The sequence below is a fragment of the Bacillus sp. OK048 genome (assembly GCF_900103525.1).
Taxonomy (GTDB): Bacteria; Bacillota; Bacilli; order Bacillales; family Cytobacillaceae; genus Neobacillus.
Genome location: NZ_FNHN01000013.1, coordinates 1 through 115343 on the forward strand (window position 1 = coordinate 1; position 115343 = coordinate 115343).

Below are 115343 nucleotides of genomic sequence, written 5' to 3' on the forward strand. Positions count from 1 at the left end.
GATCAGGTTGATAGGTCAGAGGTGGAAGCGCGGTAACGTGTGGAGCTGACTGATACTAATCGTTCGAGGACTTAACCAATTTTTAAAGCGAACTCGTTTTACAACTTCTTCTGAAATTATCTAGTTTTGAGGGAATGAATTTTTTTCAAAAACCTCTTGAAAAATATTTAAAAGACAGTATAATAAGATATGTCTTTGAAAAAAATAGTCTGGTAATTATGGCAAGAAGGTCACACCCGTTCCCATACCGAACACGGAAGTTAAGCTTCTTTGCGCCGATGGTAGTTGGAACTTTGTTCCTGTGAGAGTAGGACGTTGCCAGGCTGTTTTATTTTTAAAAAGTGTATACTATTTATAAGTTTTAACATATAATATATTAGTGTACAAAATAGTTTCTTTTTTATTGTCGCGGGGTGGAGCAGTCTGGTAGCTCGTCGGGCTCATAACCCGAAGGTCGCAGGTTCAAATCCTGTCCCCGCAATTTGGTCTGGTAGTTCAGTTGGTTAGAATGCCTGCCTGTCACGCAGGAGGTCGCGGGTTCGAGTCCCGTCCAGACCGCCATTATACTTTTAAGAACGCGAAACTTGGTTTCGTTTTTTTTATGTCTTTTTTCTCAAAAGGAAGACAAATTGGTAAAATACATACTAAATAAGGTATCCTTAGGAGTATTCCTAAGGATTTTTTTTGCGAAAATAAGGTAGAATGTAGATAGAGATAAGCTATGTTATAGTAAAAAGGTGATAATATGATTCAATATGAAATGAATACTCAAGATCCCAATGAAACCTTTCAGTATGCAGAAAGGCTCGCAGAGTTATTACAACCAGGAGATGTCATTTGCCTTGAAGGCGATTTAGGCGCTGGAAAAACTACCTTCACAAAAGGATTGGCAAAGGGTTTGGATATTAAGAAAACGGTGAACAGTCCGACCTTCACCATTATCAAAGAATATAGGGGCAGGCTGCCTTTATATCATATGGATGTTTACCGTGTTGCCGATTCCTACGAGGATCTCGGTTTTGATGAATATTTTGAAGGCGAAGGAGTAACGGTGGTAGAATGGGCACATTTAATTGAGGAACAGCTGCCAGTAGAACTGTTAACTATTTATTTGTACCATGAAGGTTCAGAAAAGAGAAAAATGGTGTTCGTTCCAAAAGGGAAAAGATATGAGCAATTATGTAAGGAGATTTTTATAAATGACCATATTAGCGATTGATACTTCTAATTATCCGTTAGGGGTAGCGCTTATTGAAGAGAATCAGGTACTTGGAGAATATATTACCAACCTAAAGAAAAATCATTCCGTCCGAATCATGCCAGCCATTCAGACCTTAATGAAGGATTGTGAAAGAGTTCCAGCACAGCTAACCAAAATAGTGGTCGCTAAAGGTCCAGGCTCATATACGGGGGTTCGGATCGGCGTTACCATCGCGAAATCAATGGCTTGGTCGTTAAAGATCCCTTTAGTAGGAGTTTCTAGTCTTGAAATAATGGCTGCAGGGACAGGGCGATATTTTGATGGCTATATTTCACCCCTAATTGATGCCAGAAGAGGACAAGTTTATACAGGGCTATATGAATACCAAAATGGGGAACTTTTTACCATTAAAGACGATCGTTTAGTTATGTCTTCTGATTGGGCTGTTGCATTAAAGGAAGTAAAGAAGCCTATTTTATTTGTCGGTAATGATTTACCCATTCATCAAGCAATGATAGCAGATACACTAAGCTCACAGGCAGTATTTGCCGCGATTACGGAACATAATCCCCGACCGTCGGAGCTAGCGCAGTTAGGTAAAGGAAAACCGGGGGAAGATATTCATTCCTTTGTCCCTAATTATATTCGTTTAGCTGAGGCAGAAGCGAAATGGTTAGAGGCGAATGGGAAAATCTAAGATGGATAGGATTAGAGAGTTATGGTAGATTCTTTTGTTTTTCGTTATATGAATGAAGAGGATATCGATCAAATTTTAGAAGTTGAACATGCCTCTTTTACAACACCATGGAGCAGAGAGGCTTTTTATAATGAAATTTATAATAACAAATTTGCAGTGTATATCGTCTTAGAAGAAGATCATAAAATTATTGGATATTGCGGTGCTTGGATTGTCATTGATGAGACACATGTAACAAATATCGCCATACTCCCTTCCTATAGGGGCAAAAAGCTTGGGGAAGCATTGCTTGGTAAAATGATGTCCGTGGCGAAGGATATGGGAGCAAGGAGTATGACGCTTGAAGTACGAGTAACGAACCAGGTAGCACAATCTCTTTACAGAAAGTTTGGATTTCAAAATGGCGGCATTCGGAAAAATTATTATTCAGATAATCAAGAAGATGCCTTAGTGATGTGGGTGAATATAGGATGAAAGATCAATGGATTATGGGAATTGAGACAAGCTGTGATGAAACAGCTGTTGCCATTATTAAAAATGGCAGAGAGATTGCGGCCAATGTGGTTGCCTCACAAATTGAAAGTCATAAGCGTTTTGGTGGTGTGGTCCCTGAAATTGCCTCCCGTCATCATGTTGAACAAATGACGATTGTCATCGAAGAGGCTTTGAAAGAAGCAAACCTTACACTTTCAGAGCTGGATGCCATTGCAGTAACGGAAGGACCAGGATTAGTTGGAGCCCTATTAATTGGTGTAAATGCAGCAAAAGCACTTGCGTTTGCACATAACATTCCACTTGTTCCAGTCCATCATATTGCTGGTCATATTTATGCAAACCGGTTAGTGACAGAATTAAGCTTTCCTCTACTTTCTTTGGTGGTGTCGGGGGGGCATACAGAATTAGTGTACATGAAGGAACAGGGACATTTTGAGGTCATTGGTGAAACAAGAGATGATGCAGCTGGTGAAGCATATGATAAAGTTGCACGAACATTAAAACTGCCTTATCCAGGCGGACCACATATTGACAGGCTGGCTCAAGAAGGCAGTGATACCCTTAATTTGCCTAGAGCCTGGCTGGAAGAAGGATCGTATGATTTTAGCTTTAGCGGATTAAAATCAGCGGTTATTAATACTGTCCACAATGCAGAGCAGCGTGGTGAAACGATCGCTCCGGAGGATCTTGCAGCAAGCTTTCAGGCAAGTGTTATTGAGGTGTTGGTAAAAAAGACGTTGAAAGCCACATCAGAATATAAGGTAAAGCAGGTATTGCTCGCTGGCGGGGTTGCTGCTAATAAAGGGCTTAGAAAGGCGCTTCAGGAATCTTTTTCACATAGGACTGGAATTGAATTAGTCATTCCGCCTTTAAACTTGTGTACGGATAATGCAGCGATGATTGCTGCTGCAGGGAGCATTATGTTTGAAAAAGGAATCAGAGCAGATTTATCCTTGAATGCAAATCCAGGATTGGATATAGAATTATACAATTAGAGGTCCTTCTGAATAAGAAGGGCTTTTTTGTGGATAAGTTTTTTAAGAAAAATTGCGTATTGCATGAATAATGTGGGTAAGTCACCTATATCTTGTGGACAATGTGGATAAGTCGAGGCTTTTCTGTGGATAATGTGGAAAAGTCCGTGCATAGCTGAATCAGTCGGATTTGTTATGTGAATAAAGTTGTGGAAAAAGAAGATTCAAAAGAATTTAAGTCGAAGTTTGTAGGATTTTGCCGAACTATAAAAAATATGGGGGAATTTTGAGATCACAATTGAAATGGAGCTATTAACAAACGAAGATGTTTATCATACTGTGCGTATTACCCCTGACTTCAGGCATGGGGATTCACTGCGTTTGAAAAATAAACGGAAGAATTCCGGTTAAAATAAAAAAAAACCATATTTTCATAAAAATAAGGGGAGTTTTTCCGTTTATATGATCCAAATCATTGGATTGTGTCTTATTTAAAGCAGTTAGTCGGAATATCTCCGCTTATATCTGCTTCTTAAGCCTCCTTTATATACATTAGCCGGAAATTCTCCGCCTATGAATTCTCATACCTACACGAAAATCCATAATGAATAATTACAGCTCAAACTAATAAAAGGGGGTTGGATATCGATATCCAAGCCCCAAGCTTAAAGATAAGTATAAGCCTTTGAACCTAGTTTACTGTCCAGCTCCAGCACCCTAGCGGCTAGTGTCCTTCGCTCTCCGCCCTACGATAAGTCAACATCGAATCGCCTACGGCTCTTCGTGTTTCCTTTATCTCGGTTGGAGCGATCCACAAGGAACGCTTCGGCAGCATAAGCTTCGCACGAAGGAAAAGCGTTAGCTTTTTCGAGGAGGCCATACGCCGCTGACCAGGGCGCTTGCGCTTTTCTTATTACTCCGCGAGTTCTGCCCATTCCTCCATTAACTGTTCAAGTTCAGTTTTCGCTTTTTCATTCTTTATATTTATTTCTAAGACCTTTTCATGGTCTTGAAATATTTCTGGCTCGCATAGCTTTTCCTCGTAATCTTGGATGAGTGTCTCAAGCTCTTCTATGCGTATTTCAATTTCTTCTATTTTTCTTTTACGCTGCCGCTCCAGCTTTTTACTTTCTTTATCCTGCTGATAGGAACTTCTTTCTTGCACATCCAATTGAGTCTGTTTGTTATTCAGGCTTGCGTTTTCTAAAGCCTTTAACTCCTCTTGCTCCAGCTTTTTTTCTAAATAATAGTCATAGTCTCCAAGATACTCAACACTGCCGTTTGTGCTAAGCTCCAACACCTTTGTGGCGATTCTATTAATAAAGTATCGATCATGGGATACAAATAGGATAGTTCCTGGATAATCAACTAAGGCATTTTCGAGAACTTCTTTACTGTCTAAGTCCAGATGGTTTGTAGGCTCGTCCAATATTAAAACATTTGCTTTCTCAAGCATTAATTTGGCAAGTGCCAGCCTTGCCTTTTCGCCGCCGCTTAATGTCGAAACAATTTTTAATACGTCATCACCTGAAAATAGGAAATTTCCTAAGACTGTTCGTATTTCCTTTTCATTTTTTAACGGCCATTCATCCCAAAGCTCATTCAAAACGCGCTTATTCGAGGTCAATTCTGCTTGTTCTTGGTCATAGTAACCGATAGCAAGATTCGCGCCATATTGAATCGTACCAGCAAGTGCCGGCAATTTTTTAATGATTGTTTTTAATAGAGTAGACTTACCAATTCCATTTGGTCCGACCAAAGCAACACTCTCACCACGATATGCCCTGAAGGAGATATTTTCTGATACTTTCTGATCCTCATAGCCAACAGCTAGATAATCGACTGCGAGCACGTCGTTTCCGGTTTGTTTCTCAATTTCGAAGGAAAAAGTGGCAGATTTCTCATCGCCTAATGGACGGTCCAACAGGTCCATTTTTTCAAGTTTTTTCCGCCTGCTTTGTGCTCGTTTCGTCGTAGAGGCACGGGCTAAATTGCGATGGATAAAATCTTGAAGATTAGCAACTTCTTGTTGCTGCTTCTCGTATACCCTCAAATCACGCTCATAATTGGCCGCCTTTTGATCGAGATACGAGCTATAGTTTCCAAGGAACTTTTGAATTTGCTTACGTGATACTTCATAAACCTGTGTGACCACTTTATCTAAAAAATAACGGTCATGGGACACGATTAAAATCGCGCCATCATAGCCTTGTAGGTACTGCTCAAGCCAGGAAAGAGTATCGATATCAAGATGATTTGTAGGCTCGTCCAGGATTAAAATATCTGGCTTCGTTAATAGGAGTTTCCCCAAGGCAAGCCTTGTTTTCTGCCCGCCGCTTAATGAAGAGATTATAACGGTACTATCGTGAAAATTTAATCCATGGAGAATGGAGCGAATATCTGCTTCATATTGATACCCACCTTGTTCCTTAAATTCTACTTGAAGCTGGTCATATTCTTTAAGGATTCGCTCATAGCGACTAGAATCCCCTATAGCCGCAGGATCTGACATCTGAACCTCGAGTTGACGTAGTGTTGCTTCCATATTTCTTAATGATTCAAAAACAGTCAACATTTCGTCCCAAATCGACAAATTCGATTCTAATCCAGTATTCTGTGCTAAATAACCAATGCTTACTCCTTTTGGTTTAATGATCTCTCCGCCATCATGTGACAAATGCCCGGCAATGATTTTCAATAATGTCGATTTCCCGGCACCATTACGCCCCACAAGAGCCACACGATCGCGGGTTTGTAATTCAAGTTTTATATTCGATAAAATAAGGTCTGCACCATAGTATTTTGCTAGTTGATTTACTTGTAATAAAATCATTGTTTTCACCTCATTACTAAAATAAGTGTACCTTATTCCAGCAATGTCGGCAATAAAGTGTGATACCATGAGAGAGGATGAAAGTATGAATTGAAAGAAAAAAGTGTAGATTTCCTATCATTCGTTCAAAGTTTCACAGACAAATTGTGAAAAATATAGTATGATTTTCTGGGAGGATTATGAAAATGTCTGATTTTACTCACTTTAACGAAGAAGGAAGAGCTAAGATGGTCGATGTAAGCGATAAGCCAGAAACGACTCGTACGGCTATTGCTCATTCCAGCATTACTGTTAGCAAGGAAATATATGAAAAAATAACAAATAATGAAATGAAAAAAGGCGATGTTCTAGCAGTGGCCCAAGTAGCTGCGGTCATGGGCGCCAAAAAAACCTGGGATTTAATCCCGATGTGTCACCCAATCCCTTTAACAGGGGTAAACATTTCCTTCTCGTGGGAAGAGGTTGAAGATTCTTTCTATCGATTAAATATTGCAGCTGCTGTCAAAACAAAAGGAAATACAGGTGTGGAAATGGAAGCGTTAACAGCTGCTTCTACTTGTGCATTAACGGTTTATGATATGTGTAAAGCAGTGGATAAAGGTATGATTATTGGAAAAACCTATTTAGTTGAAAAAACTGGTGGGAAAAACGGAGATTTCCACAGAACAGAACAAATTAGATAAGGATCAACAAACTATAGGGGGTGGGAAAATATGAGTAATGAGACAATGAAAATACCACAAGCGACAGCAAAACGGCTTCCCTTATATTATCGATTTTTAAAGAATCTACATTCTTCCGGTAAACAAAGGGTTTCGTCAGCAGAATTAAGTGAAGCGGTGAAAGTGGATTCGGCCACCATTCGTAGAGATTTTTCCTATTTTGGTGCATTAGGGAAAAAAGGATATGGCTATAATGTCAATTACCTATTAACTTTCTTTCGAAAAACACTAGACCAGGATGAATTGACAAAAGTAGCATTAATTGGTGTAGGTAATCTCGGTACAGCCTTTTTAAATTATAACTTTTTAAAAAATAATAATACAAAAATAGAATGTGCCTTCGATGTGGACCCAAATAAGATGGGTACATCGATTAAAGATGTTCCAGTGTATCCAATGGATGACCTAGAGAAGTATTTAGGTAACGATGATATTCATGTTGCCATCCTAACTGTACCTGCTCCTGTTGCCCAAATGATCACCGATAGGCTTGTAAAATCCAATATTAAAGCCATTTTGAATTTTACTCCTGCTCGATTAAATGTACCGCCATCCATCCGAGTTCATCATATAGACTTGGCTGTTGAACTACAATCACTTATTTACTTCCTAAAGCATTACCCAACAGAGGAAACAACAGAAGAATAAGAAGAAAGGCCCTTTTCACGAAGTAATGTGAAAGGGGCTTTTTTGTCGAAAAAAAACAATGAGTTCCACTTTACCAGCGTAACAGTGTTATGTTACATTGTATGTGAGAAAGGGGTTTTATATAAATGAATGAGGAGTTAATTTCTAAGAAGGACTTATTGGACTTGGCCGGAATCTCTTATGGGCAGTTGTATAGATGGAAACGAAAAGATTTGATACCCGAGGATTGGTTTATTCGAAAATCAACGTTTACTGGGCAGGAGACGTTTTTTCCAAAGCAAAAGATAGTCGAAAGAATCAATAAAATTCAAACGATGAAAGAAAATCTGTCTTTAGATGAGTTGGCTGAGATGTTTTCTCCGAATATTAGTGACTTACAGCTTGATGCAGATGAATTGGTTCGTCGTAACATTGTTTCAAGGTCTATTATGGATTTCTATCTTGAGCAGGAAAAAGGGGATCTTCATTTTAGTTTACCTAGAATACTCGAAGTATTTGTTTTAGAAAAACTACTTCAATCTGGGGAAATAAACTTGGAGGAAGGAAAAATGCCTTTACAGGTGATGCTCGAAAATAAGAATCAGATCAAGCAAAAAAGTGTGAATTTGCTTATTACAAGAAAATTAGGGATAACACAGTGCCTATTGCTCATTAATACAGAAGGATACCAGTTTGATTCGGGAACGAAGCTGGTTACAGAGATATCGTTACATGCATGTATGGAAGAAATTAAATCGAAATTCGTATAAAGGGGAATGAACAATGGAAACGAAAAGGCGGGGTGACCTGGTTATCAATGGTCTTGGATCATCCAATGGCGGACAATTTAACGAAGTAACCTTAAATGGAAAAGGAACAGTAAATACCGATGTTGAATGTACCCATTTTGACTGTAACGGATCAGGAACGGTTAATGGAAATGTGACTGCGACCACAGCAAAGATTAGCGGTAATGGAAAAATAAATGGAACGATTGCAGGCCAATCCCTTTCAATCGATGGTACAGCAAAGGTTCAAAATAATGTGCTTGTGAAGCATGTTAAGGTAGCTGGAAAAGCTTCTATTGGTGGAAAAATAAAAAGTGATGAAATCAAAATTAGAGGCAGAATCACGGTAGGTGGAGATTGTGAAGCAGAAACCTTTAAAGGAGAATCCCACTTTACGATTGGCGGATTGTTAAATGCCGACCTGATTGACATTACGATTTTTTCGGATTGTAAAGTAAAAGAAATAGGCGGGCAAACCATTCTTATTAGACAAAAGTCGCCACTAATGGGATTTTTAAAACCTTTTATTCAAACCCAATTAGAAACGGAATTAATTGAAGGCGATAAAATTGAAATCGAAAACACGAAGGCTTCCGTTGTCCGAGGAAACAATGTGACAATAGGGCCCAGCTGCATCATTGGTATTGTTGAATATTCGGGAGAATTGTCGATGGATGAAAAAGCAGTTGTAAAAGAAATTAGAAAAACTTAAGGGGGAAGGGCAATGACAAAGGGGCAAAATCTTACCATTAATGGGTCTGGGAGTTATCCTGGCGGACAATATGACAAAATTAGCATTAGGGGAGAGGGTACGATTTCCAATGATGTCGAATGTGCTATCATTCATGTGTATGGAACAAGTGAAGCTTTGGAAAATGTTAAGGCAGGTTCGATAAAAGTTTTCGGCGAGGCTGAAGTAAAAGGGAATTTGCAGTCAGAGGAAATACTGGTTATGGGCACGATGGAGGTTGACGGCCGTGCTGCTTTAAAAAATATGAAAATCCTCGGAATGCTGGAAGTGGGAGCGGGTTTAACGGGTGATGAGGCAAATATAAAAGGCAGTATCTCTGTAAATGGGGACGTCGAATATGAAACCTTCGAATCCACGGGAGGTTTTGAAATCAAGGGTCTGCTTAATGCAGATAAGATTATGATCTCATTACGCTTTGGAGAAAGTTCGGCTGAAGAAATAGGTGGAGGGGTCATTAAGGTTAAGAAGAAAAGCACGTTCCTTCCGTTTGGAAGAGAAACGGGAACACTAACGGCAAAGGTGATTGAAGGGGATGACATCTACCTTGAAAATACAAAAGCTGACATCGTTCGAGGTAAACGAGTCAAAATCGGCACTGGCTGCCAAATTGGGTCAGTGGAGTATACCACAGAATTAACGCATGACCCGGGTTCAACGATTAAAACAAAGACAAAGTGCTAATGTTTGTTTCCCTTCCTTCCGTATCCCTTTATAGTGTTAAGGAAAATTATTCGTATAGAAGGAAAAGAAGCCTTTTCACAATCCAAAGTGAAAAGGCTTCGTGCTTATTTTTTGTTTATGCGTTTGGATTTACTGTAAAGGAAGAAGATCCTTATCCCTGCTCCAAAGTCAAAGGTAGCTAATAAAACGAGCAGATAACTAAAAAAGCCCCAGCCGTTTTGCGTAACATCTTCAATGGCAAAGTAAGTAAATAAAGCGCCTAGCACAAGATAAATAATTCCGGAAACAAAAGGTGAACGTCTCATAGAAAGCCTCCGATAAAGTTTTGAATTCTTTCCGCATCGCGCATGAGTTTTTCGATCTCATCTTTATAAACGGATTGAATGACGACAACGAATGTATTCATGGCGACATGGGCAAAAATCGGCACAAGAATATGTTTTGTTTTTACATAGAGAAAAGCAAATGTAAAGCCCATTGCTGAATAAAGTAGGATATGCTGCGGTTCCATATGGGCTAAGGCAAAGATGACCGAACTGATTAGTGCAGAGAAAAAAAAGTTAAGACGCTTATGAAGAGAACCGAAAATAATTTTCCGAAAAACGATTTCCTCCAAGACGGGTCCAATGACCGAACTGACAAGTATAGCTAGTGGAAAGGATTCAATAATCTTCATAATTTGCTGTGTGTTTTCTGAACCCATATCAACACCAATAAGCCGTTCGATATTCGCAGCAAGTCCTTGAGCGAACAAAGCAAGAAAAACACCCAAAATAGCCCAAGTAGCAGCATAACTAAATGAACTGCCTCTAGTATTCAAGCCCGGTTTCTTCATCTCGCTGCGCAATAGGAAAAGTATAATAATCAAAGCAATTGTAAAACTGAAAATTAACCAGTAGGGGACAACCAATCCTTGATTAATCTCTAGGTATCCAAACAGAAACATCATCCCGGGGATGCCTAGTAGGCTTGATAGCTGCATGGCAATATAAACAATTAAAATAATCCAATATTCTCTTTTCAAATTGATATTTCTCCTTTAGAGGCCTTCATATTATCTTAACCTATTCTTCATTGTACTAATAATAGCAGGGGCGTTTCAATTTAAAAGATTTAACTTTAAAAAGTATGTATATTCATGTACATAAATCACATACTGCTAAGGTTGAAAAAAAATAAAAAAATCATTGCTTCATACTTGCAAATTTTTTTGGTATTTATTATGATAATAAATGTGTTAGCACTCAAGTAAGGAGAGTGCTAATAAGTCAGAATTACATATCTATTTGAGGAGGTTGTTTGATTTGTTAAGACCATTAGGTGATCGTATTGTCATTGAGCTTGTTGAATCAGAAGAAAAAACTGCAAGCGGTATCGTTTTACCGGACTCTGCTAAGGAAAAGCCTCAAGAAGGAAGAGTTGTTGCTGTAGGTACCGGTCGTGTGCTTGAAAGTGGCGAACGTGTTGCTCTTGAAGTTTCTGTAGGCGATCGTATTATCTTCTCAAAATACTCTGGTACAGAAGTGAAGTTTGAAGGAAATGAATATTTAATCTTACGTGAAAACGATATCCTTGCTGTTGTAGGCGAGTAAGGAACATTATACACAATAATAAGTTTAGAAAATTCGAGGAGGTTCTTTGAACATGGCTAAAGAAATTAAATTTAGTGAAGATGCACGCCGCGCGATGCTTCGTGGTGTTGACGCTCTAGCAGATACAGTAAAAGTTACATTAGGACCTAAAGGACGTAACGTCGTTCTTGAGAAGAAATTTGGTTCACCGCTTATCACAAACGATGGTGTAACCATTGCAAAAGAAATCGAATTAGAAGATGCTTTTGAAAACATGGGTGCGAAGCTTGTTGCAGAAGTAGCTAGCAAAACAAATGATGTTGCTGGTGACGGTACAACAACTGCAACGGTTCTTGCTCAAGCGATGATCCGCGAAGGCTTAAAAAACGTAACAGCTGGTGCGAACCCAATGGGTATCCGTAAAGGGATTGAAAAGGCAGTTTCAGTAGCGGTTCAAGAGTTAAAGACTATTTCTAAGCCAATTGAAGGCAAAGAGTCCATTGCACAAGTTGCTGCAATTTCTTCTGATGATAAAGAAGTAGGTCAATTGATCGCTGAAGCAATGGAGCGCGTTGGTAACGACGGCGTTATCACAATCGAAGAATCTAAGGGCTTCACAACTGAATTAGATGTTGTTGAAGGTATGCAATTTGACCGCGGATATACTTCTGCTTACATGGTAACAAACACAGACAAAATGGAAGCTGTTTTAGAAAATCCATATGTCTTAATCACAGACAAAAAAATCTCAAGCATCCAGGAAATCCTTCCTGTTCTTGAGCAAGTGGTTCAACAAGGCAAGCCATTATTGTTAATTGCTGAAGATATCGAAGGTGAAGCACTTTCTACTTTAGTATTGAACAAACTTCGCGGAACATTCAATGCAGTTGCTGTTAAAGCTCCTGGCTTTGGTGACCGTCGTAAGGCAATGCTTGAAGATATCGCTGCATTAACTGGCGCTGAAGTAATCACTGAAGAGCTTGGCCGTGAACTTAAAACTACAACCATCACATCTTTAGGACGCGCTTCTAAGATTGTTGTTACAAAAGAAAACACTACAATCGTTGAAGGTGCAGGAGATACTGCTGCAATTGCTTCACGTGTAAACCAAATCCGCGTTCAATTAGAAGAAACAACTTCTGAATTCGATCGTGAAAAATTACAAGAGCGCTTAGCTAAATTAGCTGGCGGTGTTGCGGTAATCAAAGTTGGTGCTGCAACTGAAACAGAATTAAAAGAGCGCAAGCTTCGCATTGAGGATGCTCTAAACGCAACTCGTGCTGCAGTTGAAGAAGGTATCGTATCCGGTGGTGGTGTTGCCCTTCTAAACGTATACAGCAAAGTTGCAGAAATTCAAGCAGAAGGTGATGTAGCTACAGGTATTAACATCGTATTACGTGCGATGGAAGAGCCTGTACGTACAATCGCTCACAATGCTGGTCTTGAAGGATCTGTTATCGTTGACCGCTTAAAGCGCGAAGAAGTTGGCACAGGCTTCAACGCTGCAACTGGCGAATGGGTAAACATGATCGACGCTGGTATCGTTGACCCAACTAAGGTTACTCGTTCAGCACTTCAAAACGCTGCATCAGTAGCGGCTATGTTCTTAACAACTGAAGCAGTTGTTGCTGACAAACCAGAACCTGCTGGTGGCGGCATGGGCATGCCTGACATGGGCGGTATGGGTGGAATGGGCGGCATGATGTAATAAGCCGCTTCACCCCTTGATATATAAGGGTTTTAAAGTGATTTGCTAACAAATTGCTAACAACAGGTATATAAAAGAGGCTTCTCATTAGTTGATTAAACTTTTGAGAAGCCTTTTTCTTTTGCTTACGAGAGAAGGTGCTGCATAATACATTATCAATTAGATCAGTCTTCTGCAAACAGGCTAGATTAACTGTTGTAGTTGTAGCCTTACATAGCTATAAGTTGGTTAGTTTAAGTGAAATTCTCCACAAAGTGTCATAAAAACATATGCTAAATACTTGAGACGAGAATGTAAGGATTATTTTCCTTTTAATATCCAAAAACCTACTAATATAATTGTTATACCAATTGCAGTGCGCCAACTAGGAACTTCCTTTAGAAATATAAAACCAATTGCAACACTTACTAGAATCTCCAATCCTTTAGGTACAATAATATAGTTACACAAAAGAAAACGGCTTACTTTTACCAACATGTTTGCTCCTAATGTTGAATTTAGATATGAACAAAAGTTTTTATTTAAAAAAGTTTTTTGCATGCAGGAAAGTTTTATGGTGGTGGTGAATATATATAGAGAGAGAAAGGAGGGAGGGGTAGTATGAGAAATAATTCAAGGGTCCAAAAAAAGATTGTCGCATTCTCTTATTTCTGTAAATGTTTAGGGATTATTAATAAAGAAGAATATAAGCAAATAACAGGTAAATCCTTTTTAAATAATCCAACTAAAGACTAGGTTGTCTGTATCCTTTTCTCGAAAAACGAATTTCAATTGTAATGTGATTAAATTAATTTGCTCTATCTATAGTTATTCCTTTTTTTTGACCAAAAAGTTGCATACGTGCAAAATAGATGTCCGTTACCAAGAAATCATAAAGGAAATGAGGTATGTTTTATGTTCCACTATTTGAAAAAATCCTTAATTGTTCTAGCAGTTCTAATTTTGTCACTTGTAGGTTGTTCAAGTACGGAAAAAACAAACAATAGCAGCGATAAATTAATCGTAACAACGACGATAGGAATGATTGCCGATGTAGTCAAAAATGTTGGAGGTGAACATGTAGAGGTGACGGGCCTAATGAAATCTGGTGTTGACCCTCATCTTTATAAAGCATCTCAAGGGGATATAAAAAAGTTGGAGGATGCAGATCTTATTTTCTATAATGGTTTACATTTAGAGGGGAAAATGGTTGACATTTTTGAAAAGATGTCAAAGCAAAAGCCGACTATCGCTGTCACAAAGGATATTCCAGAATCAGAATTACACGCACCAGATGATGGAGCAAACAACCATGACCCTCACGTATGGTTTAATGTTCAGCTTTGGAATACAGCTACTAAAACAATCGCAGACGAACTATCAAAGATTGACCCTGATAACGCAGCGGATTACTCGAAAAATGCTGAAGAATACATTCAACAATTGGAAGAATTAGATCAGTATGCGAAAGAGCAGATTGCTACAATTCCGGACCAAACCCGCGTATTAGTGACAGCGCATGATGCTTTCGGTTATTTTGGTGAGGCATATGACATTAAAGTAATGGGGCTACAAGGGATTAGCACAGCTTCTGAATACGGGTCCAAAGATGTTAGTAGCTTAAGAGATTATTTAGTTGAAAACAAGATTAAGGCTGTTTTTGTAGAATCAAGTGTTCCGAAAAAAGCAATTGAGGCTGTTATTGAAGGAGCCAAAGAACAGGGTCATGAAGTGGTTATCGGAGGAGAGTTGTTTTCTGATGCTATGGGGGAAGCAGGCACAGAGGAAGGCACATACTTAGGAATGGTCCGACACAATGTTGATACAATCGTGAATGCATTAAAGTAAAGGAGTCGATGAGAAAGTGACATCACCAGTAACAGTAAATAATTTGACAGTTGCCTATCAAAAAAAGCCTGTTTTAGAAGATATCTCATTTAGTGTACCTGAAGGAAAGCTAATCGGTATTATTGGACCGAATGGGGCAGGGAAATCCACGTTAATTAAAGCCATCCTAGAATTAATCCCAACCATTAGTGGAAAGGTACAAATCTTTGGGAGCAGCTATAAACAAAGTCGAAAAAAAGTGGGGTATGTACCACAGAGGGAATCGGTGGACTGGGATTTTCCAACCGATTCCCTTGATGTTGTCACAATGGGTAGATACGGTCATTTAGGCTGGTTTAAACGTCCAGGTAAGATAGACACAGGCATTGCCATGGAGTGCTTGGAAAAAGTAGGTATGAGCCAATTTGCAAACAGGCAAATAAGTCAGTTATCTGGTGGACAGCAACAGCGGGTATTTTTAGCTCGTGCACTAGCACAAGATGCAGACCTATATTTTATGGATGAACCATTTGTCGGAGTCGATGCAGCAACAGAAAAAGCGATTATTACACTCTTAAATGACCTGAAAAAACAGGGGAAAACCGTTTTAGTTGTTCACCATGACCTTAATACTGTGAAAGAATATTTTGATTGGATTATGCTTTTAAATAAAAAATTGATTGGAATCGGGCCAACAGAGGTGTTGTTTACGAAGGATTATTTACAAACGACGTATGGTGGTAAATTAACGATGCTAGAAAAAGATACTTCCCCGATCATCATAAGCTGAGGTGAGGAATAAACATGAACTGGCTCGAAATATTTCAAGACCCTAATACGCAATGGATATTGCTAGGAACAATGTTGTTAGGATTAAGCAGCGGGGTCATTGGTAGCTTTGCCTATTTACGTAAGCAGTCATTAATGGGGGATGCTTTAGCTCATGCAGCTCTCCCAGGTGTTTGTATTGCTTATATGCTGACAGGAACTAAATCGATTTTCTTCTTTCTAATTGGTGCGATTGTTGCTGGGATTGTCGCGACCTTCATGATTGGTTATATTACGAGAAATTCTCGTATTAAGCAGGATTCTGCCTTAGGGCTTATTTTAACGGTATTTTTTGGGTTTGGGATTGTGCTTTTAACTCAAATTCAGCATAGTGACAGCGGTAATCAGAGCGGGTTGGATAAATTTCTGTTCGGTCAGGCTGCCTCGATGGTGCAATCTGATGTGTACACGATGACAATGATTAGTATCATTCTTGTCACATTGTCGATTTTGTTTTTCAAAGAATTTAAGCTCCTTTCCTTTGACCCAGGTTTTGCAAAGGGGATTGGAATGCCAACGTTAATTTTGGATCAATTTATTATGCTATTAATTGTTACAGCAGTGGTGGTAGGAATTCAGGCGGTTGGGGTGGTACTTATGGCAGCTTTACTTATTACACCAGCAGTCGCCGCTAGGTATTGGACAGAAAAGCTACACATTATGGTGATTATGTCAGGTATTTTTGGGGCGTTGAGTGGGTTCACTGGTACGATCATCAGTACGACGACTAATAATCTTCCGACAGGCCCACTTGCAGTATTATCAGCAACCGTTATATTTTTGTTTTCGGTCGTATTTGCACCAAGAAGAGGTGTTATTGCTAAAATCTTGCTGCAGCTTTCTGCAAGGAGAAACTATAACAAACAATTTACGAGTCAAAAAGTAAAGGAGAAGTCCTTATGAATGATATGTGGATTATCCTCATTGGTGCACTGGTCGCCTGCTCCTGCAGTATCGTAGGTTGTTTTCTTGTTTTGCGAAAGATGTCCATGATCGGTGATGCGATTAGTCACTCGGTTTTACCTGGAATTGTTCTCGCCTTTTTTTTCAGCGGCGGTTCAAGAGACTCCCTTTTCATGATGCTTGGTGCTGCAGCTTTAGGTTTGATAACCGTATTTTTAATTCAAATGTTTCAAAATTCAGGTGTACAATCAGATGCATCAATCGGGGTTGTTTTTACTGCTTTATTTGCAGTAGGAGTTGTGTTGGTGAGTCTTTTTACCCGAGAAGTGGATTTGGATTTAGATTGTGTGCTTTATGGAGAAATCGCCTATGCCCCTTGGGACACTTTTGAGATTGGCGGTAAAAGTCTTGGTCCAAGAGCGGTGTGGGGGGTAGGCGCAAGCTTGCTGTTGAACATAATTGTGATCGGGTTATTTTATAAGCAGTTTAAGCTTTGTTCCTTTGATCCTGCATTAGCAGCTGCTCTTGGTATCCCAGTCGCATTATTTCACTATTTATTGATGGGGTTAGTTTCTGTATCAACGGTAGCATCCTTTGAAAGTGTAGGTGCCATTTTAGTTGTTGGAATGATTATTGTACCTGCTGCCACAGCTTATCTTCTGACGGAAAAATTAAGTATTATGATTGCCATTAGCATGGTTATTGGCATCATCAGTTCGGTAGTTGGTTATTATGTTGCCTATATATTTGATGCTTCTATAGCAGGTTCCATGATTACCGTCGCAGGTGCTATCTTTTTACTTGTATTCTTGTTATCACCAACACATGGTGTTGTGATGAAGAAATGGAGAAGAATGAAAATGGTCTGATTGGAGGGGAATGAAACTTCTATATGACTTCAGCAAATGAAGGGAAATACCTAGAAGAGATTTATTACTCAGTCTGTAAAAACGGTTATGCCCGCGTTTCACATTTGGCCAAATCATTAAATGTTTCCGCCTCTTCTGTCTCTAAGATGCTTGGAAAGCTAACACAGGAGGAATTTGTTGATTACCAGCCTTATGGGATTATTACTTTGACAGAAAAAGGGTTAACAAGCGGAATAAAACTGGCTAAAAATCATCAGATCCTCGTTAATTTGTTCCGTTATATTGGCATGGAAGAAGAGGAAATTGATCAAGAAGTAAGAAATATAGAATACTATATTAGCAATAAGGCTTTAGAATGTATTAAAAATTTTTTGGCGGAAAGAGATTTTACAGTTCGGCAACAGTTAAAATAAATAAGCAGTGGCAAATGGCATAGATCTATGCTCCTGACATGAAGAAGTAGAAAAAGCTTTAATATATAGTTGGTTGAAGAAGTAGTCAACTGCTACCCCTAGGATTAGGTGCCAGACCCCCGATACGTTATTACATAACCGTATCGAGAGTCTGGCACCTTTTATCAGTATAAATAGCGTTATTAACGACCCATCTAACATTAACAAAAGGGCATGAATAATCATAAATGTTAGTCTTCAATTTGCTTATTTCTATAATTTTTGCCTAAATACAAAATATTTATGTGGAGGCACATATACAAATTACCTGAAAGATTCCGTTAAGCAGATCATTGTAATAAACCCAAAGATAAACGTAATGGTAGATGCTCGTTCATGTCCATCCCCATGACTTTCTGGAATTACCTCTTTATACACAACAAATAGCACGGAACCAGCAGCAAAAGCTAAACCATATGGAATTACATATTGAAAGAGTTCTCCTAAAAAATGACCAAAAATCCCAGCACATAATTCTATTAATCCCGTGATAGTAGAGAGAAAAATGGCCTTTAAACGACTTATTCCCTGAGCAACCAAGAATAAAGCAACTAAAAAACCTTCAGGAATGTTTTGTAATCCAATTGCAAAGGCAACAAGAGGCCCCAAATCAAGGTCACTACTTACATTTGAAATTCCTACAGATAATCCTTCAGGAAAATTATGAATCGACATGGCTATCATAAACAAAATGACATTGGCATGTCCAACCGGCTGTTTTGAATGGTCTAAATCAGTATGAGGAATCAGAATCTCAATTAATGTAAGTACAAATGTACCTATTAATATACCTACAACTAAAGTGGTTATATCTGAAAGTTTTAATGCAGATGGAATTAATCCATATGCGGAAGCAGCAACCATTATGCCAGCTGTAAAAGCTAATGTAATATCCTTTCCTTTATGTGATAAGTTTTTAATTAACAATACAGGAATTGCTCCAAGGCTTGTACAAAATGAAGATATTATAATAGGTAAAAGGGACATATATTATCCTCCACAAAGGTAATTGATATATCCTATGACGGCATGTAGAGAATAATGTTAATTCTTACATGATTGATAGAACACTCACAGTAAGATATAAATCCTCTTACATAAAAGTTAATTGAAACCAAGCATATTTTTCTATCTGTAATTTTAGGTAAAGTATGGTATCATGTAAGGAATGGTGTAAAAATAGAGAATATTCCAAATTGATTGAGTAATATTGTTTTAGTTATGTAAATATAAATAACGGAGAATTTACAAAAATACAAAAGTTGGTGTTGAAGAAGAATGCTTGGAAAAGTAACAGTGTTATTGTTTCTAAAACATGTCCGAAATAAGCTATCTAAGTACAACATTAACCTTGTTCATTTTATACAAGGCAGAATTCGGCTTCAATCCGATACCTGGATCGTGAACAAGGACCTAATTCATATGATTGTTAAACTTATGAATCGTGAACTTTTTATTTATCAAGTAAAGTTTACTAGGGAAACAGGGAGCTTGCTAATTACCTATGACACAGCATACTTAACAACACTGGATGAGATGGACAGTTGGTTTTCCATACTAGATGAAGTATATAAAAAGCAATATGGATCTAGGAAAGAAGGATGAGAATGATATCAACCTTTGTCGGCTTGGGAGCTTCCTTACTTGCTCCTAAATTACTTTCACAACTACGTGATCAAAAAATAAAAATTCTCCATGCAATGCCTGGAAGACTAAGGATACAGTGTGACAAGTGGAAAAGTGAGCTTGTTGCCTCTCATTTACAGAAGAAAATTAGTAGCCTACCACTAGTTGCTACCTGCAAAGCTTCAGGAGTAACAGGGAGTATTCTTATTGAGTTTATTGTACCAACTATCACTGAACAAGAATTTGATGAGTTGATGCAATTCATCGTACAAGAAGCATCTGATGCGATACTGGATACAGATGCAAAAATGATGAGAACGATGCAACAATCAATAACGATGATTGATAGGGGGATTAAAAGACAAACGAATGGATTTGCTGATTTTGATAGTTTGTTTGTCCTATTTTTGTTAGGTAAAGGTATTCATAGTTTTAGTACAGCTCCTGCCTTTGCAAGCAATTTACTCTATTGGGCGTATACTATTATTAAAGGGAAGGATCAGAGCGGACCATATGATAAATAGTGTGAAAGTTGCTCATTCGTTGCCTGGTAGAAGTCGTTTAACGATTAAAAGTTCATTGCGGCCAGTCTTAGTTGAGTGTCTATTTCGGGAAATTTCTGGTATATACTCTGCAACCTACAACGAAGTAACAGGCAGTTTAATTTTATATCATAACTGTAAACTTACGCTAAAGAAGATTTTAAAGTACATTAAACTTTACTTATTAAATAGAAAAAGGGAAGAAAAACAGGAATGGTTACATTATCTTAGCATAGTAGTTTGTGCTGGAGTGTTTTTTGCAAGCTGGTATGTAAATCGGAATCCTTTGTTAATGATATGGAGCCCAATCGTTCATAAGGTTGTCATTGCAACTGCTCTTCTTACTTCCCTTGATGTTATGAAGGATGGTGTGTTAAATGTACTTAAGGAACATAAACCTAATGCTAATACATTAACAGCTACTTCCATTTTAGCTGCGATATACATCGGAAATCCTGCCTCTGCTCTTGTTATTACGATGATGTCTACAGTAAGTGAACTTCTTACACAATATACAACAGAGAAAACAAAAAACTATATACGCTCTGTACTTCAATTAAATACAAACTATGCTTGGCGAATAAATAAAAACGGTGAAGAAGAAAAAGTAGAAACCTCAAAAATAATAGCTTCAGATCGTATAAAGGTCTACGTAGGAGAGAGAGTTCCAGTTGATGGAACGGTCCTATCAGGTACGGCTGCTGTAGATGAATCCTCTATAACAGGTGAGTACATGCCAAAAGAGGTAACAACTTCAATGAAGGTGTATGCCGGAAGCATATTACAAAGTGGTGAGTTAACAGTAGTGGCAGAGAAAGTTGGAAATGATACGGCTATATCCAGAATCCTTCAGTTATTAGAAGAAGCACAGGAAAAAAGGGCACCTATACAAAATATGACTGACACACTAGCTGAAAAAATGGTACCAGTTTCCTTTGGGTTGGCACTATTAACGTTCTTGTTAACAAGAAACGTAAATCGAGCGATGAATATGCTTGTCATCGACTTTGTGTGTGGTATTAAATTATCGACTGCAACAGCTCTTTACGCTTCAATTGGGAAAGCCGCAAAGAATGGTGCCATTGTAAAAGGAAGTAACCACATTGAGAGTATGTCAAAGTTGGGGACCGTTATTTTAGACAAGACAGGCACGATTACAGAAGGCTCACCAATTGTAAAGGATGTACTAACATATAATGGCTACTCAAAGGAGCAAGTGGTACAATTTGCGGCTGTAGCTGAGAAGAATTCTTCCCACCCAATTGCCGATGCGATTTTAAAAAAGGCAAAAGAATGGGGAATTAAAATACCGAATCGAGATCAACATTCACAGATGGAAACGATAGTTGGAAAAGGAATAAGTGCAAGCTTAGATGGTAAACAAATTGTTGTGGGTAGTCTTCGATTTATGAGAGAAATGAAGGTCAATATTGAGGAATACCTTCATAAGATTAATCAAGAGGATAATGTAATTTATGTTGCCTATAATCATTCACTTGTTGGTGTAATTAGTATATTTGATAAGATACGAAATGGTATGTACCAAACCGTTCAGCATTTAAGGCATCAGGGAATTAATGAGATTGTAATGATAACAGGAGATAAAAGGGCTGTTGCTAAAGAGACTGCACTACGTCTGGGCTTAGATTGGTATCATGCTGAGACCCTTCCATCAGAGAAAGCAGAATTTGTAAAAAACTATGGTCAGCGTCATACGGTAATGATGGTTGGTGATGGTATTAATGATGCTCCAGCACTAGCGCATGCTCAAATTGGTGTGACGATGGGCTCGAAACGCACAGACATAGCTTCAGAGGCAAGTGATATCATTATCACAGGAGATAACCCAACCATTTTGCCAGAGTTAGTTGGCTTATCCAAATTAACAATGAATAAGATTAAACAAAACTTTATAGCGACCTTCGTCATAAATGGGGCAGCCATCCTTCTTGGAGCTTTAGGTGTTATTACTCCAGTATTAGGGGCAGCTATACATAATGCTGCTACAATTGGTGTAGTGTTGAATAGCGCTACTATTTTATGGAAGGGAGATAAACGAATTGGGACCGAAATTTTACATTTTGCATGATATTCCTGGTAGAATTCGATTGCAAATCCTGGCTCTTCGTGATAAGACCTCTCATGCCGAAATTGAAGGAATGTTTTCATCGCTAAATGGCATCCGACTGGTGAGAATAGAACCGGTAATTAACACTATGTTGGTAGAGTATGACGATGGACATCTTTCTAGAAATAGTCTATTGCGGTATATTTCCTTATTTTTTCAACAAACAAGGTTTGATCCATTTGACTCACTAATGGTTAATCTTAAACCGAGGTTAAGAAGTGAATTATTTCGATCATTAGTAAGTGGACTCTTGTTATTTGCTGCGTATATGAGGAAAGCAACTGTTAAAAGACCAGATGCCTTTGAATATATAGCAGTTATTGCTACTGGTTATACAGTTTTGTCACATGGAACGAACAAATTAAATCACCCAGACGTGCTAACTGGAATTATCAGCCTTGTATCATTGGGAACAGGAAATATGCTTCATATCTCCACGATTACATGGGCCATTAATATTATAGAGATTCTTTATGACATCTATAAGAGTAACAGATTGAATTATGCAATGTATTAAGATAATAGATTCATATTCCAATATGAACTGATTATAAAAAAACTATTAGGAGGAAATTTCTATGGCATTAAACCAAGATTTTTTAATGGGGTTTGTATCTGGAGCAGTAGTAGGAGCAGTTGGTTATCGCTTGTATGAACAAAACAGCGGTCAACTAAATCGTTTAATTCAGCCTGAGGGAGGTGGAGCTAATCCTTTTAGGCAAAATTCAAACTCTTATCGTCCTTCAATGGAAGAATTAATGGCTCAGAAAGAACGATTAGAAGATCTTATTGCAGAAATGCAAGTAAAATAAGAAGAAGAGTACCATCTTTGGTACTCTTTTATCTTAAAGGTGGACAAGTATGAGCAAACCTATCTACATTGGCTACTATAGAAATAATCTTAATTTATTATTTATTTAGCTAAATTTCTTGGGATAATTCCTCTGGGTTAACTATAATGAATTAGAATGATTGTACCTGGGTTTAAACATAATGAATTAACTAGCTTCTGGGACATTACTGAAGAACATGGTGTTGATCATTAATGCGTATCGTAGACATGGCTATGTAGGAAAAGAATATACATTAAAAGAGCGCAACTTGAAATAACTCAAATTGCGCTCTTTGGTTTATAAGCAGTCTTTTTCTTACTGCTAATAGAAATGACGACAGTAATGAATGATAAGATGATGAATATTCCACCTGCAAATGGATTTACTTCGACTGAAAGTGTATCTACAATTCCAGCTCCAATCACTGAACCAACAGCAACACCTAAATGAAGAGCTGAATTATTCAAGCTTTGCTGAATTTCCGATGATTCAGGCGCTATTTCAATCAAATAAGATTGCATGGCCGGTGAAATCGCCCAACTGAGGATCCCCCAAATGATAATGATGGTGAGAAATAATGGAAAGAAATCTGTTGAGAATGGAAATATAAAGAATATAGCACTAAAAAAGACTAGGGCAATAACCATTGTTTTTCTTGATCCCCATAAATCTGCCATTACCCCGCCAAGACCTCCACCGACTACAGCAGAAAAACCAAAAATGAAATAGATGATACTAATCCAAGTAGCATTAAAACCAGTGGTTGCTTCTAAATAAGGCTTAAAATAGGCATACATAATCGTATGGCCTGTCATATAGAGGAATGTCGTTGTCAGCCCTAATGTGATTTTGTGATTTTTAAATGCTGCAAGCTGCTGCCTCAATGGAATTTGAGGTTTCGGTTGTATAGTCCCCATTAATACATGAACACCAATAATAGATAATGCGGTTAAAATAGTTATAAGTACGAATGGTGCTCTCCAGCCATAACTATCTCCGATGATAAGCCCGAGCGGTACCCCTAAAACTAACGAAGCACTTACTCCCACAGAGACAATCCCAATGGCCCTGCCTTTATACTGTTCTCCTACTAAGCTAGGAGCCATAACTAAACACAATATGATTAATAGCGCTCCACTTAACGCTAAAATAATTCTTCCTATAAACAAAATAGAAAAAGTGGGTGCAACTACTGTTACGATACAACCAATTAAAAAGATGTACAAGCAAACTAATGTTAGCCGTTTTCTTTCTATATTAGCTGTCATGACAAGTAAAATTGGCGCTGCAACTGCAAAAATGACAGCAAAAACAGTGATCAGCAAACCGGCTTGGCCGATGCTTACATGTAAATCCTCTGCAATCAAATCTAAAATCCCGCTAATGATCAGTTCAACCAGACCTATAATAAAGGATATGATCATTAAAAAATATATACGCTTATCCATGTTGTCTCCTTCCTAATTATATCCCAAACTATATACTATCTTTTGATGATAGTTTACTCAAGAATAAGATATTAATGTCACAATTACATAATGGTGAAACAGTCTATAAAGAGGTAACTCAACTGTTCCAAAATAAAAGAGATACCACCTACAAGGTTTCCATTGGTAATAAAGTCAATAGAAACAACTGATAATCATCCATTCTGGGTTGAAGGAAAAGGTTTGGTACTAGGCGAAGAGTAAAAAGCAGGTGATAAATTACAACAGGATAATGGAACTACACGAACATCAACAAAAAGACACTCCTTTTAAGAGAATACGTTAGACTTTCATTAGCATCTCTTTATGAGGTGCTTTTTGTATTAGAAAAAGATTGCCGCTCACCATAAAAATCATTAATTCTTCTTTTAAATATTCTCATTCAATATAGCAAATAACTAATGGGTATAGAGTAAATTCAAAATAAGGGGCATAACACCGTGAAACGTTTGTTTAAGATGAGTTCTACTTGGTTTCCTATTTGGTGTATTTTAATACTCATGTTGATTATGGTAGGTGTTTACATACCTGCCTTTGGAGGTGCGAATAAAAATTTAACAGATGTTCCTTTAATTATTGTGAACGAAGATAAGGGCAAGGCGGGAGATAGAATTTTATTAAATCTAATTAAAACGCAAAATGGAAATTCCTTTAAATGGGATGTAGTGAAAACGAAGGAAAAGGCATTGAACGATTTGAAAAATAATCAAGCATATGGTGCATTAGTAATTCCTGCTGATTATTCAAAACAGCTTACCAAAGTACACGATTTGCTTATATCCGGAAATGGGGTTGGCAAACCTGCTAAATTAGACATTTTATTGAATGAGGGGGTTGGCCAATCAGCTTCAATGATTGCAAGCAATACCTTACAAACAGTTGCTTCAGCCACTTCGAATGGGATTAGCGGTCACTTTAAAAGTGAATTAAACGAAAAAGGAATTACTTTATCCCCAATGAATGCCTCTTTATTAGATCGACCTGTACAGTTTACCATGAAAAATGTTCTGGGACTTCCGGTCAATTTGAATAAGGGTATGACTCCGTTCGTGATGAGCATCATTGCTTCTATAACAGGGTTGGTGGGAACCAATATGATTCGTGGGTACCTTGAGAAGAGCAATGGAATTCTTAGAAAGAAAGGCTACCCTTTACCTGAGTCGCAAATTCTACAATCAGCACTGTTATTGGCGATCTTATTAGCGTTTTGTGGCTCCCTTATTTTGCAAATATCGGTATTTGGATTTTTTGGCAGTGTACATGCTTCTAGCATTTGGTATATTTTCCTGTTTTCTTTGTTCTGTTGCTTAACTATGCTCTTCTTATTTAAAGCTGTTGCATTATTACTTGGCGGCTGGGGAATTTTGGTGATGTTCCCTATCAATTTTATGGGAATTTTTTCAAGCGGTGGAGCCATTCCACTCTCGACCTTGCCAACAGTTCATCGCTTTTTTAGTCTCATTTTACCCACTAGATATATGGTAGATGGTATGAGAGCGCTGCTATATTATCAAGGTAGAATGGAAGCAGGGCTTAGGGAAGCATTAGGGGCATTATCAATTTACTTTGTTGTCTCATTGGCTATCATTTTTGCCTTCATAAGCTTTGCGCAAAAAAGAGAGAAACAACATATAGCTGCTAAAAAGGAAGAAAAAGTCGGAATACTAGTGAATAATGAATTTCATTATCTGCTGCCTGCGGAACAGGGCGAACCTGGTTCTTCCCAACAGGTAAAACAGGATCCTAAGAACACTTCGAAAAATGATGAATGATGGCGACTCAGCAACTTTTTCCTTTGTGTTCTAACAATGATTTTTGTTACGGATTTGTCAATCTAACAATGAAATTTAACCTTTATTAATTGGGATTAAACTTGCAAAACGAGTTTAATCCTATTTTTCATTGTTTTTTCATCCCAGTAATCTTTGTTTTTTACAAGTTCCTTTGTACTATATTTTTTTCTATTAAATTACATTTTAATTACATTTTCGACTAATTCATTGTCTTTCCTACTTTTAGAAATTAAACTAGGAATAGATTTAGAAACTTATAAAATGATAGTGTATAAGAGGAGAATTTGAAATGGTAAAAAAGATATTAAAATATACGGTAGCAGCTTTCATCCTCGCCACAACATATCAAGCAACACCTACTTTTGCAGATCCAATTACAAATGGGCAAATTGATGCTACGAAGGAACAAATTAGTGACTTTGAAACGAAGATTCAACAATTAGATAACCGAATTAGCTTAGCAATGGAGAAGAGCCAAAAACTAAACGAAGAAATTAATAATCAACAAGCAAAAATTGTAGAAACAGAGGCTGAAATAGTAGAGGCTGAAACCGCTTTAAAAAGGCATAAAAAGATTTACTCTGAACGCTTAAAAAGCCTTCAATTAAAGGGAAACCAGTCAATCGTTACATACGCTGAACTTTTGCTTTCATCTGGCAGTGTTTCAGAGTTTTTTAATCGTTTTACTGCCATTTCACAAATTATTGAAAATGATACACAATTACTTAATGGTTTAAACGAAAAAGAACTATCGTTAAAAAATGCAGAGGAACAATTAACGAATCAGGTCAACCAATTAAAGCAGAGCCAAGTTGAATTAGCTGCTGAACAACAGCAGATTGAAGAGAGTAAGAAACAAATTGAAGATGATTTAGCTGCTGCTGAGGGGTTTTTACAAAATCAACTTAATCAAATGGCTCAACAAGAGGCACAGTTAGCTGCTGAACAAGCACAACAAGCACAACAAGCACAACAAGTGCAACAAGTACAACAAGCACAACTACAGCCGGAGCCCCAATCTTCAGTAAACCATGCAACAACACCTTCTGCTGTAGAAACGAGTGTAACTAGCTCTGCAACTGCAAGTGTGGTTATTGCCAATGCTAAACAATATTTAGGTGTACCATATGTTTGGGGAGGATCAACGCCAAGCGGATTTGATTGTTCTGGATATGTATCATACGTATATCGTTCTGTTGGTATTAGCCTTCCAAGATCATCACGGGATCAGCAAAATGTTGGAACAAGAATACCATTGAATCAATTGCAGCCAGGAGATTTAGTATTTAGGGGTTCTCCAGCCTATCATGTTGGAATTTATATCGGAGGCGGACAATATATCCATGCACCGCAAACAGGAGATGTTGTGAAAATTGCAGCATTTAACCCATCACAGTTCTCTAGTGCTTCTCGAGTATTGCGTTAATAGTAGCATTAAATTAAATAACAATAAAAAGGCAACAAAGCTTAATGGTTGTTGCCTTCTTTAATAGTGCAGCAAGGGGATTCTTCTATCTTGAAAAATAAAACTTTTGGAAATATACATATTACAAAAATTGAAAAGGAGAAGGTATGGAAATTGAGGCATAAAGTCATGTGGCCAGATAGGGACTTGGACTACGTAAAATTAGAAGATGATCATTTAGGGATTCATTTTGGACTTTTTAAGGAAAACATGCTGATTTCTGTTATCTCACTTTTTATAAATAATGAAGTTTGCCAATTTAGAAAGTTCGCAACACTCCAAACTGAACAAGGTAAGGGGTATGGAAGTACTTTGTTAGACTATGTAATGAATGAAGCAATGGACTGTGGCGTGAAGAGAATTTGGTGTAATGCCAGAAAGAATAAGCTTGGTTTTTATAAAAAATTCGGTTTACAAGATACCAATTACAGTTTTAATAAAGGAGGCAAAGCCTACGTTATAATGGAAAAAAATTTGTAGTACAAGAATAAAGATACTACTTCATGGGAGTATACTTTATAAGGGTTTTTAAGGAGTTTGCTAACAAATTGCTAACATAATTATAAATTAAACGAGGCTTTTCATTAGTTTTCCAAACTTTTGAAAGGCCTCTTTTTTTATGTTCCTTGTTAAAGTATCCCTGTCTTTTTATTTTTTTGCAAAAAGTGCCATCCATGGATAATTAGATATCTGACCTTGTTTCCTAAAGTACAATTTTGGAAATTTTTTCGTGTTCAATCCATTAAGAAAGGTTACATTAATTTGACATCTAAAGTTGAAATCTTAAGGAAAAGTTAAGGAACGAATTTCATAATGGGCTTATCAACATAAAACAAGGAGGAACTTTTTGGGATTTCTTTACACACCTGTTGGTAATAATTTATAATTTAAATGGATAATTAAGATAATTTTGAAATTTTAATAGACATTTGTTCCACCAAAGTGCTTTTATGTCCTGAAGATGTCAAAGTGAAATGAGGAAAAGAAATGAAAATGACGTTACAGGCTTATCGAAAAATGGATCGAAATATTTGGATTCGTTTTATCGGTGAATCGATTAATGGTATTGCGATGATGATGTTAATGCCCTTTTTTGCCTTATATATGAGCGATAAGGTGGATCACTTTTGGCAGGTTGGTGTGGTCATGGCGATGGGGCCGCTTGCCGGAGTGCTTGGTTCATTAATAGGAGGAAGGCTTGCGGATTCATATGGCAGGAAGCCTATTATGATTGTTTCAATGGTTGGAAATGGACTGGTGATGCTTGGTTTTATTTTTTTCGATGGCTTCTATCCATTCTTAGTAATATCGAGTTTTTTTGGCTTGTTTAATTCACTTTTTCATCCTGCGGCGTCAGCCATGGTCGCGGATGTGACGGATGAAGAGGGAAGGACAGAAGCATTTGGTTTGCTGCGAATGGGACACAATATTGGAGCAGCAATTGGTCCGTTGCTTGGTGCATCGATTGTGTTTTTATCAAAATCAGTTATTTTTATCATTGCTGCTTCATCCGTTTTTGTTTATTCCTTTTTTTTAGCGCTCTTGCTTTCAGAAACATTACCGAAAAATAAACGAAAAAAGGATACGAAAGTTCTTGATGAAGAAGAGAAACTGCCATCTATTTTTACGGTGCTCATCAAAGATAAAATTTTATTTTTCTATATTATCACAGGAATTGTGATTTCGATGGGATTTTCACAAACAGAAGGGATGCTTCCATTGCACTTTGATCAACAATTGCCGGGACTTTCCGATGCCCAAAATCCATATCCTTATTTAATGGCTTTTAACGGAGCGCTGGTCGTTTTCTTTCAATTTGCGATATCGAGATGGGCAAGTAAGCGTAAACTTGGTAAGGTCATGTTATTTGGTTCGGTTTTATTTGGTTTTGGGCTGCTTGCGGTAGGATGGCTGCCAATATTTTTTACAAAGTTACAGTTTTCCTTTTGGAGTATCCTTTTAATCCTTCTCATTATCTATGGAATATACACATTAGGGGAAATGCTCTTATCCCCGGTACAAATGACATTTGTAGCGAATATTGCACCTGAACATTTACGTGGTACTTATATGGGGGCAGCCAGTCTTCAGTGGATCGTTGGTAGTGCAGTAGGTCCAATCTTTGCCGGTTTTTTGCTTGATGCTCATCTTGGTCAGGTTCTATTTACGGTTCTCGGAATTGGTTGTATCGTTGCCGGAATTATTTATTTATCACTTGATAGATGGGTATCCGAAGCGAAGGAAAAGAATCAGATTCTTCATGTTAAAAAGGAAGTTACAGCAGTAGAACGAATTTAACATAAATCAGATAATTTAATCACCATTATGATTAAATTAATAATCTGCCTTTGTTTCATAGGATTCCAATAAACCACTATCTTTTGTGGAATATGAATCAGCAGCACAGTTTATTCTTCGACAATATATTTTTCTGGAAATATGGAAAAGCTCGGTTTAAAAGAGTTTACTGCACTTCTAATCAAACGTTTAGTTAGTATAAAAATTAGTTGGTGTTTATAAAAATATGTATTTTACTAGTTTCTATTGTCAGTTTTGGAGTGGATGCCTACCAAACACAACTTTTATCCGACAATTAATTCTCTCTAAACAGCCAAAAGATTGTTGAATTTAAGGACTTAGCCGGTATTTAATCAAGTGATTGATTAGTTGAATTGGCACTAATCAATCGTTTGATTAGAATCGCTTTAAATGCAGACAAACCTGGGTTGAATCCTCCTGGAGTGAAAAGAATATTGTCGATATAGGGACTAGTAAAAAATGGTCCACCTGATGATTATTGGAAATGGTGAATTTTTGTGCGTTGCTCCCGCTATAATTGCAACTTAACCACTCGAGGGGTTACTAACTCAAGTTTCACAGCAGAAATCAGGCATTAATGGCTTGATATAAATAGGCTGCGAGCTAAACCAAAACATCACTTGCTTAAAAACGGATTAACCCGGTTTTTTCGGTACATACTTAAGTTATAAATATTAAAAAATTGATCTAAAAGGGGAATACATCATGAGCGGCTATAACGCAGTATCAGCAAAAAATACGGAAAATGCTCCAAACGGTAACGGTCTGTATTCACAAACTGTGGCTTTCTCACATTACAATAATCTTTCAGCTCAATTACCTATCGAACCCAAAACAGGTAAATTGGTAGCTGGTGGTATAAAAGAGCAGGCTGAACAGTGCTTTAAAAATATCAAGGCAATTGTAGACAGCATCGATCATGTTATGAGCGATATAGTTAGAATCACGGTATTCGTTAAGGATATCAAAGATGTTGACGCTGTAAACGAAGTTTATAAAACATTCTTCCCAACCTATGTTCCTTCACGTACAACAGTTGCAGTTGTAGCTTTGCCTATGGATGCTTTGGTGCAAATTGAAGCACTTGTTTCACACGGTGAAGGTACAATTCCAAACGCACCACAAGCAGGCGACCTCATTAAGCTTACAAATAACACGGCAAATGCACCAACATGTCCTCTATCTACACAAACTGTATCTTTCTCTCATTACAATAATCTTTCAGCTCAATTGCCGATCGATCCAAAAACTGGCCGATTGGTAGCTGGCGGTGTAAAAGAGCAGGCTGGACAGTGCTTGAAAAATATCAAGGCAATTTTAGAAAGTATCGACGTTCCTTTTGATGATATTGTTAAAATAACTATCTTCCTTAAAAACCTGTCGGATACTGAAGCTGTAAATGGAGTTTATAAAACATTCTTCCCAGACTCGGCTATCGCCAGGACCGCAGCCTATGTCCCTGCACGAACAACAGTTGCAGTTTCAGCTCTACCTATGGATGCTTTGGTACAAATCGAAGCAGTGGTGTCACACGGAGATGGTACACCTCCACAAGCTGTTGAAGATAGACATGGAATCGTTATATATGCTAACAACACTGACAATGCACCAAAGAGTTCCCTATCTACACAAACTGTAGCGTTTTCTCATTACAATCACCTATCAGCTCAATTACCTTTGGATCCAAAAACTGGTGAAATGGTAGCTGGTGGTGTAAAAGAGCAGGCTGAACAGTGCTTGAACAATATTAAGGAAATTGTAGAAAGTATCGACCACGTTATGGACGATGTGGTTAAAGTAAATATCTTCCTTAAAAATATCGCGGATATTGATGCTGTAGACGAAGCTTACAAAACATTCTTCCCAAGCGGTGTTCCTGCACGAAGAATAGTTGGCGTATCAGCTTTACCTAATGATGCTTTAATCCAAATCGATGCAGTTGTATCAAATGCTGAAGGAACACCTCCAAAAGCATAACAGGCATTTGTTTGTAAATACAGGAACGATCAAAGTTACTTGTTAATGCCGATGGTGAATGTGGAATCGTATATCCTAGTCATAAAAAAAGAGGCTGTCTCAAATGAAAATTGAGACAGCCTCCTTCTTTTTAGATGAAAAGGGATCGAGATTTTAGTGCAAGGTGCCGAACAGAAATGGTGCCCATTCTGATCTTAAAAAAGCGGAGGATAGGACAAGTTTCTTTATTAGGAATAAAGTAAAATAAGCGGAGAGTTTCCGGTTAAATGCAGAATAGAGCTCGTTTCGGGGTAAATAAGGGGAGGTTTTCCGCTTATGCAAAGCAAAATTTCCTATTTTCGAATTTTTCGAGTCAATAGGCGGAATCTCTCCGTCTATGTAATCCCTTTTTAGTGATAATTACAAATTAAGCGGATTTCCTAGGTCTATTTATCAGCTCGGGTTGATGGCTTTAGAGAGTATATTTTTAAGCCATGGGTGCTAAAATGTTACTTATTCGTGAATATGGATTACAAGGTCTTGGCGCCTGGCAATTAACACTAGGATTCACCAGGATCTTGGCTTTTAACAAAGATTTTTACAATACTAAAAGTGTTAAAATATTCAATCAGGAAAGCCTTGGATCATCTCAGTTCAAGGCTTTTAAACTTGCAAATAAGTGGAAATTTAATATAAAATCTACTGTTTTTGGAGTTAGCAGTTGATATTTTTCCTATCAGTTAGCTTCGCATAATTGCTTCATTGTGGATGAAGTTATTTATGATACTATAAGGGTATATGAATTTGTAATGTTATGAGGTTGAGGACAATGAGTACAATTTTAGATATTGCTAAGCTTGCGGGTGTGGCGAAAAGTACGGTTTCTCGGTATTTAAATGGCGGCTCGGTTGGGGAAGCAACGAAGAAGAAAATTGAACAGGCAATCAAGGAAACCGGGTATACTCCGAATCCATTTGCGCAGAGTTTGAAAGCGAAGAAAACGAATATTATTGGTACGATTGTCCCGCGGCTTGATTCCTTTGCTGCATCACAAACGTTAATTGGCATCGATGAGCAATTAAAGCAAATGAATTATCAAATGCTTATCTCCAATACAAGTCAAAATCTAGAGCGAGAGATCGAAAGCATTTATAGCTTTGCCAATCAAAAGATGGCGGGGATTATATTGCTTGCTACCGAAATCACAGATCAGCATATCCAAGCATTTGAAAGTGTTAAGGTTCCAGTACTGTTAATAGGACAAGAGCATGAGAACTATCATAGTCTGATTCATGATGATTTTAATGCCGGTTATGCGATGGGGCGGTATGTACTAGAAAAGGGATATCGGAAAATTGCTTATTTAGGCGTAACGGAACGGGATATTTCAGTAGGCGTGAAAAGAAAGCAGGGTTTTAAAAAGGCGATACAAGAAGTAAATGATTGTGATGTTCGCTTTTATGAGACATTATTCAAGATTCCAGCTGCACAAGCGAGTGCAAAAGAGATTATCCATGAATTTCAGCCTGCCATCTTTGTTTGTGCAACCGATAATATAGCTCTTGGGGTCTTGAAGGCATCGTATTCAGAAGGGATGGCGATACCGCAGGACTTAGCAGTTACAGGATTTGGCGGCTATGATGTGACAGGAATCATTCATCCGGGAATAACGACAGCGAAGTTTTTTTACAAAGAAGCGGGGGAAACGGCTGCAAAACATATTGTAGAATTAGTTAACGAATTCCCTGTGGAAAAAGTAACACTTTCTAAATTTGAAATTATTGAGCGAGAAAGCGTTGACAATCTCTTTAACTCTACCCTATAATAAAGTCAACGAAACCGGTTCCAATTAAGAGGACCTATTCACTTGGTAACAATTGAATATGGCTTCTCTTTTAACCAATTATTTTTTTAGTTAATTTAGGAACCGGTTCCGCTCATGAAAGAGTTTATTTTTTTGTTCTTGGATGGAACCGGTTCCTTATCCGAATGAAGAGAGGGATTAAGATGGATCATAAAAAAATAGCACGGGAAGTTTTGGAGGCAATTGGTGGTCAGGAGAACGTATCAGCTGCAGCGCATTGCGCCACACGCTTACGGCTTGTTTTACAGGATGAATCAGTAGTTAATCAATCAGCGCTGGATAACATGGATGTCGTGAAAGGGACCTTTTCAACAGGAGGCCAGTTCCAAATTATCTTAGGTTCTGGAACGGTGAACGAGGTCTATAAGCACTTGGCGGAGATGTCTGGGCAAACAGAAATGTCAACGAGTGACGTGAAAGATGTGGCGACGAAGAAACTAAATCCGATCCAGCAATTCGTCAAAATGCTGTCAGACATTTTCGTTCCGATTATTCCAGCGATTGTAGCTGGCGGTTTATTAATGGGGATAAACAATGTCTTAACAGCTCCAGACCTGTTTATTAAAGGACAATCCTTAGTGGATGCTAATCCAGAAATGGCAGATTTAGCGGCACTTATTAATACATTTGCCAATGCTGCCTTTGTCTTTTTACCTATATTAATTGGTTTTTCAGCAACGAAACGGTTTGGAGGGAATCCTTTCCTTGGGGCCACACTTGGAATGCTAATGGTTCATCCGGACTTATTAAATGGGTACGGTTACGGTGCGGCGTTACTGAATAATGAAGTCCCAGTTTGGAATCTTTTTGGCTTAGAAATTGAAAAAGTAGGCTATCAGGGAACAGTACTTCCTGTTCTTGCCGCGTCTTTTATTCTTGCAAAAATTGAAACATCCTTACGGAAGGTTATTCCATCTGCTTTAGACAATCTATTAACACCGTTATTTTCTATATTTATTACTGGGGTTTTAACGTTCATTTTAGTAGGGCCGCTGACACGCTCAGCTGGTAATTTATTAACAGATGGAATTGTGTGGTTATATGATACAACAGGTGTCATTGGCGGTATCATCTTTGGTTTAGCTTATGCGCCAATTGTTATTACAGGTATGCATCATAGCTTTATTGCAGTAGAAACACAATTACTTGCCGATGTTGTGAAAACGGGTGGATCGTTTATCTTCGTTATTGCGGCAATGTCTAACATTGCGCAAGGAGGAGCGACACTTGCGGTGCTAAAGGCAACGAAAAATGCCAAAATTAAAGGAACAGCTTCTGCAGCTGGGATTTCAGCCTTACTAGGTATTACGGAACCAGCAATGTTTGGGGTTAACTTGAAGTTACGTTATCCATTTATCGGTGCCATTATTGGTTCGGCCGTCGGATCTGGCTTTGTTACGCTGTTCAAGGTTAAAGCGACTGCTTTGGGAGCAGCTGGTATTCCAGGAATCATTTCGATTCGCCCAGATACGATTATTTCTTATATTATCGGTATGGCGATCGCATTTGCCGTAGCATTTATCGTCACGATTGTTTTAGCGAAAAGAGACGAAAAAAAAGCAGTTAAACAAACATCTGATCAAGCAGCATAATAAAAAAATGAAAAGGAGAATCCTGTGATTCTCCTTTTGGGCATTAGGAGTGAACAGCATGGAATGGACAAAAGAGCAACGATACAGAAGAATGGATGACGTGTCAGAAGAGGAAGTTCATGGGTTAGCCAGACTAGTGAATCAATGCCCATGGCGCCAGTCCTTTCATATTCAGCCAGTGACAGGATTGTTAAATGATCCGAATGGATTTAGTTATTATAATGGGGAATATCATTTATTCTACCAATGGTTTCCACTCGGGCCGGTTCATGGGTTGAAGCATTGGTATCATACGAAGTCGAAGGACCTGGTTCATTGGGAGAATGTTGGAATGGGCATTGAACCGTCAAATGAATTTGATCGTCATGGGGCATATTCCGGTAGTGGAATTGAGCATGATGGGAAATTATTTATCATGTATACGGGCAATACGCGCGATGAATATTGGAATCGACACCCCTATCAATGCTTGGCTGTGATGAGTCCTGATGGAAGTATTGTCAAAATGGATGCACCGGTGATTGCAGAAGTTCCAAATGGCTATACTGACCATTTTCGAGATCCAAAGGTTTGGAAAAATGGGGACCTCTTCTATGCGGTGATTGGTGCCCAAAGGGAAAATGAGACTGGAAGTGTAGTTTTATATCGCTCAAGGGATTTAAAAGATTGGCAGTTTGTGGGTGAAGTGAAGACAGGGTTAGGTGAAGAGTTCGGTTATATGTGGGAATGTCCGGATTACTTTGAGCTGGATGGGCAAGGCGTATTCCTTTTCTCCCCACAAGGGTTAAAAGCGGAAGGTGACAGCTATCAAAATATTTATCAATCGGGGTATGTAGTTGGAAGTCCAATAGATTTAGAGAATATCGAATTGAAGCATGGTGTATTTCATGAGTTGGATCGCGGTTTTGATTTTTACGCACCGCAAACGACTGTGGACCACCAGGGGCGCCGGATATTAGTCGGTTGGATGGGACTACCGGAAATTGACTATCCTACTGATAAAAATGGTTGGGCACACTGTTTAACACTTCCTCGTGAGTTAAAGATTAACGACGGAAAACTGATTCAACAGCCAGTTCCTGAGTTGATTTTCCTTCGTGGGAAAAGGGTGGAAAGCAATCAAACCGTTGTGAATGAAAATGTTGGTATGGAAAACTTTGAGGGAAACGTGTATGAGCTTCTTGTGGAATTCTCTGATAGTACTGCTGAGGAGTTTGGATTGGAGCTCCGTGTAGGAAAAGATGAGAAAACCGTGATTAAATATGATGCGGTTGCGAAAAAGGTTGTGTTTGACCGGACTAGGTCGGGTGAATCCTTTGCTGAGGAGTTTGGTGCTGTTCGGAAGTGTACATTGGAAGCTGACAAGATTTCGTTCCGTATCTTTGTTGATGTTTCCTCTATTGAAGTGTTTGTAAATGATGGAGAGGAAGTATTTACTGGAAGGATTTTTCCTGGTAAAAATAGTAATGGAATCCGAGTGTTTTCCCATGGGGGCCAAACGAATGTACAGGCTGTTAAATGGGATATCAAGTAATCTATTAAAGGTACGAGAGGTGACAAAATGGGAAAGCTTTATTCGATTGGTGAAGTGTTAATTGATTTTATTCCTCTTCAAAAAGGAGTAGCCTTAAAGGATGTTGTAGCCTTTGAGAGAGCTCCAGGAGGGGCACCTGCAAATGTCGCTGCTGCTGTTGCTAAATATGGGCAGAAAGCAGCAATGATTTCTAAGTTAGGCAACGATGCGTTTGGCGATTTTTTAGTCGAAAAGCTTATCGAGGCTGGTGTTGAGACGGACAAAGTATATCGGACTGGTGAGGCGAATACGGCCTTGGCTTTTGTCTCTTTAAAAGAAAACGGGGAACGTGATTTTTCGTTTTACCGTAATCCTTCCGCTGATTTGTTGTTAAGCGAAGAGGAAATTGACCCAGCATGGTTCCAAGCGGGGGATATACTACATTTTTGCTCAGTTGATTTAGTGGAAAGCCCGATGAAACAGGCGCATAAGAAAGCAATTGCAGCTGTTTCAGGTGCAGGTGGATTGGTCAGCTTTGATCCAAATGTGCGGCTTCCGCTTTGGGAAGATCCAGAGGACTGTCGTAAGGCAATTCTCGAATTTTTACCAACCGCATATATCGTAAAGGTTTCTGATGAAGAGCTAAATTTTATTACAGGAATAAAAGATGAGTCGGATGCGATAAAATCATTGTTCATTGGAAATGTGAAGGCCGTTGTCTACACAAAGGGAGCTGCTGGAGCGGATTTGTTTTTAAAGGATGAAAAGTTTGAATCGAGCGGATATTCTGTTGAACCTGTGGACACAACCGGAGCGGGTGATGCGTTCATTGGCGGATTTTTATATCAATTACTAGAATTGAATGCAAGTCCGGAAAACATTGAAGAAGTACTGCGAGACCAGCAGGCCGGTATCCTTCAATTTGCCAATGCAAGCGGTGCCCTTACCACAACAGGAAAAGGAGCTATTTCTGCTCTGCCGAATAAGAGGGCAGTTGAGGAGCTTATTGGATATTAATACGTATTTTTTTGTGTGTCACCAAGGGACGATTTAATGGCTTTACTTTGCTAAAAATATGCTAACCTAATGTAAATTAAAAGAGGCTTTCTCATTAGTTGACAAACTTTTGAGGAGCCCTTTTTTTATAAATATATACCATTATTATTAACATCTACTTTGCGGATGGTGTCAGCTACGCTGGTACTACCCCTATTAAAAAATTTTTGTTTAAATTCCGAGTATTCTGATGTACAATTACTTAAATGTAATTTTTTGAGTTTTGAGAATATAGAAGTTTTAGGAAGGGTTGGGCATCATGATTTCTTTATCCACAATTAACGTTACATTTGAAACTAGCTCTCAGTCGGTAACAGCCGTTCAGGATGTCAATTTGCAGGTTGATGCTGGCGATGTTTATGGCATTGTAGGCTACAGCGGGGCCGGAAAGAGTACCTTGGTTCGCGTTATTAACCTGCTGCAACGACCTACATCGGGAAGCGTAAAAGTGAACGGTCAAGATTTGCTCTCCTTGAATCCCAAAGAGCTGCGGGTGGCCAGGAAGAAGATCGGGATGATCTTCCAACATTTTAACCTGATGAGTTCTAGAACGATCTTTGACAATGTAGACTACCCTTTAAAAAGCTCCAAGCTTTCCAAGCGTGAAAGAGCCCAGAAGGTTATGGATTTGCTTGAGTTGGTAGGTTTATCGGATAAACGGGATGCTTATCCCTCTCAATTGTCAGGTGGGCAGAAGCAGAGGGTAGCCATTGCCAGAGCGCTGGCGAATGACCCGGAAATACTCTTATGCGATGAAGCAACCAGTGCGCTGGATCCCAAAACAACGCTATCCATCCTGAAATTGTTGAAGAAGCTGAAACAAGACCTCGGCCTAACGATCGTTATTATTACGCATGAAATGCAAGTGGTGAAAGAAATATGCAACAAAGTGGCAGTGATGGAAGCGGGTCGGATCATCGAGCAAGGCGATATCGTCTCCATCTTCAGCAGTCCGCAAAATGCATTAACCCGTGATTTCATCAATACGGCAACGCAAGTTGATCAAACGTTGGAAAAGCTCGCGCAGCATCCGTCATTGGTTCATCTGAAGGAAAACGATATCTTGTGCAAGATTTCTTTTATTGGCGATAGTACCAGCGAGCCGATCATTTCGGCGCTTTCCGCTAGGTATAGGGTGACAACCAATCTTTTATTCGCTAATGTGGAAATTTTACAGCAGACACCGATCGGCTTCCTGATTGTTGTTATGTCGGGTACCACCAGCGATCTAGAAGCTGCACTAAAGTATTTGCAGTCAGTTCAGGTGGAGGTTGAATTGATCGATTCCCGGCTTTTGCAGAACAGTAAAGTAGGTGATCCAGTATGAGCGATTTCTTTATGAAATATTTTTCAAATATATGGAGTTTTAGAGAGGAAATCCTCTTAAGCACTTATGAAACGATTTATATGGTGGCCGTAACCTCGTTATTTTCGGTAGTATTCGGCATATTGTTTGGCATTACTCTCGTTGTCGTAGATAAAGGAGGGATTCTGGAGAACAGGCTGATTTATAGTGTCGTGGAAAAAGTCATTAACCTGTTTAGATCCATTCCGTTTATTATTCTCATCGCCGTTATCGTTCCTGTTACCCGTATGATCGTAGGGACATCGATCGGTATGCATGCAGCTATCGTGCCTTTGGTCATCGGAATAGTACCTTTCTATGCCAGACAAATACAAAATGCGCTGGTAGAAGTAGATTCAGGGATTATTGAAGCGGCTCAATCCATGGGTTCGGGGCCAATTGAGATTATTTTTCGTGTTTATCTGAAAGAGGGCATGGCAGGCATTATCCGTGCTTCTTCGGTTACGATCATTAACCTAATCGGGCTGACGACGATGGCGGGTGCCATTGGCTCGGGAGGATTAGGCAGTCTGGCGATTAATCAGGGGTATAACCGATTCCAGACGGATATTACACTTGTAGCAACGATTTTGATCCTGATTCTGGTGTTTGCATGCCAATTCATCGGAGATTATTTCACCAAGAAGTCGACGCATTAACAACTAGCACATATCGATTTATACAGTATGCTACCTTCGGGTACGTACTGAAATAAATATACAATACTATAGAAAAAGGACTGAAGTACAATGGCAATAGTAGAAAGCTTCCAATTGGACCATACGATCGTAAAGGCTCCTTATGTCAGAGCAGCGGGGGTAGAGCGCGATGAGAAAGGCAGTACCGTGCAAAAATATGATCTGCGCTTCCTGCAACCGAATCAAGATGCGATTCCGACGGCTGCGCTTCATACACTTGAACATTTGTTGGCGACGTATATGAGAGATGAGATTCAAGGCATCATCGATATATCACCTATGGGATGCAGAACGGGATATTACCTAATTCTCTGGAACGAGCATGATCCGGAAGAAATCGCATCCGCATTGGAAAGAACGTTGAAGCGCGTGCTGGAAACGACGGAGGTTCCGGCCGTATCCGCATTGGAATGCGGCAATTACAAGGATCATTCGCTGTTCTCCGCACAAGAATACGCGAAGATTGTACTACATGCTGGAATTAGCAGAGATCCGTTCGAAAGGGTATTGTAATTGACATGATTACGCTTGATTTATCGCAACTTACGGCGGTTGTAACCGGCGGAAATTCAGGCATTGGACAAGGTATCGTGCAAATCTTGCTTGAGAGCGGGGCTAAGGTGATCTCTGCCGATCTCGCATACGAAGACGATTATAAAGTTATTGACGGGCAGTTGTCCGAGTCCAGGCTGGATTTGTCCCGTTCAGAGGATATCTATCGCTGGTCAGATATTGTATTAGAGCAGTCAGGGGTACCAGATATCGTTGTGAATTGCGCTGGCATTTCCACGATGGATTATGTCATTGACAGCAAGCTGGAAGATTGGGAAAAGGTATTCTCCATCAATTCCACTGGGCTGTACCTGGTATCCAAGATTTTTGCGAAGAAGATGGTCGAGGCCGGGAAGCCGGGTAGAATCATACAGATGGCTTCACAAGCCGGAAAGAACGGGTATCGTGCCATGGGCGGATATTGCGCGTCCAAACATGCCGTTCTTGGGTTAACGAAAGTCATGGCGATTGAACTTGCGCAGCATAAAATTCTGGTCAATGCGGTATGCCCAGGCATTGTCGAGACGCCGATGAAGCATCGAGAACGCATCGAAGGCGGGATAATCCGCAAGATGACCGCCGAGGAGATCTATGCCGAGGATTGCTCACAGGTACCGCTCGGAAGGACCGCCGAGGTTCTAGACGTTGCTAATGTTGTGCTGTTTCTGGCTAGTCCATTATCTTCATATATGACAGGACAGGCCATCAATGTAACCGGCGGTATGACGATGCATTAGGGCAATAATATTTCATTTAGTCTAGGGGGAGAAAGTATATGAATATAAAAAAATTATGGGGCGGATTGGCGATCGGATTGACCTTGACACTGTTGGTAGCTGGCTGCGGAAGCAAGACATCGAGCGACGGCCAGACAATCGTCATTGGTTCAATGGGTTCTGACGCCCAGATTTGGAAGCATATCGCGCAGTCTCAGGAGGCAAAGGATGCCAAACTTACTATCGAAGTCAAGGAGATCAATGGTGGTGTTGTAATGAATAACGCAACCAAAGAAGGAGAGGTTGACGTGAACGCCTTCCAATCTTGGGGTTACTTGGTTAGCTACAATAAAGACAGCAACGCCAACCTTGTTGCGGTATCGACGACTTACCTTGAACCAATGGGAATTTATTCGCAGAAGATCAAGAATATCAATGACGTCCCGGACGGTGCGCTCGTCGCCTTGGCTGATAACCCGGCCAATACATCTAGAGGATTAAAAGTATTGCAAGCGTCCGGACTGATCAAGTTAAAGGACGGCTTCAATGAGGGGACAGGTTCGGTGAACGATATCGCAGAGAATCCTAAAAACCTAAAATTCAAATTGATCGACGACACGACTGGTCCGCGAGTGATTCAAGATGTGGATCTCGTATTGATCGGTAATACGATCGCGATGGAAGGCGGACTTAACGTATTGAAGGACTCCTTGTTCCATGAGGAAGTTTCTGTAGATACAAAAAACAGCATCAACGTGCTTGTAACCACCGCTGATAAAAAGGACGATCCTGGCATCTTGAAATTAGGTGAATTGTATCATAATGACGATACCCAAAAATATATAGAAAAAGAATTCGGTGGCTCGAAGGTGCCTGTAATTAAGCCAATTTCATACCTGAAAGAATAGAGAGGCTTTGATTATGAGAATTGCAATTATCACGGCGATGGAGGAGGAAATGGCTCCTTTTCGCATTGAATCACGAATCACGGCAAGGTTACAGGTAGGCAAGGTTATCGTTGAAGAAGCAATCTATCATGGCCAGCATCTGATTCTAGTAGAAAGTGGTATCGGCAAGGTCAATGCAGCTGTCGCAGTTACGCTGCTTATCGAACGATATAAACCGGATTTGATCATCAATGTAGGTTCGTCGGGTGCATTTGCCGAGGGATTAAAGGTGGGTGACGTCGTTGTCGCTACGCAATATAGGTATGGAGATGTTGATGCTACTTGCTTTGGTTATGAATATGGCCAGGTTCCGCAAATGCCAGCGAAATATGATTTAGACGATAACTGGCTGGAGGTAGCAAGACAAGCTGCTGCCGAAGCAGATGATCTTCCGTATTCACTCGATTTCGGATTAATATTGACGCTAGATTCCTTCATGAGTGAATCCGATCGAGTCGAATGGGTTAAATCGACTTTTCCTTCCGTTAAGGTATCGGATATGGAAGGACTCGCCATCGTGCAAGCTGCTGCCCAATATGGTATTCCGGTGTTAGCTATCAAAGTGGTATCGGATATTGCCGGCCATGGCGGCGATACGGCGGATAGTTTCGATGAAAATCTGGATGACGTTGCCAAGCATGCTGCGCACTTTACTGATCTGCTGGTTCAGCGGATTCTGTCGAGCGCCGTGTAGATCAATTAAGGCGCCCACCAAATGATTGGCGAGTTTCTTTATTAAGAAAAAAGTGAAATAAGCGGAGAGCTTCCGGTTATATGCAGAATGGAGCTCGTTTTGAGGAAAATAAGGGGAGGTTTTCCGGTTATGCAAAGCAAAATCCCTCATTTTCACGTTTTTCAAATCAATAGGCGAAATCTCTCCGTCTATTTAAGCTCTTTTTACTAATAATTACAAATTAAGCGGAGTTTTTCCGTCTTAATCGAAGAGCATGAGAAGCGATGCTAAGAGCTATGAGGTCAGTCCCCCCGTTCGTTAAAGCTTTAGTTCACGGAGGGGATGACCCACTAGCCTAGTTGATGATTAATTCCCGTTCTGTTTATTAAGTCTGATTTTTTCGTGGTTTCGGCTTTATGTACAATCCAAGTTCTTTTCTCTCTTTTGTTAAAGAGCGATAAAGAGATATCATCATTAAGATAATGACAATTGAAAATGGGAATGCTGCTCCAATTAACGCATTTTGAAGGGCTTGTAGGCCACCGCTATATAAAAGGATTAATGCTACAGCAGACTGGGCAATACCCCAAGTTAGTTTTACTGGATTAGATGGGTTTAGTGACCCGTACGTTGTTTGCATACCAAGTACGAATGTTGCGGAGTCTGCTGAAGTGATAAAAAATATTCCTACAAGGATGATTGCTATTATTGAAAGCATTGTAGACCATGGAAATTCACTAAAGACTGCAAATAAAACTTGCTCGGTAGCCAAGCTTGATAAATCAATATTTCCAGCGTGCTGTACTTCAATTGCTGAAGTACCAAAAATAGCAAACCATAAAAAGCTAACGATAGCCGGAAGGAATAAAACACCAATGATAAATTCACGGATGGTCCTTCCCTTTGAGACGCGGGCAATAAAAATTCCAACGAACGGTGACCATGAAATCCACCATGCCCAATAAAAAATCGTCCATCCATTAATCCAAGATCGCTGCTCAACATCAAGTGGTGCTATGCGGAAACTCATTTGAACAAGATTTTGAATATATCCACCAATCGTATCAGTAAAAATATTTAAAATGAGGATGGTTGGTCCAATAATGAACATTAATAACATTAATGCAATGGCTAAAATCATGTTTAGATTGCTTAATATTTGTATCCCTTTGCTTAATCCAGACCAAGCCGACATAATAAAAAGTACCGTCACAACAGCAACAATGATCACTTGAACGGTGAAATTATTCGGTATTCCAAATAAGTAAGATAAGCCCCCATTAATTTGCGCAGCTCCAAATCCTAGTGTCGTTGCAACGCCAATGACTGTTGCAAAAACTGCCAACACATCTATTACGATTCCGAGAGAACCTTCCATGCTTTTTCCTAAGACAGGTTTTAATGTTGCTGAAATAAGTCCTGGTTCACCCTTACGAAATTGAAAATACGCCAAAGCTAATGCCACAATTGCATAGATCGACCATGCATGAATTCCCCAGTGAAAAAACGTGTACCTCATTGCTTCTTTATGGGCAGCTGCTGTTGAGCCCTCTGCTAATGGCGGTTTTACGAAGTGGGAAAGTGGCTCTGCGGCACCCCAGAATACTAACCCAATTCCCATACCAGCGCTAAATAACATTGCAAACCAAGAAGCTTTTGAATACTCCGGTTTTTCATCAGCTTTTCCTAATTTTAGCGACCCAACAGGACTGAAAATAAGAAAAATACAAAAAATAACAATAACTGAAACTAAAATTAAATAATACCAGCCAAAAGCTGATGTGAGAAATGCTTGAATATTGCCTGTTACTTCTTCAAAGCTATTCGGTGCAGTTGCACCAAATATAACTGCTGCAAGCACGATGGCAATAGAAATCCAAAATACGTTGGACATTTTTTTCATCGAATGTTCCTCTCTTTGTAAAAAAATTCCTCCTAAAACAGTAAAAAGTAAATAAATTACCTTAAACTGAGTACTTTAAAACATGATTTCAAAGCAGAGAATATTAAACTTATCAGAACTGGTGTGGAGATTGCAAAAGAAACGAAGTAAATATAACGATATATATTATATATTTCTACATTTACTATTCCTCATTGTCCTGAAATAATGCTAAGCGAAATAATATTAAAATGTCACGATTATCAACACAAACGGTCAGGTTTAAAGGAATGATAAATGTAATCTCCCCAGATAAGCATACAAAAAGCCCCCTTGGCGGGTGATAACCAAGAGGTCTCTTGTGCTTCTTTTAACCTAGGCGCTGGGCGAACCAGAAAAGGCCCATAACAATGATAATGGTGGAGCTGGTTGTGAAGGAAGCGGGAAAACGTTTATACTTTTTGGCCATGGTAAGAAATGGCGGTAAACAAAACGAATAAGCTTAGCTTTTGAAATAATATACAGGATTAGATATACTTGAATAGTAAGGTAATTTTTAATAGTTTTAGACTATAAAAATTAAATTCTAAGACTCATCTAATTTGGAAGGTGGAAGTTAAAAAGTGAATACACTAGTAGCACAAGAAAGAAAAGATGTTAAGAAATCTACTTTGAAAACATTGAGAAATGAAGGGGAAGTTCCTGCAATTGTTTATGGAAGAGAGAGTAATACTGAATCTATTTTTATTAACTACAAAGAATTACGAAATGTAATCAGGAAGGTTGGTAGATATGGTATTATATCACTAAACCTTAATGAAACATCAAAAAATGTTATTTTAAGAGATTACCAAAGTAATCCTGTAACAAAGGATTTACTTCACGTGGATTTTCTTCAAGTTGATAAGCACACTGAAATCGATACAAATGTTAGTGTAATTTTAAAGGGAACATCTAGTGGAGAAAAAGTTGGAGGAATGGTTAAACAGTTTCTTCACGAATTGAATATAACAGCAAATGTGAATGATATCCCTGATAGTATTGAAATTGATATCACAAATTTTGAAATCGGTCATACCGTTCAAATAGCAGATCTTAAAAAAGATTATAGTAACTGTACGTTCAAGCATGAGGATGAAGAAGCCATCATGATGGTGGACTATGTGAAACCTGTAACAGAGGATGAAGAAGTTGAAGTATCAGGAGTTTAGCCCTAAAATATATGTAAATAAGTCCAAGAAATAGGATCAACTTACGAAGATTAGCACTCGACGCTATGCTTCATTAAACTGACCATATTTCATAGTTTTAATGATGTTTGTCTTTTACCATTAAAAGTATAAATAAAACGAAAAACGATGTCAATATTTTTTTTGAGCAAATATTGATTTGTTATTTCTCGCCTATAGTTGAAGCATTTATTGTTCTTCTGCTACCGGTCTTTATGCTAACATAGCGGATTTTTAAAGAAGCTTCTCATAAGTTGAGCAAACTTGTGGGAAGCTTCTTTTTTTGTATCATATAATGAAGACATAAATTTTGTTCGTTCAATCGTATTAGAGGATTAATGAGAGTGAGGGGCGACAAAAAAGAATTCAAGCACGGAAGGTCAGGCACCCTCCATTTTGGAGGATACCTGGCACCTTTAGTCACATATGGACTTTCCTTCTTTTTTTAATATAAATAGAAATGTTCGAATTCGTCTATACAAAAGTTCAACCTGATGAAACGGATTGTTTACAGAAGGTATCATTATATTCGTTTTTTTCCTATCAAAAGCGCCACTTGGGCCATTGTAAAAGGAAGAGAAGATTTTCTTCTGTAAGCCAGATACTTAGAATCCCAGGAATCTGCATATTTTTCTTTGAATTTCCGTAATCCTTGAAAATGATAAAAAAAATGACCATGCAAATATATGTGGGAAGCAATCTTTTCACCAAAAAATGAAAACTTGGAAATCCCTACATTAGAAAGGGGCGCCATTCCTAGATTAAAGTTCTTATATCCTTCTTCTTTTGCCCATTCAAATAATGAGAGAAAAATAAAATCCATTGTTCCAGATGGAGAACTCCGTTTAAATCGCATCAAATCTACTGAAATCGTTTCGTTATTATCATAAACCGGCATCAGGCTTGTAAAGGCGATGATCTGTGTACCGTTATCTTTCAAAATTGCCATTTCAGACTTATTCAAGTAATCTTCATCAAAAAAGCCTAAGGAAAATCCTTTTTCTTTTCTACCTTGAAGCCAATCATCTGATACTGCTTTTAGTTCATTAAACAACTCAGGAGAAAAAGGCGGCTTTATTATTTCAAAATGATAATTCTCTCGTTCAAACTTATTTTTAACCGTTCTTGCCCCTTTCATTTTTTTTCCTGAAAGAGAGAAGTGCGCTAAATCAACAAATGCCTCTTCGCCAAGCTTAAAAAAGTCGAAACCGCTCTCATGGAGATAAGGAAGCATGTGATGACTAACTTCATAAAATGAAGGCGTATATCCATGAAGATCTGAAGTATGCTGAAACTCTTCTAATGCAAGTGGAAAATCAGCTTTCTCTCCGATAGGGTCCCCAAGAATCACGAGCTTGTCAGCATATTTTTGAAAGGAAAATAGGACACTGTTCTTGTTATTCCAGAAAATAAATTTATCATGCAGGAAAATTAAATGGGTTAGAACATTTCCATTATATTTTTTTATGTGTTCTAGTATTTTTTCCTCCTGGCTATTGGATGTTTCCATAAACCGATTCTTTGGCTTCTTAATAACATTTCCAATTTTTAGTACGAATATGGCGATGATTAGTCCAATAAAAGCACTGAAAAACAAATCATGATAATCAGTAATAGCATAAGGGATTAGCTTTGTCGGTATATTGACTTTTGCTGTAGGTAAATTCAAGTAACCGATGATCACATACATAGAAGTAATGAGTATGACCATTAGAACATCAAAAATGGTTTTGCTCCATGTTAAAACATAACTCTCCCGATAAAATCGGGACTTAGACCCTCGAAGGAGTAAGGCGACAATCAGCACTACAATTGTTTCCTCATAGTCAAACCCTTTGAAAAGGGAAAATATCGCAGCAAAGGATAATACGGCTATGGTTAGTTGATAGGCTCGCTTTACTTTATATTCAATTCCTCTTGATAAACCAAGAAGGACAAACCCAGCAGCAACGGAAAGCTGGTGGGATAAGCTAATGATAGGAAAGGTTACAATATCTTCGACAAATTTCAACCTTCCCACGATTCCTGGCACAGCTGCCGACAGAAGTAAGATCAACCCAGAAACAAAAACTAATATGGTTAAAAGCACATGGCTTGCATTCTGCACGAGTGCATTTGGGAGATTGTCCCATGAATCATTCCATTTTTTCCAAAAATCTTTTACGAATAGTACAAATCCAAATATAAATGGAATAAATAAATAGCCAATCCGATATAAAATCAGAAGTACCAGTATCTTTTCATTTTCTATCCCTAAATATTGTGATCCCCAGATGAAAACCAGATCAAATGATCCAAGACCACCAGGGATTAAACTGACAATTCCAGCACATGAAGCAATAATAAAAATAGGGAAAATTTCATTAAAGTGAAAAGGTATGTTTAACACGTTAGCTAATAGCCAAATAGCTAGAAAGATAGCTGACCATTCCATGAAAGAAGTAAACAAAAGTTGGATCTTTGTTCGTGTTTCAATGGTGGGTTCCGTACGTTCTTTGTTTTTTATGAAAGATAGGATCATTAGGACTGGAAGATATAGCCCTACTCCGATCACGGCCAAATATAACCATTTTGTTTTTAATAAAAGCGGAATATCCCTGTAACCGGCAAGAATGAACCAGGCAAGCAATGAAATACCTGTAAGATAAAATAATGATACTGTAGCAATTGTTTTCAGCAGTCTGCTTTTGTCCATTTCATATGTTTGATAGAAGTAAGTTCTTAGCAACACTCCAATTAAACCGGCAAAACCAATTAAATTTGAAAAAGAGTTTACAATAAGTGACTGTTTGATTAACCTTTTTGTCGGTACAGTGATACCTAATATTTTTACAATTGCTGAATCATAAAAGAACATGGGAGTAATTGCTGCCATCGTAATCAATAGAACGATCGCCAATTTTGGATAGTGAATTTGACTTACAACATGTTGGAGCATTGCCATATCTATATTCCCTGTGAATTTTTTGATTTCAATTACGGCGAGAATTAATAAAATTAGTGGAAAAGTAATTTTTAGGAATTGAAATACTTTTGATTTTATAAATTTTTGCATATGCATCCCCTTAATCGTCTTAACTTTTTTATGGATTGTGTTAAAAGCTAAAGATCGAATAATAGATATGGATTAAATTAATGAATTATTCCTTAACAGCTTTAGTTTGTTCATTGTATTTTTTCGTATTCTTAACTAACTACGGAAAAAAAATAATATATTATTTACTGCTTTATAAAATCAGCTTTCAAAAAGGCTGGAATAGTTACCGCTGCAAATGCTTCTGGTATTAACAGAATTATAGTAAAATAAAAATAGATTAATATAATAATGACATAGGAGGGGTACTAATGACTGAAAAAGTTACTGTATTAGGTGCAGGTACAATGGGGCATGGAATTGCACAACTGTATGCACAGGCAGGATATGATGTTTTTTTATATGATATAAAAGCTGAGTTTTTAGCCAATGCGGTCACCAGAATTTCAACGAATTTAAATATGTTAATTCAAGAGGGAGTTATTGGTGAAAAGGAAAAAGAAAGCGCTTTATCCCATGTTTTTACAACGACAAATTTAGAAGAGGCTGTTAAGGATACATCCTTTGTTACTGAAGCTGCTTCAGAGAATTTAGCTATTAAATTTAGCTTGTTCAAACAATTGGAAGAATTGATTTCGGATGATACCGTTATTGCTTCCAATACTTCAACATTTTCACTAAGACAATTATCGGAAGGGTTTCAGAAGAAAGATCGTTTAATGATCACCCACTTCTTTAATCCAGCACAGATTGTTCCGTTAGTGGAAGTGGTGAAAGGGCCAGATACGGCACAAGAAATGATTGATCGAACCATAGAAGTACTGAAAAGTATAGGAAAAAAACCAGTAGTTCTGAAAAAAGATATCCCTGGTTTCATTGCCAATCGCTTGCAAGCAGCACTAGTCCGGGAAGCTTTTTACTTATTAGATGAAGGGATTGCCTCCGCAGAAGATATTGATTCAGCCATTACCGATGGTCCCGGATTCAGATGGTCATTCATTGGTCCTTTAGAAACGGCTGATTTTGGAGGACTTGATATTTGGAAGAGTGTGGTAGAGAATCTTGCTCCAGTATTATCAAAAGAGATCAAGATTCCAGCATTTGTTGAAGAAAAAGTTCAAAGTGGAAATCTAGGAACCAAATCTGGTAGTGGGTTATTTACATATGCAGACGATGAAGAAGTTCAACTGAAAATTAAACAAAGAGATGAAAACTTTGTTAGATTAGCTAAAATAAAGAACAAATAAATTTTTAAAAGAAGGCAACGAACTCATTGGAGTAGTATGGGAGTTAAACGTTGCTGGAAGTATATTACACCAGTAACGCTAACATCATTAGGGACTTGTTCAAGTGCTGCAACTATTCCTAGTAATCTTAAAATTAAGGTGCCAAAAGTGAGTTTGTAAGTTAGGTAGAAAAAGTAGGGTTAGTGCTTGCGCATAGTGTTAAATCATTAAAAGATTACTATAGTGAATATCTGGAGATAAGTGTGTGTATTTGAAGGACCACGGTGACGGTTCTTGTGGCATGAACTAGCTAGATTAAAACCATAAGAACCGTCACGGTGGCTTATAAAAGAGGTCCTTAATATGAATTTCTAGGTTGTGGGTGACCGCTAGTAAGATGGGCATCAAACATATCTATGATTTCAAGGAACCTATCAGCTTCCCGAAAAACATGGTCTGCTAATAGTGGGTGAATGATACTCTTAATTTTACATTGCTCAATTAAATCACGTGCAGTCTTCTTAAAGTCCCGAAGAGATGAGACTGATACACGGTTTTGATCCAAAAATTGATCCAAAAGAGGAATTGTTTGAGATTGTGGTTTCATCGAGTCTAAATCTCTGGCTTGGTACAATAATTGATCAAAATCATTACTAAAATCACGTGCTACATCAATTAATTTCCTTTCGGAAGGATCCAGCAAATGACCAATAAATTTGGCATGGTCAGCCATAATCCTTAAGAAGAAGACATTTTCTTTAATAATGGCGTCTGGAAGGGCATCCAATTTACCTTCATTTAATTGAATTAGTCGTTTTCTAAAGTAATTAGCTTCCCTGCTTGTATGATCAACTAGCAGTGGGAAATTATTGGCTCCCGGCAACTTACATGAAATAATTAAGCCTAATATTTTTCGTTTAAATACATATATATTCGTTGCAGCTTGTTGAACTTCTGAATTAAATCTGCGAATTTGTTCTGGATCTGTTTGATTATTAAATGTATGTGTGGTTTGTTCAATGCGTTCAAATGTTCGGTAAAATTGATTAGCCTCTTGAATTAGTTGGGTATCCTCTGCTCTAAAACCCAATCGCAGAAATAAAGAATGTTCTTTCATGATCCTAGCCCAAAAACGTATTTCATTTAAAGACCGCTCCACAAACAATCCTGATGTTACACCAGTATCAGCATGTAACATGTGTTCATCCCCGTTCATTCTTGAACCCCCCCCCCTTAATAATGCAATTGTTCTAATCTTATTTTCAATTCAATTAAATCCTATTATCAAATTCATCTAAATATACCTAGAACCAAAGTTCAGCTTTTTAAATAAACCTTTTCCTTTGTTCTTCCTAGGTCAATGTCCAAAAATCTTATTCCCACGTTAAAATCGAGAATCGTCACCGTGGCTTTAAATACAAAAGATTTCTTCGACAATAAATTTTTCTAGAAAACAGGGAAAACCCTGATTTAAAAGGGTTTACTGCACTTTCAATCAATCGATTAGTTAGTAATATATTTGTTTCTAATTGTTAAATTGTGTATTTCGTTAGCTTCTATTGTCAGTTTTTAAGTTGATTCCTTACAACCACAACTTTTACACGTCAATTTATTTTCTAGAAAACAGCCCAAAGTTGGTTTGATAAAAGGGTTTACCTGCTATTTAACCAAACGATTAATTAGTTGAATCAATTTTAATTAAACGATTGATTAGAAAAGCTTAAAATGCTGTCAAACCTGTGTTTAAACCTCATTAGTTAGACGGAATTTGTCGAGAGGAAGACTGGTGAAGTAGTAGTAATGTAAATTTATTACTATTGATATTGACTTTTTCATCTTAATTGTATTAACAGAACTATAGTAAAATAAAAAATAGATTAATAAAATAATGACATAGGTGGGGTACTAATGGCTGAAAAAGTTACTGTATTAGGTGCAGGTACAATGGGGCATGGAATTGCACAACTGTATGCACAGGCAGGATATGATGTTTTTTTATATGATATAAAAGCTGAGTTTTTATCCAATGCTGAAGCAGCTTCAGTAACAAAGGATGTATCCTTAACAGCCTCTTCCGAAAAGTATAGGAAAAAAACCAGTAGTTCTGAAAAAAGATATCCCTGGTTTCATTGCCAATCGCTTGCAAGCAGCACTAGTCCGTGAAGCTTTTTACATACTAGATGAAGGGATTGCTTCCCCAGAAGATATTGATTTAGCCATTACAAATGGTCCTGGATTTTGCCCCAGAATTATCCAAAGAGATAAAGATTCCAGCATTTGTTGAGGAAAAAGATCAAAGTGGAAATCTAGGAACCAAAACAGTTAGTGGATCATTTACATATGCAGACGATGAAGAAGTTCAACAGAAAGTTAAACAAAGAGATGAAAATTTTGTTAGATTAGCTAAAATAAAGAACACTTAAAAAGACCTATATATGTTAAGTGATACTCAAAAATTTTATGCTAACATTTTGCTAACGCGATCAAATGAAAAACGGTAAATTCACATTAAAGATATTACAACGCCGATTTAGAAAAAACTTAATTTACCGCACTTTTAGCACACATGATTAAAGATATTACACTCATCTTACGGGCGGCATGATGTAAGGCTTTTAAGCCATACATTTGAGAAATGGTTAAGTCCATTTTCCGACCAAACTGAGAACTGGTCACGGTAATAACTTTTTTCTAAAGTATAGACTACTTCCTAAAAATAAGGAGGTAGTCTTTTTTATGTTGTTGAAAGTTGCTTACCAAGATTTTTTAGATGACAGACGCTTTAAAAACACAACAAAGACAAACATAAAAAATTACGAAATGCTCTTAGGTAAATTTGTAGAGTATTGCATTGAGAATAAGGTTGTAAACGTCGAAAACATCAGCAAGCAATAAACTACTGTCTAAACCAGTGGAAAAAATTAGAGGCATTCTTAAAGGATGGGCAGGATAGAAATAAGCAGATTGCTCATTCCATACCGAAGTCACCAACATATTATTTATAGATTAATTAAACAATTTTATGAGGTGACTTTATGGCTAACAATAATCGACCAGTTAAAGGGTGTTGTCCTCTTTACCCTATTCCAAAACCTCCAAAGCAAAGATGTGTTTGTCCTCCTGGGCCTAGAGGAGCTAGAGGACCACAGGGACCTCAAGGGATACCAGGACCTTCAGGACCCTGTCTTTGTGACTGTTGTGTTTCTCCACTTCAGTCAGTCTTACAACAACTTGTTGGGCAAACTGTAATTCTTGCCACTATTGCAGACGCACCAAATGTACCTCCTCTCTTTTTTTTATTCACTATTATTGAAGTGAATGACTTTTTAGTTACTGTTACAGATGGAGCGACAACCTTTGTAGTCAATATTTCTGATGTAATAGGGATAGGATTTTTACCACCAGGACCTACTATCAGCTTGTTGCCACCTGTTGATTCTGGGTGCGAATGTGATTGTCGTGAACGACCAATTAGACAATTGCTGGATACACTTATTGGTTCTACAGTGACTCTTTTAGTAAGTAATGGTTCTACTGCAGCAGAATTTAACGTGGAACAAACAGGTCTTGGCATAGTGTTAGGTACTTTACCAATAAGTCCTGATACAATCGTTAGATTTGCAATTTCAACTTGCAAAATTACCGCTGTAGGGCAAACTAATTGAATAAGGAATGATGTTAAAAACAAATATTTATACTAATTGAGGAAATGAATCGGCTATTGTTTTTCTTGCTTTCTTATCTCCATTTGTGATTGTATCAATATTTATTAAGCATTTTATTGATTCACTTATTGAACTGGATACGTTTCTGTAATAAGCAGGAACGCTTTTTCCTATTGCGCTAAGGAAAGTTAGCTGAAGCATAGAAAGTCCATAGTACACACAACATAGACGCTTAAAATGGCTTATAGAAGCGTTTTAATTGGTTCTATCCCCTCTTCTTACTTCCTAGTATTCAATTAACATAAGGTTGAATCTGAGGGCATTATGAAGCTTACTGAGAAGTTCCCTGTTTATGTGTAGGTGTGATTCAGAAACCACACACAATGCTTAATATTTTTCCATTTAGCACAAGCAAATATGTCATTGAGGACATATTATTTTAGTGATAAAGGAGATGATATATTTGACGTTTAATGGAAAAAACTTCATAGGATGTTGTCCAACTTTCCCGATTCCAAAACCTCCACAGCAAAGATGCATCTGTCCTCCAGGACGACGTGGACCTATTGGTCCACCAGGACCAGCTGGAGGACCAGTAGGTCCAGTAGGACCAGCAGGACCAACAGGACCAACAGGGTCGCCAGGAATTCCAGGACCAACAGGATCACAGGGGATAGCTGGATTAGCAGGACCAACAGGAGCAACAGGACCAACAGGACCAACAGGGCCACAAGGAATTCCAGGACCTGCAGGGGGATCTGGGGGACCACAGGGGCCACAAGGAATTCAAGGACCTGCAGGACCAACAGGACCAACAGGACCACAAGGAGTTCCAGGGCTAACAGGATCACAAGGACCAGTAGGACCAGCAGGACCTGCTGGAGCAACAGGACCACAAGGAGTTCCAGGACCAACAGGACCACAAGGACCAGCAGGATCAGTATTAGACTTTGCAGATTTTTTTGCGTTGATGCCTGGTGATAATGCTGCAACAGTTGGAGCCGGTGGAGATGTAGATTTTCCGCAAAATGGACCTACTAGTGCGGGTGGTATCTTCCGGGCTACTGCCGATTCATTTACCTTGTCTGCAATTGGCATTTATCAGGTCTTTTTTCAGGTGAGTGTGAGCGAACCGGGCCAACTGATTTTAACTCTCAATGGCATTGACCTAGCCTATACGGTGGTCGGGCGAGCAACCGGTACTTCTCAGATAGTAGGAATGGCTCTTGTGCAAACGTCAGTCATCAATTCAATACTGACTGTACGAAATCCTGCTGGCAATTCCCCGGCACTAACCATCACTCCTCTTGCTGGAGGAACAAGGCCTGTTTCAGCACACCTTGTTATCACGCGACTCCGCTAGATGGGGAAAATAGAATGACCTACTCTATACCGAACCAAGCTGTAGATGTTTTGTTACCAATTGAAGAATAGCTTGGTTCAGATTTCGTATAGCTTCTGGTCTAAGTTCGGGAGCTGGTCTCGTTGTCATTTATTTCCCTCATTTTCTATTCGCTTGTCCTGAAAGAACGTAATAGACGGAATAATGGTTTTATTAGTAAAGTTTTCAACGGAAAATGGGCGTTGATTTGATAAAGGTTTGATAATATTCTGTAGAACTATGCAAGTCTATGATGAACAGTACGAATATGTTGTGTAATAAAATATCTTGTTGAACCGAGATGGAGCTGCCGACGTATAGGCAGCTCTTTGTTGTTTCGCTGGAAAGGGTAACAAAACACGAAGAAGACATATGCATAATATTATGCAGTATTATATATGAATTTGGTAATGGGTCGGAGAGAAAGGAAAACCCACGAAGGGTAATCCTCGAATCGATTAAAGACAACCAACAAAGGTCAAGTTGGGTTGGAGATTCGCAATTCTAATAGTTTCAACAAATCCTGTAATAGAAAACCTGATCAACTTGCTAAATGTAATCTTTTGCTGGTCCATTACCAACTGTTACTTTATCAATTTTCCTGAAGGTAAGTCAAAAATGATTAAAAGCAGAAACCAAAAGAGCTTTTAGTCACTCTCTATGGATTTACTTTTAATCTGGATTGTTACATCTACTCTTTCTTATCTTCAAAATTACATGTATCACAGCAACTACCCAAAGGATTGCAAGCGCAAAATAAGTGAATAGACTTATTGTTTGAGATACATTTAGTGACCCTAATAAAGTTCTGATATTAGTGATAATTATAATTCCACCAACAAGAATTCCTAAAAGGTTGGTGGGTATTATTTTGACTAACCAAGCAGCGATAGGTGCTGCTATAATACCACCAATCATTAATGCTATTACCCATTGAATATTAATTTGTGTCCATCCTAAGGTTAAAAGAAAACCCAGTGTAGATGATACAGCAATTGCAAATTCACTTGTATCTACCGACCCAATTACTTTTCTTGTTTCCATCGTGTTGCTTGTTAGTAATACAGGTGTTGCGATTGGACCCCATCCTCCACCTCCAGTAGAATCAAAAAAGCCAGCAATAAAGCCGAGAGGTATCAACTGCTTTTTTCCCATTTTCTTTTTTGAAAGTTGTTCGGAAGAATTTAATTTAAATAGAAAACGATAAATGACAAAGACACCCAATATTAACAGAAAAAAGGACACATAGGGTTTAACGATATCACCAGGAATGCTGCCTAAAAAACAGGCACCTAGAAAAGCCCCAATAGAACCAGGTATTATTAATCTATAGATAACTTGTTTATCCACGTTTCCAAATCGAATGTGCGAAATTCCCGATGCAGCAGTAGTAACTACTTCTGCCATGTGAACAGAAGCAGAGGCAACAGCAGGTGCAATACCAAACATAAGTAATAATGAGGTTGAGGTAACTCCATAGGCCATACCTAAGGAACCATCTACTAACTGTGCTACCAATCCAATTAAAGCAAGAATTATTAGCCTTCTCAAAAAAACCTCTCCTTTTGAACAATTTCCTGAATAGACAAATAAAGTAATAAATGAGCTATCAAAATGAATAAGACTTTTTGTAATTGTTAACTTATCTAATAAAGTTTCTAACCTACAATATGAGAGGACAAAATAGAGGGTTCCAGTATATGAATATAAGGTGGGCCTTTAAAACCATTATGGGCAGAGTAAGAATTGATGATGTTGCAACTAACTTAGGTGGCTATGCTCAAGGAAACTTAACTCTACCAGGGGTAAAAATAATTGAACCTAAGGTCAATGCAATCTCTAACTCACTATCGGTATTACTTTTATTCGAAAAATTTAAAAAACATCTTCTAGTACAATCGTACAAGCAAAAAAAAGTTAATTCATATAATGTATTATGAAAGTGAGGTGCTCTTATGTGTTTATGCCATGAGTTTAATAAACGATTTTCACCTAATGGCTTGTACCATGGAAGAGTTGTACAATCAACATATGGTAAAAATGCAAAATTAGTTCCACCCCAAGTAATGGTGAAACAAACAACAGAGATTTATAAGAGGTACGGGAAAAACAAGTAAAGAGGTATAAAAAAAGCGATTGTAGTCTACAATCGCTTTTTGCTTTATATCAGTGTATTTGCCCGTTTCAAAGTTCTTGTTTTTTCATTACTATATATAGATAAATGTCCGAAACCAATTTACCCATTGATTCATAACATATTTGTAACGGATAAAAGAGCTGTAAAAATTTTAAAATTATATTGTCCGCTTTTTGGAAACACCTGTTACAGGGGGATTAGCAATGTATATGGACAAATTGGAACGAGGAAAACAGCGAGTCCTTATACAGAAATATAAAGGAATTAATCGAAAACGAGCATCTCCGAATTACAATGGCAACAAGCGCTCAAAAATGGTCAATAGAGAAATGGGGCATAGAGACAATGATAGCTAAGACACTAGCGATTTATAAACAAGTTATTCAAACCCAAAATGGAGATGATGTTGTTGAGACATAACTATAGAAGAGTTGCGCAATATATGAAAATACTTCAATGGCGACGAAATCAACTACTTTCAAGACGACAACAAACAAGGACATATCATTACCCTAGAAGACCGATGCAACAAACAAGGGCATATCCTTACACTGGAAGACCCATACAGCGAGCACAAACCCAACCTTACACTGGAAGACCCATACAGCGAGCACAAACCCAACCTTACACTGGAAGACCCATACAGCGAGCACAAACCCAACCTTATACTGGAAGACCCATACAGCGAGCACAAATCCAACCTTATACTGGAAGACCCATACAGCGAGCACAAACTCAACCTTATACTGGAAGACCCATACAGCGAGCACAAACCCAACCTTATACTGGAAAACCAATACAGCGAGCACAAACCCAACCTTATACTGGAAGACCAATACAGCGAGCACAAGCCCAGCCTTATACTGGAAGACCAATACAGCGAGCGCAAACTCAACCTTATACTGGAAAACCAATACAGCAAGCGCAAACCCAACCTTATCTTCATGCTGGAAGAACGATTCAGCAAAACAAAGCAAACCTTCACACACGGAGGCCAATTCAGAAAGCTAGACCGAACAGGCACCCGAACAATGCAAGTAAACAAAAAAATAAAACAAATCCACGAACGAGCTTTTTCAAACCACATGAACTCTTACAATTTGCTCCAAAAAAAGACAGAGTAATGTGGGAATTGATTATTAGCAGACTACCTTCAGACTATTCTATACCTGATCCAGAATTTATTAAATTATATCAATCTATATGATTTGAAAATATTAAAAGAGTAACGAGAGATTTCATTCTCTTTCGTTACTTATTATTTTATTTTTGCATTTGAAAGTAAGCACATCTTGGAGGGTCACATTCCTAAATAGAAAAATCAGGTCCTCCATTTTAATTTTTTCGTAAATTGTACAAGCAATTGGAACTATCATTTCATTTATTGTAATAAAGGAGGTGAAAGATATGGTTACTGTAAAATCTTTTAGCTTTAATGAAGCAGCTATAGGTAGTTTTTCTCTTCCACTTACGTTGCCTGCAGGACAAGAGTTTTTTTTAACTTCCATAATAGCGAGCAATATTGCACCGGGAGACCAATTAAAATTTGATGGTACAATCGGTTGGTCAGTAAATGCAGTTTTACCAGGATTAGCTGAATTAATTATACGAATACGACGAGGCAGTTCTACCGGACCCGTTGTTTTTGAAACTAGTGACAACCTTTTCCTAAGTGTAAACTTAGGAGGAAGTCTACTAGGAAATATAACTACTTCCGTGAATCATGCTGAAATTGCCCAAGTTGGTACTCCTACCTCTGAAACTTATTTTTTAACGGCAAGATTTCAGAATCTCCTAAATATAGGTACAACATCTATTGTAGGTCCTGTTCATTTTAGTGGTACCGTTTATGGTCCTTAAATCCTCGCATACTTGACTTAGCTAAATAGTATTCGTCGTTCTATGTTAAGGGGCTGACCCAAAAGGCACATTTTGTTCCTTTTGGGTTGAGCTCTTTTTAGTCGGTACAAAAAACAAAAAAATCGGTCCAAACTGGTAGATGGAAGTTCGTCACAAAGAGCCTTCCAACAAAGACTTGAAAAAGGCCCGCCAGCAAATGAAAGAAGACTTGAAGGAATTATTTATTTGTCCCATGCCAAATGAATGATCCATACATATGATGCAGTACCTACAGTTTAAAGCGAGGCTCTAACATGAAAATCCTAATCACATCTAAAACATATCCAGGGGTAATAGGAGTATCAACATACATTGAGCAACTGTTGCAAGGATTAAAACTTCACGGCCATCATGTTGATTTTTTCATCCATAATCCTTTCTTAAAAAATCCTTATAGTAATTATAGGAGGAAAACAACCAATCATTATCTTGATAACTATCAAGCTGCTGCTTCTCATTTACCTTTTGTTCAATATGACATTGTTCATTCACAGGGTATCATTCCAACTGTTGCCGTTTCGCGAATTTTGCCTAATCATATTCCATTAGTGAATTCCCTGCACGGTGCCTTAACTTTTAACTCGCTAATCAACGGAGGATTAAGAAAAAACACACCCTCCTGGCAACAAAGCCTAGCTCTTGAATCTAGGGCAGTTTCGTCCAGTGATATTTGCATTGTTGGTTCAAAATGGTTAAAAAATGTATTGTTACAGGATTATAAAGTACCTGAAACCCAACAATTTTCCATTATTCCATACGGATTAAATATTGAAGAGTTTAATAAAAAAATGCAGATGCCTCCTTCCATTCTCAGACCAATAAATAAGTTTGTTATCGCCTGCACGGCTAGATTAGTTCCGTTAAAAGGACATAAATACCTACTAGACGCTCTAGTAAAATTAAAACGCCATCGACAAGATTGGGTGTGCTGGCTAATTGGGGATGGACCTCTGAGTAATCAACTAAAACAGCTAGCGAATAAACTAGGTCTCCAAGATTATATAAAATTTCTTGGTAATCAAAACAATATCCCCGCTTTATTAAACCAAATAGATTTATTTGTTTTCCCAAGTTTGCAGGATAATTTTCCTTATGGAGTTATGGAAGCACAAATAGCAGGTGTCCCTGTTATAGCGACAGATGCAGGGGGAATACCCGAAATGATCCATAATGGAACGTCTGGACTGATCTCCCCCAAATATAATAGCGATTCACTATTCCAAAATATGAAAACTCTTATTGAAAATGCTAACCTTCGAGGAGTTTTAGCAAATAATGCGAAAAGCTGGGCAATGGAATACTGTTCACAAGAAAAAATGATTACAAACACCATCGCGGTTTATCAAAAAGCCTTACAAATGAAAAATGTATAAATAAAAAACTAGCTCTCAAAGAAACTACGTAGATATGATGAAGTGACCAAAACGAGGGGTCAGATATTTGAAAAATTTATTTATGTGTACAGAATGTGTTTCCCCAAAAGAAGCTCTCCCGCTTAATAATCTTATGATAAAAAATTAATGTACCACAAAGGAATGAGTGATTTAATGAAAATCTTATTGGCGACTTATTGGGCTTTACCGCAACTAGGTGGTGTATGGACATTGATGTGCGAAATCAAAGAGAGATTAGAGTCTTATGGACATGAAGTGGATATTTTAGGAAACTGCCAAGATTCTTCAGGTTATCAAATAATTAATAAAAATTTAGTTATTAAAAAAGAGCAGCTTATTCCTGTACTAAGTACTCCTATAAACCGTCAAAGTTCTCTAGTAGCAAATGTGAATAAAGTAGGATTTGACTTCGAACTTGATCTATACTGTATGGAACTTGCTGTATCTTATTTTGGCTTGGAACAATATGACATTATCCATACTCATGATGTAATATCCTCTAGGTGCATGAGTAGAGTCAAACCAAAACAGACACCTTTATTTACAAGTATTCATGGAGTCTTAGCAAGAGAAATTATTCGATTCAATAAATTTCACAATCCTAATGTATCCATTGAAGAGATACTGAAATCTACAGGTTGGCTACAAGCCTGGGTACTAGATAAATTAGGTTCCCATTCTGCAGATTTAATCCATTTTTCTTCTACATGGACTAAGGACATCTTTATCGAAGATTATGGTCTATCTAATGATCGAATTGTTACTTTTCAATATGGAATGAATATTGATGAATTCTCAAATAAAATGAATCATCCTACTGAGATAAAAAAACCGCAGGATAAGAAAGTAATAATCTATACCGGAAGACTTGTGGACTTAAAAGGTGTACAAATATTATTACCTGCGCTTTCACAGTTAAAAAAAGAGCGAGAAGATTGGGTTTGTTGGATTGCAGGTGATGGTGTCATGAAGTTACCCCTGCAAAAACTATCTGCTCAATTAAATTTAAACGAATTTGTAGAGTTTTTAGGAGCTCGAGATGATATTCCAGCATTATTAAAACAGTCGGATATATTTGTACTGCCAAGTTTACAAGATAACATGCCGCTCTCCCTAATCGAAGCTCAAATTGCTGGTAAAGCTTCCGTCATAAGTGATGCAGGTGGTCTACCAGATATGGTTAAACATGGTGAAACAGGTTTAATTGCTCCGGCGGGTGAAAGCGAACCATTATTTGAACACCTAAAAACTTTGTTAGAAAATGATTCATATCGAAATAAATTAGCCGATAATGCAAAACAATGGGCCTTTAAACACTGGTCAATAGATTTAATGACCGAGAGACTCCTGAAAATTTATAAGAATATGATAGAAAATGATGATAATACAATTGGTCAATTAGATTTATAAACAAATGGACTACACACCTATAAAAAAATAAAAAGGATGAACTCACTTATTGGGGATAGCACAGCAATTTTCACGGAGAATTAGTACGTTAAAGAGGGTTCCTTTAAAAATACAGCGTAATACAAAGGTTTGAAAAATACCCCATACAAAAGAAAACGAAGATAAAAAAGATAATAGTAAATTCTTGATATTATTTTCCGTTTTTACCAATCTGGTTAAACGCGTAGAGCATGTACTCTTTTTTAACATAAGATAGTAAGAAGTTAAAGGGAGGTGGAGATACATTGTTCGAAAACAGCACTGTTTTGGTGACTGGAGGTACGGGATCATGGGGGTATGAACTAGTAAAACAGTTACTTAAATTAAATCCAAAGGAAATTAGAATTTTCTCAAGAAATGAGTCAAATCAGGTTGAAATGAAAAGGGCTATTAATAATCCAAAACTAACCTTTATTATTGGTGATATAAAGGAAATTGATTCATTAATGTCTGCAAGCAAGGGAGTGGAATATATCTTTCATCTGGCGGCATTGAAGCATGTTCCTATTTGCGAGGTACAACCCTATGAAGCTCTAAAAATAAACATAATAGGGACACAGAATGTAATTGATGCAGCTATCTATAATAATATAAAAAAGGTTATCTATGTTTCTACCGATAAGGTTGCCGATCCATCGAATTTTTACGGTCTTAGCAAGGCAATGGGAGAAAAATTGACAATTCACGCCAATATACTGGGGTCGAAAACAAAGTTTGTCAGTTTAAGAGGAGGAAATCTTCTTGGTTCGAGCGGGAGTGTAGTCCCACTTTTTCAAAAACAGATCAAAGAAAAATCAAAAATCAGCATTACTGACCCTAATATGACGCGTTTTTTCCTAACAGTTGAAGATGCAATAAAGTTGCTTTTTAGAGCAGCTATAGACAGTGTTGGCGGTGAGATATTTGTCATGAAAATGCCATCATGTAGGATTGAGGATCTAGCACATGTCCTTATTGAATCTTCCGGTGGAAAAAATGTGGAAATTGAGTTAACGGGTATACGGGCAGGTGAAAAACTGCATGAAATTCTGTTTTCTGAATATGAAAGCAAATATACGATTGATTACGATGACCAGTATTACGTGATTCTTCCTTCATTACCAATAGAGAAATTAGATAAGCACTATTCAAAATATCCAAAGGCGGCGCTTAAAGTATACAGATCCGACCAATCATTTATGACCAAAGATCAAATAAGACAAATGTTATTTAATGGCGGTTTTTTAGCGTGAAATCTTCAAAGATTCTAATTACTGGTGCTGCGGGATTTACAGGCAGACATGCTTGTGAGCACTTTTCAAAAGCTGGTTTTCAAGTTATTCCAGTAGTAAGAACTAAAAAAGATTCCGACTTCGAGTTAACATATAATGTCATTGAATGTGATCTTACTAATAAGACTGGTGTAATGACGCTCATAAACAGTTATGAACCTGATTATGTTTTACATCTGGCAGGACAAAATTCTGTTGAACAATCATGGAAAGAGTCCTTAATAACTTTCGAAAGCAATGTGATGACAACAATTAATCTTTTAGAGGCGATTCGTAATTCAGGGAAAAATAGTAAAGTGATGATTGTAGGTTCAGCTTTAGAAATGGACCTAGCAAATGCAAATTTTCCCCAACATCCCTATAGTCTAAGCAAGACTATTCAGACGCTATGTTCTCGGTCATGGGCCCATTTGTTCAACATGGATATTATGATTGTGAAGCCTAGTAATTTAATTGGACCCGGTTTTTCAAACGGGATTTGTTCAATTATAGGAAGACAAGTTGCCTCTATGATTAAAGGGCATAGTGAAAAAGTTATCGAAGTCAATGATTTGTCTGCTCATAGAGATTTTCTCGATGTAAGGGATGCTGTTGCAGCTTACCATATTATACTTGAAAAGGGAGAATCGGGTAAGATATACGACATCGCGATAGGAGAAACACATTCAATCGAAGAAGTTGTTCTTGGCTTTGGTAAAATAGCTGACATTAAAATTACGATTCGCTCAAAATTGCCTTTTCAAGAAAGATTTATTTTTACTATTGATAATTCAGAGTTGAAAAACTTAGGATGGAAGCCAAATATCCCTTTTAATGTTTCACTAAAAGATGTTCTTACTTTTTATTTACAAATATAAAAAGGAGAATAATTGGCTTTTAAATATGTTTAATTTATTCTATCAATGTATCAGTATGTCATAAATTTAAAAGTAACGAAGAAAAGAGCTTCGTTACTTTTTTTCTTCTGTTATAACGGAAATTCAATTTGTACAAATTTACAGTTTTTGAAGAAATAAGCTCAATAGTTAGTAAGTTGAAGAAAATTTTGGGGAAATTTTAATATAATACATGCTTTCTTTTTCGAAGCTGAGGGTTTGGCAGCTGCTTAAATGGTCTTCCAAACTGATTGAAAGGAGGAAATTGTTAAATCGGGTCTGTTAGTCAGAGGACTTTGCTTCGGCCAATGCTTATTTATATTCACCAACATCCTCCCCTTTTTTGATTTTAATAACTTGCTCATAGATCTCTAATGTTTGGTTAATCATTGTCTTTAATGCCCATTTTTCCATACCCCACTTTAATGCGTTTGAAGCCATGGTATTTCGAAGATCCTCGTTTTCTAACAATTCTTTTATATTATGAAATAAGGAGTCGCTATTCCCTCTTGGCGAGATTAACCCGTTTTGACCATGGACAACAGCCTCAGGCATTCCGCCAGCATCTGTAACCACTACAGGTTTGCCGGCTATTTGTGCTTCCATAATGGCGTAAGGAAAGGATTCTTGTAAGCTTGAAAGCACACAGATATCTGCTTGGTTTAAGATAGCTGGAATATTCTTTTGCGAGCCTAGAAACTTTACGTTTTGATCTAGGTTTAACTTTCTGGTTGTGTTTATTAATTGAGTTTGTAAATTCCCGTCTCCCACCAGCCAGCAAACCCAATCAGTACGATGCTGTCGGAGTTTGGCAAGAGCCTCTAATAGAAATTTATGCCCTTTAATAAATACTAAACGAGCCGGGCAAACAATAACTGTTTTACCAGGAGGAGCAATTATAGGGGGAGGTTCGTTCATTCTTTTTCGAAATTCTTTTATATCTTGTGCATATGGAATAATTATTAATTGATTGGCATCTACATTGAACTCGTTTGTTAATAAATCCTTTAGCCATGTGGTTGCAACAATGGTAATATCACTTGATAAAGAACCGGTATACTCTTGCCAATGTATATACCTCCAATCAAAATCTTTTGAATTTGAACCTCGATTTTTAGCAACCGTATTTCTTTTGTGTAAAAGATATTCGGTCGCTATACAACCGTGAATACTTGCAACAAGTGGAGTGTTTTTCGGTTTTACACGTGTTAATAATCTTGATGAAAAAATATCTTGGGTATGGATTAAATCATAAGTCTCTAGATTAAAATAACTAGCGGCCAATTCAAAACAGAGATGGTCTATTTCTTTATTTTTATAAATGGGATCAAGATTGGGGAAATGATAATGAAAACATTTATTTATTACCTTTTTTAAATTAGTAAGGTCAATAAATTTGTCAGTATTCACCATATAGTATCCATTTAAAGTTGGATGTTTAGCGAAAATATCAACCTGATGTCCTTCCCTTTCCAGGCCTTGTTTTAATTGTTCGATGTACATGGCGGATCCCCCTATTACAGGGTGTCCCCAATAAGTGGATAATAAAATTTTCAAGTCTGACACCTCTTTTACGCGTTACGATATGGTATGGCACTTACGTAAATAAGACTGGGCGAATACAGTTTTTCTTATCAAACAGAATATATATGTTAGTCATATTTAAGAAACGAATGAGCAATGCTAAAGGGATTTCTGTTTTCTGTAAGAGTGTATGTTCTTTCGGATTCGTTACTCAAACCAAAAGAACGTAAAACAAATATAATGAAGGAATAAGTAAAACTCACCAATAAGAACCAAAAGGTGGTGTATACAATATATTAACAGTAACTGTTTGGGAGGGGTTTGGGGATGTGGAATCAATATTATGATTTAAAACTTACAGAACTGGAAATTCAAAAAGGGCTCCATCGCAGTTTGGTAGGCGGAATGTGGAGAGAACTGGGAGAGAAGCAGTTCAGTTTTTTGAAAGATAATGGATTGGAGCCCCATCACTCACTCCTTGATGTAGGATGCGGAAGTTTACGAGGAGGAATTTTTTTTATTAAGTATTTAAATGAAGGGAAGTACAGTGGCCTAGATATCAATCACTCTCTCATCCGAGGTGGGGAGGCAGAACTTAAGAAAGCGAATTTATTAAAGAAAAAACCAATGCTTTTGGTGAATGACAGCTTTCATTTCCAGCTTTTTAAGAATAAGTTTGATTTTGCCATCGCTCAATCGGTGTTTAGCCATTTACCGTTAAATGTGATTCAAAAATGCTTGGTGAATATGGAAAAAGTTCTTAATCCGGGCGGGAAATTTTATGCCACATTTTTTGAAACGAAAGAGAAGTTCAACGATCATCCTGTCAAGCATTCGGGAGGTCTTACTACTTATCTCGACAAAGATCCCTACCATTATCACCTTTCACTGTTTGAGTATTTAATTAAGGATTCTTTCTTAGAATTGGAGTATATAGGTGAGTGGGGACACCCACGGAATCAAAGAATGATATGCTTTCATAAAATGGAAACACCACCGAGCACCCAGGTTTAAATAGACGATTTTTTGGGGAAAGGGGAGTATGTGTTGAATCTGAGTAAATTTATTGAATCCATTATCCCAAATGTTGAGGAAGATCAAGTGTTAAATTGCTATCAGGTTAAAGATTTAAATAGCAGCAACCTCTATAAAATTATCATTCTATCTAATCATTTGGAATATATCCCTCCCTTTGAAATGAAGACGGTATGGGAAAAAATAAAAAATGCTCTTTGTCCAGGCGGTTTGATTATCATTAAAACGGTCTTAACCGACCACCCGAATGAACTTGCTGAGGGAGAATTAGTTTCAAATTCTTTCCGCTGCAACAAACAAACAGGGGATACCTTGTTAAGGAGTTGCCTCAAACAGGATTTGATTATGGCAGAATCGGAAGAGGAGTATTTTGCTTTAATGCGAAAAGAAGACCTTTCCTTCTTGAGCGAAGAACAAAAAGGAAGATTCGAGTTTCATCATCAAAATTGGTTAATCAAATACGGTCTTGAAGTAAAAGGGAATTACCTAGAAGAAGATGTACGCCAAATTGTACCGGGTCCAGGCCGAGTGATGATCGGATGTGTGGCAGAAAATAATAAGAAATATCAAACTCAGGCCCTTAGGCTTGTACAATCTATTCGTTGGTTCGGAGAATCGATGGCAGGGGCGAATATTTTCGTATGCATGGTTGATAAAGCAGATCCTGATTTTGTAAAGGAATTAGAAAAATGGGGTGTGTTCGTTCGGATCGTACACCGTTTTAGTGTATCTCATCCTCCTTCTAACAAGCTCCGGCTATTTGAATTGCCTGAAGTTTCATCTTACGACACTGTCATGCTTTTGGATTGTGATACGGTAATTGTCCAAGATCCTTCTCCTTTTATGGATGGTAATCATTTTCAGGCAGAAATGGCTGCAGGCTTAACTGTACCCAATAATATTTTTAGAAATCTCTTCTCTCATTACGGTCTTCCAATGCCAAAGGAAAATTACTTAACAGCATTCTCCAAACAGAAAACAATCTGGTATTGTAATGCAGGCGTGTTAATTTTCCCAAGCACATTGATACAGTCTTTTTTTCCGATTTGGAAAAAGTACACGACCGATTTGTCTGGTAAAAAGACCTTATTGGGAAAATATTACTTTTTCTGTGAGCAGGCTTCCTTATCAATCGCCTTTGCAGCACATCCTTTACCATTTGCAAGATTGCCTCTGATAATGAACTTTCATTTAACACCTAACATAAGCAGTGAGATGAAAAAATCCGATCCTGTAATCATCCATTACCACAAAATGAATGATGAAACAGGATTTTTAAAACATATATCTAAAAACCCTTTCACAAACAACCGGATTAAGCTCTTTAATCAACGATTAAAAAGATATTTAGAAAATGACATATAGAAAAACCCGAAAAATGGCCATTTTTATAATCGTGTCCATTATTCGGGTTTTTGTTTATTGTAAGAAATCTAAAAGGGTTATGTTTCATTAAAAAGTTTGTAATCTTTTATCTAAAAATGCTTTAGTTTCGTTGAGTCGATAATCGGGAGGGTTACCGTTCTTGTTATTTATTTGGCTGACAAATTCTTCTGGATCATTAAGGATATCTTGAAAAGAAACATCAATTATCTTTTCAGGTGGAAGACCGAAATTGTGACGATAATGATAAAGCTTTTTTAGATAAGGTGTTAAAATTAGATTTGCAGCTCCAATTGTGTTTCGATCCCGGTTTGCAAGGGATCGGACGGAGGCTTCGAAAGGCCTGTGTACAAAAACATAATGGATATCTGCTACCTCTTCTAAATATGGTTTCCAGAGTTCAAACGTTATTAATGTACGCGGATCTTTAAGACCCCATATAGGCTTCTTGTTTTTGTTAATAAATGTACGAATTTTTGTAACTAACATTTTGGTTTCTGGGATTTTTTCTAGATTTGGTAGTTTGTTCCATGTACTGTTTACACTTTTTAATATCTCTTGATTTAATTGGACAAATTCGACATTTTCAAAATGGCCTTTTTGATTATGTTTCGTTGCTTGGATAAGTCTGTCCCCCATGTGAACACCTAAAAGTTGCATAACACCAGCAGTAGCGCTCGAGCCAGAACGGTGAAGGCATAAAATAAGGAAAAGCTTGCTTTTTTCTTCCAAATGTAACAGCTCCTTCTACCTATATATTAGAGTTTTCAGCCTTTACTTATTTGGTATGACTAAAAAGAGCTATCCTGCTGAACAGCCTTTTTATTTGGTTAAATCCTTAATCAATTCCAACATTTTCTCAAGCCTATGCTCAAAAGTATGTTCTTTCAATACACGATTTCTAGCATTGTCAGAAATCCATTGGCGTTCCTTTTCAGATTTCAGATAATAATCAATCTTTTGGAAAAGCTCCTCGTTATTTTTGAATGAAACGATTTCCTCATTTTCTATAAAATGGTTTGGTAAATCCTCTTTGAATTGAATCAGTTGAAATGAGCCGCACGCCGCGACATCGAAGGTTCTGTTGTTTATACTTTTGCCGTTAATACCTAGCCTATTTTGATTATGCTTCAAGTTAAATGGCCGATGAGTATTTAACACGATCTTTGCACCGTTATAAAAATTAGCGACCACTGAAGGATCCATCCATCCTTCATGAATCATTAATTTAGGGTTGGTTCGAAAGCGAGATAAAGGATTTGACCATTTACCCACAACATTAATATTGTGGGCTGTATTCTGTAAAAGGGACTGAATTAATTGTATACGATCCGGATAGGGAAACCCGACGAGGCAAATATCGCTTCTGTATTTTGCTTCCACAAGCTTAGGTTTAAAGACTTGTGGTTCTGTACCAAGTGGTAATTGGTAAGCATGCAAATGCCCATTGTTTTTATAATATTCGAGTGCTGCAGAATCAATAGTAAAAGCAAAATCAAAATATTGAGAAAGTACTTGTGTTCGATCCATAAAATAAGGATCTTCTGTAAACCACACCGCTGTTTTAACTTGCTGTTTCTTTAAATATTGAACCATCTGGATGGGTAATTTAAAACCTACTAACGTAAGGGCCATTTCTGGATTGAATTCACTTGTTAGTGACTGCAAATTAGAATATCCATCATTAAAATGAAAAAATTTAACCTCATGTTTTTTAGATAGCTCATCTATGATCCATGCTTCAAAATAATCATAAATGCCTTTATAACCGGATGTAATAAATAAAATTTTCAAGATTCCATCACCTAATAGTTTACTGAAATATTATTTAATGCTGGGAGTCCGTTTTGAATTTCATCACAGTAAAAAAATCCTTCAATCACGGCAAACTTTGGATCACTTATGGTTGAAATACACAGCTCATTTGCAAATGTTAGATTTCCGCCAGGTTCTATAAAACTGCAATTGTTGGGTTTTAGTATGTGTTCCCCCGTTTCCATAGTTTTTTCTTTCCAATTATCATAGATGTAATGCCATGCTTCAGTATTAGTTCCATCAATCATTAGGGCAGTATGGGAAACAGAACCGATTTTTCCGCCTAGACGAACATTTTGTTGAGGCTTGGTTCGTATACATATGATAGGATTATTCAGTGTTTTTCCTCCGGTATTTTTTATGATGAAGTTTCCAATGATGGTCATTTCCTTTTCTTCTTCATCCATATCCGGAAGCATTACAGCATAGCTGAACCATGCCAGCGCCTCTGCATGAACCTGTTCTCTTTTTTTCCAGAACAAGCAGATCTCCTCCTCTGATTACAGGAATATTCCTAATATTCTATTCGTTCATCTCTCATTTAATGTTAGTAAAGCTTATTCAATAAAAATACGCGAATCTTTTTTGTTATGTTTTTTCGGCTTAACTGAACAAAAAAAAGAGGAGATTGAACTCCTCTGAAAACTTAGTCCTTTGACCCATCTCTATAAAGGAGTGGGAATTGGTCCTCCTCCTGGGAAGATTGTAGGACATTGTGGTGGGAATGCAAGTGGAGGACATACAAGAGGCATATCCGTCCGTGGCTGACAGAAGTCAGCTGTAATTTCAAGCTTCACCAGTGCCTCCATCTGAACATTTTGGCAAAGATTGATGGAGATATCGAGTTGTTGGAATTCGAAAGTTCCAGGTGTAGCTAATGGTCGACAAATTAAGTTAGCATCACATTCAAAGTCAGTAATTTCACATTGAAGGAACGTGCCAGGAGGTGCACAAAGGAAAAACTTCTCTGATACAGCCCATGGAATTGGTAAGGATGTACAAACATCACCTACAGGGTTTGTTACACGAACAACAATAAACCCTTTTTTTAATACCTTTACCTTTTGAAGAGTAACTGTAGATCCATCAGGCAGTTGAAACTGTCCGCTTGCACGGCCTTCTGACTGCGGGATTTCTGCACATAGAATAGCACCAGGTGCTAAAGGATCAATTGGGGTTCCGTCTTCATCTGAAGGGAAACATTCTACCGTGAAGTTACCGCCGAGAACAGCACAAGGGTCATCAGAACCTGATGTTGGTGTGGTTCCCACCGGGCAATCAAAGAACACTGTTGTTCCAAGGTCACCTCTACCAAACGCCAATAGAGGAACATCTACCTGACGCGTTACCCAGTCGTAGACTTTGTTCACTTTGATACAAAGAGTCTCCTGACCGCCGCTTATAGCTTTAAAATCCATGAAAAAATCATCCTCTCTTTTTCTTATATATTTCTTTTTTGGGTTGAGCCTATTGTATCCTATGCAGCTATCCTGAAAAGTGTTTAAATTTTTTAGTTTTTCATACCTGAATCAGGAACATACAAAAAGGGAAAGCAATAGTTCACCCATTACAATATATTCCCGAGGTGCTTGGATGTTCTCTTAAATTCCTGAAAAACAAGCCTGAAATATCTTTTCTCTTCTCTTTTGATACCCTCTAAGTTGAAAAATAAGCAAAAGCGAGTTGTTTTGGTAAAGGTTAGACGAGAACTTGCATACAATGAGTAGAGCCAAGAGGGCTTTTGCCTAGGGGAGGAAAACGTATGTTAAAAAGACATCGCTTTGAAAAACTAACCCAAATGCAGCTACAGCAGAAAGTAATCCATTTGGAATCAGAACTTGTGCAATGCCAGTCGTTAAGTGAAACAAAGGATCGAAGTTACCGTGAGCAAATGATTAGGCTGCGACAAGATAACGATATTTTAAGAAGGGAAATGCAAGGGATTCTCAATGAGCAAAAAACGTATTTACAGGAGAGAGATGGCCTCATTTTGGAATATAATAAGATAATCCAAAAAAATCGGGCTTATCAAACAAAAATAGCTCAACTTAAGGAGAGCAACATGGTAACCCAATCGGTTGAAAAAACTGACCGGGTCGCAGAAGAAAATGATAATCTTGTCAAATTGGCAGAAGAGTTAAGAAGAGAAGCGCAGGTGCATAAGGAAAACTCTGAAAAACTATTTAAAGAAAAACAAATTAAGGAAGTCCAATTGGAGCAGTTAAAAAAGGAAATGTCTCTGTTGAGAAAAGAGTATAAAGAATCTCATCAGAACCATTTAAGAGGACAAGAATTGGAAGGTGAACTCCAAAAACTTGATCCTTTATTGAAAAAGTTGATTCATGAGAGAGAAGAAGTCTTTGAAGTTAACAAAACATTAGAGGCAAGTCTTAATGATTTGCTTCAAAAAATAACTGAAAAAGATGAAAAGATTGAAAGTTTACAACAGGGGATTGTACGGCTTAAAGAGGACAGCGAAGAATATAAAAACATGGTCGAGAGGCTGGAGAACAGTGAAAAATCCTTAATCCAACAAAATAAGGAACTGGTTACGAATTTATCTGAGGTACAAAAATTAATAAACCAGTTGAATAAGGAAAAAAGTAATTTCCAAAATGAGTTGCAATTGAATGAAAAGGTTATAGACGATATAACTACACAGAATAAGAATTTTATTCAGCAATTGGAATTTTTAAAAGAAAATATGGAACAAAAAACTCAGAAAAACGTAATCTATCTACAGAAGATTACCCAATTGGACTCAGAGAAGCAGGCCGTACTTGATGGCTTTGGTAAACATCAAACAGAATTGGCAAATGCAAAAACACAAATAATGGAACTAGAAACGTTAAAAAGAAAAATATTAATTCGTCTGAAAAATAGGCTAAAAGAGGTCAGGTGGCTAGAAAAAGAAAATCATCAGTTAAAAGAAGAAAGAGTCGGCCATCTTAAAAGAATAACAATTCTCGATGAGGAAAACACTTCAATTCGAGAGAGCGTTATACAATTCTATATGAAAAGGGAGTCGGACGAAAAGAGACTTGATAATATAACGTCCCAATTAAATGAAGTTTTTACTCAAACAAAGACAATCATTAGGACGGCATCTTCACTGCAAGACCAATTGGAAGCAAAAAATAGAGAAATTAATCAAATGAAAAAGGAGAATGAGAAACTTATGCAAGAGATTACTCAGCTTAATGATGACTTTGAGAAGTCAGAGGCTCGAAAAAGTGAGCTTGAAAATCAGATTGAGGTGATGAAAAATGAGTTACTGAAAGCTCAGGATTCCTTGACTCGCCTCGAACTATTTGAATCGGAAAAACTCAAGTTGAAAGATGAATTGGAAACAAAAATTGAAGAATTTAATAATCTAACTCATAACTATCAGCGCGAAAAAGATTCCTATCTGCAGGTACTAGACCTCGTCCAGGATCAGGTGAACGTGTATAAAGAAAAATCAGAGTCTTTTGGTGCTGAAAATGGATCATGGTCCAAACAAATTGATGAATTAAAATCTGAATTAGCTAAAACAAAGGCTACCCTCGTAAAAATGGAGGAGCTGGAACAGAAAAAAGAAATGTTAGCGGCAGAACTGGAGGCAAAAAAAATAGAACTTTATCAAATTCAAAAGCAAAGTGAACGGGCCCTCCAGAATCAGATGATACAATTTAATTCTGAGCTTAAAACGTATCAAGAAAAAATTGAGCAATATGAAAAAGACAAAGTGAATGCAGAAAAACAAATGAATGAAATGAAAGCTAGGTTTGCCGTTTTAGAATCAAGCTTGAAAGAAAAGGAAAATTTTATTAGGCAGTTTATCACACAACCGCCTTTGACATCCGGAATCCAAAAGGCAGTACAGCCAACTATGGAAACCATAACTAGATCAGAGCAGCCATTACAGACAGAAACCATAACGAGATCGGAGCAGCCATTACAGACAGAAACCAATCCATCCTTATCGCAGGGGCAACAATCAGGAGATTGGTTTCAACGAAACATTACACAACAGCAAGGACTATATCAGAATGCACAAAAAAGTATGAACTATAGTCCCCCAGCGGTGGATTTTTTCACATTACGAAGTAAAACAACCCAACCCTCGTCTCCCTGATGGAAATATTGAAACCAAAGGAAATAAGAACAAGAAAGAGCATAATCAAGGTTTTTATATTAAGAAGTCTGTATATGAGGAAATGATTGCTTATTGCAAACAAGCATTACCCTATGAAGAATGTGGATTACTATCGGGTTTAAATGAAGCAGGCAACACTTTATGGAAAATAAAAAATGAATCTCTCCGTCTTAATCGATTTTATATGTCCAAAGAGGCTATTAAACATGCAGTTATGGAAATGAATGAGAAGGATGAAAAACTTACAGGCATATTCCATTCGCATCCTACATCACCAGCCTTGCCTTCATCACAAGATATTGAAAATAACCCTTATGACCAGATTGCTTACCTTATTGTTTCGTTCTATAAAGGAAAAGTAGACGTGGGTTGTTTTAAAATGACCCACAAAAGAGTCATCCCTTTGAATTTAATTATAATTGATGAGTGAACTTTAACGGCGTCCCTGCAGAACGCCGTTTTTTGTTGTTCTATTAAACTTATTTTTTTATCATCTTCTACCCTATAAATGGGAACACATCGTAATTCATAGATACATATAATTTAAGGAAACCTAATTAGCAAGGAGGTAGTTTAATTGAAAAACAAACGGGGTGGACAAATCGTAAACGGATCTCTTTCTCCCAAAATTTTATCGCAATCAAAAGTTTATATGGGACGTAAAATAGCTGACAGTAATGTATCACAAGGAGCGGTCTCCAATAAAAGGGTGAAATCTGATTCTGGGGGATGCGGGTGCGGAAAATCTAAACAGCTGGGAGTAAAAAAAAAATAAAACCCAATAAAAATCCGTTAGTTTTTTCTTAAAAAAATAAGACCATTCTAAAAAGACCGCTTCTTGCGGTCTGAATTATTTTATCTACATTTCTCTTTACAAACCCTTTATTATATAAACAATTACTAAAAGGTATTCCAAGAAGTTTAGGGAAAAGTATAGTTCAAATCTGGTTAACACAGTGTCCCTTTTACAAAAAAGTCCTCCAACAGGAAGACAGTTACTTTATAGCTTTATATCAACTTCTTTTTGGTAACAGCAAAACTTAAACTTCATTCCTTTACCGCACGGACATGGTTCGTATAATTTTTCTTTCATCTTAGCCTTTACAGTTTTTTTTAGGATGGAAATATCAACAAAAGGCTTAATTTGGATTATGGCTTGAATGCCATAGTTCTCGCATAATTTGGCAACTTGTGCTGCCTGTAATTCTGTAACAACGGAACAGACTATTGGCTTTTCTTTTGGAAGCTTATCGTTCTCCATAAAAAATCCCCTCCAGTTGAAATACATTTATATGTCACTTCACTTTATTCGTTACCCGCTGGATTCATTCAATAATCGAGAAAATAATAGCGATTTTATGTAAACACGTTTTCCCACCTTTACTTCTTCGGTATCCATTATTTTTAGCCCATATGGAGAAAAAAGTAGGGCGAAATCTGTAGTTTTGCTCCCTCCTTTGATAATGGTAACTAAGGAACGTTTGAAGTGGCTACACATACAATGTATCAAATTTATCTAAGAAATGAGGTGAACGTATGTACAGTTTGGATTTTATTGATTTATTTATTGTCATTTTTGCTTCCTTTCGTTTAACCCATTTAATTGTCTATGATAAAATTACTTCTTTTATCAGACGCCCATTCTTTACTGTGAACATTGTAGAAAATAATCTCGGTCAACTAGAAGAGACTGTCGAAATAAAGGGAACGGGGATACGTCATTTTATCGGTACACTTTTAAGTTGTTTTTGGTGTGTAGGATTTTGGTCCTCTTTGACTGTAGTGGTTATCTATATCTATTTTCCTGTTACTTATCCATTTATTGTTGTTCTAGCTGTTGCAGGAGCTGCTGCCGTTATAGAATCGAAAATTTAACTTGTGTGCATCTCCTTTTCCATCTTTATTTTTAAAAATGGTGTTTCCCGAAAAAAGAAAGTGGGGGAGACCACTTTCCTAAATGAAATTTTCATGGATTATTACAGTATATTCAAAGTCTAGTAATTGATTGTAGTGAACTTGTCCTAATGCGAATGAAATATTTCAGGAAAATGTCGAAAGTCAACCCTAAAACTAAAAAGGGTACTTGTCTATACCTATTTATATTATCCAGCATAAGATGGTAATAAAAAAAGAGGTGAAATATTTTTATGAAGGCAATCATCACTGGAGGTGCTGGTTTCATTGGTTCCTATTTAGTTGAGGAGCTTTATAAAAGAGGATTTGAAGTTCATGTACTCGATAACCTTATAACTGGCAGGTTGGAAAATGTCCATCCATCTGCCATTATCCATGTAGAGGATATTAGGGGTACAAAAGCTAAACAAATTATTATCAAGGAAAAACCAGATATAGTATTCCATTTAGCTGCCCAGGCTGATGTTGGAAAATCTATCAGTGAACCAAATTACGATGCAAGTGTCAATATAAATGGAACAATAAATATTCTGGAAGCCTGTCATGAAGCTGGCGTGAGGAAAATCATCTTTGCTTCGACATCAGCTGTTTATGGAGATTTGGAGACCGATTTATTATCAGAAGCCGATTTGACTGTACCAATTTCGTATTACGGATTATCAAAATTAAATGCGGAGTCGTATATCCGTTTATTTTGTCAACTTAATAGACTTCCATTTACTATTCTCCGATATGGAAACGTATACGGTCCAAGGCAATTACCAAAGGGAGAAGGAGGGGTAATAGCAGTATTTCTAGATCGTATAAAGAGGCATGAGATTTTATCGATACATGGGGATGGTGAACAAACTAGGGACTTTATTTATGTAAAGGATATTGTTCTGGCCAATATCGCTGCAATCGACCGTGGCAACTACGAAACATTCAATATCAGCACCTCAAAGACAACGTCCATTAACCAATTGATTGGCTACTTAAATAAAATACACAGTTCCCCTATTGAATACGTTCTTGTCGATGGTAAAAAAGGTGATATTAAACATAGCTGCCTTACTAATCGAAAGGCTCTTCAGTCACTTCAATGGCATCCTGCTTTTGATATTCTTCAAGGTTTAGAGGAAACCTATGCTTATGTATGTGCAGAGGGATAAATAGTAATCAAAAATTCCACAAAATGCTGTTAATTAAAAGAAAAAGTGATAGGAAGTGTAGTGATTGCCAGAACCTAGTCATAATAACCACCAATTATTTACATTTCTCTTTATTTGCTATTATCTTGGTGACAATTTGGATCTATTACTAAAAGAATATATATATATTTTTATCATTATTTTTCATATTTATCTCGGATAAAAATTGGAGAAATCCCTTATTTAAAATTCCGCGAGAATTTCCAAAATTTAAAATGTACAAGCTGGTATTGTTTACCTAAATTAACGACATTCCTTACAAATTAGGTAACTTCTATCAAAATAATAAACGTAAAGGAATATGTTGGTGACGAGTCAGAGTATTTCGCATGGAGGATCACTGGTTAATTTATTTGATCCAAGTTGAACTATAAATCTCTAAAAAATTGCAAAAAGATCAAGAGCAAAATAAAAAGTGGTCAACCAGAAATTAAACTGTACCGATAGAGTAGACACTTACAAAAGGTCTGCTTTATCGGGCACTTTTATGTATAATGAATAAAAAATGTGAGAATCTGAGAATTTGACGGTTTTACTTCGTAGGTAACTGGGAACGTTCACTACGTCGATCCAATAACGAAGCAGCTTCGAATTGAGGTAATGCCTGGCGAATTCGAGAGCGTGGCATTCGATGATGTGCCCCCGAGTAAAGGTCGTTGATTCAGCAGAAAAAAAGGAATACCCACGAAGGGTAAACCCGGAATCAATTAAAGACAACCAATAAAGGTTAAGTCAGGATGGAGATTTGCAATTCTAGTAAGATCAACAAAATCCGTAATAGAAAATCTAATGAGTTGATCGATTGCTGGATCAGGATTGTTTCTGAATGCAATGATAAATTGTCTTGGAGTTGTTTCACCAGATACTAAGCCCATACCTGCTAGTCGGACTATACATGATGTATTTTCTTTGGTACAGGAAACAACCTGAATGCTTGTCGAACTAAACGAGAAACGCCTATTAGGAGTCCTGCCACTTTGATCAACAAATGTTGCTGAAACTGTAGATAATGCAAGTCTATTTGCACATGCATCAACAGTAATAGTTAAAGGTCCGTTCCTTCGACAATCGGTTGTTTTTAGATTAATAATAACAACTGTTTTTGAGCTAACTCCGCATGAACAGTTTATTCCCATCGTTTTACCTCCTTTACACTGTCGCTACTAATATCATATTTTCTATTAGCCAAGCCCGTGTGTGTTAACGTTTGTTTTTCGAACATTATGTATATAACTAAACCAGCTAATAGTTTGTCAACATTTTTCAATAAAAAGTTTAATAACCTCATGATATTCTAAAAATGTTCATGCCAAATAACCTACCGGTATAAATTAGCACGGAATATGGTTTTCAAAGCAGTTTGCTAACAAATTGCTAACATAATGTAAAAATTAAAAGAGGCTTTTCATTAGTTTTTTTCAAACTTTTGAAAAGCCTCTTTTTTTTATATGTTCCTTGTTAAAGTATCCCTGTCTTCTATTTTTTTGCAAAAAGTGCCATGCATTGATAAATAGATATCTGACCTTGTTTCATAAAGTACAATTTTGCAACTTGCTTCGCTTATCTAAACTATAGTGACCTTATCAGTGCCCTCATGTAGCCTTCAGTTTTTTTGGGAATATTCGTAAGAAAGATTACATTAATTTGACATGTAAGGGAGAAATGTTAAGGAAAAGTTAAGGAACGAATTTCATAATGGGCTTATCAACATAAAACAAGGAGGAACAAAAATGGAACAGTCCAAACAAAATCTAATGAAAATTTTGCTCATCGTAAATTTGATGATAAGTACGTGTGCAGCTATTGGGGTGGGATATTTAGTTTATAAACAAAGTAAAAGCCCTAATTTTTCAGAAATGGGACCAAGAGGGAATGGTCAAATGTTCCCAGGTAATGGCCAATTCCAGCCTGGTCAAGGTCAATCAGGTCAAAATCAGTGATGAAAAGGGGATAGAATTTTGAAAAAGTGGATAATAATTTCAGCGATTATTGTTGTAATCGGAGGAGCAAGCGCCTGGTTCCTTTTAGGGGAAAAAGATCAAACTCAAAATGTTGCGGCTGCTGCACAAACAACACAAGTACAAAAAGGGAAATTAGAGGTTGCGGTGAGCGGTTCAGGTTCGGTTACAGCCATTACCGATTATGATGTAACAGCCGAAAATACAATCCTTATTGTAGATAGCGTCAGTGTAGCAACGGGTGATTCCGTCTATAAAGGTGAAAAACTCGTAACATTTAAAAACGGTGTTGTTGTCAAGGCACCATATGCTGGAGAAATCACAGCTGTTAATGTAGAAAGCGGTAGCGGAGCTTTAAAAGGAACAATCCTTCTTCGAATTGAAAATAGTGATGATGTCATTTCCCCTATAACAAGAGGAGACAATAATGGTTCCGATAGCTTAAGTGGTGGAGGTAGCTTGACAGCAGATACTGTCAATGTAAAGGAAGGGGATGTTGTCAAAGCAGGTGACACACTCATCACGTTTACAGATGGAAGTATTCTAAAATCCCCAGTTGATGGGACCATCACAAGCCTTTCTGTTGCAAGCGGGGACTCTGTGCAAGTTTCGGGAACCGTTGCACATATAACAAATTACAGCTCATTGCAAACAACTATTAGTGTTGATGAGTTAGATATTACAAAAGTCCAAGTAGGACAGGCAGTAAAAATAACCGCAACTGCATTTGAAGAAGAAGCATTCGAAGGAACTGTAACGAATGTAGCAAATGTGGGAACATCGTCAAATGGAGTGTCTACATTTGATGTTGCAATCCAAATCACTGATCCAAAAAACTTAAAAATTGGAATGTCAACGGAAGCAAGTATCACAATCGAGAATAAAGAAAACGCCCTATACGTTCCAGTAGAAGCCGTATATAAAAGCGGAGATGAAAAATATGTATTAGTTCCTGTAACTGCTGGCAATTCCACACAATCTACAAAGAAAGTAACAGTAGAAACGGGTATTGCGAATGATACGTATGTTGAAATTACAAGTGGTTTGAAAGAAGGAGAAACGATTCAAATTCCGAACGTACAATCCAGTGGTAATTCTATGCGCGGAGGAATGATGATGCCAAGCGGCGGCTTCCCTGGCGGAGGCAGCTTCCCAGGTGGTGACTTTGGAGGAAGAAATGGAGGAGGAGCCCCATTTGGCGGCGGTGCTCCATCAGGCGGACGAGGTGGAAACTAATGACTATTCATGAGCCGATTATTCATATTAAAAACATGCAGAAAGAGTATGTACTTGGCGGCGAAACGGTGTTGGCTCTTCAAAGTGTTTCCATCGATATACAAAAGGGCGATTTTATCTCTATTATAGGTCCATCGGGATCCGGAAAATCAACATTTATGAATATGATTGGATGTTTAGATCGACCTGATTCTGGTGAATACTTTTTAGATAATGAAGAAATAGGAAAAATGAAGAGTTCACAGCTTGCAACCATTCGAAATGAAAAAATAGGTTTTATTTTTCAAAACTTCAATCTTATATCGAAGCTTACAGCGGTTGAGAATGTCGAACTCCCACTCATTTACCGAGGAATGAAAGCAGCGAAACGAAGAGAAACGGCATTAGAAGCATTAGAAAAAGTAGGATTGGCAGATAGAGCGAATCATTTGCCTTCTCAATTGTCTGGCGGCCAGCAGCAACGTGTTGCAATTGCGCGTGCGTTGGCCGGCCATCCGCCTATATTACTAGCAGATGAACCTACAGGTGCACTTGATAGTAAAACAAGTAAGGGAATTTTGGGGATTTTACATTCATTAAATGAGCAGGGACATACCATTATTCTCATTACCCATGATTTAGACGTTGCAAAAAAAGCAAACCGTGTTGTTCGTATTCATGATGGACAACTCTATGAAAATGGAGGTGAATGGTTTGCAGACACTCAATATGGCACTGAAAAGTATCAAATCAAATAAAATTAGAGCATTTCTAACGATGTTAGGGATTATTATCGGTGTATCCTCGGTGATCGTCATGGTTGCGATAGGACAGGGATCAACAAAAGAAGTACAAGATCAAATTGGAAGCCTGGGTACAAATGTATTAACTGTATCGGTTACGGGTTCAGATGTTACATTTAAAGAAGAGGATGCTAAACAGATTCAAGTTGTCGATGGTGTTGAAGAAATTGCCCCAACAGTGTCTGGTAGGGTAACAGTAAAAAACGGAAAAACGAACACACAAGTGTCAATGATTGGAACAACTTCTTCCTACTTAGATGTCCGTGATTTACAGCTGCAATCAGGACGTTTCATTGCAGACTTGGATCATGATAATCATTCAAAAATTGCCGTACTGGGTTCAGACACAGCCCAAACATTATTCGGTTTAGGAGACCCAGTTGGTGAATCAGTAAAGGTGAACGGAACATCCTACAAAGTTGTGGGCGTTCTTGAATCAGTTGGAAGTTCCTTAGGAACAAGTGGAGATAATACGATCCTTGTCCCTCTTAGCACAGGACAACGTTTAGCTTCTACTACCACTATTGGGACAGTATATGTAAAGGTAGAGAATGAAGATATGATGAATTTCATATCCAACCTTATTGAAAGAACGATGTATTCAATTGTGGGTGATGCGGATAGTTATAGTGTATCAAGTCCCCAAGATTTAATGGAAACTGCATCATCTGTTAATGAAACGATGACATTAATGTTAGGTGGAAGTGCAGCAATTTCTCTGATTGTTGGTGGAATTGGTATAATGAACATTATGCTTGTATCCGTTTCAGAACGTACAAAAGAAATTGGCATTAGAAAAGCTATTGGAGCAAAACGTAAAAATATTCTGCTTCAATTCCTTATTGAAGCAGTTGTCTTAAGTTCACTCGGTGGGATCATTGGAATAGGAATAGGGGTAATCAGTACTCACATATTTACGTTAGCAACAGGTACAGCAACAGTTTATTCTATACCTGTTATGCTGCTATCATTTGTTTTCTCTTTATTAGTTGGAGTTGTATTCGGTGTGTTTCCGGCGAATAAAGCTTCTAAGCTTGACCCGATCCAGGCTCTTCGATATGAATAGAACAAAAACAAAGCGATTCGTTTCTACGAACGCTTTGTTTTGTTACTATGTAAGAAAGGAGTGACACATGATGCGTATATTAGTAGTAGAAGATAATGTGGCCTTGCTAGAGTCTATTAACCAAATTTTATCTGAAGAATTTGAAGTAGATTGCGCAGAAAATGGAGAAGAAGGGCTATTTATGGCCATGCAAAATATACATGATTTGATTGTCCTTGATGTGATGCTTCCGGAAATGGATGGATTTGAGGTTATACAAAAGATACGTGGGGAACATATTGAGATTCCTGTTTTGTTTTTGACTGCCAAAGATTCATTAGGAGACCGGGTCAGAGGATTGGACTTTGGAGGAGATGATTATCTGACCAAGCCATTTCAAGCACCGGAACTGCAAGCGCGTATTCGAGCGTTATTGAGAAGAAGCGGCAGTCTAACGACAAATCAAACGATTCAATATCGAGGGATTGAATTATTTGGAAAAGAAAAAGCCATTTTAGTAGATGGCCATCCTATAAAATTAACGTTAAAACAGTATGAAATGCTGGAATTTATGATTCAGAACAAAGGTGCCATTTTGACGAAAGAACAGCTTTATGACCGAGTATGGGGATTCGATTCCGATACAACAATCGGCATAGTAGAAGTATTTGTCCATTATCTTCGCAAAAAGATGGAACCGTTCGGGTATCATAAAGACATTCAAACGGTACGTGGCATCGGATATATGCTGAAGGTACAGTAGGAGAGAAGGGCATGTTTCAACGAACTCGTATTAGACTCACTATTTTAAATTCATTAGTCTTCATCATTTTAATCGGAGTTCTTGCAGCCGTTATTTATTCTTATGCCGGGTCGCGTTTATATCGGGATGTTAACAATGACTTGCTTGAGGCGGTAGAACATGTAGCTGGGCCAGGACAACGCAGGCCGCTGATACAGCCACAGCCGAATGGATTGCCGATAGGGCCCAGAGACCCCCGTATTGCTTTACTGATATGGAACGAAAAAAATGAACTGATTACCTTAAATGAGGGTGGAACAATTTTTGCCGACAATGAATCAAAATTTCGCCCTAAAGAGTTAGGAATACATCAAGACACAGAAGCAGAAGGGTTCCACTTTAGAACCATCGCAATAAAAGCGCATCATCCAAATTTTGGAGTAATAACGGTGCAATTTGCAAGAAACATTACTTCCGAAAAAGACATGCTTCAGACATTGCTATTAATTTTAGTTATCGGTTCTAGTATTGGAAGTGTGTGTGCGGTTGGTGCGGGATTCTTTTTGGCTGGAAGGGCGCTCGTTCCAATTAAAAAAGCATGGCAAAAGCAGCATCAGTTTGTGTCAGACGCTTCTCACGAATTAAGAACACCTTTAGCTGTTATCCAGACTAAGACAGATCTATTATGGCGTTCCCCGAATTCTACTATACAAGATAAGGCAATAGATATATCTGTCATATCAAAAGAGGCGCGACGATTGTCTAAGCTGGTTGCCAATTTGCTTACATTGGCGCGTTCTGATTCAGATCAGCTAGAAATGGAAAAGAAAGAGTTTTTATTAAGTCAATTATTGAAGGAATTAATCGAACATTACTCAGAAATAGCTTTATATCAAGAAAAAGAACTAGTACTAGATGCCCCATCTTCTGTCATTCTTATCGGAGACAAGGAGAGAATCCATCAATTAATGGTCATTTTATTAGATAATGCTATGAAGAATACGAAAGAGGGAGGAAAAATTTTTATTTCTTGTTCCCATTCCTCTCATACCGTTTTGATTAAAGTAAAGGATAATGGCATCGGTATAGACGAAGAGAATATGCCCAAAATATTTGATCGATTTTTTCAAGTGGACAAATCCAGGACTGAAGAAGCGGGAGCTGGTCTTGGGCTTGCAATTGCAAAATGGATTATTGACAAACATCATGGCAAAGTAAAAGTGCAAAGCAAAGTTGGAGTGGGAACATGTTTTGAAATTACTCTTCCAAAGAATCAAAAGATTTAAAGGAGTTAGCGGCTCTGTAATAAAGACCTTTAAACCTTGATATATAAGAGTTTATAAGCCTTTATGCAATCTGTATTGTCCGAAAAGTGATCGATATTAGTTAATGAGATATTTATAGAGGTCTTTCATTAAGTCAGTGAACTTAATGAAAGACCTCTTTTTTATTATATAAGAATTTATATCGTTGAACTTGGTTTCCTGTCTAATTCCAGCGCTAAACTGGCGCTTGCACTTTTCTTATCTAAAATCATGTTCGATTTCTTCCCAAGTCATGTGGATACGGACAATGTCTTCCTCAATCAATTCACTGCCCATTTGTACTTCAATGAACTCAAGGTCGGAGATCGCTCTTGCACCGTGTTTAGCTTTGGCAGGTATTTGAATGACATCGCCAGGCTTTACGTTTTGAAATACCCCATCTATTATGAGCTCACCTTCTCCTGAAATAATAGTCCAAACTTCTTGGCGTTTAACATGCATTTGATAGCTTAAGTTTCTTCCTGCCACTATTTTTATTCTTTTTGTCAATACCTCATTTCCGTCTTCAAGTTTCTGGTAGTCTAAAACACGGTAACATCCCCAGCGCTTTTCTTCGTACATAGGTCTTTGTTCAACAGACTGAACAAAATTTTTAATTTGTCTGCTTTCCATCTTATCGGCTATTAAGATGCCGTCAGGACTTGTTACAATAATGCTGTCGCAGATGCCTGTCACAATGACAGGAAGTTCCAACTCATTAATGATATGTGTGTTAATAGCACTTTGGCTCATTGTAGCTTTTCCGATAAGTTGGGTATTCATAATTTCTGTAAGTGTGCCCCAAGTCCCTAAGTCACGCCAAGTGCCTGTATAGGGAATCGCTACAATATGGTCACATTTCTCGACAATTTCATAATCAAAGCTTTTTTTAGGAAGATGGATATACTGGTCCAATAGATTTTCATATTGAATGGGCATACCTATATCAGATAAATATTGAATTAAGAATTGCAGTTTAAAAGCAAACACGCCGCAATTCCAGAGAGCATTCTGATTTATTAGCTTTTGGGCCGTATCTTGATCTGGTTTTTCCAAGAAGTGGCTGACCCTTATATATGATGAGGGCTGTGCAAGATTGTTCGGTGCAGGAACAATATAACCGAATTGTTCAGAGGGGAATGTAGGCTGAACGCCCATCAAAGCTATTAAAGCATTGGAATTCTTTGCTACATTTTCAAGCTCAGATAGAGATTCAAAAAAGGAATCTTCTACGTAAGCATCGACAGGCAAAATACAGATTGTTTCATCAAGGCTTACATGGTGAACAGAATCGAGATAAACAGCTGCTAGGGCGATGGCAGAAAAAGTATCTTGCCGGAGGGGCTCGACGATAAGGGGAAGTTCATTGCCTAATTGATTTTGAATAATGTCTACCTGAGCTTTACTTGTAGTGATATAAGTGGAGTCTTCTAATCCGATGGCATGTATTTGTCTCCATATTCTTTGAATCATTGACTCTTGCACATTGTCTTCATTATGAAGAATTTTTAGAAACTGTTTTGACCTGGAGTTATTTGAAAGCGGCCATAAGCGTTTCCCTGAACCGCCGGATAATAAAATAAGCTTCATGTTTCATCAACTTTCTAAATGGTATTGTGGATAGGCAAATAACCTTTTCTATAGTTCTTATTGGATTCGCATCCGCCAAAAGTGTAATGTATCCAATAAACTTGTTTGAAAAGGAATTTGCGGTGTCCAACCGGTTGCCTTATTTAATTTTTCCATAGACCCTGAAAATAAAGGGACCTCTGAGGGACGAAAACGTCCTTGATCGATCTCGACTTGAATTGGCTTTGCGGACATGTTCAATAAGTCATCTAATATACTGTTAATGCTGTGGGTGATACCGGAGCATATATTATAGATTCCTGTATTTATTTCTTTTTCAAGCAATAGAATATATGCTTTTATTACATCTCTGACGTCTGTGAAGTCGCGTATAGCGCTCAAATCTCCTACCTTCAGGATTGGAGAGGAGAAGTTGTTTTCAATATTTGCAATTTGTGAGGCGAAGTCACTGATGACAAATCCTGGCTCCTGTCCTGGACCAAAATGATTGAATGGACGGACGTGGATTACATGTAGATTGTTTTTTTTCGCTAGTTGCAAAGCGATTTGCCCCATAGCAAGCTTGCTGGAGGCATACGGGTTTTGAGGCTGGCAAGGATGCTCCTCCGTTAATGGCTGAATCGATTTCCCTGTCAATCCATATTCTTCACTGGAACCTACGGTAATGATCTTTGCCTTTGGTACAGCCTGTTTGGCCGCTTGCATGAGACGAATGGTGCCGAAAGTATTGACAGTAAATGTTGCTACCGGGTCTTTCCACGAATCGCTCACTTTACTTTGGGAGGCCAAATGGATAATACCGTCCGGTTGGATATCTTTTAGTAGTCTATATAACTCTTCATCATGCAAAAGATTATATTGATAGACTTTTACCGAGGGAGGTACATCACACATCGTTTGGCGCACCCCTGCAAAGACTTCATGTCCTCTTTGTGACAATGCGGCGATTAAATGTTTTCCTACAAAACCGTTGGCACCTGTTACGAAGACCTTCATAGCTTTATTCCTTTCTGATTCTTTCCAAATCTGCATCGACCATCATGGAAACCAATTCTTGCAAACTCGTTTTGGCTTCCCATCCTAATATTTCCTTTGCCTTAGTAGGATTGCCCAACAATACATCGACTTCTGCAGGCCTATAAAACTTTGGATCGCTGCATACGTAATCTTGATAATTCAATCCGACATAATCAAAGGCAAGTTGACAGAAGTCCCGCACAGTAGTGGTTTGACCTGTGGCGATGATATAATCATCCGGCTTATCTTGCTGCAGCATCAGCCACATTGCTTCCACATAATCACCGGCAAATCCCCAGTCCCGTTTGGCATCGAGATTTCCTAGTCTAAGCTCCTTTTGTTTTCCGAGTGCAATTCTCGAAACAGCATCGGTAATCTTTCTAGTGACAAACTCCAAACCCCGAATCGGTGACTCATGGTTGAACAAAATGCCGCTGCAGGAAAACAGTTGAAAACTTTCTCGATAATTCACTGTCATCCAGTGACCGAACAATTTGGCCACACCATAAGGGCTACGGGGATAAAACATCGTCTTTTCTGACTGCATACGCTCTTGAATCAATCCAAACATTTCACTTGTGGAAGCCTGATAAAACTTGATAGAAGGATTTATCAGGCGAATGGCCTCCAATATGTTAAGAACCCCGACACCTGTTACATTGGCTGTTAGGATTGGCTGCTCCCAGGAGGTTCCTACAAAGCTTTGGGCTGCCAAATTGTATACTTCATCTGGCTTTGTTTTCTCTATTACTCGGATAAGAGAAGATAGATCGGTAATATCTCCTTCTACAAATTCGACATCATGCTCTATGCGTAAGAACGCTAAACGCCAATACGTGTTTGAACTTCTCCGTGGTACGAGGCCAAATACCTTATAGCCTTTTTCCAATAAAAGTTTGGCTAGATATGCTCCATCCTGACCGGTAATACCAGTAATTAAAGCTATTTTCATTCATACACCCCCTTTAACCATAAAAACGGTTCACTAACTCTTCCATACGTTGATACATGAGTTTCGCTATTTTTTCCTTAGAAAACCGGATTAACATATCTTGTCTTGCTTTTTCTCCAACCTTCTTCGCTTCGTGCTTCGTTTCATAGACATGTCGCATGAGGGTCCGTAAATGCGCTTCATTTGGTTCAGCCCACTTGTGCCCTTGGAATTGCCCAAAGTAAGGAATGCTGTGTTCTATAGGAAAGAGCCCATTTATATCAACCAAATAGCTGTTTTTATCGTCCATAAATGAAGTTTGACCGCTCCAGCGCGTTCCGATGGTTGGAAGGGCCATCGCCATCGCTTCCATATAAGGACGGCCGTATCCCTCTCCACGTGACGGGAGAACAAAAGCATCAACACTTGCGTATAATTGCACCATCTCATCTTCAGTAAAAGGGTCATTAATAACTTCGATTTGAGGTATAGCTGTTAAACCGAGCTTCCTTACTTCTATTATGATGTCTTCTCTTGGATCGGCATTGCTTTCAAGATGATTGCTTACCTTCAAAATCAAACAAACATCTTCCTTATCATGAAATTCCTGTATATAAGCCCTGACTAATACATCCCATCCCTTGCGTTTATTCCAATCAAAAACAGATAGAAATTGGAATGATTTCGCATCTACCACTCTATAAGGCTTCGCCCGTTTGGGATTATAGATTTGGCAATCAATTACAGGCGGCACAATAAAGATTTTATCCTTTTTTACCCCCGCCGCTATGAATGTTTCCTTATTGAACTCGGAAGGAACCCAAATTTCCGTTAAATGATTCATTTTTTCAACCCATCCAGGGGGAAGCCTATCGGTTTCAAACATCGTACGGCCAATGGAAATCGGGGCACTAGGTTGGCTAAATTGATAGGCAGGTGCGGCTTGGTAGTGAATTAACGGGAACGTTAGGTCATTGTTTTGAAGATTTGTTAAGTAATCAATTAATTCGATATCTGTTCCTGTCTCTTTTTGCTGGATGTCTGTAGCATCCAGCCTTATTTTTAGAGGAAATGGCCTTAAGGCATCCATATACGATTTTTGTTCATTGGCATATCCAATTGATTGAAATACAGATGATTGCCATAGTACCTCGTAAGCTTTTTTCTGTGCAATGACAAATAAATCATAGTTGTGATTACGATAACCGAACTCTTTTACCGTTAGGCCCAGTGATTGTAGTATGGATTCCACCAGTTTCCTTGGATAAGGCCGAACGTTGGTGATATCAAGCCAGAAATCCTCTAAAACAGGGGGATGTGCAATGTTTGGCGTTAAAATAATCATTTTTCCATTCGGTTTCAAGGCTTTCGTACACTGAATAAGGAGGTTTAATATGTCTTGAGTGGGAAGATGTTCTATGATATGCCCCATAAAAATGCCGTCATAAAAGCCTTCTTTATCTGACAGAAAATCCTCCGCCTTCTTCACTAGGATGTTTAACCCTTTTGCCTTGCCCAGTGCCACCTTTTCTGGGTTGAAATCAAGTCCATCTGTTTCCACACCCAGTTGTTGTAACATTTCCATAAACAGCCCATTTCCACAACCAATATCCAACACACGCTCGCTAGGTAGGAAGTAAGCAGTCCATTTTTGGTAAAGTTGACGTCTGGATGTTTCATCCCCTTCAAAATAATTTATAATCCGCTGATACAATTCTTTGGCATCTTTCACGCCCTTGTCTGGAGAGGGATTTACATAGGTTTCTTTCACAAACATCATTCGTTTTTTTACGGCATCCAATTTTTCTTGTACGTCTAAGCGGTGAGCATCGAGTTCCAACGCTTTTTCATAGATAGCTTTAGCGCTAAAATCATTTCCTATTTGAAAGTAAAGCGTACCAAGCACTTGGTATAAATCTACTAAATCAACTGAGTCTTTATCTTCAGAAAATTGATGTATTATCTTCTGATACAATTCGATAACCTTTCCCATGTTTCGAGGATTCGACCCTATTCCTTTTTGAAAAGCCTCTGTTGCTTTCTTCCATTCTTTGAGATTTGTATAACATATCCCAATATGATTCCAGACCTCAGATTGAAACCTTTCAGGATTTTCTTCGATAACGTTCATAATTTCTGATTTCATTCCTTCAGGCTGTTTTTGCATAATATCCGTAATAACAAGCAAGTGGTTAAGCGCAGATGGAAAGTCATTTGCTTTCAGATAGAAAAGGGCCGAAAAATACCTTGCAGAAATGGAATGTGGATAGACATCAAGCAAACTTTTTAGAATTTCGAATGACTGTTCTAGGGACATTTGTTGAGAAACGACTAATTTTGCCGATTCCATTATTTCTAATTGGATAATCTTTTGCCGATCTGTCATAGATGTATGATCTTTTGTGAGTATCTGTTGCAATAGGTTGGAAACCTGATTGGAAGTATGCCTCCATGTAAAAGTGGAGAGAACCTCCCGGCTCGCCTTTTGGCCCTTTTTCTTGACAAGTTTTCGATTCGCATAAGCAAATCTCATTTTTTTCTGTAATTCGTTTTTATTAATTTGTATCCACCATGGATTCGTAATCGTTTCTATTTCGCCGAGATTATGAACAGGATGGGTTTCTTCCTGACTTGAAATAAAGAATGCGGTATCCTCATTACAAAAATCTGCCGCTGGACCTAAGGAGGGAACAATCGCAGGTGTGCCGCAGGCCATTGATTCAATAATCGGCAACCCGAAGCCCTCACCGCGATACGGGTGTACAAGGCAATCGCATGACTTGTATAACCCTGCCAAATCTTCTGCAGATAACTCTTCATTCAAGTATAGGATGGCAGGATTGTTTGGATTCTTTTTGATTTCTTCTATGGTTTGTTCAGCAGTCTGACCTTGATAAAATGAATTTGCCCCAAAATCTTTTATGACTAAACAAACATCGTCTGTGGCAGAAAATTCATCGAGGTATGCTTGTAATAAAGTATCGATTCCTTTTCTGAAAATGGTTCCACCGACAAATAAAAAGTGGAATGATTTTTTCGTTTTTAACTCGAACGTTTTTACATTAAAATGGAATATAGTTTCATCAACACCTAAAGGGACCACTTTGATCTTGTGCTCAGGAATGCCAGATCTCACGTAGCACTCTTTATTGTACGTACTATACACCCATACTTCATCTATCCAATGTTTCATGGGAATATACCATTTTCTTGGGATAGCACCGTACTCCCACGGTTGAAACAATATCCACTTGTCACTCATCGGTTTATTGAAATTTGGGGGCCATTGATGTCGTATGGTTATATTTGCTGGACTGTTCGGTGAAACATAGTGATCTCTAATACGATTATCAACAATAAAGGTAGGATCTTCTTCATACGGTATAATGCCAATATCGTATCGATGCAAGTTAATTAATTGCTTGCATATTTCTCTATTGACTAGAGCGAGGCTATGATTAACAAAATAGGATCCTTCCCAATTGATCTTTATTTTAGGTAAATCCAACTATATCACTCCTCTTGTTTTTGAAAAAAATCTTTTTGTGATGCCTTAAACTTTTCATACTGTTCTTTGTAGTTTAATAGAATCGGTTCGTTGGGAGCCGCTTCATTTGCTTTTTGAAAATGATAATCAGCTTGGTCATGATCATTCAGAGTTGAATAACAAGAACATAGGGTCAAATGCGGCTGCCATGTATAGGAAGAATGTAAGATAGGACTTCCGCCTTTCGGTAAAGGCAATTGTAGGGACATTGAGCTCCAAAATATAGAGTTTTCAAATTTCTTCTGTTCAAAAAAAAGTTGGCCGAGCCGGGAGGTAATCTCAGCCCGCGGGAGATCAAATTCAAAAGATTTAAGACAATAAAACATACATTGATCTTTGTTTTCCAATTTATAATGACAGTCTACAAGATCTATACAGATTGCCGAATGAAAGGATGGATCAATAAATGGGGTTTTTAAAAAATCTTCAAATACATCAATTGCTTTTTCTATATAACCGTGTGCCATAAGTTCTTTTCCGTAGTGGTACAAATCTCTTGGTGCAAGTTTTTCCCCGTTCTCCATTATTTTTTCATAAATTTTTATGTTTCGATTTGAAAATTCCTTCTCTTTTTTATGGGTGATAGCAATTTCAACTAATATCTTGGTTGCCTTTGAGTCATAGTCTAGAACTTCATGGACTGCGCCAATCCATTTACAGTTTATCGAGCGTTTAATAAGGCGCTCTCTTCTTGTACTGATAGAGGTGTTTTCTGAGGAATAAGCTGTCGAATACTGCATGAAAATGATATCTATCTCCACAGGAAATAGTTCTTTAAATCTTTCGAATTTTTTTCGTTCACGTTCACTTATTACGTCATCTGCGTCAAGCCAGAGAATGTAATCCATTGACGCTTTCTCAAAAGAAAAATTTCTAGCGGCTGCAAAATTGTCGATCCATGTAAAATCGTAAATCTTATCCGTATAGGTTCTTGCAATTTCTTTTGTCTTATCTACTGAACCTGTATCAACGATAATAATTTCGTCGACCAGATCTTTTACAGAATCTAAACACCTTCCTAACGTGCTTTCCTCATCTTTTACAATCATGCACAGGCTAATTGTTGGAATATACTGAATTCCTTCCATAAATTTCACCCCTTTCGTATAAAAATATGCTTATCAAAAAGAATGGTGACTAGCCTCTCAAAGTTGTTTCTGAGCCCATGCTATTCGGATTCTTACTAGACATTTAGACATTACCGAATCAAATGATCAAGAAGAATTTGCTAAAATCCGCTCTTGTACTAAACAAAATTGAACCATCCGCATTTACTAAGAGTGTACAACTAGTACGAATTAATAGAAAAGGAGAAATGGATAATGAGTTGTAGTAGTTCGAATCAAAATGGAGGTAATTGTTGCCCAGCACCTCAGGTTTTTACAGAAAACCTTTGCGGTAACCTTCTTGGTCCCCTCTCGGCAGCAGTATGGAGTACTGTTGGAGTTAGTGACTTTGCTCAAGGAACGTTTGAGATCTTTAACTCTGCTCAAAGTTTAGCGGTAATGACTGGGGCTGTCGGAAACGGAGTTAATACTGCAATATTTACAGTACCAGCAGGGACAACAGGTTCTGTTTCTATTAGAAAACCAGCAATCTTTACCGTTTCAGTAGCAACAGGAGATAACGGCACATATTGTATTAACTTATATAAGCGTCTTTTAGCTTAATGTAGTAAACCAATCAAAACAGAGGCCAATAGTTTAAATGTATAGCTTGGAGACTGGGCAGAAGTAATAAGATGAAAGGAAATAGAATATTTTTCATTTTCACCGGAGCAATTCCATGAAGATATCGCTCTGGTTTCTTGATGGTGCTGAAAAATCTTCTGTTTTCAAAGGGCTTAAATAGCTGCATTAAAAAAAGACGACTTAAATTCATTTTTTGAATTTAGAGCCGTCTTTTTTCTTTAATATGGATTTGGATAAGTGAATTGACATGAGAAGTGGATTTATTTTTATTCATTATTTTGACAACCATAGACAAGCATACAAACAAAAATAAACAATTTAAATACTCTATATTAATAACGGTGTGTTTTCCAGCATTAGCTCTCTGCCACGCCATGGCTATCAGTATAAAGCAGGTTTATATGTCGGAAAATCGAACTGGAATTATAATTTAGTTGAATAGGGGTGAAAGATTTGATAAATAGTAGCGGGTGCTCTTGTGGGAAATGTAGCATTATGAACTTAAATTGCTGCCCGCAAGCTGTGCCGACGAGCTCTGTTGAAGTTGCGAATTTACCGCTTACGGCTTTTAAGGATTTGCGCTCTACTGAACTTTTGCCGGTTGCGGGATGGACGTTTAATTACAACATTAATAGCGACTTAATCAGGACCACATTGACGGGAAGTGGTACAGCAACGGCCAGCAATTCAATGGCAGTTCTTCAAACAGGAGCAGCGGCAGCTTCTTCAGCAAAAATTGAAACGATTAAGGCGCTTAGATATACCCCAGGGTTAGGTGGACTAGTCCGTTGTACAGCAATTTTTACAACCGGTGTAGCAAACAGTACACAAATCATTGGAGTGGGCGACAGTGTAGACGGTTTCTTCTTTGGATTTAACGGGGCAGCCTTTGGAGTCTTAAGGCGCCAAAATGGAACGGATAACTGGATTCCGCAAACGTCATGGAATATGGATAAATTTAACAGAACGGGTCTTAGTGGTGTGACATTAGACCCAACCAAAGGAAATGTATATACAATTGAGTATCAATGGCTTGGGTTTGGAGCCATCTCTTTCTTTATTGAAAATCCTGCAACAGGATTTCCAACATTAGTTCATATTATTCAATATGCCAATGCCAATACCATTCCATCTATTTTTAACCCTACACTTCCAGTTATGGCACAAGTAATAAATACAACAAATGCTAGTAATCTTACCCTTCGTACCTCTTCAGCGATGGGGATGATAGAGGGGAATGGGGACACAAATAGTCTTGTAACAGTCAACTCCTTCAGTAATAGTAAGCAGGTTAGCGCTGAAACGTCTATTCTTACATTGAGAAATAACGCAACCTTTCAAGGAAAGACAAACAGAGTACGTGTTCAATTTTCGTATCTCTCTATTAATTGTTCTGGCGGTAATACCGCGACTGTACGTCTCGTTGTAAATGCTACATTGGGCGGTACTCCAACATATATTAATATTTCACCCACTACCAGTGTGGTGGCAGCAGATATTGCTGGCACTACCGTGACGGGCGGTTCGAGAAAAATGACCACAGTTGTGAATAGTCCAGGCGATGCACAAATATCTATCATTGATCAAGATCTTGAAATTGGTCCTGGGGACACCTTGACAGTATCAGGAGCGTCTTCTGCTAATACAACTGTAACGGTGGGAATAACGTGGAATGAAATGTGGTAAAGAACTTCTCTACCCATGACAGGTTAATCAGCTAGCCAAAGGCAAAATTCATGGTCTTGTAAGATTGCGTAGCATATTGTGGGAATATGTTAACTATTTCATCCGTGTTTGCATAGCATACAAAATACATGCAGGCTTTGTATTAGAATGCTGCATATAGGGAGGTTGAAAAAGATGTCAAACAGGACCTGCCGGTTTTGTCATGCTGATTTAACGCATACGTTTATAGATCTTGGGGTTTCTCCATTGGCGAATTCTTTCATACAAGAAACAGAACTTCATAAAATGGAGCCTTTTTATCCATTGCATACGTATGTCTGTCATCATTGCTTTTTAGTGCAATTGGAGGAGTTCGAGGCACCTGAACATATATTTAAGGATTATGTATATTTTAGTTCATTCTCTGACAGTTGGTTAGCGCATGCTAAAGCTTATGTAGAGACGATCGTACAGCGGTTTGATATCAATACACATTCTAAGGTGATTGAAATTGCGAGTAATGATGGGTACTTACTGCAATATTTTAAAGAGAAAAAAATTCCTGTGCTAGGAGTGGAACCGGCTGAAAATGTTGCCGTTAAAGCATTGCAGAAAGGAATCCCGACAAAAGTTGATTTTTTCAGTGAATCATTCGCCAATGAATTATTGGAGGAAGGGCATAAAGGGGATTTAATTATTGCGAATAATGTTCTAGCTCACGTCCCTGATTTACATGATTTTATCAAAGGGTTCAAACGATTATTGACCTCCCAAGGGACCATTACTGTAGAATTCCCTCATTTATTAAACCTCATTAGTCAAAATCAGTTCGATACGATATATCATGAACATTTCTCGTATTTTTCTCTGCTAACGGTTCAGGAGATATTTAAAGCACATGAACTAGAACTATTCGATGTAGAGGAAATTCCAACACATGGCGGCTCTCTTAGAATCTATGTAAAACATATAGAGGATCAGTCGAAATCGATTCATTCGAACGTAAGAAAAATGATGGAAAAGGAAAAAAAAAATGCAATGCAGTGTCTTGAAACATATGAACAATATGCGGATAAGGTTAAGCAAACTAAATTAAAGATTTTAGACTTTTTTATTCAAATAAAAAAAGACGAAAAAACAATTGTTGGATATGGAGCACCTGCGAAAGGGAATACGTTATTAAATTATTGTGGAATTGGAAGGGAATTTCTTCCCTATACAGTAGACAGAAGCCCGTTTAAACAAGGTCTTTATTTACCGGGTACGCACATCCCTGTAAAATCACCGGACATGATTCGTGAAACAAAACCGGATTATGTTTTTATCTTGCCTTGGAACGTGAAAGAGGAAATTATGGAACAACTATCTTTCATAAGAGAATGGGGAGGGAAATTTCTGATAACGTCTCCTGATGTAGAGGTGGTATAAAGTGATTTTTACCGAAACGCGACTAAAAGGCGCCTATGTCATTGAATTGAAGCCGATATATGATGAACGAGGTTTTTTTGTCCGGACCTGGTGCCAAAAGAAGTTTGCCGATCATGGCTTGAATACTTCATTTGTGCAAAGCAACCTCTCATTTAATAAGAAAAAGGGAACTGTTCGGGGGATGCATTATCAAGCCCCACCTTTTGAAGAGGCTAAATTGGTTAGCTGTTTAAGGGGCTCTATATATGATGTCATTATTGATTTACGGCCTAAATCTGCAACGTTTAAACAATGGAATTCCGTTATATTAAGTGAAAAGAATCAGAAAATGTTATATGTCCCTGAAGGGTTTGCTCATGGATTTCAAACTTTGGAGGATCAGACAGAAGTATGGTATCAAATGAGTGAATTTTATCAATCAGAATGCGCGGCAGGTGTGAGATATGACGATCCTGCTTTCGGTGTTACATGGCCAATTATGGATGGGGTTATCATTTCTACAAAAGATCAGGCGTACCGGGACTTTGAAATATGAAGCGAGTCCTTGTTACAGGTGCAAATGGATGGATTGGTCGTCATGTCATAAAGACATTAATGGAGAAAAACTATGAAGTTCATGCAGTGAGCAGGAGAAAAGTAGAAAATGGCAGTTCGAAATGCAAGTGGTACGAAGTCGATATACTACAAGTACAGGAAACTAGGAATCTGATAAAAACCGTTAAACCTACCCATTTACTCCATCTTGCATGGGAATCGACACCGGGACAATATTGGGGCTCACTAAATAACTATCTTTGGGTTCAAGCTAGCATGGAGTTGATTTATCATTTCGTGAAATATGGCGGGAAAAGAGCGGTGCTAGCAGGTACTTGCGCTGAATATGATTGGAAATACGGATATCTTTCAGAAGACCTGACGCCATGTTCCACCCAAACTCCGTATGCAGCTGCTAAAAATGCAGTCCAAAGTCTTATTCAATCCTTTTCGGAAACGGTCGGGCTAAGCAGTGCTTGGGGGAGAATATTTTTTTTATATGGACCAGAGGAGAACCCTACTAGACTTGTGTCCTCTGTCATTACCTCTTTATTGAAAAATAAAGAAGCTCTATGTACACATGGACAGCAATATCGGGATTTCTTACATGTCCAAGATGTTGCAGATGCATTTGTTGCATTGTTGGAAAGTAATATTCAAGGTCGGGTCAATATTGCTTCGGGACATTCCATTCAAGTAAAAGAACTGATTGATAAAATTGCCAATAAAGTAGGCAAACCTGAATTAGTTAAACTCGGGGCTATTCCTTTCTCAGAGCAAGAACCATTGTTTATCGGAGCAAATACGAAACTGCTAAGAGAAGAAGTAAAATGGAGCCCCAAATTCGACTTAGATACAGGGATAGACCAGACCATAGCCTGGTGGGAAAAGAATGGAGTGTAGAAAGGAGTTAGCCAAAATTTTGAACCATTTATTAAACGCAATGAAATTGAATGGGGAGTTATCATGACTGAACATATACCGTTAGTAAGTATAGGCTTGCCAGTTTATAACGGTGAAAGATACCTTGCAGAAGCAATCGAATCGTTGTTGGCGCAGGATTATAAAAACATGGAAATCATCATATGCGATAATGCATCAATTGACACTACACCACAAATTTGTCAACAGTTTCAGCAACAGGATTCACGGATTCAATATTTCCAAAATAAAACAAATATTGGTGCTTCAAATAACTTTAATCGAACCTTTACATTGGCTAAGGGTGAATTTTTTATGTGGGCGGCCTATGACGATTTGTGGGATCAATCCTACATTCGTAAATGTGTCCAAAAATTAGAACAGCATCCTGAAGCAATACTGTGTGTGACTGAATCTGTCATGATAGACGAAGAGGGAAAGGTTATTGGAAATGGTAATGAAGCGATTGAGACAATAAACCTTTCTTTTTCTGAACGGCTGCATCAATTTTTTTTAAACGTAGGTTGGATTGGTTCGAATGTCTACGGCTTATACCGTGTAGAATATTTAAAACGTACGAGACTATTTTTGGAAGAGTATGGACCAGATGTCATTTTAGGGTTAGAGATGTACTTGCTTGGCGATGTTGTAAAAGTAGAGGAAAGGTTATTTTCTTACCGTCACTTCCGAGACAAGACTCATTATGACCAAATAGCGTCTATTTCTGCTAATGCCGATAAACAAAGTAATATAGCCCAAGCATCTCATACACAGTTAATAAAAAATCTATATCAAGTTCTCAAGGAAGGGAATGTGTCCTCAGCCATTTTACAAGATTTTTTTGATGTTCTCGTTTTTCAGCAAAGGAATTGGGTGAGAATGAGCTGTATGGAACACACGGCTTTATTCCAAGACCGAATGATTGACCCTGATTATATGTACGATTTTTTGAAAACAGTAGCTACTACAGAGAAGTCTCCTGAACAAATCGTCAACAATTTAGAAAGTCCAGCCCTTAGATTCCAGCAATTATCTGCTAAGCGCCCCATCATTATTCTAGGATCATTTGAAGTAGGTGTCATGATCTGGTGGAAATATTTAAAGGAATATCATATACCTGTTCAAGCGCTCGTTGAAGAATCTACTGCATTCTCACAATCAAAACTCTACGAGACATTAGTCAATACGGCTGAACTGCCAGTTCGTCCGTTTGTCATTATTGCCTCTCAACAGCCCTCTATCATAGAACAACAATTAGAACAAAGAGGCTATAAGCAGAGAGTGGACTTTTTACAAGTAAATATGAATATCCCATATTTATATTTAATATAATGAAGGATTAAAGCTTGGCAGTTGAAGCAAAGCTTTTCTCTTTCTAGTATTTTAGGAGGTTATGATGAATAACAATTGCCCAACTTGTGGCTCTAAAAATACTTATCTATTTCTAAAGCGTAAAAATGTGCCTGTCCACCAAAATTTCCCGTTGACAACTCAATCTTCAGCTGAAAATATGACAACAGGAAATCTTGATTTAACTATATGTCAAGATTGTCATTTCATTTTTAATCGTAGTTTTGATGATAAAAGGATGAAATATAATGAAAATTATAACAACGATCAACTATATTCTCCTTCGTTTAGGCAGTATATTGATGATAGTATTGGCTACTTACTGTCAGAACATAACATTCAAAATAGCACAATCTTAGAAGTTGGTTGTGGTAAAGGTGATTTTATTAAGGAGCTTATTTCAAAAGGACAAGGAAATAAAGGAATAGGTTTTGATCCAAGTTATATTGGTTCAGAAGAGATGTTTGACGGTAGGTTAAAATTTATTAAAGACTTTTTTGATTCAAGATATAATACGGTTCAAGCAGAGGTTGTGATTTGTAGACACGTCATTGAACACATTTCCAATCCTTTAGCCTTTTTGGAGAATTTAAGAAAATCGCTTCGGCATAATCGTAAGGCAAAAGTCTTCTTTGAAACCCCTTGTGTAGAATGGGTCCTAAAAAATAATGTCTTTTGGGATTTTTTTTATGAGCATTGTTCCTATTTTACTACGAATTCTTTATCAAAAGTATTTGAATTAGCAGGTTTCAAAGTGGAAAGGGTTAAACATATTTTTCATGGTCAATACCTTTGGTTAGAGGCTTCTATAAATGAACCAAAAGGGAATGAAGCAGCAGAAAGTAATCTGATTGAATCTGTCAGTCAGTATATCGAAAATGAAACACATCTAATTAATACTTGGCAGCATAAGCTGCAAACTTTAGATAACGTTGCGGTTTGGGGTGCAGGGGCGAAAGGAGCTACTTTTGCAAATTTATTAGACCCAGATAGAAAATTTATAAATGGAATTGTCGATTTAAATCCTAATAAACAGGGGAGATTCATACCCGGTTCAGGCCATCAAATCATTAATTATACCCAGTTAGTCGAGCGAAAAATAACCTCTGTTATAGTCATGAACCCCAATTATAAGGATGAAATTAGTGAGTTAATTTCTAAATTAGAATGGAAAATAAAGTTATTGGGAGTGGAATGATGAAAATAATGATAGATACGGTAAAGAATACGCTTATTCAAGTAGAGGATGACCAAAAAATTGAAACGGAACTTTATTCCAAGCTAGGATTTGAAACCATTTCTAAATTATGGAATAAGGTTGGCTGGAACGAAAAGTATGCTTATACATTTACTTGGCAAGGACGGCCTATAATTCAGCTTCCTGAAGATATGATAAGGATTCAAGAAGTGATTTACACATTAAAACCAGATGTGATTGTTGAAACGGGTGTTGCTCACGGGGGGTCATTAATATATTACGCTAGTCTATGCAAATTAGTAGGTAAAGGTAAAGTCGTTGGTGTAGATATTGAAATAAGACCACATAATCGAGTAGCCATTCAAGAGCATGAATTAGGTTCCTATATTACGTTAATAGAGGGCAGTTCTACTGAGGACAAGGTACTCAAAGAGGTTGCCCAACTTATTGCTGAAAATGAGAAAGTGCTTGTTATTCTTGACTCAAATCATACAAAAGAGCATGTACTTTCTGAGTTGGAGTGTTATAAGAATTTTGTATCGGTTGGTTCTTATATGGTTGCAACGGATGGGGTAATGCAAGATTTATACAATGTACCAAGAGGAAGCAGAGAATGGAAGGAAAATAATCCAGTTTCTGCTGTAGAAGAGTTTGTAAGTAAAAACGCTAATTTTATTGTTGAACAGCCAAAATGGTTATTTAATGAAAGTATTCTTACAGAAAATATAACCCATTGGCCGATGGCGTTTCTGAAGAAAATGAAGTAGAAACAAAATATCCAACGTCTTGAGTAATTTCTTAAAAGACTTGTTTTAGGGAACAAAACAAGGAAAACAACTTCTATAATAGGAGTTGTTTTCTATTTTGTAAATCCTTTATTTACCTGCTATCTTTTACTTATCTATTTTCCATATATTCTTTTATTTGATTTAAGGTTATGTCCTTCATATCTTTTTTTTCTATATAGGCTTTGTTCCACTCAACGATTTTGCTTAAAGCAGTATGGACATTCCAGATTGGATACCAATTCAGTCTTGTCTTTGCTTTGGAACAGTCCAATTTTAAATATTGTGCTTCATGCAGCGTTATTTCTTGGTGAACGTTAAGAGTGACATCAGTTCCCCAATCCTTCATTAGTTTCCTCACGATCCACTCCACTTTTTTAACATCATGATCATCAGGTCCGAAGTTCCAGGCTTCAGCAAATTCTGGTCCTTTTTCATATAAACGTTCAGCTAGCATTAAGTACCCTCTTAACGGCTCTAAAACATGCTGCCAGGGCCTAACCGCTTCTGGATTCCGAATGACCATATTCCTATGATGGATGAGTGCGTCAACACAGTCCGGTATTAAACGGTTTTGAGCCCAATCCCCACCTCCAATGACATTTCCTGCCCTTGCAGATGCTAAGGCAACACCATGTTTATCAAAATGTTTGTGGTTGAAATAAGAATCACGGTAGCAGGAGGTAACCAATTCGGAGCAACCTTTGCTATTAGAATAGGGATCATATCCTCCCAATATCTCATTCTCCCGGTAGCCCCAATGCCACTCTCGATTTTCATAACATTTATCAGAGGTAATGTTGACGACGGCTTTTAATCGCTTACTCTTCATCGCAGCGTTTCGTACCGCTTCGAGCAAATGAACGGTCCCCATTACATTAACTTCATAGGTTTCTACTGGAATTTGATAGGATTCTCTTACAAGAGGCTGTGCTGCCATATGAAATACAATATCTGGATCAGCTCCAGAAAGGGCACTATCTAACAATACTCGATCCCGTATATCTCCGGTGATAGTGTTTACAAATTGATTTACACTGCATATTTCAAAGAGGCTTGGATTCGTTGGGGGTTCTAGCGAAAAACCTGTTATCTCTGCACCCAATGAATGCAGCCATAAACAAAGCCAGGAGGCCTTAAAACCTGTATGGCCTGTAATGAATACTCTCTTACCATTCCAAAACTCTTTATTTATCATAATTACTCCTGTTTATTCCCATATTTTCCATGGGGCCTTTTTGGACTTCCATAATTCCTCTAAGTAATTCTTGTCACGTAAAGTATCCATTGGCTGCCAAAAGGAATCATGTTTATAAGCCATTAGTTCGCCAGACTTTGACAAGTTCTCTAAGGGTTCATTTTCCAAAATGGTACTTTCATCACTCAGATAATCAAAAATCTCTGGCTGAAGGACAAAGAAGCCACCATTGATCCATCCTCCATCACCTTTAACTTTTTCTTGGAATCTATTAACCCTTTGATTTTCGGCTATTTTTATTGCCCCGAACCTTCCTTTAGGCTGTGTGGCAGTAAGGGTAGCCAACTTTCCGTGTCCCTTATGAAACTCTAGTAACTTATGAATATTTACATCAGCTAAGCCGTCTCCATACGTTAGCATAAAGGGTTCATTTCCAATATATTTTTGGATTTTTTGCACACGTCCGCCAGTCATCGTACGCAACCCCGTTTCTGCTAATGTTACCTTCCAGGGTTCGGCACCATGATTGTGAATGGTTTTTTTATTATTGTCATTAAAATCAACTGTGACATCAGACATATAAAGAAAATAGTTGAAGAAATAGTCTTTAATTTGATATCCTTTATATCCTAAACAAATAATAAAGTCATTGAATCCATAAGCCGAAAAGATTTTCATAATGTGCCAGATGATGGGGTATTCCCCTATTTCAATCATTGGTTTAGGTTTCAAGTGGGATTCTTCACTGATCCGTGTTCCTAAACCTCCCGCCAGAATAACAACTTTCATGCTATACCTCTCTTCCAAATGCTTTGTACTTGGTTGTAACCGCATAATCAAGCATATCTTTTATTAATCCGGGACGGACACCTATTCCGAAGGTGTACTTCATAATGCGGATTTACTCGTGTATTCCCTGCCCATCGTTCGTATATACTATATGTTCAATTCTGATCTGTTGTTCCTAATTACACTGACTGGTCAGCAGTTTTTGATAATGCCTCAGATTCGTCTTCAAACCTTAGTCGAAAAAGAATTAAGTTTGCAAGTCAGAGCAAAAAACATGTAACTATGTTAGGACAACAAATTTGTCCCAATCATATAATATTCTGAATCAAAATAGGTGGTGATAAATAAGTATGAATTGTGGTGATTGTTGTCCAGATTCTTCTTTTGTGACAGACGATATTTGTGGAAATTTTATTACAAACCATCCAACCCTTACTCCCTTGACTATTTTTGATACGAATGGAACCATTTTTCCGTTTGGAACGATAAGTATTTTTTATAATCAAGGAGTTCTTCCCACTATTACAGCTACTGTACACCATACAGGTGGAGGATCAACCCCGTTGATAGTACCAGAGGGGAATACCATTTCAGCAACTTTAAGTGATATCGCTTCAGTTTCAATTGATACACCAGAAGCCTTTGGTAAATATTGTCTATATTTACACTTTCAAGCGTGATGTTTTTGCATGAAAGAAAAGAGAGAAAATAATCCTTGATTACCTAATTAAAAAAGCACATAAAGGTTACCTGATCTTAAACAGTTTTACATTCAGTAGATATTCAATTAACAGTTAGTGTCAACAAACAGTTTGAAATATTAAAAACGCAAAAACACTTCTTTCTTTATATCAAAAGGATGAAGTGTTTTTTTGATTTGAGATTTAGTTTTTATAAAAATAGGCACCTGCTATTCACAAGTTAAATTTAGATCTTCACGAGGTGAACAAATCGTCCCATCGAAAGTGATTATTACATCCGCAATGCTTTCGATACTTTGACAAATAGTAACAAAAATTTCTATACAGGTGCAATTTCCTTGTGTCCGTACAATGGGAAAACATCGGAAAGCAGTGATTTCACATTCTATCCTTGTACCATTTGGAGCGCATAATAACACCGTTTCAATAAACTCAAAGGGTATTACTTGCTTGCATAATTTTCCGTTTTCTTTGAATTCGATTGAGATATAGCCTTTTTTCAATAATATAACTTCTTGAAGGGTAACAATGACACCATTTAGAGAAGAAATAGTTTCTTTGCGTCTTCCGTTTTCTTGAGGGACTTCCATGCACTCAATTTCTGTTAGATGGCATTCTATGATGCTTTTTTGATTTGGTATACAAATTTCTTTGAATTGATAATGAATGTTTAGACAGTATCTACCTATACAAAAACCTGTTCCATTACCACATCTCACTTCCAAGGATCGTAGGGAATCCACAGTACGCGACCTTGTTTCCCCTTCACCAACCGAAAATGCAAAGCTTCCATTTACGAATATATCTACAGATTTACTACATCCTTGTTCTAAAAAAATGGAAATAGTACCTGAAACGTTAACAATATCAGTATGCCATAGCCTATTAATATTTGAAGAACATTCTAACATGAAATTTCCACAGAGTTGATCTGTTGCCACAAAAGGTTTTCCAAGATTTAGACAAACTTGAAATTTTGACTCCCTTGTTACCCAGTCAAATACCTTTGGCACTTTTAAGCATAGTTCTTCATTTTTTATTTGAACCTGTTTATTCATATTTTTCGTTCCCTTTAAGTTTAGTAGTTTTATTTTATGAAATTAAAAGGAAATCTGTGTAGGCAATGAAAACCTTATATTCAAAACCATACACCCAACTAAGGAGAAGTATCCTCATTCATAACAGATAGCAAAGATAGGATTTATTGAAACGAATGCTTGTGGTTCATCTCCTAGTCCAAACTAATCGCTCAAAACACGTATATTAAATGTTGTTTTTTAATAAATATACGTGTTTTGTTGACAGTGTGAATTTCTGATGTTACTATGAGTTAGTAAAAATTAAATATTATTCTCGTATAATATTGGGGATATGGCCCTAAAGTTTCTACCAAGCTACCATTAATAGCTTGACTACGAGGTTGTGTATATAAAAATGGATAAACTTATTTGTTATTCCATTATTTACCTTCCTGAAGTCAAGCACCGGTGTAACTCGGTGCTTTTTTTAATTTTTACACATACGACAATTCAACATGATTTACAGAGGAGGATATTTTCAATGAAAAAAAGTACAAAGAAAATAGTAATGGTATTATTCATTGCTTTAATGACTGCTGTTATGGCAGCGTGCGGGACTGACTCAGCTAATGAAAAAGAAGCTAAGGCTGGAGCAGGTAAAGACGGATTAAAAATTGCTATTGTAACCAGCCCTTCAGGCGTTGATGATGGCAACTTTAATGAAGATAACTATAACGGTATTTTGAGCTTTATTGAAAAGCATCCAACAGCGACAGTAAAGGCTGTTAAAGAAGAAACTGGTGAACCTGCTGCGGCTGTACAAGCTGTTGCTGATATTGTGGCAGATTACGATGTGATTGTAACACCTGGGTTCCAATTTGCTGGAGTTTCTAGTATTGCTGTAGAAAACCCTGATAAAATATTTATTTTAAACGACTCTGAGCCAGCACCTGTAGGTGACCAGAAAAAATTTGATAATATATATGCCATGAATTTTGCTGAACAAGAAAGTGGCTTTTTTGCAGGAATGGCTGCAGCACTTGAAACAAAATCAAATAAAGTAGCGGTTGTAAATGGTATAGCTTATCCTTCAAATGTAAATTATCAATTTGGATTTGAATCGGGTGTAAATTATGCTAATAAGGTTTTCGGGAAGAATATTGAACTTGTTGAATTATCAGGTTATGCAGGGATTGATGTAGAAGGTGCTGATGTTGGCGGTAACTATGCAGGATCTTTTGCAGATGAAGCAACTGGAAAAGTAATCGGAAATGCGTTAATTAAACAAGGTGTAGATATCATCTTTGTTGCAGCGGGTGGTACTGGCAATGGTGTATTCACAGCAGTTAAAGAAGCTAAAGGTGACGTAAAGGTAATTGGTGTGGATGTTGACCAATTCGATGAAGGTGTTAATGGTTCAGAAAATATCGTATTAACATCTGGAGTAAAATTCATGGGTATGAATATTGAAAAGGCATTAAATTCTGTTGTTGATGGAAGCTTTAAAGGTGGAAATGTCGTCCTTTATGCAGATACAGATTCAACCGGTTTTATAAAAGAAGAAGGCCGTCATCAATTATCAGAGGATACATTGAACAAGCTTAATGAAACATATCAATTAGTTAAAGAAGGAAAAATTGTGCCTGCATCTAATTTTAATGGCCATACTCCAGAAAAGTTTCCTGGGTTGTAACATTAACTAGAAACACAATCATGAACTGAATGATTAGAAGTTTATCATTTCCTACCTTAAGAACAACCGGGGAATGATGAACTTCTTTTAAATTATTTTTCCTGATAAGGAGACGGATGATGTCTGATTATATTGTAGAAATGAAACATATAACCAAGCGATTTCCTGGAATAGTGGCAAACGATGATGTATCCATTCGTATTAAAAAAGGAGAAATTTTTGCCTTGCTAGGAGAAAATGGTGCGGGTAAATCAACTCTAATGAGTATTCTAGATGGCATGTACGAACCAGACGAAGGAGAAATTTATATTCGGGGTGAGAAAGTTCAAATTAGCTCACCCAATCATGCGGCAAAGCTTAACATAGGAATGGTCCACCAGCATTTCAAGCTTGTCTCAGATTATACGATTACTGAAAATATTATCTTAGGCGTAGAGCCTATGAAAAAATTCGCAGGTCTCTTTCCATACGTAGATATTCGAAATGCTAATCGTAAAATTGAAGAACTGTCTAAAAACTTTGGCTTAGAAGTGGATCCTACGAAAAAAATAGCGGATCTTACTGTTTCCATGCAGCAACGGGTGGAAATTTTAAAGGTACTTTATCGTGAAGCGGAAATCCTTATTTTTGATGAACCAACGGCAGTCTTAACACCACAAGAAATTGAATTCTTACTTGGTATTATCGAAGGGCTGCGAAACGGTGGAAAAACGATTATCTTAATAACACATAAGCTAGAAGAAATTAAGAAAGTGGCCGATCGATGTGCTGTATTGACCAAAGGGAAATTAGTTGATGTGTTGGATGTAAAGGAAACATCTACCAAGCAAATGGCCCAGCTCATGGTCGGAAGAGAAGTAAACTTCGAATCTGATAAAGCCCCTGCTGTAATGAAAGAGGAAGTATTGAAGGTAGAGCATCTAACCGTAAAAAATGATGATGGGTTTGAAGTAGTTAAAGATGTATCCTTTACCATCCATAGTGGCGAAATATTTGCCATTGCTGGAGTTGCAGATAATGGCCAAGTTGAAATAGCAGATGCCATTGCTGGATTAACAAAGGTTAGTGGCGGGAAAATATTCCTCCAAGGTAGGGACATTACGAATGAAAATATAAGAAACAGAACAGAAGCTGGAATATCGTATATACCTGAAGATCGACAAAGTTTTGGACTCGTATTGGATTTTGATTTATCAACAAATTTAGCCTTGAAGCAGTACTATAGGGAGCCGTTTGCTAGTAAAGGAATTTTAAGTAAAGAGGAATTTGAGCAATTTGGCAGTAAGCTGATTGATAAATATGATATTAGAAGTGGACAAGGCATTAAGACACAAGTTCGTTCGATGAGTGGCGGTAACCAGCAAAAAGCAATTATTGCTCGCGAAATCGAATTACAATCACCGCTCATGATTTTCGTTCAGCCAACACGAGGAGTAGATATTGGTGCGATTGAAAATATTCATAAAATGATGATTGAACAACGGGATCAAGGAAAAGCGATCTTACTTGTTTCATTGGAGTTAGATGAAATTATGAATGTAGCGGATACCATTGGAGTTATATATAATGGCCAACTTCAAAAAATCGCTAGTAGTGAATCATTAACGACGAATGAAGTAGGCGAATATATGATGGGGGCAAAGCATGAGTAAAGATAAAAAGAAAAAAAGCTTAAGTTACAGTCTTATTCAACCAATAAGTAATGAGAAATGGCAGCCTATCTCCATTCCATTTGTCTCCATAATCGTAAGCTTTATTGCTGCGGCTATTGTTATTCTTATAATTGGCAAAAATCCCTTACAGGCATTTTACAACTTATTTCAAGGGGCAGGAATTTTGCCCAAGCCTTCTTATGCTGGCTATAAGAGCATGTTGACTGATTTTTTGAGTTTGCTAAACGCCATGACGCCGCTTGTGTTTGCAAGCTTGGCAGTTGCTGTTGCCTTTAGAGCAGGTCTATTTAATATTGGGGTTTCCGGTCAAATGCTCGTCTCTGGCTTTTTAGCGACGATTATCGTTGGTTACAGTGGTTTAGATGCCGTGATGGCAAAGCCGCTTGTGTTGTTAATCGGAATGGTCGCTGGAGGATTAATGGGAGGATTAGTAGGGTGGCTAAAATATAAATTTAACATTAATGAAGTAGTATCAACGATTATGTTAAATTATATTGCACAATATGTCATAAGCTTTTTTATTCAAATGTATTATATTGATCCTGTTTCAAGACAATCCAAATATATTTCAGAAGCAGCAAGATTAACGTTAGTAAATGTCGAAATAGCCAACTTGAAAATGAATATTCCATTGGGTTTTATTTTAGCCATCATCATCGCTATTTTAATTAAGTTTGTCATGGATAAAACAGTGGTTGGTTTTGAGATTAAAGCAGTAGGGAACAACCGCAATGCAGCAAAATATGCAGGAATTAATGTCGGAAGAAATACCGTCTTAGCCATGGTTATTTCAGGAGGTTTGGCTGGTCTTGCTGGTGTCACTTATTATTTAGGTTATTTTTCTTCCATCCAACCCAAGGTATTATCAAGTATCGGTTTTGACTCCATTGCTGTATCACTATTAGGAAACTCTCATCCTATTGGTGTTATTTTTTCATCATTTTTAATATCGATTATTGATCAGGGAAGTACGTATATGAGTTCACAGGCTGGAATTAGACAAGAAATTTCTTCTGTTATTATCGGGTTAATCCTATTGTTTAGTGCCTGTGGTGCATACTTGAAACATAAAGTCAGCCGCTTGAAGGAAAAAGAAGTGGATCAAAAGGAGAGTGAATCATAATGGATACTATAATTATTGATGGATTATCCTTTGCTCTGCCTCTTTTTATTATCGCAATAGGCGGTATATATAGTGAAAAGAGTGGAATTACCAATTTAGCACTTGAAGGATTTCAAGGGTTTGGTGCCTTCATCGGAGCGATGTCAGCTGTTTTAATCGCAAATGCTTCTGGCACAGATATTCAAAATCTATTTTACGTGGCGTTGCTATTTGCGATGATTGGCGGGATGGGTTTTTCCATTATTCATGCTGTACTAAGTATAAAGTTTAAGGCAGATCAAGTGATCAGTGGTGTTGTAATTAATATTTTAGCATTGGCCCTGACGACTTTCTTAACGACACAAATAAATGCACTTGTATTTGGAGCGGCTTCGGACAAGTTTCGATTGGGAGTATCGGAGCGGTTTACGATTGAAGGTTTAGCCAATATACCAGTGATTGGTGCTGTCTTTACGAATGTTTATCCGTTTGAAGTGATTATCATCGTGATTGCCTTTTTTGCTTGGTATCTTTTATATAAAACAAAGTTTGGCATGCGCTTAAGAGCGAGCGGGGAAAATCCTCACTCGGTAGATGCAGCAGGTGTAAATGTAGCGAAAATTAGATTTTCTGCGGTGTTAATATCGGGTCTATTATCAGGCCTAGGCGGCATGTGTTTTGCCTATTCCATTTCAGCTAACTTTTCTTCAAATATTTATATGGGATATGGATTCTTAGCCATTGCTGCTTTAATTTTCGGTAATTGGAGAATTCTCCCTACGTTAGCTGCTTGTCTTTTATTTGGTTTTGCAAAATCTGGGGGAGCTTATATTTCTCAATCCATGGCATTACCAAGTAGTTTCACCGATTTATTCATGATTTTACCGTATGTATTAACGTTATTGTTATTAATCTTTTTCTCTAAATCAAATCGCGCTCCGAGAGCATTAGGTGAAATTTATGACAAAGGAAAAAGGTAGATAAATTTTCTAAGACCACATAACCGGGAGCGAAATCTACATTGACGGTGCGGAATCCCTTTTATAATAAAACAATAATAGAGGCTTCTCATAAGTTCACTGAACTTATGGGAAGCCTCTTTTTTTATTTCTTGCGTGACGTGAAGCCATGATTTGTTCGAGTGAAACACCAAGAAATAACTTATATGTATGGGGTAAGGAATGAATGTGTGAGGTGGGAAAACATGGTCTTTTGTAGATTTGATTGGTTCAGTTGGGGTACTTCGTGCAAGGAAATAACAACCTAAATATTAAAAACAGACCAACCATTTATCATGTTTTTTAATTTTGGGTAGACGGTCAAGATTTTATTATATCATAGTATTCATTTAAACTGAACATTAAATTCACAAATACTTAATAAATCTTCGGTACTATTAGGGAGTAAACAAACCTAATCACGAGGAGGAATCCTGTTGAAAATACAGCTAAGAGATATCACCATGAGATTTGATAATGTTACCGCTGTTGATCGTTTAAATGTGACGATAGAAGAAGGTACTCTTGTATCTTTATTAGGGCCAAGCGGATGTGGAAAAAGTACTACTTTATTTATGTTAGCAGGCCTTTATCAACCAACCGAAGGTGAACTATATTTTGGTGAACGTCTCGTAAATAAAGTGGAACCAGAAAACCGTGAAATTGGAATGGTGTTTCAAAACTACGCCTTATATCCTCATTTGACTGTTCTTAAGAATATCATGTTTCCGTTAAAAATGGCGAAAGTACCAAAAAAGGAAGCAGAAGACAGAGCTAGAGAAATGGCCGCTCTCGTTCAAATAGATCACTTATTAGATCGTAAGCCAAGTCAATTATCAGGTGGACAGCAGCAACGTGTAGCAATTGCTCGAGCTTTGGTTAAAAAGCCAAAACTCCTCTTGTTAGATGAGCCATTGTCCAATTTAGATGCCAGACTACGTTTAGAAATGAGAGAAGAAATTAGACGTATTCAGCAAGAAGTTGGAATTACAACCATTTTTGTTACTCATGATCAAGAAGAAGCCATGAGTATTTCAGATAAAGTTTTATTAATGAAGGATGGAAAAGGACAGCAATTTAGTCCTCCGCAAGATATGTATGACTATCCTGAAAATCTGTTTGTCGCTCAATTTATGGGGAATCCGCCTATCAATATACTATCGGTTAAACTCCGCAATGACTTGCAAACGATCGTTTTATCCGATATTGAGGATACCTATCGATTAGAATCAGTTGTAAAAAACCATGTAGATATTAATGGGGAATTTGAGCTTGGTGTTAGACCAGAAGACTTTTACATTGAATCGGATTTAGCAAAAGCTGGGATCACGGTGGAGGTCATGATGGTTGAGCGAATTGGAAGAGATAATTTATTGTATGCAAGATTGGGACAAACAAACCTGCGTGCCATTGTTTCTCCAGATGTAAAGGTCAATCGTGGAGATAGGGTGAAATTAGCTATTCGTCCTGGACGAACTCATTTATTTGATAGGAGCAATGGAGAAAACTTGCTGCATTAAAAGGATAGGAGGTACTTATTTTGAATGATAAACCAACAATGAAAAAAACAATCAAGGCGATTCTTTATCTTATTCCTGCATTGTTAATCATTGGAACTTTTAGTTTTTATCCTATTATAAAGTCCTTTTTTATGAGTTTTTATACGGATTATGACTATTTTAAAGACCTTGTTTTTGCAAGAGGGTTGGATAACTATACATTTATATTCCAGGATCCTGAATTTTGGAAGTCGTTACAAAATACAATGATTTTTGTCATCGGTGTTGTTCCGCTTTCTATTATCATTTCATTGGTCATTGCTACATTCTTAAATCAAAAGATAAAGTTTCGCGGGTTGTTTCGTACCATTTACTTCATCCCGTTTGTTACATCTGTTGTGGCAGTATCAATTGTCTGGCGCTGGATTTTCCACAGCCAATATGGGGTGCTGAATTATGCTCTTGGTTTTTTGGGGATATCACCGATTAAATGGTTATCGGACCCTGATTGGGCCATGCCTTCCCTTATTATTTTAGCGGTGTGGAAAGGTCTTGGCTACAATATCATTATTTTTTTATCAGGATTACAAAATATTGATAAGCAATACTATTTAGCCGCTAGAATCGATGGTGCAGGGGCTTGGGAACGATTTAAGAATATTACAGTCCCATTACTTTCGTCGACGACATTTTTTATTTCGATTGTTTCTATTATCAACTCCTTTAAGGTGTTTGATGAAGTCTTTGCTCTCTTTGGTGGACAACCAGGACCTGCAGGAAGTGCAGAGACGATAGTTTACTATATTTATAATAAGTTTTACGGAGAATGGAACTTTGGGGTTGCCTCAGCAGCGGCCTATGTCTTGTTATTTATTATTTTTATTTTTACGCTGATTCAACTCTATGTTGGGAAGAAGAAGGTAAATTATTAACACAAGGGGGGGAGAAAATTGCAAAAAGAAGCACTTTCTAAAGGTTTTATTTATCTTTTGTTAATCCTAGGCAGCCTATTGATGCTCTTGCCTTTTATATGGATGTTAAGTACTTCCTTAAAAGCAGCAAACGAAGTGATGATTATGCCTCCAAAGTGGATTCCTTCTGATATTCAATGGGGCAATTATATAAAAGCGTGGTTCTCAGCTCCTTTTGCTACGTATTCGGTTAATAGTGTGATTGTTCTAGTCGCTAGTACTATAGGTGAGCTAATCACTACTATTCTCGCTGCCTATGCATTTTCAAGAATTAATTTTTATGGCCGCGATATTATTTTTTCTATTTTGCTTGGAACTATGATGGTCCCTGGTGAAGTCCTATTGATTCCTAATTTTGTCACCTTATCGAATTTAGGATGGATTGATCATTACCAGGCATTAATCGTTCCCTGGTTAGCAAGTGTTTTTTCCATCTTTTTATTGCGCCAATTCTTCCTTTCGATTCCAAAGGAACTTTCTTTTGCTGCAAAAATCGATGGCTGCAGTGATTTTCGTTTTCTTTGGTCTGTCATGGTTCCACTTGCAAAACCAGCATTAATAACGATTGCCATACTAAAAGCGATCGGCAGCTGGAACGCTTTTATGTGGCCATTAATCGTAACTAGTTCTGAAAATATGCGAACTTTACCAGTGGGATTAATCGCATTTAGTACAGATACCGGTACGAAATATGAATTGTTAATGGCAGCGTCATCGATGATTATCTTACCAATGATTATTCTGTATATCGTTTTACAAAAATATATCATTGAAGGTGTTGCTAGAGCGGGAATTAAAGGTTAAGTCAAAAATTATTGAAGGGGGGTGAATGTCACTAAGTGATCCTGTTCAAATAAAACGCTAATATCATTTTTTAATAAAAAAATTGGAGGTTAGACACCATGAAAAAAATCGTACACGTTTTATTCGTTTGTTTGTTGGCTATTAGTCTTGCTGCATGTACAACAGCAACAAAACCATCTAGTCCTGAGGTGCAAAAAACAGCAGATATCCCAACGAAAATTGATAAGCCTGTAACCATTGAATTTTGGCATGCTATGACCGGTAACTTAGAGAAGACGTTACAAACGATGACACAGAAATTTAATGATTCACAATCAAACATCACGGTTAAACTAGTCAATCAAGGAACATATGATGATTTAAACAAAAAGTTAATGGCCGCAGCTAAATCACATACTTCACCTGTAATGGCACAAGCTTATGAAGATTGGATGCAAGAATATATTAATAATGATTTAATCACGGATCTAACCCCATATATTCAAAATAAGACAGTAGGTTGGTCTGATTCTGAACTTAATGACATTGTAAAAGTATTCCGTGACGAGAATACTTGGAATAATAAATTCTATGGTGTTCCATTTAACAAAAGTACAGAAGTTCTTTACTATAATACAGATATGTTCAATGAAAATAATTTAAAAGCTCCAACCACTTGGGAAGAACTTGAAAATGCCGCTCAAACATTAACAAAAGGAAATGTAATTGGGATGGGCTTTGAAAATGCAATTGGTCTCAATTTCCCAACTTGGGTTCAACAAGCGGGCGGCCAATTTGTAGATGTTGACAGCAAAAAGGTAACCTTTGATTCAGAAGAGGGTAAAAAGGCACTTACTTTCTTAAATGATATGGTTAACAATAAAAAGATTGCAAGACTAGCTGGTGAAGATAACTATATGTCTGATCCATTTAGCCGTGGTGATGTAGCTATGTATATCGGATCATCAGCAGGAATCTCTTTCGTAGAAGCTGGAGCGAAAGATAAAATTAATTGGGCAACTGCTCCACTTCCTGCAGGCGAGAAAGCATCTACACAATTCCAAGGTACAAATTTAGTGACTTTCAATTCAGCAGACGATCAACAGAAACTGGCAGCATGGGAGTTTATGAAATTTCTTTCTAGTAAAGATCAGACTATTTTTTGGGCTCAAAACACTGGATATGTACCAGTTCGTGAATCAGCTTTAAATGACTCTGTATGGTTAAAATATATTGAAGAGAATCCAAAATACGCTGCAGCAGAAAAACAATTTGATGCTGGTTACTTCTTCCCGCATCTTGACGGTGCATTTGCAATGAAATCAGCGTATTCTACTGAAATTCAAGCAGTATTAGTTGGGAAAAAATCAGTTGATCAAGGACTCCAAGATGCAGCTAAGAATACGCAAGATGCTTTAGACAAGGCTAGTAAATAAATAGAAAAAGGAAGAAATGGGGGGCCAGTCAATGGTTCCCTTCTTCTTTCAAATAGACAGTTCAATCGTTGAAAATACTTTACGAGGTGAAAAATTAAATGGCAAAAGATTTACATCATACCAATATACGATTTTGGGGCGGCTTAAAAACGATTGGTGGAACAGTTGTTTCTGTAGAATACAAAAATTCCCGTGTTATTTTTGACTTTGGTCTTTCGTATGATCCGGCAACGAATATTTTCGATGGGCAAATTAACAGGCGGTCTCAGGGGATGGTCCGTGATAACCTCAGACTAAATTTGATT

108 protein-coding genes, 2 tRNA genes, 2 rRNA genes, 1 pseudogene and 1 riboswitch (1 of these 114 running past the window's edge) are annotated in these 115343 nt (G+C 37.6%); of the genes and pseudogenes, 88 read left to right on the forward strand and 25 right to left on the reverse strand.

Annotated elements, in window-relative coordinates; genetic code table 11:
- From BLR86_RS20205 to tsaD, 8 genes are all read left to right on the forward strand, one after another.
- Window positions 1–79 (forward strand): 23S ribosomal RNA (locus tag BLR86_RS20205); the annotation flags it as partial.
- 129 nt (window positions 80–208) lie between these two features.
- Window positions 209–324 (forward strand): 5S ribosomal RNA (rrf, locus tag BLR86_RS20210).
- 83 nt (window positions 325–407) lie between these two features.
- A tRNA-Met gene (locus BLR86_RS20215) sits at window positions 408–481 on the forward strand.
- Between the two features lie 3 nt (window positions 482–484).
- Window positions 485–561 (forward strand) — tRNA-Asp (locus BLR86_RS20220).
- 184 nt (window positions 562–745) lie between these two features.
- Window positions 746–1219, forward strand: coding sequence for a tRNA (adenosine(37)-N6)-threonylcarbamoyltransferase complex ATPase subunit type 1 TsaE (gene tsaE / locus BLR86_RS20225; RefSeq protein WP_090765869.1), 474 nt, complete (start codon window positions 746–748; stop codon window positions 1217–1219).
- Window positions 1200–1898 (forward strand): tRNA (adenosine(37)-N6)-threonylcarbamoyltransferase complex dimerization subunit type 1 TsaB, encoded by a 699-nt coding sequence (gene tsaB, locus BLR86_RS20230; RefSeq protein ID WP_090765872.1) that lies wholly within the window; start codon window positions 1200–1202, stop codon window positions 1896–1898. The genes tsaE and tsaB overlap by 20 nt, the downstream gene beginning before the upstream one ends.
- Before the next feature lie 21 nt (window positions 1899–1919).
- Window positions 1920–2372 carry a ribosomal protein S18-alanine N-acetyltransferase gene (gene rimI / locus BLR86_RS20235; RefSeq protein WP_090765876.1) on the forward strand — a complete coding sequence of 151 codons (453 nt, stop codon included), beginning with the start codon at window positions 1920–1922 and terminating at the stop codon, window positions 2370–2372.
- Entirely contained in the window at window positions 2369–3388 is a 1020-nt protein-coding gene (gene tsaD / locus BLR86_RS20240) for a tRNA (adenosine(37)-N6)-threonylcarbamoyltransferase complex transferase subunit TsaD (protein WP_090765879.1), read from the forward strand. Before rimI ends, tsaD begins: the two co-directional genes overlap by 4 nt.
- Window positions 3389–4280: 892 nt before the next feature.
- On the opposite strand, the gene BLR86_RS20245 is transcribed toward tsaD, so the two are convergent.
- Window positions 4281–6200, reverse strand: a complete 1920-nt coding sequence (locus BLR86_RS20245) for an ABC-F family ATP-binding cassette domain-containing protein (RefSeq protein ID WP_090765882.1) — start codon at window positions 6198–6200, stop codon at window positions 4281–4283.
- Between the two features lie 185 nt (window positions 6201–6385).
- Between BLR86_RS20245 and moaC the strand changes: the two genes are divergently transcribed.
- From moaC to BLR86_RS20270, 5 genes are all read left to right on the forward strand, one after another.
- Window positions 6386–6883 (forward strand): cyclic pyranopterin monophosphate synthase MoaC, encoded by a 498-nt coding sequence (gene moaC, locus BLR86_RS20250; protein WP_090765885.1) that lies wholly within the window; start codon window positions 6386–6388, stop codon window positions 6881–6883.
- A 30-nt stretch (window positions 6884–6913) separates the two neighbouring features.
- Window positions 6914–7570, forward strand: coding sequence for a redox-sensing transcriptional repressor Rex (locus BLR86_RS20255; RefSeq protein WP_090765888.1), 657 nt, complete (start codon window positions 6914–6916; stop codon window positions 7568–7570).
- A 125-nt stretch (window positions 7571–7695) separates the two neighbouring features.
- Entirely contained in the window at window positions 7696–8319 is a 624-nt protein-coding gene (locus tag BLR86_RS20260) for a YhbD family protein (protein WP_090765891.1), read from the forward strand.
- A 13-nt stretch (window positions 8320–8332) separates the two neighbouring features.
- Complete coding sequence (locus BLR86_RS20265; protein WP_090765894.1) at window positions 8333–9049, forward strand: polymer-forming cytoskeletal protein; 717 nt, start codon at window positions 8333–8335, stop codon at window positions 9047–9049.
- Window positions 9050–9061: 12 nt separating this feature from the next.
- On the forward strand, window positions 9062–9769 hold the full coding sequence (locus tag BLR86_RS20270; RefSeq protein WP_090765899.1) for a cytoplasmic protein: 708 nt from the start codon (window positions 9062–9064) through the stop codon (window positions 9767–9769).
- 104 nt (window positions 9770–9873) lie between these two features.
- Here BLR86_RS20270 and BLR86_RS20275 read toward each other — a convergent pair whose 3' ends face one another.
- Complete coding sequence (locus BLR86_RS20275) at window positions 9874–10074, reverse strand: YdiK family protein (RefSeq protein ID WP_090765902.1); 201 nt, start codon at window positions 10072–10074, stop codon at window positions 9874–9876.
- On the reverse strand, window positions 10071–10793 hold the full coding sequence (locus BLR86_RS20280; protein WP_090765904.1) for a CPBP family intramembrane glutamic endopeptidase: 723 nt from the start codon (window positions 10791–10793) through the stop codon (window positions 10071–10073). The genes BLR86_RS20275 and BLR86_RS20280 overlap by 4 nt, the downstream gene beginning before the upstream one ends.
- 280 nt (window positions 10794–11073) lie before the next feature.
- On the opposite strand from BLR86_RS20280, the gene groES reads away from it, so the two are divergent.
- The 8 genes from groES (at window position 11074) to BLR86_RS20315 (ending at window position 17867) form a co-directional block, all read left to right on the forward strand.
- Entirely contained in the window at window positions 11074–11361 is a 288-nt protein-coding gene (gene groES, locus BLR86_RS20285) for a co-chaperone GroES (protein ID WP_090765908.1), read from the forward strand.
- A 52-nt stretch (window positions 11362–11413) separates the two neighbouring features.
- The gene (gene groL / locus BLR86_RS20290; RefSeq protein WP_090765912.1) at window positions 11414–13048 is read left to right on the forward strand and encodes a chaperonin GroEL; all 1635 of its coding nucleotides are present in this window, start codon (window positions 11414–11416) and stop codon (window positions 13046–13048) included.
- A 600-nt stretch (window positions 13049–13648) separates the two neighbouring features.
- Window positions 13649–13783, forward strand: a complete 135-nt coding sequence (locus BLR86_RS26855; RefSeq protein WP_302847233.1) for a hypothetical protein — start codon at window positions 13649–13651, stop codon at window positions 13781–13783.
- 159 nt (window positions 13784–13942) lie between these two features.
- The gene (locus BLR86_RS20295) at window positions 13943–14875 is read left to right on the forward strand and encodes a metal ABC transporter solute-binding protein, Zn/Mn family (RefSeq protein ID WP_090765913.1); all 933 of its coding nucleotides are present in this window, start codon (window positions 13943–13945) and stop codon (window positions 14873–14875) included.
- A gap of 16 nt (window positions 14876–14891) precedes the next feature.
- Window positions 14892–15644, forward strand: a complete 753-nt coding sequence (locus BLR86_RS20300) for a metal ABC transporter ATP-binding protein (protein WP_090765916.1) — start codon at window positions 14892–14894, stop codon at window positions 15642–15644.
- 14 nt (window positions 15645–15658) lie between these two features.
- A complete protein-coding gene (locus tag BLR86_RS20305) occupies window positions 15659–16585 on the forward strand; it encodes a metal ABC transporter permease (RefSeq protein ID WP_090765919.1) in 927 nt (308 codons plus the stop codon).
- Window positions 16582–17454, forward strand: coding sequence for a metal ABC transporter permease (locus BLR86_RS20310; protein ID WP_090765922.1), 873 nt, complete (start codon window positions 16582–16584; stop codon window positions 17452–17454). Before BLR86_RS20305 ends, BLR86_RS20310 begins: the two co-directional genes overlap by 4 nt.
- A 23-nt stretch (window positions 17455–17477) precedes the next feature.
- Window positions 17478–17867 carry a metal-dependent transcriptional regulator gene (locus tag BLR86_RS20315; protein WP_090765925.1) on the forward strand — a complete coding sequence of 130 codons (390 nt, stop codon included), beginning with the start codon at window positions 17478–17480 and terminating at the stop codon, window positions 17865–17867.
- 303 nt (window positions 17868–18170) lie between these two features.
- Here the strand turns inward: BLR86_RS20315 and BLR86_RS20320 are convergent, their stop codons facing one another.
- Window positions 18171–18893: a ZIP family metal transporter gene (locus BLR86_RS20320; protein WP_090765929.1), complete on the reverse strand. Its 723-nt coding sequence runs from the start codon at window positions 18891–18893 to the stop codon at window positions 18171–18173.
- A 291-nt stretch (window positions 18894–19184) separates the two neighbouring features.
- Between BLR86_RS20320 and BLR86_RS20325 the strand changes: the two genes are divergently transcribed.
- From BLR86_RS20325 to BLR86_RS20345, 5 genes are all read left to right on the forward strand, one after another.
- A complete protein-coding gene (locus tag BLR86_RS20325; RefSeq protein ID WP_090765933.1) occupies window positions 19185–19511 on the forward strand; it encodes an HMA2 domain-containing protein in 327 nt (108 codons plus the stop codon).
- 2 nt (window positions 19512–19513) lie between these two features.
- Window positions 19514–20056, forward strand: a complete 543-nt coding sequence (locus BLR86_RS20330; RefSeq protein ID WP_090765936.1) for an HMA2 domain-containing protein — start codon at window positions 19514–19516, stop codon at window positions 20054–20056.
- The gene (locus BLR86_RS20335; RefSeq protein ID WP_090765939.1) at window positions 20046–22163 is read left to right on the forward strand and encodes a heavy metal translocating P-type ATPase; all 2118 of its coding nucleotides are present in this window, start codon (window positions 20046–20048) and stop codon (window positions 22161–22163) included. The genes BLR86_RS20330 and BLR86_RS20335 overlap by 11 nt, the downstream gene beginning before the upstream one ends.
- Window positions 22135–22719: an HMA2 domain-containing protein gene (locus BLR86_RS20340; RefSeq protein ID WP_090765942.1), complete on the forward strand. Its 585-nt coding sequence runs from the start codon at window positions 22135–22137 to the stop codon at window positions 22717–22719. Before BLR86_RS20335 ends, BLR86_RS20340 begins: the two co-directional genes overlap by 29 nt.
- A gap of 61 nt (window positions 22720–22780) precedes the next feature.
- Window positions 22781–23014, forward strand: a complete 234-nt coding sequence (locus BLR86_RS20345) for a hypothetical protein (RefSeq protein WP_090765946.1) — start codon at window positions 22781–22783, stop codon at window positions 23012–23014.
- Window positions 23015–23313: 299 nt separating this feature from the next.
- On the opposite strand, the gene BLR86_RS20350 is transcribed toward BLR86_RS20345, so the two are convergent.
- Window positions 23314–24483: an MFS transporter gene (locus BLR86_RS20350; protein ID WP_090765949.1), complete on the reverse strand. Its 1170-nt coding sequence runs from the start codon at window positions 24481–24483 to the stop codon at window positions 23314–23316.
- A gap of 479 nt (window positions 24484–24962) precedes the next feature.
- Here BLR86_RS20350 and BLR86_RS20355 point away from each other — a divergent pair, with 479 nt between their 5' ends.
- The 16 genes from BLR86_RS20355 (at window position 24963) to mtnN (ending at window position 43032) form a co-directional block, all read left to right on the forward strand.
- Window positions 24963–26294 carry an ABC transporter permease gene (locus BLR86_RS20355; RefSeq protein ID WP_090765952.1) on the forward strand — a complete coding sequence of 444 codons (1332 nt, stop codon included), beginning with the start codon at window positions 24963–24965 and terminating at the stop codon, window positions 26292–26294.
- 310 nt (window positions 26295–26604) lie between these two features.
- The gene (locus BLR86_RS26475) at window positions 26605–27741 is read left to right on the forward strand and encodes a C40 family peptidase (protein ID WP_217642406.1); all 1137 of its coding nucleotides are present in this window, start codon (window positions 26605–26607) and stop codon (window positions 27739–27741) included.
- Window positions 27742–27855: 114 nt separating this feature from the next.
- Window positions 27856–28260, forward strand: coding sequence for a GNAT family N-acetyltransferase (locus tag BLR86_RS20365; RefSeq protein WP_254782396.1), 405 nt, complete (start codon window positions 27856–27858; stop codon window positions 28258–28260).
- A 507-nt stretch (window positions 28261–28767) separates the two neighbouring features.
- Window positions 28768–30078, forward strand: coding sequence for an MDR family MFS transporter (locus BLR86_RS20370; protein WP_090765955.1), 1311 nt, complete (start codon window positions 28768–28770; stop codon window positions 30076–30078).
- Between the two features lie 726 nt (window positions 30079–30804).
- A complete protein-coding gene (locus BLR86_RS20375) occupies window positions 30805–32076 on the forward strand; it encodes a RidA family protein (RefSeq protein ID WP_090765958.1) in 1272 nt (423 codons plus the stop codon).
- A 473-nt stretch (window positions 32077–32549) separates the two neighbouring features.
- Window positions 32550–32780, forward strand: coding sequence for a hypothetical protein (locus tag BLR86_RS26480; RefSeq protein WP_139185670.1), 231 nt, complete (start codon window positions 32550–32552; stop codon window positions 32778–32780).
- A 104-nt stretch (window positions 32781–32884) separates the two neighbouring features.
- Window positions 32885–33880, forward strand: coding sequence for a LacI family DNA-binding transcriptional regulator (locus BLR86_RS20385; protein WP_090765965.1), 996 nt, complete (start codon window positions 32885–32887; stop codon window positions 33878–33880).
- Between the two features lie 182 nt (window positions 33881–34062).
- On the forward strand, window positions 34063–35511 hold the full coding sequence (locus tag BLR86_RS20390; protein ID WP_090765969.1) for a sucrose-specific PTS transporter subunit IIBC: 1449 nt from the start codon (window positions 34063–34065) through the stop codon (window positions 35509–35511).
- A gap of 58 nt (window positions 35512–35569) precedes the next feature.
- A complete protein-coding gene (locus tag BLR86_RS20395; RefSeq protein WP_090765972.1) occupies window positions 35570–37045 on the forward strand; it encodes a sucrose-6-phosphate hydrolase in 1476 nt (491 codons plus the stop codon).
- 27 nt (window positions 37046–37072) lie between these two features.
- Window positions 37073–38041 (forward strand): carbohydrate kinase family protein, encoded by a 969-nt coding sequence (locus BLR86_RS20400; protein WP_090765975.1) that lies wholly within the window; start codon window positions 37073–37075, stop codon window positions 38039–38041.
- 298 nt (window positions 38042–38339) lie between these two features.
- Window positions 38340–39407, forward strand: a complete 1068-nt coding sequence (locus tag BLR86_RS20405; RefSeq protein WP_090765978.1) for a methionine ABC transporter ATP-binding protein — start codon at window positions 38340–38342, stop codon at window positions 39405–39407.
- Window positions 39404–40084: a methionine ABC transporter permease gene (locus BLR86_RS20410; protein ID WP_090765981.1), complete on the forward strand. Its 681-nt coding sequence runs from the start codon at window positions 39404–39406 to the stop codon at window positions 40082–40084. Before BLR86_RS20405 ends, BLR86_RS20410 begins: the two co-directional genes overlap by 4 nt.
- A 90-nt stretch (window positions 40085–40174) precedes the next feature.
- A complete protein-coding gene (locus BLR86_RS20415; protein ID WP_090765984.1) occupies window positions 40175–40636 on the forward strand; it encodes an S-ribosylhomocysteine lyase in 462 nt (153 codons plus the stop codon).
- A gap of 5 nt (window positions 40637–40641) precedes the next feature.
- Window positions 40642–41412 carry an SDR family NAD(P)-dependent oxidoreductase gene (locus BLR86_RS20420; protein ID WP_090765986.1) on the forward strand — a complete coding sequence of 257 codons (771 nt, stop codon included), beginning with the start codon at window positions 40642–40644 and terminating at the stop codon, window positions 41410–41412.
- 44 nt (window positions 41413–41456) lie between these two features.
- Complete coding sequence (locus BLR86_RS20425) at window positions 41457–42299, forward strand: MetQ/NlpA family ABC transporter substrate-binding protein (RefSeq protein WP_090766225.1); 843 nt, start codon at window positions 41457–41459, stop codon at window positions 42297–42299.
- Window positions 42300–42312: 13 nt separating this feature from the next.
- Window positions 42313–43032, forward strand: coding sequence for a 5'-methylthioadenosine/S-adenosylhomocysteine nucleosidase (gene mtnN / locus BLR86_RS20430; RefSeq protein ID WP_090765988.1), 720 nt, complete (start codon window positions 42313–42315; stop codon window positions 43030–43032).
- A 364-nt stretch (window positions 43033–43396) separates the two neighbouring features.
- Here the strand turns inward: mtnN and BLR86_RS20435 are convergent, their stop codons facing one another.
- On the reverse strand, window positions 43397–44914 hold the full coding sequence (locus BLR86_RS20435; protein WP_090765991.1) for a glycine betaine uptake BCCT transporter: 1518 nt from the start codon (window positions 44912–44914) through the stop codon (window positions 43397–43399).
- Between the two features lie 602 nt (window positions 44915–45516).
- Here BLR86_RS20435 and BLR86_RS20440 point away from each other — a divergent pair.
- Complete coding sequence (locus BLR86_RS20440; RefSeq protein ID WP_090765994.1) at window positions 45517–46104, forward strand: 50S ribosomal protein L25; 588 nt, start codon at window positions 45517–45519, stop codon at window positions 46102–46104.
- Between the two features lie 541 nt (window positions 46105–46645).
- On the opposite strand, the gene mprF is transcribed toward BLR86_RS20440, so the two are convergent.
- A complete protein-coding gene (gene mprF, locus BLR86_RS20445) occupies window positions 46646–49177 on the reverse strand; it encodes a bifunctional lysylphosphatidylglycerol flippase/synthetase MprF (RefSeq protein WP_254782392.1) in 2532 nt (843 codons plus the stop codon).
- A 290-nt stretch (window positions 49178–49467) separates the two neighbouring features.
- Here mprF and BLR86_RS20450 point away from each other — a divergent pair, with 290 nt between their 5' ends.
- Window positions 49468–50403 carry a 3-hydroxyacyl-CoA dehydrogenase family protein gene (locus tag BLR86_RS20450; protein WP_090765999.1) on the forward strand — a complete coding sequence of 312 codons (936 nt, stop codon included), beginning with the start codon at window positions 49468–49470 and terminating at the stop codon, window positions 50401–50403.
- A gap of 337 nt (window positions 50404–50740) precedes the next feature.
- Here BLR86_RS20450 and BLR86_RS20455 read toward each other — a convergent pair whose 3' ends face one another.
- Window positions 50741–51598, reverse strand: a complete 858-nt coding sequence (locus BLR86_RS20455) for a DUF2935 domain-containing protein (RefSeq protein WP_090766003.1) — start codon at window positions 51596–51598, stop codon at window positions 50741–50743.
- 692 nt (window positions 51599–52290) lie between these two features.
- Between BLR86_RS20455 and BLR86_RS20460 the strand changes: the two genes are divergently transcribed.
- The 6 genes and pseudogenes from BLR86_RS20460 to BLR86_RS26860 all read left to right on the forward strand — a co-directional run bounded on the left by BLR86_RS20460 (window position 52291) and on the right by BLR86_RS26860 (window position 55410).
- Window positions 52291–52545, forward strand: a complete 255-nt coding sequence (locus tag BLR86_RS20460; protein ID WP_090766006.1) for a 3-hydroxyacyl-CoA dehydrogenase NAD-binding domain-containing protein — start codon at window positions 52291–52293, stop codon at window positions 52543–52545.
- Window positions 52523–52666, forward strand: a complete 144-nt coding sequence (locus BLR86_RS20465) for a 3-hydroxyacyl-CoA dehydrogenase family protein (RefSeq protein ID WP_254782393.1) — start codon at window positions 52523–52525, stop codon at window positions 52664–52666. Before BLR86_RS20460 ends, BLR86_RS20465 begins: the two co-directional genes overlap by 23 nt.
- A complete protein-coding gene (locus tag BLR86_RS26485; protein WP_139185672.1) occupies window positions 52608–52805 on the forward strand; it encodes a hypothetical protein in 198 nt (65 codons plus the stop codon). The genes BLR86_RS20465 and BLR86_RS26485 overlap by 59 nt, the downstream gene beginning before the upstream one ends.
- A 313-nt stretch (window positions 52806–53118) precedes the next feature.
- Entirely contained in the window at window positions 53119–53277 is a 159-nt protein-coding gene (locus BLR86_RS26225; RefSeq protein WP_175492985.1) for a hypothetical protein, read from the forward strand.
- 254 nt (window positions 53278–53531) lie between these two features.
- A pseudogene (locus BLR86_RS20470) lies at window positions 53532–54047 on the forward strand (bclA protein); the annotation flags it as partial.
- A gap of 463 nt (window positions 54048–54510) precedes the next feature.
- A complete protein-coding gene (locus tag BLR86_RS26860; protein WP_302847234.1) occupies window positions 54511–55410 on the forward strand; it encodes a collagen-like domain-containing protein in 900 nt (299 codons plus the stop codon).
- A 690-nt stretch (window positions 55411–56100) separates the two neighbouring features.
- Here the strand turns inward: BLR86_RS26860 and BLR86_RS20480 are convergent.
- Window positions 56101–56979 carry a sulfite exporter TauE/SafE family protein gene (locus BLR86_RS20480; RefSeq protein ID WP_090766016.1) on the reverse strand — a complete coding sequence of 293 codons (879 nt, stop codon included), beginning with the start codon at window positions 56977–56979 and terminating at the stop codon, window positions 56101–56103.
- Window positions 56980–57128: 149 nt separating this feature from the next.
- Here BLR86_RS20480 and BLR86_RS20485 point away from each other — a divergent pair, with 149 nt between their 5' ends.
- Window positions 57129–57368: a hypothetical protein gene (locus BLR86_RS20485; RefSeq protein WP_090766019.1), complete on the forward strand. Its 240-nt coding sequence runs from the start codon at window positions 57129–57131 to the stop codon at window positions 57366–57368.
- Between the two features lie 400 nt (window positions 57369–57768).
- Entirely contained in the window at window positions 57769–57921 is a 153-nt protein-coding gene (locus tag BLR86_RS26230; protein ID WP_175492986.1) for a hypothetical protein, read from the forward strand.
- Between the two features lie 156 nt (window positions 57922–58077).
- Here the strand turns inward: BLR86_RS26230 and BLR86_RS25770 are convergent, their stop codons facing one another.
- Window positions 58078–58554: a hypothetical protein gene (locus tag BLR86_RS25770; protein WP_139185674.1), complete on the reverse strand. Its 477-nt coding sequence runs from the start codon at window positions 58552–58554 to the stop codon at window positions 58078–58080.
- Between the two features lie 418 nt (window positions 58555–58972).
- Here BLR86_RS25770 and BLR86_RS20495 point away from each other — a divergent pair, with 418 nt between their 5' ends.
- The 5 genes from BLR86_RS20495 to BLR86_RS20515 all read left to right on the forward strand — a co-directional run bounded on the left by BLR86_RS20495 (window position 58973) and on the right by BLR86_RS20515 (window position 64435).
- Complete coding sequence (locus BLR86_RS20495) at window positions 58973–59425, forward strand: hypothetical protein (protein WP_090766025.1); 453 nt, start codon at window positions 58973–58975, stop codon at window positions 59423–59425.
- A gap of 293 nt (window positions 59426–59718) precedes the next feature.
- Window positions 59719–60837: a glycosyltransferase family 4 protein gene (locus BLR86_RS20500; RefSeq protein WP_090766030.1), complete on the forward strand. Its 1119-nt coding sequence runs from the start codon at window positions 59719–59721 to the stop codon at window positions 60835–60837.
- Window positions 60838–60999: 162 nt separating this feature from the next.
- Complete coding sequence (locus BLR86_RS20505; RefSeq protein WP_217642407.1) at window positions 61000–62268, forward strand: glycosyltransferase family 4 protein; 1269 nt, start codon at window positions 61000–61002, stop codon at window positions 62266–62268.
- Window positions 62269–62552: 284 nt separating this feature from the next.
- Window positions 62553–63539: a polysaccharide biosynthesis protein gene (locus BLR86_RS20510; RefSeq protein WP_090766036.1), complete on the forward strand. Its 987-nt coding sequence runs from the start codon at window positions 62553–62555 to the stop codon at window positions 63537–63539.
- A complete protein-coding gene (locus BLR86_RS20515; protein ID WP_090766039.1) occupies window positions 63536–64435 on the forward strand; it encodes an NAD-dependent epimerase/dehydratase family protein in 900 nt (299 codons plus the stop codon). Before BLR86_RS20510 ends, BLR86_RS20515 begins: the two co-directional genes overlap by 4 nt.
- Before the next feature lie 330 nt (window positions 64436–64765).
- On the opposite strand, the gene BLR86_RS20520 is transcribed toward BLR86_RS20515, so the two are convergent.
- Entirely contained in the window at window positions 64766–66019 is a 1254-nt protein-coding gene (locus tag BLR86_RS20520; RefSeq protein ID WP_302847235.1) for a glycosyltransferase family 4 protein, read from the reverse strand.
- Between the two features lie 285 nt (window positions 66020–66304).
- Between BLR86_RS20520 and BLR86_RS20525 the strand changes: the two genes are divergently transcribed.
- Entirely contained in the window at window positions 66305–66991 is a 687-nt protein-coding gene (locus tag BLR86_RS20525; RefSeq protein ID WP_090766045.1) for a class I SAM-dependent methyltransferase, read from the forward strand.
- Window positions 66992–67024: 33 nt separating this feature from the next.
- The gene (locus BLR86_RS20530) at window positions 67025–68377 is read left to right on the forward strand and encodes a glycosyltransferase family protein (protein ID WP_090766048.1); all 1353 of its coding nucleotides are present in this window, start codon (window positions 67025–67027) and stop codon (window positions 68375–68377) included.
- A gap of 87 nt (window positions 68378–68464) precedes the next feature.
- On the opposite strand, the gene BLR86_RS20535 is transcribed toward BLR86_RS20530, so the two are convergent.
- From BLR86_RS20535 to BLR86_RS20550, 4 genes are all read right to left on the reverse strand, one after another.
- Complete coding sequence (locus BLR86_RS20535; protein ID WP_090766051.1) at window positions 68465–69127, reverse strand: sulfotransferase family protein; 663 nt, start codon at window positions 69125–69127, stop codon at window positions 68465–68467.
- A 90-nt stretch (window positions 69128–69217) separates the two neighbouring features.
- On the reverse strand, window positions 69218–70189 hold the full coding sequence (locus BLR86_RS20540) for a CgeB family protein (RefSeq protein WP_090766056.1): 972 nt from the start codon (window positions 70187–70189) through the stop codon (window positions 69218–69220).
- Between the two features lie 11 nt (window positions 70190–70200).
- A complete protein-coding gene (locus tag BLR86_RS20545) occupies window positions 70201–70692 on the reverse strand; it encodes a hypothetical protein (protein WP_090766059.1) in 492 nt (163 codons plus the stop codon).
- Window positions 70693–70875: 183 nt separating this feature from the next.
- The gene (locus tag BLR86_RS20550) at window positions 70876–71628 is read right to left on the reverse strand and encodes a BMQ_0737 family morphogenetic spore coat protein (RefSeq protein ID WP_090766061.1); all 753 of its coding nucleotides are present in this window, start codon (window positions 71626–71628) and stop codon (window positions 70876–70878) included.
- Window positions 71629–71972: 344 nt separating this feature from the next.
- On the opposite strand from BLR86_RS20550, the gene BLR86_RS20555 reads away from it, so the two are divergent.
- From BLR86_RS20555 to BLR86_RS20565, 3 genes are all read left to right on the forward strand, one after another.
- On the forward strand, window positions 71973–74327 hold the full coding sequence (locus BLR86_RS20555; RefSeq protein WP_090766063.1) for a coiled-coil domain-containing protein: 2355 nt from the start codon (window positions 71973–71975) through the stop codon (window positions 74325–74327).
- A gap of 58 nt (window positions 74328–74385) precedes the next feature.
- Window positions 74386–74778, forward strand: coding sequence for a M67 family metallopeptidase (locus BLR86_RS20560; RefSeq protein ID WP_302847236.1), 393 nt, complete (start codon window positions 74386–74388; stop codon window positions 74776–74778).
- A gap of 147 nt (window positions 74779–74925) precedes the next feature.
- Window positions 74926–75123 carry a hypothetical protein gene (locus BLR86_RS20565; RefSeq protein WP_090766069.1) on the forward strand — a complete coding sequence of 66 codons (198 nt, stop codon included), beginning with the start codon at window positions 74926–74928 and terminating at the stop codon, window positions 75121–75123.
- Window positions 75124–75348: 225 nt separating this feature from the next.
- On the opposite strand, the gene BLR86_RS20570 is transcribed toward BLR86_RS20565, so the two are convergent.
- On the reverse strand, window positions 75349–75609 hold the full coding sequence (locus tag BLR86_RS20570; RefSeq protein WP_090766072.1) for a hypothetical protein: 261 nt from the start codon (window positions 75607–75609) through the stop codon (window positions 75349–75351).
- 275 nt (window positions 75610–75884) lie between these two features.
- On the opposite strand from BLR86_RS20570, the gene BLR86_RS20575 reads away from it, so the two are divergent.
- Together BLR86_RS20575 and BLR86_RS20580 are read left to right on the forward strand one after the other, a co-directional pair.
- Window positions 75885–76223, forward strand: a complete 339-nt coding sequence (locus BLR86_RS20575; protein ID WP_090766075.1) for a DUF1360 domain-containing protein — start codon at window positions 75885–75887, stop codon at window positions 76221–76223.
- A gap of 272 nt (window positions 76224–76495) precedes the next feature.
- Window positions 76496–77413 (forward strand): NAD-dependent epimerase/dehydratase family protein, encoded by a 918-nt coding sequence (locus tag BLR86_RS20580; protein ID WP_090766078.1) that lies wholly within the window; start codon window positions 76496–76498, stop codon window positions 77411–77413.
- A gap of 746 nt (window positions 77414–78159) precedes the next feature.
- Here the strand turns inward: BLR86_RS20580 and BLR86_RS20585 are convergent.
- Window positions 78160–78588, reverse strand: a complete 429-nt coding sequence (locus BLR86_RS20585) for a hypothetical protein (RefSeq protein ID WP_090766081.1) — start codon at window positions 78586–78588, stop codon at window positions 78160–78162.
- A 594-nt stretch (window positions 78589–79182) separates the two neighbouring features.
- Here BLR86_RS20585 and BLR86_RS20590 point away from each other — a divergent pair.
- The 6 genes from BLR86_RS20590 to BLR86_RS20615 all read left to right on the forward strand — a co-directional run bounded on the left by BLR86_RS20590 (window position 79183) and on the right by BLR86_RS20615 (window position 84501).
- Window positions 79183–79392, forward strand: a complete 210-nt coding sequence (locus tag BLR86_RS20590) for a hypothetical protein (RefSeq protein WP_090766084.1) — start codon at window positions 79183–79185, stop codon at window positions 79390–79392.
- Window positions 79393–79410: 18 nt separating this feature from the next.
- Entirely contained in the window at window positions 79411–80646 is a 1236-nt protein-coding gene (locus BLR86_RS20595) for an efflux RND transporter periplasmic adaptor subunit (protein ID WP_090766087.1), read from the forward strand.
- 5 nt (window positions 80647–80651) lie between these two features.
- Window positions 80652–81383: an ABC transporter ATP-binding protein gene (locus BLR86_RS20600; RefSeq protein ID WP_090766228.1), complete on the forward strand. Its 732-nt coding sequence runs from the start codon at window positions 80652–80654 to the stop codon at window positions 81381–81383.
- Window positions 81355–82494 carry an ABC transporter permease gene (locus BLR86_RS20605; protein ID WP_090766089.1) on the forward strand — a complete coding sequence of 380 codons (1140 nt, stop codon included), beginning with the start codon at window positions 81355–81357 and terminating at the stop codon, window positions 82492–82494. The genes BLR86_RS20600 and BLR86_RS20605 overlap by 29 nt, the downstream gene beginning before the upstream one ends.
- A 70-nt stretch (window positions 82495–82564) precedes the next feature.
- Window positions 82565–83236 carry a response regulator transcription factor gene (locus BLR86_RS20610; RefSeq protein WP_090766092.1) on the forward strand — a complete coding sequence of 224 codons (672 nt, stop codon included), beginning with the start codon at window positions 82565–82567 and terminating at the stop codon, window positions 83234–83236.
- 11 nt (window positions 83237–83247) lie between these two features.
- Entirely contained in the window at window positions 83248–84501 is a 1254-nt protein-coding gene (locus tag BLR86_RS20615; RefSeq protein WP_090766093.1) for a sensor histidine kinase, read from the forward strand.
- Window positions 84502–84738: 237 nt separating this feature from the next.
- On the opposite strand, the gene BLR86_RS20620 is transcribed toward BLR86_RS20615, so the two are convergent.
- From BLR86_RS20620 to BLR86_RS20640, 5 genes are read right to left on the reverse strand one after another with little or no spacing between them, the layout of a single operon-like run.
- Entirely contained in the window at window positions 84739–86109 is a 1371-nt protein-coding gene (locus tag BLR86_RS20620) for a sugar phosphate nucleotidyltransferase (protein ID WP_090766095.1), read from the reverse strand.
- A gap of 57 nt (window positions 86110–86166) precedes the next feature.
- Complete coding sequence (locus BLR86_RS20625) at window positions 86167–87141, reverse strand: GDP-mannose 4,6-dehydratase (RefSeq protein WP_090766098.1); 975 nt, start codon at window positions 87139–87141, stop codon at window positions 86167–86169.
- Window positions 87110–88078, reverse strand: a complete 969-nt coding sequence (gmd, locus tag BLR86_RS20630) for a GDP-mannose 4,6-dehydratase (protein WP_090766101.1) — start codon at window positions 88076–88078, stop codon at window positions 87110–87112. Before gmd ends, BLR86_RS20625 begins: the two co-directional genes overlap by 32 nt.
- A gap of 13 nt (window positions 88079–88091) precedes the next feature.
- Window positions 88092–91565 carry a glycosyltransferase gene (locus tag BLR86_RS20635; RefSeq protein WP_090766104.1) on the reverse strand — a complete coding sequence of 1158 codons (3474 nt, stop codon included), beginning with the start codon at window positions 91563–91565 and terminating at the stop codon, window positions 88092–88094.
- A gap of 5 nt (window positions 91566–91570) precedes the next feature.
- The gene (locus tag BLR86_RS20640) at window positions 91571–92692 is read right to left on the reverse strand and encodes a glycosyltransferase family 2 protein (protein ID WP_090766107.1); all 1122 of its coding nucleotides are present in this window, start codon (window positions 92690–92692) and stop codon (window positions 91571–91573) included.
- Between the two features lie 234 nt (window positions 92693–92926).
- On the opposite strand from BLR86_RS20640, the gene BLR86_RS20645 reads away from it, so the two are divergent.
- From BLR86_RS20645 to BLR86_RS20680, 8 genes are all read left to right on the forward strand, one after another.
- Window positions 92927–93274, forward strand: a complete 348-nt coding sequence (locus tag BLR86_RS20645) for an S-Ena type endospore appendage (RefSeq protein WP_090766110.1) — start codon at window positions 92927–92929, stop codon at window positions 93272–93274.
- Between the two features lie 516 nt (window positions 93275–93790).
- Entirely contained in the window at window positions 93791–94981 is a 1191-nt protein-coding gene (locus BLR86_RS20650) for a hypothetical protein (protein WP_217642408.1), read from the forward strand.
- A gap of 174 nt (window positions 94982–95155) precedes the next feature.
- A complete protein-coding gene (locus BLR86_RS20655; RefSeq protein WP_090766113.1) occupies window positions 95156–96388 on the forward strand; it encodes a class I SAM-dependent methyltransferase in 1233 nt (410 codons plus the stop codon).
- 1 nt (window position 96389) lies between these two features.
- Complete coding sequence (gene rfbC / locus BLR86_RS20660) at window positions 96390–96923, forward strand: dTDP-4-dehydrorhamnose 3,5-epimerase (protein WP_090766116.1); 534 nt, start codon at window positions 96390–96392, stop codon at window positions 96921–96923.
- The gene (locus BLR86_RS20665) at window positions 96920–97825 is read left to right on the forward strand and encodes an NAD-dependent epimerase/dehydratase family protein (protein ID WP_090766119.1); all 906 of its coding nucleotides are present in this window, start codon (window positions 96920–96922) and stop codon (window positions 97823–97825) included. The genes rfbC and BLR86_RS20665 overlap by 4 nt, the downstream gene beginning before the upstream one ends.
- A 63-nt stretch (window positions 97826–97888) precedes the next feature.
- Window positions 97889–99175 (forward strand): glycosyltransferase family 2 protein, encoded by a 1287-nt coding sequence (locus BLR86_RS20670; protein ID WP_090766122.1) that lies wholly within the window; start codon window positions 97889–97891, stop codon window positions 99173–99175.
- Between the two features lie 61 nt (window positions 99176–99236).
- Window positions 99237–100391, forward strand: a complete 1155-nt coding sequence (locus tag BLR86_RS20675; RefSeq protein WP_090766125.1) for a class I SAM-dependent methyltransferase — start codon at window positions 99237–99239, stop codon at window positions 100389–100391.
- A complete protein-coding gene (locus BLR86_RS20680; protein WP_254782394.1) occupies window positions 100361–101158 on the forward strand; it encodes a cephalosporin hydroxylase family protein in 798 nt (265 codons plus the stop codon). Before BLR86_RS20675 ends, BLR86_RS20680 begins: the two co-directional genes overlap by 31 nt.
- Window positions 101159–101288: 130 nt before the next feature.
- Here BLR86_RS20680 and rfbG read toward each other — a convergent pair whose 3' ends face one another.
- Window positions 101289–102374, reverse strand: coding sequence for a CDP-glucose 4,6-dehydratase (rfbG, locus tag BLR86_RS20685; RefSeq protein ID WP_090766131.1), 1086 nt, complete (start codon window positions 102372–102374; stop codon window positions 101289–101291).
- Window positions 102375–102386: 12 nt separating this feature from the next.
- Complete coding sequence (gene rfbF / locus BLR86_RS20690) at window positions 102387–103163, reverse strand: glucose-1-phosphate cytidylyltransferase (RefSeq protein ID WP_090766134.1); 777 nt, start codon at window positions 103161–103163, stop codon at window positions 102387–102389.
- Between the two features lie 350 nt (window positions 103164–103513).
- On the opposite strand from rfbF, the gene BLR86_RS20695 reads away from it, so the two are divergent.
- A complete protein-coding gene (locus BLR86_RS20695; RefSeq protein WP_090766137.1) occupies window positions 103514–103843 on the forward strand; it encodes an S-Ena type endospore appendage in 330 nt (109 codons plus the stop codon).
- A 230-nt stretch (window positions 103844–104073) separates the two neighbouring features.
- Here the strand turns inward: BLR86_RS20695 and BLR86_RS20700 are convergent, their stop codons facing one another.
- On the reverse strand, window positions 104074–104922 hold the full coding sequence (locus BLR86_RS20700) for a BMQ_0737 family morphogenetic spore coat protein (protein ID WP_090766140.1): 849 nt from the start codon (window positions 104920–104922) through the stop codon (window positions 104074–104076).
- 275 nt (window positions 104923–105197) lie between these two features.
- Window positions 105198–105299, forward strand: a riboswitch (purine riboswitch).
- Window positions 105300–105424: 125 nt separating this feature from the next.
- Between BLR86_RS20700 and BLR86_RS20705 the strand changes: the two genes are divergently transcribed.
- The 9 genes from BLR86_RS20705 to BLR86_RS20745 all read left to right on the forward strand — a co-directional run.
- Entirely contained in the window at window positions 105425–106576 is a 1152-nt protein-coding gene (locus BLR86_RS20705) for a BMP family lipoprotein (RefSeq protein WP_090766143.1), read from the forward strand.
- A 116-nt stretch (window positions 106577–106692) separates the two neighbouring features.
- Window positions 106693–108228 (forward strand): ABC transporter ATP-binding protein, encoded by a 1536-nt coding sequence (locus BLR86_RS20710; protein ID WP_254782395.1) that lies wholly within the window; start codon window positions 106693–106695, stop codon window positions 108226–108228.
- On the forward strand, window positions 108221–109372 hold the full coding sequence (locus BLR86_RS20715) for an ABC transporter permease (RefSeq protein ID WP_090766149.1): 1152 nt from the start codon (window positions 108221–108223) through the stop codon (window positions 109370–109372). The genes BLR86_RS20710 and BLR86_RS20715 overlap by 8 nt, the downstream gene beginning before the upstream one ends.
- Window positions 109372–110331: an ABC transporter permease gene (locus BLR86_RS20720; RefSeq protein WP_090766152.1), complete on the forward strand. Its 960-nt coding sequence runs from the start codon at window positions 109372–109374 to the stop codon at window positions 110329–110331. Before BLR86_RS20715 ends, BLR86_RS20720 begins: the two co-directional genes overlap by 1 nt.
- 455 nt (window positions 110332–110786) lie before the next feature.
- Window positions 110787–111869 (forward strand): ABC transporter ATP-binding protein, encoded by a 1083-nt coding sequence (locus BLR86_RS20725; protein WP_090766155.1) that lies wholly within the window; start codon window positions 110787–110789, stop codon window positions 111867–111869.
- A 20-nt stretch (window positions 111870–111889) separates the two neighbouring features.
- Window positions 111890–112780 carry a carbohydrate ABC transporter permease gene (locus BLR86_RS20730; protein WP_090766157.1) on the forward strand — a complete coding sequence of 297 codons (891 nt, stop codon included), beginning with the start codon at window positions 111890–111892 and terminating at the stop codon, window positions 112778–112780.
- Between the two features lie 18 nt (window positions 112781–112798).
- Window positions 112799–113623 carry a carbohydrate ABC transporter permease gene (locus tag BLR86_RS20735; RefSeq protein WP_090766159.1) on the forward strand — a complete coding sequence of 275 codons (825 nt, stop codon included), beginning with the start codon at window positions 112799–112801 and terminating at the stop codon, window positions 113621–113623.
- A gap of 98 nt (window positions 113624–113721) precedes the next feature.
- Window positions 113722–115038 (forward strand): ABC transporter substrate-binding protein, encoded by a 1317-nt coding sequence (locus BLR86_RS20740; RefSeq protein WP_090766162.1) that lies wholly within the window; start codon window positions 113722–113724, stop codon window positions 115036–115038.
- A 98-nt stretch (window positions 115039–115136) separates the two neighbouring features.
- Window positions 115137–115343 carry the beginning of an MBL fold metallo-hydrolase gene (locus BLR86_RS20745; protein ID WP_090766165.1) on the forward strand. It continues 1203 nt past the right edge of the window, so the window shows 207 of its 1410 coding nt (coding positions 1–207); it begins with the start codon at window positions 115137–115139; its stop codon lies beyond the right edge, outside the window.

Coding starts and splice junctions, on each gene's coding strand:
- tsaE (WP_090765869.1), top strand. CDS start 746: ATGATTCAATATGAAATGAATACTCAAGATCCCAATGAAACCTTTCAG.
- tsaB (WP_090765872.1), top strand. CDS start 1,200: ATGACCATATTAGCGATTGATACTTCTAATTATCCGTTAGGGGTAGCG.
- rimI (WP_090765876.1), top strand. CDS start 1,920: ATGGTAGATTCTTTTGTTTTTCGTTATATGAATGAAGAGGATATCGAT.
- tsaD (WP_090765879.1), top strand. CDS start 2,369: ATGAAAGATCAATGGATTATGGGAATTGAGACAAGCTGTGATGAAACA.
- BLR86_RS20245 (WP_090765882.1), bottom strand. CDS start 6,200: ATGATTTTATTACAAGTAAATCAACTAGCAAAATACTATGGTGCAGAC.
- moaC (WP_090765885.1), top strand. CDS start 6,386: ATGTCTGATTTTACTCACTTTAACGAAGAAGGAAGAGCTAAGATGGTC.
- BLR86_RS20255 (WP_090765888.1), top strand. CDS start 6,914: ATGAGTAATGAGACAATGAAAATACCACAAGCGACAGCAAAACGGCTT.
- BLR86_RS20260 (WP_090765891.1), top strand. CDS start 7,696: ATGAATGAGGAGTTAATTTCTAAGAAGGACTTATTGGACTTGGCCGGA.
- BLR86_RS20265 (WP_090765894.1), top strand. CDS start 8,333: ATGGAAACGAAAAGGCGGGGTGACCTGGTTATCAATGGTCTTGGATCA.
- BLR86_RS20270 (WP_090765899.1), top strand. CDS start 9,062: ATGACAAAGGGGCAAAATCTTACCATTAATGGGTCTGGGAGTTATCCT.
- BLR86_RS20275 (WP_090765902.1), bottom strand. CDS start 10,074: ATGAGACGTTCACCTTTTGTTTCCGGAATTATTTATCTTGTGCTAGGC.
- groL (WP_090765912.1), top strand. CDS start 11,414: ATGGCTAAAGAAATTAAATTTAGTGAAGATGCACGCCGCGCGATGCTT.
- BLR86_RS26855 (WP_302847233.1), top strand. CDS start 13,649: ATGAGAAATAATTCAAGGGTCCAAAAAAAGATTGTCGCATTCTCTTAT.
- BLR86_RS20295 (WP_090765913.1), top strand. CDS start 13,943: ATGTTCCACTATTTGAAAAAATCCTTAATTGTTCTAGCAGTTCTAATT.
- BLR86_RS20305 (WP_090765919.1), top strand. CDS start 15,659: ATGAACTGGCTCGAAATATTTCAAGACCCTAATACGCAATGGATATTG.
- BLR86_RS20310 (WP_090765922.1), top strand. CDS start 16,582: ATGAATGATATGTGGATTATCCTCATTGGTGCACTGGTCGCCTGCTCC.
- BLR86_RS20315 (WP_090765925.1), top strand. CDS start 17,478: ATGACTTCAGCAAATGAAGGGAAATACCTAGAAGAGATTTATTACTCA.
- BLR86_RS20320 (WP_090765929.1), bottom strand. CDS start 18,893: ATGTCCCTTTTACCTATTATAATATCTTCATTTTGTACAAGCCTTGGA.
- BLR86_RS20325 (WP_090765933.1), top strand. CDS start 19,185: ATGCTTGGAAAAGTAACAGTGTTATTGTTTCTAAAACATGTCCGAAAT.
- BLR86_RS20330 (WP_090765936.1), top strand. CDS start 19,514: ATGATATCAACCTTTGTCGGCTTGGGAGCTTCCTTACTTGCTCCTAAA.
- BLR86_RS20335 (WP_090765939.1), top strand. CDS start 20,046: ATGATAAATAGTGTGAAAGTTGCTCATTCGTTGCCTGGTAGAAGTCGT.
- BLR86_RS20345 (WP_090765946.1), top strand. CDS start 22,781: ATGGCATTAAACCAAGATTTTTTAATGGGGTTTGTATCTGGAGCAGTA.
- BLR86_RS20350 (WP_090765949.1), bottom strand. CDS start 24,483: ATGGATAAGCGTATATATTTTTTAATGATCATATCCTTTATTATAGGT.
- BLR86_RS26475 (WP_217642406.1), top strand. CDS start 26,605: ATGGTAAAAAAGATATTAAAATATACGGTAGCAGCTTTCATCCTCGCC.
- BLR86_RS20370 (WP_090765955.1), top strand. CDS start 28,768: ATGAAAATGACGTTACAGGCTTATCGAAAAATGGATCGAAATATTTGG.
- BLR86_RS20375 (WP_090765958.1), top strand. CDS start 30,805: ATGAGCGGCTATAACGCAGTATCAGCAAAAAATACGGAAAATGCTCCA.
- BLR86_RS26480 (WP_139185670.1), top strand. CDS start 32,550: ATGGGTGCTAAAATGTTACTTATTCGTGAATATGGATTACAAGGTCTT.
- BLR86_RS20385 (WP_090765965.1), top strand. CDS start 32,885: ATGAGTACAATTTTAGATATTGCTAAGCTTGCGGGTGTGGCGAAAAGT.
- BLR86_RS20390 (WP_090765969.1), top strand. CDS start 34,063: ATGGATCATAAAAAAATAGCACGGGAAGTTTTGGAGGCAATTGGTGGT.
- BLR86_RS20395 (WP_090765972.1), top strand. CDS start 35,570: ATGGAATGGACAAAAGAGCAACGATACAGAAGAATGGATGACGTGTCA.
- BLR86_RS20400 (WP_090765975.1), top strand. CDS start 37,073: ATGGGAAAGCTTTATTCGATTGGTGAAGTGTTAATTGATTTTATTCCT.
- BLR86_RS20405 (WP_090765978.1), top strand. CDS start 38,340: ATGATTTCTTTATCCACAATTAACGTTACATTTGAAACTAGCTCTCAG.
- BLR86_RS20410 (WP_090765981.1), top strand. CDS start 39,404: ATGAGCGATTTCTTTATGAAATATTTTTCAAATATATGGAGTTTTAGA.
- BLR86_RS20415 (WP_090765984.1), top strand. CDS start 40,175: ATGGCAATAGTAGAAAGCTTCCAATTGGACCATACGATCGTAAAGGCT.
- BLR86_RS20420 (WP_090765986.1), top strand. CDS start 40,642: ATGATTACGCTTGATTTATCGCAACTTACGGCGGTTGTAACCGGCGGA.
- mtnN (WP_090765988.1), top strand. CDS start 42,313: ATGAGAATTGCAATTATCACGGCGATGGAGGAGGAAATGGCTCCTTTT.
- BLR86_RS20435 (WP_090765991.1), bottom strand. CDS start 44,914: ATGAAAAAAATGTCCAACGTATTTTGGATTTCTATTGCCATCGTGCTT.
- mprF (WP_254782392.1), bottom strand. CDS start 49,177: ATGCAAAAATTTATAAAATCAAAAGTATTTCAATTCCTAAAAATTACT.
- BLR86_RS20450 (WP_090765999.1), top strand. CDS start 49,468: ATGACTGAAAAAGTTACTGTATTAGGTGCAGGTACAATGGGGCATGGA.
- BLR86_RS20455 (WP_090766003.1), bottom strand. CDS start 51,598: ATGAACGGGGATGAACACATGTTACATGCTGATACTGGTGTAACATCA.
- BLR86_RS20460 (WP_090766006.1), top strand. CDS start 52,291: ATGGCTGAAAAAGTTACTGTATTAGGTGCAGGTACAATGGGGCATGGA.
- BLR86_RS26485 (WP_139185672.1), top strand. CDS start 52,608: ATGGTCCTGGATTTTGCCCCAGAATTATCCAAAGAGATAAAGATTCCA.
- BLR86_RS26225 (WP_175492985.1), top strand. CDS start 53,119: ATGTTGTTGAAAGTTGCTTACCAAGATTTTTTAGATGACAGACGCTTT.
- BLR86_RS20485 (WP_090766019.1), top strand. CDS start 57,129: ATGAATATAAGGTGGGCCTTTAAAACCATTATGGGCAGAGTAAGAATT.
- BLR86_RS26230 (WP_175492986.1), top strand. CDS start 57,769: ATGTATATGGACAAATTGGAACGAGGAAAACAGCGAGTCCTTATACAG.
- BLR86_RS20495 (WP_090766025.1), top strand. CDS start 58,973: ATGGTTACTGTAAAATCTTTTAGCTTTAATGAAGCAGCTATAGGTAGT.
- BLR86_RS20500 (WP_090766030.1), top strand. CDS start 59,719: ATGAAAATCCTAATCACATCTAAAACATATCCAGGGGTAATAGGAGTA.
- BLR86_RS20505 (WP_217642407.1), top strand. CDS start 61,000: ATGAGTGATTTAATGAAAATCTTATTGGCGACTTATTGGGCTTTACCG.
- BLR86_RS20525 (WP_090766045.1), top strand. CDS start 66,305: ATGTGGAATCAATATTATGATTTAAAACTTACAGAACTGGAAATTCAA.
- BLR86_RS20550 (WP_090766061.1), bottom strand. CDS start 71,628: ATGGATTTTAAAGCTATAAGCGGCGGTCAGGAGACTCTTTGTATCAAA.
- BLR86_RS20555 (WP_090766063.1), top strand. CDS start 71,973: ATGTTAAAAAGACATCGCTTTGAAAAACTAACCCAAATGCAGCTACAG.
- BLR86_RS20570 (WP_090766072.1), bottom strand. CDS start 75,609: ATGGAGAACGATAAGCTTCCAAAAGAAAAGCCAATAGTCTGTTCCGTT.
- BLR86_RS20575 (WP_090766075.1), top strand. CDS start 75,885: ATGTACAGTTTGGATTTTATTGATTTATTTATTGTCATTTTTGCTTCC.
- BLR86_RS20580 (WP_090766078.1), top strand. CDS start 76,496: ATGAAGGCAATCATCACTGGAGGTGCTGGTTTCATTGGTTCCTATTTA.
- BLR86_RS20585 (WP_090766081.1), bottom strand. CDS start 78,588: ATGGGAATAAACTGTTCATGCGGAGTTAGCTCAAAAACAGTTGTTATT.
- BLR86_RS20590 (WP_090766084.1), top strand. CDS start 79,183: ATGGAACAGTCCAAACAAAATCTAATGAAAATTTTGCTCATCGTAAAT.
- BLR86_RS20605 (WP_090766089.1), top strand. CDS start 81,355: ATGGCACTGAAAAGTATCAAATCAAATAAAATTAGAGCATTTCTAACG.
- BLR86_RS20610 (WP_090766092.1), top strand. CDS start 82,565: ATGCGTATATTAGTAGTAGAAGATAATGTGGCCTTGCTAGAGTCTATT.
- BLR86_RS20615 (WP_090766093.1), top strand. CDS start 83,248: ATGTTTCAACGAACTCGTATTAGACTCACTATTTTAAATTCATTAGTC.
- BLR86_RS20620 (WP_090766095.1), bottom strand. CDS start 86,109: ATGAAGCTTATTTTATTATCCGGCGGTTCAGGGAAACGCTTATGGCCG.
- BLR86_RS20625 (WP_090766098.1), bottom strand. CDS start 87,141: ATGCAGATTTGGAAAGAATCAGAAAGGAATAAAGCTATGAAGGTCTTC.
- gmd (WP_090766101.1), bottom strand. CDS start 88,078: ATGAAAATAGCTTTAATTACTGGTATTACCGGTCAGGATGGAGCATAT.
- BLR86_RS20640 (WP_090766107.1), bottom strand. CDS start 92,692: ATGGAAGGAATTCAGTATATTCCAACAATTAGCCTGTGCATGATTGTA.
- BLR86_RS20645 (WP_090766110.1), top strand. CDS start 92,927: ATGAGTTGTAGTAGTTCGAATCAAAATGGAGGTAATTGTTGCCCAGCA.
- BLR86_RS20650 (WP_217642408.1), top strand. CDS start 93,791: ATGAACTTAAATTGCTGCCCGCAAGCTGTGCCGACGAGCTCTGTTGAA.
- BLR86_RS20655 (WP_090766113.1), top strand. CDS start 95,156: ATGTCAAACAGGACCTGCCGGTTTTGTCATGCTGATTTAACGCATACG.
- BLR86_RS20665 (WP_090766119.1), top strand. CDS start 96,920: ATGAAGCGAGTCCTTGTTACAGGTGCAAATGGATGGATTGGTCGTCAT.
- BLR86_RS20670 (WP_090766122.1), top strand. CDS start 97,889: ATGACTGAACATATACCGTTAGTAAGTATAGGCTTGCCAGTTTATAAC.
- BLR86_RS20675 (WP_090766125.1), top strand. CDS start 99,237: ATGATGAATAACAATTGCCCAACTTGTGGCTCTAAAAATACTTATCTA.
- BLR86_RS20680 (WP_254782394.1), top strand. CDS start 100,361: ATGGAAAATAAAGTTATTGGGAGTGGAATGATGAAAATAATGATAGAT.
- rfbG (WP_090766131.1), bottom strand. CDS start 102,374: ATGATAAATAAAGAGTTTTGGAATGGTAAGAGAGTATTCATTACAGGC.
- rfbF (WP_090766134.1), bottom strand. CDS start 103,163: ATGAAAGTTGTTATTCTGGCGGGAGGTTTAGGAACACGGATCAGTGAA.
- BLR86_RS20695 (WP_090766137.1), top strand. CDS start 103,514: ATGAATTGTGGTGATTGTTGTCCAGATTCTTCTTTTGTGACAGACGAT.
- BLR86_RS20700 (WP_090766140.1), bottom strand. CDS start 104,922: ATGAATAAACAGGTTCAAATAAAAAATGAAGAACTATGCTTAAAAGTG.
- BLR86_RS20705 (WP_090766143.1), top strand. CDS start 105,425: ATGAAAAAAAGTACAAAGAAAATAGTAATGGTATTATTCATTGCTTTA.
- BLR86_RS20710 (WP_254782395.1), top strand. CDS start 106,693: ATGATGTCTGATTATATTGTAGAAATGAAACATATAACCAAGCGATTT.
- BLR86_RS20715 (WP_090766149.1), top strand. CDS start 108,221: ATGAGTAAAGATAAAAAGAAAAAAAGCTTAAGTTACAGTCTTATTCAA.
- BLR86_RS20720 (WP_090766152.1), top strand. CDS start 109,372: ATGGATACTATAATTATTGATGGATTATCCTTTGCTCTGCCTCTTTTT.
- BLR86_RS20740 (WP_090766162.1), top strand. CDS start 113,722: ATGAAAAAAATCGTACACGTTTTATTCGTTTGTTTGTTGGCTATTAGT.